Origin of the sequence: Streptomyces sp. NPDC088387, assembly GCF_044753385.1 — a bacterium.
Classification (GTDB): domain Bacteria; phylum Actinomycetota; class Actinomycetes; order Streptomycetales; family Streptomycetaceae; genus Streptomyces.
This window is the reverse complement of record NZ_JBIVNC010000004.1, coordinates 173,015-285,869: the sequence shown is the minus strand read 5'-3', so window position 1 is coordinate 285,869 and position 112,855 is coordinate 173,015. Positions and strand designations below refer to the sequence as shown.

General features: G+C 71.1%; 103 protein-coding genes (2 of these 103 cut by a window edge). 49 read left to right on the top strand and 54 right to left on the bottom strand.

All coding sequences use genetic code 11. From position 1 onward, the window contains the following. Positions 1-683, top strand: the 3' end of a protein-coding gene (locus ACIQAC_RS12765) for an ABC transporter substrate-binding protein (RefSeq protein ID WP_402189819.1). The gene continues 874 nt to the left of window position 1, outside the view; the window shows 683 of its 1,557 coding nt (coding positions 875-1,557); the start codon falls outside the window, past its left edge; it ends in the stop codon at positions 681-683. A gap of 11 nt (positions 684-694) precedes the next feature. Here the strand turns inward: ACIQAC_RS12765 and ACIQAC_RS12760 are convergent, their stop codons facing one another. Next, positions 695-2,206 (bottom strand): sensor histidine kinase, encoded by a 1,512-nt coding sequence (locus ACIQAC_RS12760; protein ID WP_402189817.1) that lies wholly within the window; start codon positions 2,204-2,206, stop codon positions 695-697. Continuing rightward, positions 2,203-2,889 (bottom strand): response regulator transcription factor, encoded by a 687-nt coding sequence (locus tag ACIQAC_RS12755; protein ID WP_402189815.1) that lies wholly within the window; start codon positions 2,887-2,889, stop codon positions 2,203-2,205. Before ACIQAC_RS12755 ends, ACIQAC_RS12760 begins: the two co-directional genes overlap by 4 nt. 160 nt (positions 2,890-3,049) lie before the next feature. Here ACIQAC_RS12755 and ACIQAC_RS12750 point away from each other — a divergent pair, with 160 nt between their 5' ends. After that, positions 3,050-5,455, top strand: coding sequence for an MMPL family transporter (locus ACIQAC_RS12750; RefSeq protein WP_402190695.1), 2,406 nt, complete (start codon positions 3,050-3,052; stop codon positions 5,453-5,455). 109 nt (positions 5,456-5,564) lie between these two features. Here ACIQAC_RS12750 and ACIQAC_RS12745 read toward each other — a convergent pair whose 3' ends face one another. Both ACIQAC_RS12745 and ACIQAC_RS12740 read right to left on the bottom strand, forming a co-directional pair. After that, positions 5,565-6,317, bottom strand: a complete 753-nt coding sequence (locus ACIQAC_RS12745) for a TetR/AcrR family transcriptional regulator (protein ID WP_402189812.1) — start codon at positions 6,315-6,317, stop codon at positions 5,565-5,567. A 57-nt stretch (positions 6,318-6,374) separates the two neighbouring features. Further along, positions 6,375-6,824 carry a VOC family protein gene (locus ACIQAC_RS12740; protein WP_402189811.1) on the bottom strand — a complete coding sequence of 150 codons (450 nt, stop codon included), beginning with the start codon at positions 6,822-6,824 and terminating at the stop codon, positions 6,375-6,377. A gap of 123 nt (positions 6,825-6,947) precedes the next feature. On the opposite strand from ACIQAC_RS12740, the gene ACIQAC_RS12735 reads away from it, so the two are divergent. Further along, entirely contained in the window at positions 6,948-7,739 is a 792-nt protein-coding gene (locus ACIQAC_RS12735) for a hypothetical protein (RefSeq protein ID WP_402189809.1), read from the top strand. Here the strand turns inward: ACIQAC_RS12735 and ACIQAC_RS12730 are convergent. The 7 genes from ACIQAC_RS12730 to ACIQAC_RS12700 form a co-directional block, all read right to left on the bottom strand. Beyond that, complete coding sequence (locus ACIQAC_RS12730) at positions 7,660-8,721, bottom strand: hypothetical protein (RefSeq protein ID WP_402189807.1); 1,062 nt, start codon at positions 8,719-8,721, stop codon at positions 7,660-7,662. The two genes, ACIQAC_RS12735 and ACIQAC_RS12730, sit on opposite strands and share 80 nt — an antisense overlap. Before the next feature lie 9 nt (positions 8,722-8,730). Continuing rightward, positions 8,731-9,147, bottom strand: coding sequence for a hypothetical protein (locus ACIQAC_RS12725; RefSeq protein ID WP_402189805.1), 417 nt, complete (start codon positions 9,145-9,147; stop codon positions 8,731-8,733). A 115-nt stretch (positions 9,148-9,262) separates the two neighbouring features. After that, a complete protein-coding gene (locus ACIQAC_RS12720) occupies positions 9,263-10,024 on the bottom strand; it encodes a succinate dehydrogenase iron-sulfur subunit (RefSeq protein ID WP_402189802.1) in 762 nt (253 codons plus the stop codon). Beyond that, positions 10,024-11,778 carry a succinate dehydrogenase flavoprotein subunit gene (gene sdhA, locus ACIQAC_RS12715; RefSeq protein ID WP_402189801.1) on the bottom strand — a complete coding sequence of 585 codons (1,755 nt, stop codon included), beginning with the start codon at positions 11,776-11,778 and terminating at the stop codon, positions 10,024-10,026. The genes ACIQAC_RS12720 and sdhA overlap by 1 nt, the downstream gene beginning before the upstream one ends. A gap of 31 nt (positions 11,779-11,809) precedes the next feature. Beyond that, positions 11,810-12,292 (bottom strand): succinate dehydrogenase hydrophobic membrane anchor subunit, encoded by a 483-nt coding sequence (locus ACIQAC_RS12710; protein WP_402189799.1) that lies wholly within the window; start codon positions 12,290-12,292, stop codon positions 11,810-11,812. Positions 12,293-12,297: 5 nt separating this feature from the next. Beyond that, the gene (gene sdhC / locus ACIQAC_RS12705) at positions 12,298-12,642 is read right to left on the bottom strand and encodes a succinate dehydrogenase, cytochrome b556 subunit (protein WP_402190692.1); all 345 of its coding nucleotides are present in this window, start codon (positions 12,640-12,642) and stop codon (positions 12,298-12,300) included. 233 nt (positions 12,643-12,875) lie between these two features. Further along, complete coding sequence (locus ACIQAC_RS12700; protein WP_402189798.1) at positions 12,876-13,484, bottom strand: 2-oxo-4-hydroxy-4-carboxy-5-ureidoimidazoline decarboxylase; 609 nt, start codon at positions 13,482-13,484, stop codon at positions 12,876-12,878. A 95-nt stretch (positions 13,485-13,579) separates the two neighbouring features. On the opposite strand from ACIQAC_RS12700, the gene ACIQAC_RS12695 reads away from it, so the two are divergent. The 8 genes from ACIQAC_RS12695 to ACIQAC_RS12660 all read left to right on the top strand — a co-directional run bounded on the left by ACIQAC_RS12695 (position 13,580) and on the right by ACIQAC_RS12660 (position 20,806). Further along, positions 13,580-15,220, top strand: coding sequence for a glycoside hydrolase family 20 protein (locus ACIQAC_RS12695; RefSeq protein ID WP_402189796.1), 1,641 nt, complete (start codon positions 13,580-13,582; stop codon positions 15,218-15,220). A gap of 191 nt (positions 15,221-15,411) precedes the next feature. Continuing rightward, positions 15,412-15,915, top strand: a complete 504-nt coding sequence (locus ACIQAC_RS12690; protein ID WP_402189794.1) for a hypothetical protein — start codon at positions 15,412-15,414, stop codon at positions 15,913-15,915. A gap of 75 nt (positions 15,916-15,990) precedes the next feature. Then, positions 15,991-16,599: a hypothetical protein gene (locus ACIQAC_RS12685; RefSeq protein ID WP_402189792.1), complete on the top strand. Its 609-nt coding sequence runs from the start codon at positions 15,991-15,993 to the stop codon at positions 16,597-16,599. 122 nt (positions 16,600-16,721) lie between these two features. Next, complete coding sequence (locus tag ACIQAC_RS12680; protein WP_402189790.1) at positions 16,722-17,150, top strand: hypothetical protein; 429 nt, start codon at positions 16,722-16,724, stop codon at positions 17,148-17,150. Between the two features lie 162 nt (positions 17,151-17,312). Beyond that, on the top strand, positions 17,313-17,744 hold the full coding sequence (locus ACIQAC_RS12675) for a hypothetical protein (RefSeq protein ID WP_402189789.1): 432 nt from the start codon (positions 17,313-17,315) through the stop codon (positions 17,742-17,744). Between the two features lie 117 nt (positions 17,745-17,861). Beyond that, positions 17,862-18,518 carry an RNA polymerase sigma factor gene (locus ACIQAC_RS12670; protein ID WP_402189786.1) on the top strand — a complete coding sequence of 219 codons (657 nt, stop codon included), beginning with the start codon at positions 17,862-17,864 and terminating at the stop codon, positions 18,516-18,518. A 366-nt stretch (positions 18,519-18,884) separates the two neighbouring features. Further along, complete coding sequence (locus ACIQAC_RS12665) at positions 18,885-19,547, top strand: RNA polymerase sigma factor (protein WP_402189784.1); 663 nt, start codon at positions 18,885-18,887, stop codon at positions 19,545-19,547. Continuing rightward, complete coding sequence (locus tag ACIQAC_RS12660; protein WP_402189783.1) at positions 19,547-20,806, top strand: hypothetical protein; 1,260 nt, start codon at positions 19,547-19,549, stop codon at positions 20,804-20,806. Before ACIQAC_RS12665 ends, ACIQAC_RS12660 begins: the two co-directional genes overlap by 1 nt. Positions 20,807-21,003: 197 nt before the next feature. Here ACIQAC_RS12660 and ACIQAC_RS12655 read toward each other — a convergent pair whose 3' ends face one another. Further along, positions 21,004-21,921, bottom strand: coding sequence for a L,D-transpeptidase family protein (locus tag ACIQAC_RS12655; protein WP_402189781.1), 918 nt, complete (start codon positions 21,919-21,921; stop codon positions 21,004-21,006). Positions 21,922-22,049: 128 nt separating this feature from the next. Between ACIQAC_RS12655 and ACIQAC_RS12650 the strand changes: the two genes are divergently transcribed. Further along, positions 22,050-23,630, top strand: a complete 1,581-nt coding sequence (locus ACIQAC_RS12650) for a methylmalonyl-CoA mutase (protein WP_402189778.1) — start codon at positions 22,050-22,052, stop codon at positions 23,628-23,630. Between the two features lie 91 nt (positions 23,631-23,721). Beyond that, positions 23,722-24,297 (top strand): Uma2 family endonuclease, encoded by a 576-nt coding sequence (locus tag ACIQAC_RS12645; protein ID WP_402189776.1) that lies wholly within the window; start codon positions 23,722-23,724, stop codon positions 24,295-24,297. Positions 24,298-24,312: 15 nt separating this feature from the next. Here the strand turns inward: ACIQAC_RS12645 and ACIQAC_RS12640 are convergent, their stop codons facing one another. Together ACIQAC_RS12640 and ACIQAC_RS12635 are read right to left on the bottom strand one after the other, a co-directional pair. After that, positions 24,313-25,287 (bottom strand): class I SAM-dependent methyltransferase, encoded by a 975-nt coding sequence (locus ACIQAC_RS12640; protein WP_402189774.1) that lies wholly within the window; start codon positions 25,285-25,287, stop codon positions 24,313-24,315. A 176-nt stretch (positions 25,288-25,463) separates the two neighbouring features. Continuing rightward, a complete protein-coding gene (locus ACIQAC_RS12635) occupies positions 25,464-26,888 on the bottom strand; it encodes an FAD-dependent monooxygenase (protein WP_402189772.1) in 1,425 nt (474 codons plus the stop codon). Between the two features lie 94 nt (positions 26,889-26,982). Here ACIQAC_RS12635 and ACIQAC_RS12630 point away from each other — a divergent pair, with 94 nt between their 5' ends. Then, entirely contained in the window at positions 26,983-27,633 is a 651-nt protein-coding gene (locus ACIQAC_RS12630) for a TetR/AcrR family transcriptional regulator C-terminal domain-containing protein (protein ID WP_402189770.1), read from the top strand. A 52-nt stretch (positions 27,634-27,685) separates the two neighbouring features. Here the strand turns inward: ACIQAC_RS12630 and ACIQAC_RS12625 are convergent, their stop codons facing one another. From ACIQAC_RS12625 to ACIQAC_RS12585, 9 genes are all read right to left on the bottom strand, one after another. Beyond that, the gene (locus ACIQAC_RS12625; RefSeq protein WP_402189769.1) at positions 27,686-28,855 is read right to left on the bottom strand and encodes an acyltransferase family protein; all 1,170 of its coding nucleotides are present in this window, start codon (positions 28,853-28,855) and stop codon (positions 27,686-27,688) included. 305 nt (positions 28,856-29,160) lie between these two features. Next, positions 29,161-30,087 (bottom strand): class I SAM-dependent methyltransferase, encoded by a 927-nt coding sequence (locus ACIQAC_RS12620; RefSeq protein WP_402189766.1) that lies wholly within the window; start codon positions 30,085-30,087, stop codon positions 29,161-29,163. Positions 30,088-30,386: 299 nt separating this feature from the next. Then, positions 30,387-31,484, bottom strand: coding sequence for an acyltransferase (locus ACIQAC_RS12615; protein WP_402189763.1), 1,098 nt, complete (start codon positions 31,482-31,484; stop codon positions 30,387-30,389). A gap of 151 nt (positions 31,485-31,635) precedes the next feature. Then, entirely contained in the window at positions 31,636-32,988 is a 1,353-nt protein-coding gene (locus tag ACIQAC_RS12610; RefSeq protein WP_402189760.1) for a polysialyltransferase family glycosyltransferase, read from the bottom strand. A 3-nt stretch (positions 32,989-32,991) separates the two neighbouring features. Then, positions 32,992-33,957, bottom strand: a complete 966-nt coding sequence (locus ACIQAC_RS12605) for a glycosyltransferase family 2 protein (protein WP_402189758.1) — start codon at positions 33,955-33,957, stop codon at positions 32,992-32,994. Between the two features lie 125 nt (positions 33,958-34,082). Next, on the bottom strand, positions 34,083-36,314 hold the full coding sequence (locus ACIQAC_RS12600) for a polysaccharide pyruvyl transferase family protein (RefSeq protein ID WP_402189756.1): 2,232 nt from the start codon (positions 36,312-36,314) through the stop codon (positions 34,083-34,085). Then, positions 36,311-37,576, bottom strand: a complete 1,266-nt coding sequence (locus ACIQAC_RS12595) for a hypothetical protein (protein ID WP_402189754.1) — start codon at positions 37,574-37,576, stop codon at positions 36,311-36,313. The genes ACIQAC_RS12600 and ACIQAC_RS12595 overlap by 4 nt, the downstream gene beginning before the upstream one ends. 629 nt (positions 37,577-38,205) lie before the next feature. Continuing rightward, entirely contained in the window at positions 38,206-39,543 is a 1,338-nt protein-coding gene (locus tag ACIQAC_RS12590) for an alpha-2,8-polysialyltransferase family protein (RefSeq protein WP_402189751.1), read from the bottom strand. Continuing rightward, positions 39,543-40,529, bottom strand: coding sequence for a glycosyltransferase family 2 protein (locus ACIQAC_RS12585; RefSeq protein ID WP_402189748.1), 987 nt, complete (start codon positions 40,527-40,529; stop codon positions 39,543-39,545). The genes ACIQAC_RS12590 and ACIQAC_RS12585 overlap by 1 nt, the downstream gene beginning before the upstream one ends. 198 nt (positions 40,530-40,727) lie before the next feature. On the opposite strand from ACIQAC_RS12585, the gene ACIQAC_RS12580 reads away from it, so the two are divergent. From ACIQAC_RS12580 to ACIQAC_RS12565, 4 genes are all read left to right on the top strand, one after another. After that, complete coding sequence (locus ACIQAC_RS12580; protein WP_402189746.1) at positions 40,728-42,077, top strand: DUF6716 putative glycosyltransferase; 1,350 nt, start codon at positions 40,728-40,730, stop codon at positions 42,075-42,077. Positions 42,078-42,274: 197 nt separating this feature from the next. Beyond that, positions 42,275-43,525 (top strand): cytidylyltransferase domain-containing protein, encoded by a 1,251-nt coding sequence (locus ACIQAC_RS12575; protein ID WP_402189744.1) that lies wholly within the window; start codon positions 42,275-42,277, stop codon positions 43,523-43,525. Between the two features lie 13 nt (positions 43,526-43,538). After that, on the top strand, positions 43,539-44,477 hold the full coding sequence (locus ACIQAC_RS12570; RefSeq protein WP_402189742.1) for an N-acetylneuraminate synthase family protein: 939 nt from the start codon (positions 43,539-43,541) through the stop codon (positions 44,475-44,477). A 48-nt stretch (positions 44,478-44,525) separates the two neighbouring features. Continuing rightward, positions 44,526-45,629 carry a hypothetical protein gene (locus ACIQAC_RS12565; RefSeq protein WP_402189740.1) on the top strand — a complete coding sequence of 368 codons (1,104 nt, stop codon included), beginning with the start codon at positions 44,526-44,528 and terminating at the stop codon, positions 45,627-45,629. A 347-nt stretch (positions 45,630-45,976) separates the two neighbouring features. Here the strand turns inward: ACIQAC_RS12565 and ACIQAC_RS12560 are convergent, their stop codons facing one another. Further along, on the bottom strand, positions 45,977-46,645 hold the full coding sequence (locus ACIQAC_RS12560; RefSeq protein ID WP_402189737.1) for a class I SAM-dependent methyltransferase: 669 nt from the start codon (positions 46,643-46,645) through the stop codon (positions 45,977-45,979). A gap of 289 nt (positions 46,646-46,934) precedes the next feature. Between ACIQAC_RS12560 and ACIQAC_RS12555 the strand changes: the two genes are divergently transcribed. The 8 genes from ACIQAC_RS12555 to ACIQAC_RS12520 all read left to right on the top strand — a co-directional run bounded on the left by ACIQAC_RS12555 (position 46,935) and on the right by ACIQAC_RS12520 (position 57,039). Next, complete coding sequence (locus ACIQAC_RS12555) at positions 46,935-48,164, top strand: amidohydrolase (protein ID WP_402189735.1); 1,230 nt, start codon at positions 46,935-46,937, stop codon at positions 48,162-48,164. Positions 48,165-48,613: 449 nt separating this feature from the next. Continuing rightward, positions 48,614-49,669 carry a BMP family protein gene (locus ACIQAC_RS12550; protein ID WP_402189733.1) on the top strand — a complete coding sequence of 352 codons (1,056 nt, stop codon included), beginning with the start codon at positions 48,614-48,616 and terminating at the stop codon, positions 49,667-49,669. 309 nt (positions 49,670-49,978) lie between these two features. Continuing rightward, positions 49,979-51,031: a BMP family protein gene (locus tag ACIQAC_RS12545; protein ID WP_402189732.1), complete on the top strand. Its 1,053-nt coding sequence runs from the start codon at positions 49,979-49,981 to the stop codon at positions 51,029-51,031. A 153-nt stretch (positions 51,032-51,184) separates the two neighbouring features. Beyond that, positions 51,185-52,873 carry an ABC transporter ATP-binding protein gene (locus ACIQAC_RS12540; protein ID WP_402189729.1) on the top strand — a complete coding sequence of 563 codons (1,689 nt, stop codon included), beginning with the start codon at positions 51,185-51,187 and terminating at the stop codon, positions 52,871-52,873. Then, complete coding sequence (locus ACIQAC_RS12535; protein ID WP_402189727.1) at positions 52,873-53,994, top strand: ABC transporter permease; 1,122 nt, start codon at positions 52,873-52,875, stop codon at positions 53,992-53,994. The genes ACIQAC_RS12540 and ACIQAC_RS12535 overlap by 1 nt, the downstream gene beginning before the upstream one ends. Further along, positions 53,991-55,256 (top strand): ABC transporter permease, encoded by a 1,266-nt coding sequence (locus ACIQAC_RS12530; protein WP_402189725.1) that lies wholly within the window; start codon positions 53,991-53,993, stop codon positions 55,254-55,256. Before ACIQAC_RS12535 ends, ACIQAC_RS12530 begins: the two co-directional genes overlap by 4 nt. Then, positions 55,253-55,663 carry a cytidine deaminase gene (locus tag ACIQAC_RS12525; protein ID WP_402189722.1) on the top strand — a complete coding sequence of 137 codons (411 nt, stop codon included), beginning with the start codon at positions 55,253-55,255 and terminating at the stop codon, positions 55,661-55,663. Before ACIQAC_RS12530 ends, ACIQAC_RS12525 begins: the two co-directional genes overlap by 4 nt. Positions 55,664-55,761: 98 nt before the next feature. Continuing rightward, complete coding sequence (locus ACIQAC_RS12520) at positions 55,762-57,039, top strand: thymidine phosphorylase (protein ID WP_402190690.1); 1,278 nt, start codon at positions 55,762-55,764, stop codon at positions 57,037-57,039. Positions 57,040-57,164: 125 nt separating this feature from the next. Here ACIQAC_RS12520 and ACIQAC_RS12515 read toward each other — a convergent pair whose 3' ends face one another. Continuing rightward, positions 57,165-58,085 (bottom strand): AEC family transporter, encoded by a 921-nt coding sequence (locus ACIQAC_RS12515; RefSeq protein WP_402189719.1) that lies wholly within the window; start codon positions 58,083-58,085, stop codon positions 57,165-57,167. 155 nt (positions 58,086-58,240) lie between these two features. Here ACIQAC_RS12515 and ACIQAC_RS12510 point away from each other — a divergent pair, with 155 nt between their 5' ends. Then, positions 58,241-58,627 (top strand): STAS domain-containing protein, encoded by a 387-nt coding sequence (locus tag ACIQAC_RS12510; RefSeq protein WP_402189717.1) that lies wholly within the window; start codon positions 58,241-58,243, stop codon positions 58,625-58,627. Here the strand turns inward: ACIQAC_RS12510 and ACIQAC_RS12505 are convergent. Together ACIQAC_RS12505 and ACIQAC_RS12500 are read right to left on the bottom strand one after the other, a co-directional pair. Further along, the gene (locus ACIQAC_RS12505) at positions 58,511-59,527 is read right to left on the bottom strand and encodes a sigma-70 family RNA polymerase sigma factor (protein WP_402189716.1); all 1,017 of its coding nucleotides are present in this window, start codon (positions 59,525-59,527) and stop codon (positions 58,511-58,513) included. The two genes, ACIQAC_RS12510 and ACIQAC_RS12505, sit on opposite strands and share 117 nt — an antisense overlap. Positions 59,528-59,740: 213 nt before the next feature. Further along, entirely contained in the window at positions 59,741-60,997 is a 1,257-nt protein-coding gene (locus ACIQAC_RS12500; RefSeq protein ID WP_402189714.1) for an MFS transporter, read from the bottom strand. Between the two features lie 63 nt (positions 60,998-61,060). Here ACIQAC_RS12500 and ACIQAC_RS12495 point away from each other — a divergent pair, with 63 nt between their 5' ends. After that, the gene (locus ACIQAC_RS12495) at positions 61,061-62,014 is read left to right on the top strand and encodes a LysR substrate-binding domain-containing protein (RefSeq protein ID WP_402189711.1); all 954 of its coding nucleotides are present in this window, start codon (positions 61,061-61,063) and stop codon (positions 62,012-62,014) included. A gap of 228 nt (positions 62,015-62,242) precedes the next feature. On the opposite strand, the gene ACIQAC_RS12490 is transcribed toward ACIQAC_RS12495, so the two are convergent. Beyond that, positions 62,243-63,001, bottom strand: coding sequence for an alpha/beta hydrolase (locus ACIQAC_RS12490; protein WP_402189708.1), 759 nt, complete (start codon positions 62,999-63,001; stop codon positions 62,243-62,245). Between the two features lie 113 nt (positions 63,002-63,114). Between ACIQAC_RS12490 and ACIQAC_RS12485 the strand changes: the two genes are divergently transcribed. Together ACIQAC_RS12485 and ACIQAC_RS12480 are read left to right on the top strand one after the other, a co-directional pair. Continuing rightward, positions 63,115-64,278, top strand: a complete 1,164-nt coding sequence (locus ACIQAC_RS12485; protein ID WP_402189705.1) for an adenosine deaminase — start codon at positions 63,115-63,117, stop codon at positions 64,276-64,278. Positions 64,279-64,443: 165 nt separating this feature from the next. Then, positions 64,444-64,800, top strand: coding sequence for an ATP-binding protein (locus tag ACIQAC_RS12480; RefSeq protein WP_402189703.1), 357 nt, complete (start codon positions 64,444-64,446; stop codon positions 64,798-64,800). A gap of 85 nt (positions 64,801-64,885) precedes the next feature. On the opposite strand, the gene ACIQAC_RS12475 is transcribed toward ACIQAC_RS12480, so the two are convergent. From ACIQAC_RS12475 to afsQ1, 5 genes are all read right to left on the bottom strand, one after another. Next, on the bottom strand, positions 64,886-65,089 hold the full coding sequence (locus ACIQAC_RS12475) for a PspC domain-containing protein (RefSeq protein ID WP_402189700.1): 204 nt from the start codon (positions 65,087-65,089) through the stop codon (positions 64,886-64,888). 92 nt (positions 65,090-65,181) lie between these two features. Next, positions 65,182-65,745 (bottom strand): VanZ family protein, encoded by a 564-nt coding sequence (locus ACIQAC_RS12470; RefSeq protein ID WP_402189699.1) that lies wholly within the window; start codon positions 65,743-65,745, stop codon positions 65,182-65,184. Positions 65,746-65,978: 233 nt separating this feature from the next. Then, positions 65,979-66,584 (bottom strand): hypothetical protein, encoded by a 606-nt coding sequence (locus ACIQAC_RS12465; RefSeq protein WP_402189697.1) that lies wholly within the window; start codon positions 66,582-66,584, stop codon positions 65,979-65,981. After that, the gene (locus tag ACIQAC_RS12460; protein WP_402189696.1) at positions 66,581-68,146 is read right to left on the bottom strand and encodes an ATP-binding protein; all 1,566 of its coding nucleotides are present in this window, start codon (positions 68,144-68,146) and stop codon (positions 66,581-66,583) included. The genes ACIQAC_RS12465 and ACIQAC_RS12460 overlap by 4 nt, the downstream gene beginning before the upstream one ends. Then, entirely contained in the window at positions 68,143-68,820 is a 678-nt protein-coding gene (afsQ1, locus tag ACIQAC_RS12455) for a two-component system response regulator AfsQ1 (RefSeq protein ID WP_402189694.1), read from the bottom strand. The genes ACIQAC_RS12460 and afsQ1 overlap by 4 nt, the downstream gene beginning before the upstream one ends. Positions 68,821-69,057: 237 nt before the next feature. Here afsQ1 and ACIQAC_RS12450 point away from each other — a divergent pair, with 237 nt between their 5' ends. Next, positions 69,058-69,801, top strand: coding sequence for a SigE family RNA polymerase sigma factor (locus ACIQAC_RS12450; RefSeq protein ID WP_402189692.1), 744 nt, complete (start codon positions 69,058-69,060; stop codon positions 69,799-69,801). Between the two features lie 261 nt (positions 69,802-70,062). Here ACIQAC_RS12450 and ACIQAC_RS12445 read toward each other — a convergent pair whose 3' ends face one another. After that, positions 70,063-70,770: a uridine kinase gene (locus tag ACIQAC_RS12445; protein WP_402189690.1), complete on the bottom strand. Its 708-nt coding sequence runs from the start codon at positions 70,768-70,770 to the stop codon at positions 70,063-70,065. A 56-nt stretch (positions 70,771-70,826) separates the two neighbouring features. Here ACIQAC_RS12445 and ACIQAC_RS12440 point away from each other — a divergent pair, with 56 nt between their 5' ends. After that, positions 70,827-71,231 (top strand): hypothetical protein, encoded by a 405-nt coding sequence (locus tag ACIQAC_RS12440; protein WP_402189689.1) that lies wholly within the window; start codon positions 70,827-70,829, stop codon positions 71,229-71,231. A gap of 112 nt (positions 71,232-71,343) precedes the next feature. On the opposite strand, the gene ACIQAC_RS12435 is transcribed toward ACIQAC_RS12440, so the two are convergent. Genes ACIQAC_RS12435 through deoC form a run of 3 tightly spaced genes read right to left on the bottom strand, consistent with a single transcriptional unit; the run spans position 71,344 to position 74,649 of the window. Further along, on the bottom strand, positions 71,344-72,252 hold the full coding sequence (locus ACIQAC_RS12435; RefSeq protein ID WP_402189686.1) for an aldehyde dehydrogenase family protein: 909 nt from the start codon (positions 72,250-72,252) through the stop codon (positions 71,344-71,346). Continuing rightward, positions 72,245-73,681, bottom strand: coding sequence for an aldehyde dehydrogenase family protein (locus ACIQAC_RS12430; protein WP_402190687.1), 1,437 nt, complete (start codon positions 73,679-73,681; stop codon positions 72,245-72,247). The genes ACIQAC_RS12435 and ACIQAC_RS12430 overlap by 8 nt, the downstream gene beginning before the upstream one ends. A 20-nt stretch (positions 73,682-73,701) precedes the next feature. Further along, a complete protein-coding gene (gene deoC, locus ACIQAC_RS12425) occupies positions 73,702-74,649 on the bottom strand; it encodes a deoxyribose-phosphate aldolase (RefSeq protein WP_402190684.1) in 948 nt (315 codons plus the stop codon). Between the two features lie 127 nt (positions 74,650-74,776). Between deoC and ACIQAC_RS12420 the strand changes: the two genes are divergently transcribed. Then, positions 74,777-75,442, top strand: coding sequence for a PH domain-containing protein (locus tag ACIQAC_RS12420; protein WP_402189685.1), 666 nt, complete (start codon positions 74,777-74,779; stop codon positions 75,440-75,442). 396 nt (positions 75,443-75,838) lie between these two features. On the opposite strand, the gene ACIQAC_RS12415 is transcribed toward ACIQAC_RS12420, so the two are convergent. The 3 genes from ACIQAC_RS12415 to ACIQAC_RS12405 form a co-directional block, all read right to left on the bottom strand. Beyond that, positions 75,839-77,470: a phospho-sugar mutase gene (locus tag ACIQAC_RS12415; RefSeq protein ID WP_402189684.1), complete on the bottom strand. Its 1,632-nt coding sequence runs from the start codon at positions 77,468-77,470 to the stop codon at positions 75,839-75,841. Positions 77,471-77,507: 37 nt separating this feature from the next. Beyond that, the gene (locus ACIQAC_RS12410) at positions 77,508-78,332 is read right to left on the bottom strand and encodes a purine-nucleoside phosphorylase (RefSeq protein WP_402189681.1); all 825 of its coding nucleotides are present in this window, start codon (positions 78,330-78,332) and stop codon (positions 77,508-77,510) included. 196 nt (positions 78,333-78,528) lie between these two features. Further along, positions 78,529-78,966, bottom strand: a complete 438-nt coding sequence (locus tag ACIQAC_RS12405; RefSeq protein WP_402189680.1) for a gamma-glutamylcyclotransferase — start codon at positions 78,964-78,966, stop codon at positions 78,529-78,531. Between the two features lie 95 nt (positions 78,967-79,061). On the opposite strand from ACIQAC_RS12405, the gene ACIQAC_RS12400 reads away from it, so the two are divergent. Further along, positions 79,062-80,510: an NAD(P)H-quinone dehydrogenase gene (locus tag ACIQAC_RS12400; RefSeq protein WP_402189677.1), complete on the top strand. Its 1,449-nt coding sequence runs from the start codon at positions 79,062-79,064 to the stop codon at positions 80,508-80,510. 203 nt (positions 80,511-80,713) lie between these two features. After that, positions 80,714-81,652 (top strand): DeoR/GlpR family DNA-binding transcription regulator, encoded by a 939-nt coding sequence (locus ACIQAC_RS12395; protein ID WP_402189674.1) that lies wholly within the window; start codon positions 80,714-80,716, stop codon positions 81,650-81,652. A gap of 61 nt (positions 81,653-81,713) precedes the next feature. Here ACIQAC_RS12395 and ACIQAC_RS12390 read toward each other — a convergent pair whose 3' ends face one another. Beyond that, positions 81,714-83,486, bottom strand: a complete 1,773-nt coding sequence (locus ACIQAC_RS12390; RefSeq protein WP_402189672.1) for a biotin carboxylase N-terminal domain-containing protein — start codon at positions 83,484-83,486, stop codon at positions 81,714-81,716. Between the two features lie 374 nt (positions 83,487-83,860). Between ACIQAC_RS12390 and ACIQAC_RS12385 the strand changes: the two genes are divergently transcribed. Next, positions 83,861-84,334 (top strand): hypothetical protein, encoded by a 474-nt coding sequence (locus ACIQAC_RS12385; RefSeq protein WP_402189670.1) that lies wholly within the window; start codon positions 83,861-83,863, stop codon positions 84,332-84,334. On the opposite strand, the gene ACIQAC_RS12380 is transcribed toward ACIQAC_RS12385, so the two are convergent. Both ACIQAC_RS12380 and mmpB read right to left on the bottom strand, forming a co-directional pair. After that, a complete protein-coding gene (locus ACIQAC_RS12380) occupies positions 84,303-84,923 on the bottom strand; it encodes a Maf family protein (protein ID WP_402189669.1) in 621 nt (206 codons plus the stop codon). The two genes, ACIQAC_RS12385 and ACIQAC_RS12380, sit on opposite strands and share 32 nt — an antisense overlap. A gap of 65 nt (positions 84,924-84,988) precedes the next feature. Beyond that, complete coding sequence (mmpB, locus tag ACIQAC_RS12375; protein WP_402190681.1) at positions 84,989-85,117, bottom strand: morphogenic membrane protein MmpB; 129 nt, start codon at positions 85,115-85,117, stop codon at positions 84,989-84,991. Between the two features lie 121 nt (positions 85,118-85,238). On the opposite strand from mmpB, the gene ACIQAC_RS12370 reads away from it, so the two are divergent. Continuing rightward, entirely contained in the window at positions 85,239-86,363 is a 1,125-nt protein-coding gene (locus ACIQAC_RS12370; protein WP_402189667.1) for an SGNH/GDSL hydrolase family protein, read from the top strand. On the opposite strand, the gene ACIQAC_RS12365 is transcribed toward ACIQAC_RS12370, so the two are convergent. Further along, entirely contained in the window at positions 86,360-86,569 is a 210-nt protein-coding gene (locus ACIQAC_RS12365) for an acyl-CoA carboxylase epsilon subunit (RefSeq protein ID WP_402189665.1), read from the bottom strand. The two genes, ACIQAC_RS12370 and ACIQAC_RS12365, sit on opposite strands and share 4 nt — an antisense overlap. A 15-nt stretch (positions 86,570-86,584) precedes the next feature. Beyond that, complete coding sequence (locus ACIQAC_RS12360; RefSeq protein ID WP_402189662.1) at positions 86,585-88,168, bottom strand: acyl-CoA carboxylase subunit beta; 1,584 nt, start codon at positions 88,166-88,168, stop codon at positions 86,585-86,587. Positions 88,169-88,278: 110 nt separating this feature from the next. Between ACIQAC_RS12360 and ACIQAC_RS12355 the strand changes: the two genes are divergently transcribed. Together ACIQAC_RS12355 and ACIQAC_RS12350 are read left to right on the top strand one after the other, a co-directional pair. Then, entirely contained in the window at positions 88,279-89,145 is an 867-nt protein-coding gene (locus ACIQAC_RS12355) for a biotin--[acetyl-CoA-carboxylase] ligase (protein ID WP_402189659.1), read from the top strand. A gap of 321 nt (positions 89,146-89,466) precedes the next feature. Then, positions 89,467-90,597 (top strand): adenylate/guanylate cyclase domain-containing protein, encoded by a 1,131-nt coding sequence (locus ACIQAC_RS12350; RefSeq protein ID WP_402189657.1) that lies wholly within the window; start codon positions 89,467-89,469, stop codon positions 90,595-90,597. 21 nt (positions 90,598-90,618) lie between these two features. Here ACIQAC_RS12350 and ACIQAC_RS12345 read toward each other — a convergent pair whose 3' ends face one another. Then, a complete protein-coding gene (locus ACIQAC_RS12345; RefSeq protein WP_402189656.1) occupies positions 90,619-91,242 on the bottom strand; it encodes a hypothetical protein in 624 nt (207 codons plus the stop codon). 195 nt (positions 91,243-91,437) lie between these two features. Here ACIQAC_RS12345 and ACIQAC_RS12340 point away from each other — a divergent pair, with 195 nt between their 5' ends. From ACIQAC_RS12340 to hutH, 3 genes are all read left to right on the top strand, one after another. Further along, positions 91,438-92,238, top strand: coding sequence for an enoyl-CoA hydratase/isomerase family protein (locus tag ACIQAC_RS12340; RefSeq protein WP_402189654.1), 801 nt, complete (start codon positions 91,438-91,440; stop codon positions 92,236-92,238). Positions 92,239-92,631: 393 nt separating this feature from the next. Beyond that, the gene (locus ACIQAC_RS12335; RefSeq protein ID WP_402189652.1) at positions 92,632-93,807 is read left to right on the top strand and encodes a diguanylate cyclase domain-containing protein; all 1,176 of its coding nucleotides are present in this window, start codon (positions 92,632-92,634) and stop codon (positions 93,805-93,807) included. 64 nt (positions 93,808-93,871) lie between these two features. Beyond that, the gene (hutH, locus tag ACIQAC_RS12330; protein WP_402190678.1) at positions 93,872-95,410 is read left to right on the top strand and encodes a histidine ammonia-lyase; all 1,539 of its coding nucleotides are present in this window, start codon (positions 93,872-93,874) and stop codon (positions 95,408-95,410) included. 82 nt (positions 95,411-95,492) lie between these two features. On the opposite strand, the gene ACIQAC_RS12325 is transcribed toward hutH, so the two are convergent. Together ACIQAC_RS12325 and ACIQAC_RS12320 are read right to left on the bottom strand one after the other, a co-directional pair. Next, positions 95,493-96,281 carry a hypothetical protein gene (locus tag ACIQAC_RS12325; RefSeq protein ID WP_402189650.1) on the bottom strand — a complete coding sequence of 263 codons (789 nt, stop codon included), beginning with the start codon at positions 96,279-96,281 and terminating at the stop codon, positions 95,493-95,495. Positions 96,282-96,337: 56 nt separating this feature from the next. Next, entirely contained in the window at positions 96,338-96,658 is a 321-nt protein-coding gene (locus ACIQAC_RS12320) for an LPXTG cell wall anchor domain-containing protein (protein ID WP_402189649.1), read from the bottom strand. 109 nt (positions 96,659-96,767) lie between these two features. On the opposite strand from ACIQAC_RS12320, the gene ACIQAC_RS12315 reads away from it, so the two are divergent. From ACIQAC_RS12315 to ACIQAC_RS12295, 5 genes are all read left to right on the top strand, one after another. After that, positions 96,768-97,166, top strand: coding sequence for a hypothetical protein (locus ACIQAC_RS12315; protein ID WP_402189647.1), 399 nt, complete (start codon positions 96,768-96,770; stop codon positions 97,164-97,166). Between the two features lie 218 nt (positions 97,167-97,384). Continuing rightward, positions 97,385-98,635, top strand: a complete 1,251-nt coding sequence (locus ACIQAC_RS12310) for an Ig-like domain-containing protein (RefSeq protein ID WP_402189644.1) — start codon at positions 97,385-97,387, stop codon at positions 98,633-98,635. Positions 98,636-98,790: 155 nt separating this feature from the next. Next, positions 98,791-100,239 (top strand): ABC transporter permease, encoded by a 1,449-nt coding sequence (locus ACIQAC_RS12305; RefSeq protein WP_402189642.1) that lies wholly within the window; start codon positions 98,791-98,793, stop codon positions 100,237-100,239. 244 nt (positions 100,240-100,483) lie between these two features. After that, on the top strand, positions 100,484-101,167 hold the full coding sequence (locus ACIQAC_RS12300) for an ABC transporter ATP-binding protein (RefSeq protein ID WP_402189640.1): 684 nt from the start codon (positions 100,484-100,486) through the stop codon (positions 101,165-101,167). A gap of 199 nt (positions 101,168-101,366) precedes the next feature. After that, on the top strand, positions 101,367-104,681 hold the full coding sequence (locus ACIQAC_RS12295) for a S8 family peptidase (protein ID WP_402189638.1): 3,315 nt from the start codon (positions 101,367-101,369) through the stop codon (positions 104,679-104,681). A gap of 169 nt (positions 104,682-104,850) precedes the next feature. Here ACIQAC_RS12295 and ACIQAC_RS12290 read toward each other — a convergent pair whose 3' ends face one another. After that, a complete protein-coding gene (locus ACIQAC_RS12290; protein ID WP_402190676.1) occupies positions 104,851-105,765 on the bottom strand; it encodes a helix-turn-helix domain-containing protein in 915 nt (304 codons plus the stop codon). A gap of 193 nt (positions 105,766-105,958) precedes the next feature. On the opposite strand from ACIQAC_RS12290, the gene ACIQAC_RS12285 reads away from it, so the two are divergent. Next, positions 105,959-106,999: an NAD(P)-dependent alcohol dehydrogenase gene (locus tag ACIQAC_RS12285; RefSeq protein ID WP_402189635.1), complete on the top strand. Its 1,041-nt coding sequence runs from the start codon at positions 105,959-105,961 to the stop codon at positions 106,997-106,999. A 16-nt stretch (positions 107,000-107,015) separates the two neighbouring features. On the opposite strand, the gene ACIQAC_RS12280 is transcribed toward ACIQAC_RS12285, so the two are convergent. From ACIQAC_RS12280 to ACIQAC_RS12270, 3 genes are all read right to left on the bottom strand, one after another. Further along, the gene (locus tag ACIQAC_RS12280) at positions 107,016-108,047 is read right to left on the bottom strand and encodes a FecCD family ABC transporter permease (RefSeq protein WP_402190675.1); all 1,032 of its coding nucleotides are present in this window, start codon (positions 108,045-108,047) and stop codon (positions 107,016-107,018) included. 110 nt (positions 108,048-108,157) lie between these two features. Further along, entirely contained in the window at positions 108,158-109,177 is a 1,020-nt protein-coding gene (locus ACIQAC_RS12275) for a FecCD family ABC transporter permease (RefSeq protein WP_402189633.1), read from the bottom strand. Then, positions 109,174-110,223, bottom strand: a complete 1,050-nt coding sequence (locus ACIQAC_RS12270; protein WP_402189630.1) for an ABC transporter substrate-binding protein — start codon at positions 110,221-110,223, stop codon at positions 109,174-109,176. Before ACIQAC_RS12270 ends, ACIQAC_RS12275 begins: the two co-directional genes overlap by 4 nt. 181 nt (positions 110,224-110,404) lie before the next feature. Here ACIQAC_RS12270 and ACIQAC_RS12265 point away from each other — a divergent pair, with 181 nt between their 5' ends. Then, complete coding sequence (locus ACIQAC_RS12265; protein ID WP_402189627.1) at positions 110,405-110,788, top strand: VOC family protein; 384 nt, start codon at positions 110,405-110,407, stop codon at positions 110,786-110,788. 14 nt (positions 110,789-110,802) lie between these two features. On the opposite strand, the gene ACIQAC_RS12260 is transcribed toward ACIQAC_RS12265, so the two are convergent. Beyond that, on the bottom strand, positions 110,803-112,404 hold the full coding sequence (locus ACIQAC_RS12260; protein ID WP_402189624.1) for a sigma-70 family RNA polymerase sigma factor: 1,602 nt from the start codon (positions 112,402-112,404) through the stop codon (positions 110,803-110,805). A gap of 214 nt (positions 112,405-112,618) precedes the next feature. Then, positions 112,619-112,855, bottom strand: the end of a protein-coding gene (locus ACIQAC_RS12255; RefSeq protein ID WP_402189621.1) for a DUF4291 domain-containing protein. Its footprint extends 357 nt past the window's final position; the window shows 237 of its 594 coding nt (coding positions 358-594); the start codon falls outside the window, past its right edge — the gene reads right to left on this strand; its stop codon occupies positions 112,619-112,621.

Genomic DNA, 112,855 nt, shown 5'->3' with positions numbered 1-112,855 from the left:
ACCCGCGCGTACGCCAGGCCATGGCCTGGCTGATCGACCGGGACCGGCTGGCCGCCGACGTCTACGACTCCACCGTCGACCCGCTGTACTCGCTGATCCCGGCAGGTATCACCGGCCACACCACCTCCTTCTTCGACCGCTACCCCAAGCCGGACGTGAGCAGGGCGAAGCAGCTCCTCACCGACGCCGGGATCTCCCTCCCGGTCCGCTTCACCTACGGCTACGGCGAGGGCCGGGGCGCCGCGGCCGAGGAAGCGGCCGAACTCAAACGGCAGTTGGAGGCCGGCGGACTGTTCCGGGTGACCGTCAAGGGCTACGAGTGGACCGACTTCCAGAAGCGCTGGGCGGCCGGAGAACTCGACGCGTACGCCGTCGGCTGGGTCGCCGACTACCCCGACCCGGACACCTTCGGCGCCGCGCTCGTCGGCACCGGCTCCACCATGAACACCGGCTACAGCAGCCGGACCGTCGACGCGCTCATCCGGTCGGGACAGCGCTACGCCGACCGGGGCCGCGCCGCCGACGACTTCCGCGACATCCAGGACACCGTCGCCCAGGACGTACCGGTGATCCCGCTGTGGCAGCGCAAGGAGTACGTGGTGGCCGCCGAGGACGTCGGCGGCAGCCAGTACCTCACGGACGGCACGGGTGTGTTCCGGCTCTGGCAGCTGGACCGGATCTGAACCAACCGGTGTCAGGCGTTCAGCGGCACCCGGGCCGGCAGGGTCACCGTCACCGCCAGCCCCTCGCCCGGCGCGGTCCGTACCACCACCTCGCCGCCGTGCGCCCGCACCACACCCTGCACGATCGCCATGCCCAGACCGCTGCCCGCGCCGCCGCCCGCCCGGAAGAACCGGTCGAATATCCGGTCGGCGTCCTGCTGATCAAGACCCGGCCCGTCGTCCTGCACGCAGAGCCGCACCACACCGTCCACCCGCTCCACACCGAGCCACACCGGCACGTCGCAGGCCGTGTGGATCCGTACGTTGGTCAGCAGATTGCCCAGCACCTGGCGCAGCCCCGACTCGTCGGCCCGGACCAGCAGCGCGCCCTCCGCGCCCACGTCGATGGGCCGCTGCGGCTGCTGCACCCGCAGATCCTCGGCGGCGTCCCGGACCAGACGGCTCAGGTCGACGTTGCGGAACCGCAGTTCGGGCTGCTGGTCGAGGCGGGCCAGGGTGAGCAGCTCGTCGACCAGCCGGCCCATCCGGTCGGCCTCGGCCATCATCCGGTCCCAGGCCCGTCTGCGCTCCTCCGGGTCGCGCAGCATGCCCTTGTCGTACAGCTGGAGGTAGCCGCGTATCGCGGACAGCGGGGTGCGCAGCTCGTGCGAGGCGTCGCCGACGAAGCGGCGCAGCTGGGCCGCGCTGTTCTCCCGTGTGCGGTAGGCCGACTCCACCTGGTGGAGCATCGAGTTGAGGGCGAGCCGCAGCTGCTCCACCTCAGTGGTGGAGTCCCGGCTGGAGGGGACCCGCCGGGTGAGGTCGCCCTCGGCGATCGCCGTCGACGTCTCGACCATGTCCTCCAGCGGCCGGGTCCGCCGCCGCACCGACCACATCGTCGCGCAGGCCAGCAGCAACAGCAGTACGGCACCGATCCCGAGGTCCACGCGCAGGGCCTTGGCGACACCCTCGTCCAGCGCCTCGGTGGTCGTCCCGATGATCAGGAGCGTGCCGTCCGACAGTTCGACGCCGACGGCGCGCATCCGCTCGCCCTCGACCGTGAAGTCCCGGGGCGAGGAGGCGGCGGCCAGTCCTGCGGGGTCCGGGACCGCGGCGGCCAGGATGCGCTGCCGTGGGGTGGGCTTGAGCGGGCCCAGGGCGAGTGGCCGGCCCGCCGTGTCCACGGCCACGAACACCGTGGGTGACGTGGGCAGATGCTGCATCTCCGAGGGGCTGCCGAACTTGTCGAGGAGTATGCCGAGCTCGCCGAGCGCCGCGACCTGCTCCATGCTGAAGCCGGCGCTCTTCAGGGCGCTGCGCGAACCGAGGAGTTCGGAGTCGACCTTGTCCAGCAGGTAGTGCCGCGCCGTCATCAGGCTCACGGCCGTCGCCACGGCGATGCCGAGGGCGAGCAGCACCACATTGGCCAGCGTCAGCCGGGCACGCAGCGAACGCGGGCCGCGCGGCCGGGACCCGGACCTGGACCCGGACCCGGACCCGGGACGGGGGCGCACGCGCGCGAGGAGGCTCTTCGGGGGCGTCATGCCAGCCCGTATCCCACACCGCGCCGGGTGGTGATCAACGGCGGCCCCAGCGCATCCAGTTTGCGGCGCAGATAGCTGATGTAGGTCTCCACCACGGTCGAGTCCGGCGCGTGCTCGTACTGCCAGACGTGGCGCAGGAGCTGCTCCTTGGGCACGATCCGGCCGGCGTTGCGGACCAGGAAGCGCAGCAACGCGTACTCGGTCGGGGTGAGTTCGACGCTGGTGCCCGCGCGGCGCACCGAGTACGTCGTCTCGTCCAGCTCCAGATCGCCGTACCGCAGGGGCGGGCGCTGGGGGAGGACGTCGGCCGGGAGGGTGCGGCGGAGCACGGCGGTGACGCGGGCGATGACCTCGTCGATGTTGAACGGCTTGGTGATGTAGTCGTCGCCGAAGCCGAGGGCGCCGACGATCTCGGCGGGCGAGTCGCGCGCGGTGACGAAGACCAGCGCGAGCTCCGGGCGCCGGGCGCGCAACTCGCGGCCCAGCGCGCGTCCGTCGCCGTCCGGGAGCATCACGTCGAGCAGGGCGGCGTCGACCGCGGTGTGCCTGCCGAGTTCCAGCGCCTCACGGACCGTGCCCGCCGTCATCACCTCGAAGCCGTGGAAGCGCAGCGCTATGGCGAGGACGTCCGCGATGGATTCCTCGTCCTCCACGATCAGCACGGTGCCAGGAGCCGTCGACATGCCCCCAGTATCGGCCGGGGCACTGACAACGGGCCGCCCTCTTCCCCTTGGAATTCCTTGAGAGTCATGGGCAGTCCGTGTCCCTGTGCCGGTGCCGCCACCAATCCTGTCCCCAGGACCTGGGGGGACCTTCCGGATAAGGAGCTTGAGCGTGACGGCATTGGCACGTTGGTGCTATCGGCGTGGACTGGTGGTCCTGTTGCTGTGGGTGGGGGGTCTCGTCGGACTGGGCTTCACGGCCACGGCGGCGGGCACGGACTACGCGAACGTCTTCTCCCTGCCCGACACGGACTCCAAGACGGCCTACGACCTGATGGAGCGGGCGTTCCCGGAGAGCGCCGGGGACACCGACACCGTGGTGTGGAAGACCGACGAGGGCTCGGTACGGGACGCGGACGTCAGATCCCGGATCGAGCCGGCCCTGGCGGAGATCGGGCGGATGGCGGGCGTCGGCGAGGTCGCCGGACCCTACGACGGGACCCCGGGCGCGGAGTCCCGGATCAGCGAGGACGGGCGGATCGCGTACGCCCAGATCACCTTCACCGAGCAGGCCAGCGAGATTCCCAAGGAGCTGGTCGAGGACGTCGTGGACACCGCGCAGGACGCGGAACGCGACGGGTTGCGGGTGGAGTTGGGCGGCCAGGCGATCGCGATGATCCAGGAGCCGCCGACCGGCACGGCCGAACTGGTCGGGATCGCCGCCGCCGCGGTGGTGCTCTTCCTCGCGTTCGGCTCGCTGTTCGCGATGCTGCTGCCGATCGTCGTCGCGATCGCCGGCGTGGGCTCCGGGATGCTGCTGACGATGCTGGCCAGCCACGCCACGAACGTGCCCGACGTGGCCCCGCTGCTGGGCTCGCTGATCGGCCTGGGCGTCGGCATCGACTACGCGCTGTTCATCGTCACCCGGCACCGCCGCGGCATCCTGCGCGGCGCGAAGCCGGAGGAGGCGGCCGTGACGGCGCTGAACACCTCCGGCCGCGCGGTGCTGTTCGCGGGCGGCACGGTGTGCATCGCGCTCGCCGGCATGCTCGTGATGAACATGCGGTTCCTGGACGGTGTGGTCGTCGCGACCTCCCTGACGGTGGTGCTCAGCGTCCTCGCCGCCGTGACCCTGCTGCCCGGCCTGCTGGGGCTGCTCGGCATGCGGGTGCTCAGCCGCCGGCAGCGCGCCCGGCTGGCCGCGGCGGGACCGGAGCCGACGGAGACGAGCGGGCTCGCGGCGCGCTGGTCGGCGTACGTCCAGACCCGCCCGCGGTCGATCGCGGCGGTGGCGCTGGTGGTCATGGCCGTACTGGCGCTGCCGGTCCTCTCGCTGCGGTTGGGCGCGACGGACCAGGGCAACCACCAGGACACGACCACCACCCGGCAGGCCTACGACCTGCTCGCCGAGGGATTCGGACCCGGCTTCAACGGCCCGCTCCAGGTGGTCGTGGACGGCACCGCGCCCGAGTCCCTGGTGACCACCATCCGGTCGACACCGGACGTGGCCCAGGTCGCCGCGGCACCACCCGCCAACGGGGTCACCGTGATCCAGGTCGTGCCCACCACCTCACCGCAGTCCGTGGAGACCGACCGGCTCATCGACCGGCTGCGCGACGAGGTGATCCCGCGGTCCGGCGCGGAGGCCCATGTCGGTGGGGTGACGGCCGTGACCAAGGACTTCGCGTCGGTCACCGGCGACCGGCTGCCGTACTTCGTCGCGACGATCATCGCGCTCGGCTTCCTGCTGCTCCTGGTCGCCTTCCGTTCCCTGGTGGTGCCGCTGACGGCGGCGGTGATGAACCTGGTCGCGGCGGCCGCGTCCTTCGGTGTGCTGGTGGCGGTCTTCCAGTGGGGCTGGGGCGCGGAACTCCTCGGCATCGGCAAGGAGGGCCCCATCACGGCGTTCCTGCCGGTCATCATGCTGTCGCTGCTCTTCGGCCTGTCGATGGACTACCAGGTGTTCCTGGTCAGCCGGATGCACGAGGAGTGGGTGCACACGAAGGACAACGCCCGCGCGGTACGCGTCGGCCTCGCGGAGACCAGCCGGGTCATCAACTGCGCGGCCCTGATCATGATCTGTGTGTTCAGCGCGTTCGTGCTGAGCGGTGACATGGAGGGCGCGATGGCGGGCATCGGCCTGGCGGCCGCGGTCGCCCTGGACGCGTTCATCCTGCGTACGGCCCTGGTACCGGCGGCGATGCATCTGCTGGGCAACTCCAACTGGTGGCTGCCGGCCGGCCTGGAGAAGCGGCTGCCGCACCTGGCGGTGGAGCCGCGCGAGCAGGACCCCGCCGGCGGCCCCGCCTCGGTGATCCACGGCTTCATCCGTACGTCGGACGGGGAGCCGGTCGCCGAGGCGTCGGTGACCCTGCTCTCGCGCGGAGGCCGCCAACTGGACCGCGTCGAGTCCCTGGCGGACGGCTCCTACATCCTCGCGGTACCGGGCCCCGGCTCGTACCTGCTGGCGGCGACCGCCCACCCGCACGCGTCCCACGCCCGCCACCTGATGGTCGGGGACGGCCCGCTGGTCTTCGACGTGGAGCTGGGCGAGGTGGCCGAGGGGGAGGTGGACGCGGTCAACTAGGGCGTGTTTCGAAAGTCCCGTCGTCCGCCCGGAGGGCGGGCCGGCCGGGCGTCGCTCGGCAGGCGGGACTTTCGAAACACGCCCTAGCGGGGAGCGGGACTCCGCACGCTCACTCGGTCCCGGCCGCGCCCGGCCTGGTCATCCCCGGCAGGAAGTCCGTGAACAGTTCATGGACTTCCCGGACCAGTGGCCGCAGCACCCGGAAACGGGCCAGGGACACGCCCCGCGCGGTGAGACGCGCGCCGCGCTCGGCCAGCCGGTAGCTGCGGGTGCGGCCGGGGGTGCGGTCGAAGATCCAGTACAGGCACAGGCCCATCTGGGCGAGCCACATCAGCTCGGGCAGGGCCTCCCGCAGTTCCTCCGGCACCTTCGTCCGGGACCCGGCGAGCACCTCGCGGTGGACGCTGACGGCCTCCACGCGCGCGTGCTCGCTCTCCGGGGAGAAGGGGCTGAGCGGACTGTCGGGATCGGCGGCGTTCTTGAAGAACTGCACCGCGAACTCGTGGTACGGCGTGGCCACGTCCAGCCACGCCGTCAGCACGCCCGCGAGTCGCGCCTCCAGGGCGGTCTCGCGGTCCAGGATCTCGCGGACCGCCCGCTGGTGCTCGGTGGCGATCCGGTCGTAGAACCCCTGGATCAGGTGTTCCTTGCCGTCGAAGTAGTAGTAGGCGCTGCCGACGGAGACCCCGGCCTCCTGGGCGATGGCCCGCATCGTCGTCCTGTCGTATCCCCGCTCCTGGAACAGCCGCATGGCCGTCTCCAGGATCAACGCCCGGGTCTGCTCGGACTTGCTGGGGACGGCCTCCGCGCCGGGGCCCTCTTCGGGTCCTTCGCCTGCGGGGCCTTCGTTGTCGACGGGCACGGGACGAGAGCCTAACGAGTGGGGCGGGGCGCGCCGCGGGCGGCCGCCGGCGGTGTCTCAGACACCCACCGACGCGGACGCCGAGTCCGGCACCTGCGTCGCCGCCCGGCCGAGCTCCGGCCGCTTGACGTAGTCCGTGAACCCGACGACGTTGCCCCACGGGTCGCAGACCTCGACGGTCCACCCCGTGGCCGTCTTGAACGGCTCGTCCACCGGCGGCACACCCACCGCGGCGAGCCCGCGCGCCACCGCGCGCGCGTCCGCCACCTCCACCCACACCCGCGGCGACGGCCACGGCGGCGGCCGGTGCCCCAGCGCCTCCTCGTACCGCAGCAGGATCCCCGGCGTCTCGGCCCCCACCTTCAGCAGGGCGATCCCGCCCTCGTCGAACCGGAACCCCACGGTGAACCCGACCCGTTCGTAGAACTCCACCGCCTCACCGAGGTCCCCGACGGGCAGCAGCAGGTTGTCGAATCCGAGCAGCTCGTACGACTGGTTGTCTGACATACCGTCAGAGTAGGCCGATGATCGGCCGGATCCCGGGATTGTCCGCGGCGCCTCGTGCGACCGCAGCCCAATGGGCCAGTTGGCCTTCAGTACGCTTCAGGCTCATCGCGGGAGGGGAAGTCGGTGGGCCGTACGCGCACAGCCCTAGGGCTGCTGGTCGTGATCGTGGGCACGGCATGGCTGCTCGGCGGGCCCGACGCGCTGCGTTCCGGGGCGCGCGTGGCGCTGGTGGCGGGACCGTATCTGCTGATGGCATTCGCGCTGGCGCTCGTTGTGCGCACCGCGCTTCCGAAGGGCACCGCGCTCGGCCCCCTTCTGCTGCTCCTCGCCGGTGGCGTGTGGGCTCTGCTCGGTCAGGACCGGCTCGGCAACGCCTGGGAGAGCCGGCTGCTGCCGCTGGCGTTGATCGGCCTGGGCGCGCTGGTGGCGCTGGGCCGGTCGACCGCCTCCGAGGGCACGGACGTGGTGATTCCCGTCCGGCGCTACCGGAGTTTCCTCGTACCGAGGACCGCCAAGCTGGCGGCGTCCGAGGTGGGAGTGCGGCGGATCGTGGTCCGATCGTTCTTCGGGCCCCTGCGCGTGGATCTCTCCGAAGCGCTCTTCCCCGGCGAGTCCGCGGCCACCGAACTCCCGGTGCTGCACGTCGACGTGACCGTGTTCTTCGGGCGGGTCGAACTGGTGCTGAGAGGGGACTGCGCGGTGGCGCTGGCGGGCGGCATCCACACGTACGGCACGTCTCTCGTCGAGCACGTTCCCGTGTTCGCCAACGCGGACGCGTACACGCAGTCCCATCTGGAGGGACGTCTGGAGGCCGACATCGGCCGGCTCCTGGAGATCAGTCTTGTCGGGGTGGGGGGAGCTGTGGAGCTGGGGCCGGCGTGGCGGCCGGGGGCGGCGCCTCCTCAGGGTGCTTGAACGGCTCGTCCCTGAGAGCCGAATGATCCTTGAGCGGCACGTGGGAGAGGAGGAACAGCGTGATCCGCTGGTTGAGTGCCCACTCCTCGGCCGGGGTTGTCGGAAGGTCGTAGTGCAGGGCCGTCGCGAGGTCGAAGCGGTGCACGTCGAACACCGCCTTCATCAGCTCCTCGTTGTCCTGCGCGGCCCGCTGCGCACCCCGGTAGGCGAGCGCACAGGCCGCCATGGCGGCCGGCAGCACCAGCGTCCACCAGTTCATCCGCAGGACCAGCGGCGAGGCGGCCACGGACACCACCCCGAACGCCACGCACAACGAGGAGGTGACGGAGATGAGGTCCATCTGCTCCTGGAGCGCCTGCCGGAACTCGGGTTTCACGGAGGGGTAGATACGCCGGTAGGCGCTCAGTACGTCGATGCCGTGCCGGTCCCCGGTGCGCTCCTCCACGTTCTTGAGGATGTTGCCCAGAGTGGTGGGCATCAGATTCTGGTCGTTCGTCGAGTACATGGCGCACGTACGCGCGCTCCGCCCCTTGAGGCGTTCCGCTCGTGCCACGGCCCGGTGGAACTGCCGGATCCGCTCGAGCGACATGTTGTCGTCCGGGAGTTCGACGGTGTACGTGCCCTCCATCGCCTCGGCCTGGTCACGACGCCGGCGATGGCGCTCGACGGCGATCCGGCGGAGCCGTCCGGTCAGGGTGCCGGACGGCCAGTAGCCCTCCAGGTACTGGATCAGCGCGAGCTGGAAGGGCCGGAGCAGAACGCCGCCGAGGAAAACACCGGCGGATATCAGTGCGAGGGTGGTGAGTTGGCGGTCGTCCGGCAGTGCGTCGCCGAGGTCCATGCTTCTGCCGGGCTCGTAGGCGTGCGCTCCTACGAGGACGGTGACCGCGGTGACCACGATGGCGCCGGGCAACACGCTCAGCAGACTGAAGCGGTCACCGCCGAGTACCTTCGTCCCCGCCTCGACAATCCCACCCAGCATGGGGTCTCCTCACCTTCTCGGCCCGACGACCAGCACCGCGGCGCCGGGAACACGGGGATGGCGGGCACCGGCGCAGGAAGGCGTACGGGAGACCCGCTGCCGCACGCGCAGTGGGGGGCGGCGGCAGTCCGGGTCCCGGCAGACATAGATGTACAGCCCGTCGGAGACCTGCGCCGCGGCGGGATCCAGCGGCGGCGCCGGCATCAGGACGCCGTGCAGCGGCCCGTGCTGGGGACACGGCTGCGGCACGGGTGTGGAGCCGCGCTGCCGGACCACGTTCCAGGTGCACCGGTCGACCAGGCAGAGAAAGACCCAGTACCCGGGATCCGGCTGGCCCTTGGGGCTGATCGTCATCTGGTACGCCCCGCCCGACTGTGTGGCGAGAACGCGGCTCAATGCGACCAGCCGCCCCCTCAGCCCGCCCATGACGCCCCCAGCCCCTCAGTCGGTGCCACGAGTATGCCGCCAACTCCCGGCCCCGCACAGCCGAAAGGGCCCGCCCCCGTTTCCGGGACGGGCCCTCGGCCGGCAGTGTCCTGGGTCAGAAGCGGCGGGTGATCAGGGCCTTCTTGACCTCGGCGATCGCCTTCGTCACCTCGATGCCGCGCGGGCAGGCGTCCGTGCAGTTGAACGTGGTGCGGCAGCGCCACACCCCGTCGCGGTCGTTGAGGATCTCGAGGCGCTGCTCGCCACCCTCGTCACGGCTGTCGAAGATGAAGCGGTGGGCGTTGACGATGGCCGCCGGGCCGAAGTACTGGCCGTCGTTCCAGAAGACCGGGCACGACGAGGTGCAGGCCGCGCAGAGGATGCACTTCGTGGTGTCGTCGAAGCGCTCGCGGTCCTCCGCGGTCTGGAAACGCTCGCGGGTCGGCTCGTTCGTCTCCTTGGTGATGAGGAACGGCATCACGTCGCGGTACGCCTGGAAGAACGGCTCCATGTCCACGACCAGGTCCTTCAGGACCGTGAGGCCCTTGATGGGCTCGACCGTGATCGGCTTGTCCGGGTTGACGTCCTTGATCAGCGTCTTGCAGGCCAGCCGGTTCTTGCCGTTGATCCGCATCGCGTCCGAGCCGCAGATGCCGTGGGCGCAGGAGCGGCGGAAGGTCAGCGTGCCGTCGACATCCCACTTGATCTTGTGGAGGCCGTCGAGGACGCGCTCCTTGGGGTCGATCTCCAGCTGGAAGTCCTCCCAGGTCGCCTCGGCCGAGATCTCCGGGTTGAAGCGGCGCACGCGGAACGTGACCGTGATGTAGGGAGAGGCCGCGGCCTCCGCCTCCACCTTGTCCAGAACGGGGGTTGCCATCAGTACTTACGCTCCATCGGCTGGTAGCGGGTCTGCACGACCGGCTTGTAGTCGAGACGAATGGACTCCGTGCCGTCGGCGCCGACCTCGCGGTACGCCATGGTGTGGCGCATGAAGTTGACGTCGTCCCGGTTCGGGTAGTCCTCGCGGTAGTGACCGCCGCGGGACTCCTTGCGGGCCAGCGCGGACACCGCCATGACCTCGGCGAGGTCGAGCAGGTTGCCCAGCTCGACGGCCTCCAGCAGGTCCGTGTTGAACCGCCTGCCCTTGTCCTGGATCGAGACGTTCCTGTAGCGGGCGCGCAGTTCGGCGATCTTCTCGACGGCCGTCTTGATCGTCTGCTCGGTGCGGAACACCATGACGTTGGCGTCCATGGTCTCCTGGAGCTCGCGGCGCAGCGTCGCCACCCGCTCGTTGCCGGTAGACGTCCGCAGCCGCTCGATCTGCTCGACGACCAGCGACTCCGGCGCCTCGGGCAGCTCGACGTAGTCCGCCTTCTGCGAGTACTCCGCGGCGGCGATACCGGCCCGCTTGCCGAACACGTTGATGTCCAGCAGGGAGTTGGTGCCGAGGCGGTTGGCGCCGTGGACGGAGACGCAGGCGACCTCGCCGGCCGCGTACAGGCCCGGGACCACGGTGGTGTTGTCCGAGAGGACCTCGCCCGCGACGTTCGTCGGGATGCCGCCCATCGCGTAGTGGGCCGTCGGCTGGATCGGGATCGGGTCCGTGTACGGCTCGATACCCAGGTAGGTGCGCGCGAACTCGGTGATGTCCGGGAGCTTCGCGTCCAGCTGCTCCGGCGGGAGGTGGGTGAGGTCCAGGTAGACGTGGTCGCCCTCGGGACCGCAGCCGCGGCCCTCGCGGATCTCCGTGTAGATGGAGCGGGACACGACGTCACGGGACGCGAGGTCCTTCATGACCGGCGCGTACTTCTCCATAAAGCGCTCGCCGTCCTTGTTGCGGAGGATGCCGCCCTCACCGCGGGCGCCCTCCGTCAGCAGGATCCCCATGCGCCAGATGCCGGTCGGGTGGAACTGGAAGAACTCCATGTCCTCCAGCGGCAGTCCGCGACGGTAGACCGCGGCCTGGCCGTCACCGGTCAGCGTGTGCGCGTTCGACGTCACCTTGAAGAACTTGCCGGTGCCGCCGGACGCGTAGATCACGGCCTTCGCCTGGAAGATGTGGATCTCGCCGGTCGCCAGCTCGTAGGCCACGACACCGGCCGACCGCTTGACGCCGTCGACCTCGGTGATCAGCTGGTCCAGGACGTAGAACTCGTTGAAGAACTCCACGCCCTCCTTGACGCAGTTCTGGTACAGCGTCTGGAGGATCATGTGGCCGGTGCGGTCCGCCGCGTAGCAGGACCGGCGCACCGGCGCCTCACCGTGGTTGCGCGAGTGACCGCCGAAGCGGCGCTGGTCGATGGTGCCGTTCGGGGTGCGGTTGAACGGCAGGCCCATCTTCTCCAGGTCGAGGACCGAGTCGATGGCCTCCTTCGCCAGGATCTCCGCGGCGTCCTGGTCGACCAGGTAGTCGCCGCCCTTGACCGTGTCGAAGGTGTGCCACTCCCAGTTGTCCTCCTCCACGTTGGCGAGCGCGGCGGCCATACCGCCCTGCGCGGCGCCCGTGTGGGAGCGGGTGGGGTAGAGCTTGGTCAGTACGGCGGTGCGGCTGCGCTTCGTCGACTCGATGGCGGCGCGCATGCCCGCGCCACCGGCGCCGACGATGACGGTGTCGTATTTGTGGATCTTCATCAGGAATTCCTCAGTCCCTCAGCCCGGTGGCCTAGCGGATGTTCGGGTCGAAGGTGAAGATCACCAGCGTGCCCAGCAGGATGGTGAACACCGTGGCGGTGTACAGCAGGCCCTTCAGCCACAGACGCGTGTTGGCGCGCTCCGCGTAGTCGTTGATGACCGTGCGCAGACCGTTGGCGCCGTGCAGCATCGCGAGCCACAGCATCAGCAGGTCCCAGACCTGCCAGAACGGCGACGCCCAGCGGCCGGCCACGAACGCGAAGCCGATCTTGGAGACACCGCCGTCGAGGACCAGCTGGATCAGCAGATGGCCGATGACCAGGACGACCAGCACCACGCCGGACAGGCGCATGAACAGCCACGCGGCCATCTCGAAGTTGCCGCGGGTGCTGCGCCCGGTCTTCTTGGTGCGCTTGCGCGGCGGCTCGATGAGCGGCGCGGGGTTGTCGACCGTGTAGACGGAGGCGCCCTCGACGGGGCCGATGCCGGAGGCGGTCTTCTCAGTGGTGGACATTGGCGTCAGCTCCCGAAGACTTCACGAGCGGCGTGGCCGAGGACGGGGTAGATCGCCCCGACCATCAGCACCAGCCAGATACCGACGACCGACCAGAGCAGCTGCTTCTGGAAGCGCGGGCCCTTCGACCAGAAGTCGACGGCGATGACACGCAGGCCGTTCAGCGCGTGGAAGAGGATGGCGGCGACGAGGCCGTACTCCAGCACGGCCACGATCGGCGTCTTGTACGTGGCCACGACGTCGTCGTAGGCCTCGGGGGAGACACGTACGAGAGCGGTGTCCAGCACGTGTACGAACAGGAAGAAGAAAATGAGGACGCCGGTGACTCGATGAGCCACCCAGGACCACATTCCTTCCCGGCCGCGGTACAGCGTTCCAGCCGGCACGGAAGTCCTCCGGGAGCGGGGATTGGGGCCTGCCGGCTTGTGCTGTCGGTCGGCCCGGCCGGGTACGGTCCACCGGCCCCCAGCATCGTATCCACGGTTGGGGGCGGCGCTGAGCGGGGGTCTGGCTCTGTGATCAAAGTGGCACGCGGATGGGTGATTGGCGGCCAATGCGACGAGATACCCCGATGTGCACCCGGCTAATGAGGTGGGATCGCCCGATGTGTACCGGGTGGGACGGTGTCCTGGTGCTCCGCGCGACCCAGGGACTTCACCAGCCGGCCCTTCGCCAGGCGCCGCAGTTCCTCCGCCGAGACGACCCGTTCGTCCTCCGGATCGTTCGCCAGTCGTGACCGGATCGCGGCGAGGAGCTGGTTGAGGGTCTCTCCCGGGGACGCCTCGTCGAGGCATACGACGAACACGTGCCCGAAGCGTGACTCGTACGCGGCGAGGGCCGCGCTCAGCGCGGTGTGGGCCGCCGGGTACGTGCCGTCCGGCAGGGCCGGCAGCGGCTCGCCCGACAGCGCCTCCGCGAGATCGGCCGGGGTCAGGTCGTAGGCCGCCTCGTCGGACGCGGCGTGCAGCGCGTCGAGATCCGGGTACGGGCGATGGGCCGTGATGCGCTCCGCCCAGCGAAGGCTGCGGAGACAGGTCAGCAGCGTGCGCCGCGCCTCGGCGGCCGGGGCCGTGTTGAAGCGCTGGAGGGGAGTCGGGACGGCTCGGGTCTGCTCGGGAAGGAGGCGTGTCACGTTGTGTGTCGGCAGAGGATTCTGTGAGAGATGTGCCGCCACGTTATCGAGAGTGGTCATCGTGTGTCCGACGGTTATCCGAATTTCACCCGGACGGGAGAGTTTCGGAACCTCTGGTGGACAGGTGCCGCGTCGTGCGGGATTAGGTTGACAGAGTGAGTCAGCACAGGCGTCGGGCGCCGGACAGCCAGGAGCGGAGTGTGCGGCGCGGGGCGCTGCTGATCGCGGCCGCGGTGGTCGTGTTCGGTGTCGGGCTCGGGCTGTGGGCCTCCGGCGGGGACGACGGACCGGACCGTACGGACAGCTCCGCCCAGGTCACCCCCAGCGCGCCGGCCAGTCCGGAGCCGAGCCCCAGCCCCACCCGCAGCTATCCGCTCTCCCAGGCCCCGCGCACGATTCCGTCCGTCGGAGCGCACACCCCGGCGCGCGGGCCCGGCTGGCGGCCGGCGCGCGGGTACCGGGTCGTGGTCGGCGACGCCGAGCTCGCCGACGAGGGGAAGCTGCTCGCCGGGGAGCTGGGGCTGACGTACGCCGGGGAGAAGGGCGATGTGCGCGCCGGGGACGTACGGCTCGCGCTCAACGGTGACGAGGGTGCCGATCCGGAGTCGTACGCGATGACCGTGCGTGGCGGGCGGGTCGCCATCAGCGGGCCGGGCGAGGCGGGCGTGTTCTACGGCACCCGCACGCTGAAGCAGGAGGTGCACGGCGGCGGTACGGCCCCGGAGGGCGTCGTGCGCGACGAGCCGGCCAAGCCGCGGCGCGGGTTCATGCTGGACATCGCGCGCAAGCCGTTCACCGCGGCCTGGATCGAGGACCGGGTGCGTGAGCTCGGCGATCTGAAGTTCAACGAGCTGGGGCTGCACTTCTCCGACGACCAGGGTTTCCGGATCGAGTCGGACACCCACCCCGAGATCGTCTCCAGGACGCGGCTGACCAAGGCCGAGGTCCGGCGGATCGTGGCGCTGGCGGAGAGCCGGCACATCACGGTTGTGCCGGAGATCGACTCGCCGGGTCACCTCGGCGCCGTCATCGCCGCCCACCCCGACCTCCAGCTGCGCAACGCGAACGGGGTGGCGGCCGAGGGCGCCGTGGACATCTCCGATCCCGACGCCGCGTCGATTGTCGACGATCTGCTCGGCGAGTACGCGGAGCTGTTCCCGGGCGGTCAGTGGCATCTCGGCGGCGACGAGTACCGCGCGCTGACCGTGTCCGACCCGGAGGCCTCCTACCCGCAGCTCGCCGGCGCCGCCCGCGAGGCCTACGGGGCCGGCGCCGGTGTCGCCGACCTCGCCACCGGCTGGCTGAACGACCGCGCCGACACGGTCCGCGCGCACGATCGCGCTCCGCGCGCGTGGAACGACGGCTTCTACACGGGTACGTCGGTGAAGGCGGCCGACGATCTTGTGGTGGCGTACTGGACGGGCAAGGAGATCGGGGCTCGGCAGCCCGTGGAGTATCTGCGGGCGGGGCGGCAACTGGTGAACTACAACGACGAGTTCCTTTATTACGTGCTCGGGCAGCCGCAGACGTTCGTCTATCCGACGGGGCAGCGGATTTATGAGGAGTGGACGCCGCGGGTTGTTCGTGGGACGACTGCGGTCGCCGCGCGGTATGAGGATCAGATCCTCGGGGGGTCCTTCGCCGTCTGGTGCGATCTTGCTGGCGCGCAGACGGAGGCGCAGGTTGCTGCGGGGATCCGGCTGCCGTTGCGGGCGACCGTGCAGAAGTTGTGGGACGCGGATCGGCCGGAGGGGTCCTGGGGGGAGTTCCGGGAGCTTGCGGATCGGCTGGGATGACGGGTGCGGGCACGTCGTGGCTTGTCGCGCAGTTCCCCGCGCCCCTGGGGTGGCTGAGCGGTCGGTACGGGGGCGGGTGTGGTTTTTAGGGGCGCGGGGAACTGCGCGAACGGCCACAATGGACGCGCACCCGTCAATGCCGCCGCACCCGTCCGTACGGCTGTGCGCAACCGAGACCGGGGGGACCGGAGATGGGCTACTGGGGTTACTTCGTCGTGGGGCGTGGTGAGCGGCCGCTCTCGGCGTACGAGGCGCTGGCCGGGGTCCCCGCCATGGAACTGCGGGAGTCGGCACCCGACGGCTGGCAGGTGTGGGAGTACCCGAGCGGCGACGGCGACGTCGGCAGTATGAACGCGCTCGCCCGGGAGAGCGGAGCACCCGCCCTCTTCGGGTACGTCATGGACAGCGCCTGCGCGGTCGTCGAGGCGGCGGCCCCGGAGAGCGGGGTGTGGACCACGTGTCTCGGACGGTCCACCATGGCCGGCTACCTCGGCACCGACGCGGAGGGCCTCACACTGGAGGACTACTTCCTGGAGCCCCGCGACGCCGCCGACCGGGCCGTCGCCTGGGCCGCCGAGGCCGGGCACACCGTCGAGGCCGACCGGATCGCCGACGTGTTCACCGCCGACCCCGACCCGTTGGCCGAAAACCTGTTCTTCCGCCTCCTCGACCGGCTCGGCGTCATCCCGCTGTGACACAACCCGCCGGACACACGCAGAAGGGGACGTACGGGCTCCACAAGGGGTGGCGCCCCGGACCCGGAGGCGTGGATGAGCCTGGTGGAACTGATCGCTCAGGCCGACGAACGTGGACTCGCCGCCAGCGCGTTGGCTTGTTTGGACCGGTGCGTCTCGCTGCTCGGCGGTGACGACGAGGTACTACGGCCACTGTGGGCGAACCTCGCCGACGACGGTGACGCGGACGCGTGGGGCGGCCTGTTGGACAAGGCTCGCGGCCAACTCGGGTGTGGGGCAGGGCTGGTGGACGCCGGGGACGTGCAGGGTGCCGTGGCCCGTGAGACCGCCGAAGAGGCCGCGCTGCTCGCCCGGCGGATGCTGGCCGCCGCCCCGTCCGTCCGGTCCACCCCCGACGCCCGTGTCTGGGCCGACGGCTGCTCGGTCGCGGCCCTGCGGATCCACCGCCTCCTCGACCCCGCCGCCGGCCCGACCGCCGACGCTGCCGCCTCGGTCGACGCGCGCAGACACGGCCGTACGGACGCCATGTCGCCGCTCGTCGCCGCCGAACTGCGGCGCCAGACCACCGTCCTGGAGCTGCTCACCGAGCACGGCACCGGCGGGCTGCGCCGTGCGCTCGACGTCTCCACCGAGGGGCGCCGGGTGCTGCGCGCGGTGGTGTCCCGGCGCGCCCGCAACACGTAAACCCCCTTGTCGGGGCGGATCCTGTGACCGTCCTGGGGGTGCGAGGGGGCGGTCCTGCGCCGGTTGCCGCGGACCCGCCGATCCGAGTGACGAAACACCGGACGCCCGGCGCTTTCCTCAGTGTGACGACGAGTGCGACGACCCCGGCCACCAGCCCGACCACAACGACCCCGCAGGCACCCCGGCCCTCCGCCGCCGCGAAACCGGTGCGATGGGCGGCCGACACCGTCTCCGCCCTGCGTGAAGGGGCCCGCCTGCGCCTCGACTACTCGGCCCCGTCCCTGTGGCGCGCCGACCGCCTGATCGACGAACTCCGCCGCGAGGACACCCCGTACGCCGCCGTGGACCACACACTGCGCGGACTGGGCGCCTACGCCGGTGAGGTGATCGCACGTCAGACCGGCGCGGAGTGGTGGGCGAGCGGGGGCGACCACTGGATCCGTACCCCCGACGGACGGCTCTGGGACCCCATCGACGAGGCCCGCCGCTGCTTCACCGGCGACGGCTCCCTGCGTCTGCTGTGCCTCGACGCCATGGCGGCCGGACGCTGACGGCCACCGGCCCCCGGAAGGCCCGCCCGTCCCGGCGGCAAAAGGTTGTACGGCACCGGCAATTCACCCCTGTGGTGATCCCCACGTCCCGAATCTGTGATGATCCTGTGCACGCCGACGCAGCATCGGGTGAGGGGTTTTCGCGGAACGGGTGGGGGGCTCATGGGCGCAGGGGGTACAGGGGGCGCGCCGCGCGCGGCCGACATGCGGATGCGGGCCGCGAGGTTCGTCGCCCATGCCACCGCCCGCACCCGGCTGCCGCTGGACTACTCCGTGCGGAGCCTGCGGGTGATCGACGTCCTCGCCGACGGCCTGCGCAAGGGCGGCGCCGACCCGGAGCGCGCGAGGGAGACACTGGGCGCGCTCGGGGCATACGTCGGTGAGGTGCTGGTGCGCCGCGCGGGCGCCCGCTGGGTGGACTTCGACGAGGGGCAGCGCGCCTACTTCGGCCACCCGGTCGGGGTGCGGATGCCCGACGGCCGGCACTGGAACCCGCTCGGCCGGGTCGCCAACCGTTTCGCGTCCGGCCGCCCCGAGGACTCCGTGCACACCTTCTACCTCACCCTGCACGGACGGTCCCGCCGCGCGGCCTGACGGCTGTGACACTTCCGTGAGGCCCGGCGCTGATGACCACGGGGAGGGCCGGCGTGGCACCAGCGCGCCGCACGGTCCGGTCACCCCGCGGTGAACCCGGTGCGAATAAGGACTGACTTGGGCCACGGAGGGCGACCCCGGCACGTACAGGAGTACGACGGGGAACTGGGCGCCGCGGTCGCGCGGGCCCAGCAGGGGGACGAGGCCGCGTTCGCCGTGGCCTACCGGATCGTGCAGCCGGGACTGCTCGGCTACCTGCGCGGTCTGGTCGGCGACGAGGCCGAGGACGTCGCCTCCGACACCTGGCTGGAAATCGCCCGTGACCTCGGCCGGTTCTGGGGCGACGGGGCGGGCTTCCGCGGCTGGACCGCGACCATCGCCCGCAACCGGGCCGTGGACCACCTGCGCCGGATGCGGGCCCGGCCCCGGCCGGCCGCCCTGGAGGCGGACGTACTGGAGCTGCCGGGACCGCACAGCACCCACGAGCAGGCGCTGGAGGCGATCTCCACGGCGGAGGCGCTGGCGCTGGTGCGGTCGCTGCCGCCGGACCAGGCCGAGGCGGTGCTGCTGCGGGTCGTGGTGGGGCTCGACGGCCCGGCCGCGGCGCGTGTCCTGGGCAAACGGCCCGGCGCGGTGCGTACCGCCGCCCACCGGGGGCTGAAACGTCTCGCCGAGCGGCTGGGGAGCGGGCACGGGGAGAGCGGGCACGGGGGGAGCGGGGGCGGAAGTGGCCGCGGTGGCCGGGACGACTGGCGTCCACGGGGGCCGGAGTGATCCGCCGGAAGGGGGCCGGATCCCGTTGCCGCGTCGCCAAAGCAACGGCCGGGGCCGCCACCCCCCACAGGAGAGGCCCCGGCCGTCGCGCGGCACGGGCCGCGCGGCGGCCCGTACTTTCTTCAGCGCCATGACTGCGTTTTCTGTCACACCCCAGCGCGTCACGGGTTGGTTGCATCGTGTACCAACATGGACGAGGAGCGGTTTCAGGCCGTAACGTGCCATTCGCGCCGGACTGCCCAGGCGGCCGGATCAGTGCAACCACGTGCGGGCGTTGACACCGCAACATTCGACCGAGGAACCACGACGGCGAGAACCCGGTCCGCGTGAGCGGCGCCGGTTCAGGCGTACAAAGGGGTCGCACGCGTGCTGGGGGACGACGCCGAGTTGACGGCCGCCGTGCTTGCGGCACAGAACGGGGACGAGACCGCGTTCCGGACTGTGTACCGCACGGTGCACCCGCGGCTGCTCGGATACGTGCGCACACTCGTCGGTGATCCCGACTCCGAGGACGTCGCCTCCGAGGCCTGGTTGCAGATAGCCCGTGACCTGGAGCGGTTCAGCGGCGACGCGGACCGCTTCCGCGGCTGGGCGGCCCGGATAGCCCGCAACCGCGCGCTGGACCACATACGGATGCGCGGGCGCCGCCCGGCCATCGGCGGCGACGAGACCGAGCTGACCGGCAAGCCCGCCGACTCCGACACCGCGGGCGAGGCGATCGAGGCGCTGGCCACAGGCCGCACCCTCTCCCTCATCGCCCGGCTGCCCCAGGACCAGGCCGAGGCCGTGGTGCTGCGGGTCGTCGTGGGTCTCGACGCGAAGACCGCCGCCGACACCCTCGGCAAACGTGCGGGGGCGGTCCGGACCGCCGCGCACCGCGGTCTGAAGCGGCTCGCCGAACTCATCGACGAGGATCCGGAATCGGCCGGCGGGCTCGACGCCCTGCCCGCCCCGCGAGAACCGCGCGACCGCGCGGTCACGTCCGCGAGTGTGACGCATACGCGTCCGCGGACGCAGAAGGACATGTGATGGCCGACGAGCACTACAGATGGCTGGACCGCGAAACGGCCGAGCGCCTGCTGCGCGGAGAGCCACTGGAAGCTGTCGACGCCGACGCCCGTGAGCAGGCCGACCGGCTCGCCAAGGCGCTGGGCGCCATGTCCGAACGGACCCCTCTGACCAGCGACGAACTCCCCGGCGAGGCCGCCGCGCTGGCCGCCTTCCGCAAGGTGCGGGCCGAGCGCGACGACGTCGGCCGCGCCTTCGCCGACGGCCTCTCCGGACCCCGCGCGTCCGACGCCGGGCTGGTCCGGATCGGCGGCCGGTCCGGTCGCGGCCCCGGTCCGGAACCCGGCCGCCGCCCCATCCGGAACGGTCAGACACGCCTCGCCCTGGCCGCCGCGCTGGCCGTCGTCATGATCGGCGGAGTGGCCGCCGCGACCGGAACCGGAGTCCTGCCGACGCCGTTCGACGAGGACGCCGACCCGGGCCCCGCGGCCACCGTGCCGGCCGTCGACCCGCCCGACGCGCCGAAGACCCCGCCCTCGCCGGAGCGCTCCCGGGGCGCCGACACGGCGCCGCCCCCGTCCGGCGGACCCACCGGTCTCCCGACCGGACCCGACGCGGCGCAGGGCCCCGGAACCCAGCCCTCCACCGAGTCGAAGCCGCCCGCCGGCCCGGCCGGTGGGAGCGGTCACGCATGGCTCGACGCGGCCAGGGCGTGCCGCGATCTGCGCAAGGGCAAACCCCTGGACGCCGAGCGCAAGCGCGCGCTGGAGGCGGTCGCGGGGGGCTCGGCACGGGTGGTGAAGTTCTGCCGCGGTGTGCCCGCCGACGCCGGGAGCGGCTCGGGCGGCGGCGACGAGAAGGGCGACGGAGACGGCCTGGACGGCCCGGGCGGCTTCGGCAAGCAGGACAAGGACGACAAGCCCAAGAAGGGCGACGAGGACGAGGACGACGACGGTGGCCGTGACGGCCGGCGGGGCGGGTACGACAGGGGCGTGAGCCTGTTCGGCCTCCTCCCGTCGCAGCCGACATCGACGCCTACACCGACTCCGACTCCGACGCCTACACCGACTCCGACTGCGACGCCTACACCGACTCCGACTCCGGGCTCGTCGGAGACCCCGCGGCCCACCCCGACGTCCGTACCGACCGTCACCCCGACCGCCGTACCCACGGCCCCGCCTACGACCGCGCCTACGACCGCGCCTACGACCGCGCCGTCGACCGCACCCCCGTCGCCCGGCCCCTCGTATCAGCCGCTGTTCCCTGACAGTCGCCGCTGACCTGCGGTTTCTCACCGCACGACGTCGGCTCGACCGGTGGGTGTGACACTTTTGGGCTTAGTGACGCAGTAGTAAGTGAGCCGACTGGTCATCGGCCGTTTGCACAGTGCCGGGGTTCCCCCCGTACCTGCGGCACGTGCACCCGGCGCGGGCGGGACACGTTCCCCCGGTCCCGCCCGCGCCGCGAACGTCCGTCCTCACCAGTGGACGACGACCTTGTCGCCGTTGCGGACCTGGGCGTAGAGATCGGCGATCGCCGCCTCGTCCCGGACGTTGACGCAGCCGTGCGAGCCGCCCGCGTAACCGGTCGCGGCGAAGTCCGACGAGTAGTGCACGGCCTGGCCCCCGCTGAAGAACATCGCGTACGGCATCGGCGAGTCATAGAGCGTCGACACATGGTGCCGGGACTTCCAGTAGACCTCGAAGACACCTTCGCGGGTCGGGGTGTACTCCGAGCCGAACCGCACCGGCATCGTCGAGACCGTCCGCCCGTCGATCATCCAGCGCAGTGTCCGGCTCGACTTGCTGATGCAGAGCACCCGCCCGGTCAGACAGCGGGTGTCGGGCGCGTCGGCCTCCTGCCCGCCCATCAGATACAGGTCCCACTTCCCGGGCTCCCGGGTCATCTTCTCCAGCCGCTGCCAGGTGACGGTGTCCGTCTCGCCGGTCTGCGGCAGCCCCCGCTTGCCCTGGAAGCCACGGACCGCCCGCTCGGTGAGATCGTCGTACGTCCCGGTCGGACCGTCGAACAGCCACTCGACCTGCCGCAGCCGCGCCTGGAGCTCCCGCACGTCCCGGCCGCTGTCGCCGGGGGACCAGAGCACGGGGGCCGGCACGGACGGGGCCCTGCTCGGCGCGGTCGGCGCCGCGGGGCTGCGCGGCGGGCTCTTCTTCCCGGCGGCGGAGTTCCCGCCCGAGGGGTCCCCGGCGGCGGAGTCCCCGGCGGGCGGGTCTCCGGCAGGCGTCGCCGGCCGGGTGCTCGTCACCTCGATACGCACCGGCGGTATCGGCTTCCCGTCCGCGTCCACCGGTCCCGCCTTGCATCCGCAGACGGTCACCAGTGCCGTCAGCCCGGCGATCGCGGCGACCGCTGTGCGCCTGCCGTTCGTCCGCATGTACGGCCCCCTCGTCCCACCGGAGTGCTCTGGTGTCACTGGAGGTGTTCCCCGGATGACTGGTCGCGAACGGGGCGGCATCGTGGTGACCAAGCTCCCAGCCGCAGCGAGGACAGCGGAGGCGCACCATGGCACGCGAGTCGGAGTCGGGACTGCCCATCGAGCCGGTCTACGGCCCGGACGCGCTGACGGGCTGGGACCCCGCGGTACAGCTGGGTGAGCCGGGACAGTACCCCTACACGCGCGGTGTGTATCCCTCCATGTACACGGGCCGCCCGTGGACCATGCGCCAGTACGCCGGTTTCGGCACGGCCGCCGAGTCCAACGCCCGCTACAAGCAGCTCATCGCCCATGGCACCAGCGGACTGTCGGTCGCCTTCGACCTGCCCACCCAGATGGGCCACGACTCCGACGCGCCGATCGCCCACGGCGAGGTCGGCAAGGTGGGCGTGGCGATCGACTCGATCGACGACATGCGGGTGCTGTTCGACGGGATCCCGCTGGGCGAGGTGTCGACGTCGATGACGATCAACGCGCCCGCCGCCCTGCTCCTGCTGCTGTACCAGCTGGTCGCCGAGGAACAGGGTGTGCCGGCGTACGAGCTGACCGGCACGGTCCAGAACGACGTACTGAAGGAGTACATCGCGCGCGGCACGTACATCTTCCCGCCGAAGCCGTCGCTGCGGCTGGTCGCCGACATCCTCCGGTACTGCCGGGCCGAGATCCCGAAGTGGAACTCGATCTCCATCTCCGGCTACCACATGGCGGAGGCGGGGGCGAGCCCCGCACAGGAGATCGCGTTCACGCTGGCCGACGGCATCGCGTACGTGCGGACCGCGGTCGCGGCCGGGATGGACGTCGACGACTTCGCGCCCCGCCTTTCGTTCTTCTTCGTGGCGCGTACGACGCTCCTGGAGGAGGTCGCCAAGTTCCGTGCCGCGCGGCGGATGTGGGCGCGGGTGATGCGCGAGGAGTTCGGGGCGCGGGACCCGAGGTCGCTGATGCTGCGGTTCCACACCCAGACGGCCGGGGTGCAGCTGACGGCCCAGCAGCCGGAGGTGAACCTCGTACGGGTGGCCGTGCAGGGCCTCGGCGCGGTGCTGGGCGGCACGCAGTCGCTGCACACCAACTCCTTCGACGAGGCCATCGCCCTGCCGACCGACAAGGCGGCCCGCCTCGCCCTGCGCACCCAGCAGGTCCTGGCGTACGAGACGGACGTGACGGCGACCGTGGACCCCTTCGCCGGGTCCTACGTCGTCGAGAGCATGACGGACGCCGTGGAGGCCGCGGCCCTGGATCTGATGACACGCGTCGAGGACCTCGGCGGGGCGGTCGCCGCCATCGAGGCCGGCTTCCAGAAGGGCGGGATCGAGCGCAACGCCTATCGCATCGCCCGGGAGACCGACACCGGCGAGCGGGTCGTGGTCGGCGTCAACCGCTTCCGGCTCGACGAGGAGGAGCGCTACGAACCACTGCGGGTGGACCCGGCGATCGAGGCCCGCCAGGTCGACCGGCTGACCCGGCTGCGCACCGAGCGCGACGGGCAGGCGGTCACGTCGGCCCTCGACGCGCTGAAGACGGCCGCCGCCGGGACCGACAACGTCCTGTACCCCATGAAGGAGGCCCTGCGCGTCCGCGTGACGGTGGGGGAGGTGTGCGGGGCGCTGCGGGAGGTGTGGGGGACGTATGTGCCGAGCGACACCTTCTGACCAGCGGTAACACCTCGTACGGGTGATCGAGGGCCGAACCCGCCCGTCGCCGGTTACGCTCCTGGAGAGTCAGCCCCGAAAGGAGGACGCCATGGCCGTACTGCACCAGGAACTGACCCTGGGCGAGGCTGCCGACCAGCTTGCCCGCGCACTGCCTGGCCACCGCGTGGAGATTCTCCAGGGGAGGCTTACTGCGACACCACCGCCGGATGGCTCGCATGCACTGTCGCTCACGAAGCTGGGCAGGGCATTGGACCGGGCCGGCATCGTCGAAGCGGGCTACGAACACGTTCAGGGCATCGGCCTCTGGCTGCCCGCGCTGCCAGAGGATTTCGCGGTACCCGATCTCTCCGTCGTCGACGAGGACTTCCGCGACGCCCATGTGAAGAAGAACTACTACGCCCCGAACGTCTTCCGCCTGGTGGTGGAGGTGACCTCGTCCAACTGGTCCGACGACCTCCACACCAAGGTCGAGTGCTACGCGCAGGCGGGCATCCCGGCATACCTGGTCGTGGACCGCAAGCACGACGAGGTGCTGCTCTACACGGAGCCGGCCGACGGAAAGTACCCCCCGCCGCAGCGTTTCGAGCGGGGTGGGAGGGTGCCGGTGCCGGAGTCCGTCGGGGTCACCGCGGAACTCGTGGTCGACACCCTTCTCGACGGCTGAGCGCCGTCCGCCGGGTCAGTTCGCCGCGGTGCGGCGGGCGTTGCGGATGGCGCGGGTGAGCAGGGGTGGCAGCAGGTCGTGGGCGAGGCGGCGGGCGCGGCTGCGGGGGCGGCGGGCCGGGGTCGGACGGGTCGCCTGTTTCGGGACGGCCGGCTCCGGGGCGGGCACGGCGGGGGCCGCGTCTTCGGCCGGGGCGTGCCGGGACGGGGGGAAATCCGGCGCGGGCATGCCCTTCTTGGACTTGAGGCGGACCAGCCGCTGCCCGGCCGCCTGCTGCACGCTGAGGTTGCAGTCCTCGCGCCCGCGCACCATGGCGAGCAGCTCCTCCTGCACGGCCTCGGGGTCGCCCCACGTCCCGTACAGCTTCTGTGTGCTCAGACAGATCGGCCGCAGTCCCCGGTTGAGGACCGCCTCCCAGGTGGCGACGGAGACGCCGGGGGTGTGCTCGGAGCGGAAGTCGTCGAGGACGACGATGCCGTCCGGCTGGAGGAGGTCCCGGGCCGCGCCGATGTCGCTGTGGACGTGCTCGTAGAGGTGCGAGCCGTCGATGTGCACGAACCGGCAGCTGCCCGGCTCGATCTCGCCGGGCACGATCGAGCTGGGGCCCTGGAGGACACGCGGCAGCGCGGGGTGGAAGGAGAGGTAGTTCGACTCGAAGGCCCTGCGGGTCAGCGAGCCGTACGACTTCGCGGACTCGGCGCGGTTGGCGCCGTCGGGAGCCTCGCCCTCGAACAGGTCGCAGACCGTGTAGCGCTCCTCGTCCTGCCGGTGCCGGCCGAGGAAGATCGCGCTCTTCCCCATGAAGACGCCGATCTCCAGCAGGTCGCCCCGCTGTCCCCCGGTCTCCTGCCGGTTGAGGAACCAGTCGAAGAGCAGCTGGTCGAGTACCGGGAACCAGCCGGGGACGTCGTCGAGCCGGTGGGGCGGCGGGGACGAGGGCGTTGCCTGCGCGGTGGGGTACTGCTGGGTCACGCCGTGTGCAGGGGTCATCAAGGAGAGCACTTCCTTGTGCGTGGTTTGCGTTCGGTTCGGACTGCACAGCGTCTGCCCAGCGAATGCGGCGGAACCTGACAGTCAGGTGAACACAAGGCCAATGTCCCCGCACGACTGCGGTAACCGAGATTCGCAAAAATGTGCGAGCCATACCCCGCAAGAGTTGCCGAGGCTCAGCAGAGCCGCAGGCGCCCGGCATAACCGTCCAGGCCTGCCGCGGTGTCACCGGCCCATCCGATGTACCCGTCGGGTCGGACCAGGAAGACACCCGTGCCGTACGCCGGGTGCTCGGCCACCCGCACCACCGGGAACGGGGACTCCGGCAGCGGGGTGTCCGTGCCTACGGTGAGCAGGGTCCAGTGCGGGCCCCGGAACACGTCGAAGAGCCGCCGCGCACCCCCGGAGGCCCGGCGGATCTCGCCGTCGGGGGCGCGGTCGCCCGCCCGCAGCGTGCCGTCCGGGGCCGCGCGGGTCTCCAGGGTCAGGGACGAGTCCCGGTAGCCGAGGCCCAGCTGGCGGGTGACCGCACCGCGCCGGATCTCCCCGCGGTGCACGCCGGTGGACAGCCCCAGCATCTCCGCGGCCACCGGCAGCCGCTCCTCCTCGTACGTGTGGACCAGCGACTCGGGTGCGCCCCCGCGCAGCACCGCGCCCAGCTTCCAGCCCAGGTTGTAGGCGTCCTGCACGCTGGTGTTGAGCCCTTGCCCGCCGGCCGGTGAGTGGATGTGCGCCGCGTCCCCGGCGAGCAGCACCCGGCCCGCGCGGAACCGGTCGGCGAGGGCGGCGCGCGGCCGGAAGTCGGAGGCCCAGCGGACCTCGGTCACGTCCTCGGCGGCGAGGTGCGACCGCGCGGCGACGACCTTGCACACGGCGTCCGGCGAGACGTCCACCACGGTGTCCCCGGCGAACCGGGCGGTGACCTGGAAGGTGTCCGTACCGGCCAGGGGGCAGACGGCGAGGAAGTCGCCGCTGCCGTCGGCCGGCGGGAAGATGTGCCAGTTGCCGCGGTCCAGCCCGTCGATCGTCACGTCCGCCACCAGCATCGGGGCCGGGTCGACCGGCTCACCGGTCATGCCGACGCCGAGCGCCCGGCGCACCGCGGACCGGCCGCCGTCCGCGGCGACGGCGTACCGCGCGCGGATCGCCCCGCCGTCCGCGAAGGACACGGTCACCCCGTCCGCGTCCTGGTCGAGGCCGACCGCCTCCCGGCCGAAGGCAACCCGCCCGCCCAGCTCCGTGAGCCGCGCGAAGAGGATCTCCTGGGTGCGCCACTGCGGCACCATCCAGGGCTCGGCGTACGACGAGTCCTCGCCCTCCTCCGGCGGGTCGAACATCCGGTGCTCGCCCGCCCGGACGCCGTCCTGCCAGATCATCCCGACCGGGTAGGGGCCGCCCGCCCCGAGGACCGCCTCCACCACGCCGAGGTCGTCGAAGACCTCCATCGTGCGGGGCTGGACGCCCTTGCCGCGCGAGCCGGGGAACAGGGCGTCGGCCCGCTCCACGACCAGCGCGTCCACACCCTGCCGGGTCAGGCAGATGCCGAGCGCGAGGCCGGTGGGGCCCGCGCCCACCACGAGTACGTCGGTGCGGTCGGTCATGGTCACACTCTCCTTAACGTTGTTAAGTGGCCGGGTCCACAGAATGCCCTTAACGGTGTTAAGGAGTCAAGGGGATTCCGATAGGTTGGCGCCCGTGAGCACGGAACGCCGAGAGCCCCTGGACCGCCGCCGCGTCGCCGGCACCGCGCTGCGACTGCTGAACGAGGTCGGCCTGGAGGGCCTGACCCTGCGGGCCATCGCGAGGGAACTGGACGTCAAGGCGCCCGCCCTCTACTGGCACTTCAAGGACAAGCAGGCGCTGCTGGACGAGATGGCGACCGAGATGTTCCGCGGTATGGACGACGGCTCGCGGCTCGACCCGGCGGACACCTGGCAGCAGCGGCTGCGCCAGGCCAACCACGGTCTGCGCCGGGCCCTGCTCGCGCACCGCGACGGCGCGAAGGTGTTCAGCGGCTCACGCTTCACCGGCATCGAACACGCCGGACGGATGGAGGAGACGCTGGAACTGTTCACGGCCGCCGGATTCGAACTCGCGCAGGCCGTACGGGCCACCTCGACGGCGTTTCTCTACACGCTCGGCTTCGTCACCGAGGAGCAGGGCGTCCAGCCGCTGCCGGGCGAGCGGCGGGCGGGCTACGACGTCGAGGAGCGCGCGGCCCGTATGGCCGACTTCCCGCTGACGGCACGCGCGGGCTCGGAGATCTTCGCCGACTACGACCGGCACTTCGAGGAGGGCCTGGACATCGTGATCGCGGGCATCGGGGCGCAATACGGGGTGCGGTGAGCCACGGCGGGGGAGCCGGCGCCCGGTGTGGCCACTGGGCCCTCGGTGTGCGTCAGCGCACCCGCGCCAGCACACCCCGCAGCCACGGTGTCATCCGCTTCTCCACGTACCGGTTCATCAGCCAGGCCAGCGTCAGCATCGCCGCCACCGTCAGGCCCATCGTCATCCAGGACGCCAGCCCGAAGTCCTGGTGGAGAACCTTGATGACAACCCAGCCGAGATGCTCGTGGACCAGGTAGAAGGGGTACGTGAGCGCGCCCGCGACCGTCAGCCAGCGCCAGTCGGCCCAGTTCAGCCAGCCGAGCGCGATGGCGAGGACAGCGGCCAAACCGAGCGTGACGATCAGCACGATCACCGACGCCGAGCGGTAGGAGAACTCGTTCGGCGAGTGCGCGTGCCACAGGCCCGCGACCGCGTAGTGCTGCCCGGTCAGCCAGCTCACACCGACGATGCCCCACGCGAGGGCGTCCCGCCGGTCGCGGTGCAGCAGGTAGATGCCCATGCCGCCGATGAAGAACGGCGCGTACTCCGGCATCAGGACCAGCGCGAGCGTCGGATCCCCGGAGGCCTGGGCGATCGCCGCGGCCAGCGTCCACACCGCGCAGAACAGCACCACACGCCGCCGGTCGGCGCCCGGCAACACGATGAACAGGGCGAACAGCGCGTAGAACCGGATCTCCACCCACAGCGTCCAGTCGACGCCGAGCACCCGCTGGGCGCCGATCGGCTCCTGAAGCAGGGTCAGGTTCGTCAGCGCGTCGCTGGGCGACACGGCCGCGTAGGCCACACCGGGCAGCGCGAACACCCCCGCCACCAGGACGACGGCCACCCAGTACGCCGGGAGCAGCCGGGAGGCGCGGGAGGCGAAGAAGGAGCGCAGCGGCCGGCCCCAGCCGCTCATGCAGATCACGAACCCGCTGATCACGAAGAAGATGTGCACACCGAGCGGGCCGTACGCGAACCACGAGTGCAGGGTCGGGAACTGGTCCTGCGGGGAGGTCCCCCAGGCCCGGTTCACATCGCCGCCGCGCCCGCCGTAGTGGTACGCGGCGACCATCAGCGCGGCGATCAGCCGCAGCCCGTCCAGCGCCCGCAGTCGGCCGCCCGAGGAGTTCCTGCGCCGGTGCGGCGGCGGTACGGCCTTCGCGGGCCGGACCTCGACCCCGACGGACGGGGTGGTGCCGGACTCCGGTTTCGCCGTGCTCACGACCGTCTCGGTCACGCTGTCACCCCTCGTAGTGCTTCCGTGCGCCCCGACCGGCCGGAGCGCCCTGAATCGAAAACACCGGGGCCGGGAAGAACTGACGTACGCGTCAAACACTAAGGGCCGGGACCGTGCGCCTTCCCTCACCGGCGTCCCGATTCGCCCTTCGGACCCCTGTGATTCACCTGAGAGTCATACGAGTGGCCGATATGAGCGGACTCGCGCGACGGCGCTGTGGCCGGAGTCACGGCCTCCGGTCCCGGACGCGGGACGGCCCCGGGAACCTTGCGGATCCAGGGGCCGGGTGAGGGTCGGGCGGGTGCTCAGGAGGCCCTGAGGAACGCCGAGAGCGACGCCTTGCCCAGGTAGGTGAAGCGGGTGTCGCCGGTGAGGTGCTTGTCCATGGCGTCCTTGACGCCGGGCCACTTGGGGTCGCCGAAGTCGTCGAGGACCACGATGGCGCCGGGGGCGGCGATCTCCTCGGCCCATTCGAGGTCGGCCTTGACGCCGGCCTCCGAGTGGTCGCCGTCGACGACGATCACGCCGTAGCGGCGGTCGGAGACGGCCGCGCGGGTCTCGGGGTCCTCGGAGAAGCCGCGCTGGATGCGGGCCGCGACACCCGCCGGGCCGGCCAGGGTGAGATTGGTGCGGACGGCGTTCTCGTCGACGGGGGCGCCGGTGGGGTCGGGGCGCTCCTCGGTCCCGGGCTGGAGCTGCACACCGGCGAACGGGTCGACGATCGTCACGCTGGGGCTGCGACCGTCGCGCTCCATCATCCGGACGAGACCGGCGGAGAACATGCCGTAGAGCGTGCCGATCTCCAGTATCTCGTCGTTCGGCGGGTCGAGCAGGGGTATGGTCCCGAGCTTGCCGCAGATGTTCATGGTGCCGCCGGCGATCCGGCCGACGCCGAGCGACTCCATCGCGATCAGCAGCCGGTAGGCCGTGGCGACGTTGCGCTCGGCGGCCTTGCGGTTGCCGCCCAGCTCCTCGACCTCGGCGTACAGACGGTTCAGCGGGCCGGGGTGGAGCATCCGCGAGAGGCCGCGGCCGCGCGAGCCGAGCAGCAGATCGATGGTCAGCTGGTGCTGCCTCATCAGCTCGAGCGCTTCGTCCAGCCGGTCCTTCTCGGCGGCCTGGGCGGCTGTCGCCGCCCGGATCTTCCGGTCGATGCGCTGGTCGATGAGGGTGGCGAAGGGGCGCAGCAGACGCCGGGAAGCCGAACTGGTGAGCAGGGAGCGGCTTGTCATGGGAACCGAAGACCTCAATCCGTCGTACGTCGAGTCGGAATGTTGCGGCTCGCGGGTTCAGGACAGGCTAGGTCCCGGTTTGCCGTACGGAAGGGGTGCGCGGTTGAGCGAGACGTAAACAAGTTGCGAACTCCGCATGGCGGAAGCACAGGGTCCAGGTGTGCGGCAGCAGCGTCGGCCCAGGTGGGGGCGGTCTCGTCGAACGGCGACCGAACAGGTCCGTGCCCCGCCCCGCGCGGGTGGCCACAATTCGCGGGGGCGGGGTGGTTTGGACGCGTGATTCCCGGGAGCCGGCCGGGTCAGCCGAGCAGGCGGCGCAGGTTCAGCTTCCCCCAGAGCAGGCTGGTGGCGAAGGACGCCGCCATCACCGTGGCCACCAGGGCGGTGAGCAGCAGCCCCGCCTCCAGCGCGCCGAGGTCCGGCGAGACCAGCGGGCCGACGAGCTCCTCGACGAACAGCACGTGCACCATGTACGCGCCGAGCGCGGCACCGGCCAGCTTCTGGAGCAGCGGCCGGCGCTTCTCCGGGATCCGGATCCGGGAGACCAGCAGCAGGACACAGACCGCCATCACGGCGACGAAGAGGTGCGCGTTGGGGATCACGTAGTGGACCTGCGTGTTGTACCAGAGGCACGCGGCCATCGTGACCGGCAGCAGCGCGACCAGCGGCCAGCGCCACCGCAGGGTGCCCGCGGGCAGGGCGAACAGCAGCGCGCCGCCGACCGCGTACACCAGCGAGTAGGTTCCGAAGCCCCAGGCCACGGTGGGCAGTTCGCGCCCGGTGACCTCGGTGATCGTTGACATCACGCTCGGCAGCACCGCGATGGCGAGCAGGGCGATGCCCAGCCGCCAGGGGCGCTTTCCGGCCTTGATCAGCATCGCGAACGCGAGCAGCGCGATGATCGGTATGTAGTTGTACATGAACCACAGGTGGTACGCGGGCTGTACGGACCCGAACAGGGCGTCCGTCGCCAGCTCGGTCATCGGCCGCTCGTTGCGGTCCCGCACGAACGCCCAGACCAGGTAGATCGCCGTCCACGCGAACAGCGGGACCGTGTTGCGCACGATCCGCTTCCACATCTTCGCGCCGTCCCGCGGGGGCGCGCCGACCAGGACGGCCCAGCCGGCGATCGCGAAGTACATGGGCACCGCGAACGGGTTGATCGCCTCGGCCACATGACCCGCCCAGTACACACCGCCGCCGTTGGCCGCGTCGTTCCCGGTCGAGGCGATGAACTGGGCGCCCACGTGCCCCAGCATGATCGTGGCGGAGCAGAGCAGCCGCATCAGGTCGACGTCGAAGCGGTGCTCGCGCGCCGGTGCGGTCTCCGCGGGTGCCGACTCCACGGCGGGGGCACTGCTCTGCTGCGGCAGGCGTACAGCTGTCTCGTTCTGCACCGCGCGCCTTTCGGATAGGGGATGGACGGGGATCGAGCGAAGGGGCCCGCGGGGTCGGTGAGGCGGTCGAACAGGACAGCGGGACTCACCACTCGTGCCACGAGGTCAGGGGTGGGTCAGTGCTCCGGCGGCCCGGCTCTCCGGGGGCGGGTCACTTGCTGCCGCCGCGGCGGACCGCGCGGCGTACGACGCGCTTGGCGCGCCGCACCTGGAGCTTCGCCCGCACCTGCGGGGTGCTGCCGGGCAGACCCAGCTCGCCCAGGCGCAGCTCGGGGAAGTAGTAGCCCGGAGTGCCGGCGAGGTGGTCGCGCAGCCACTCGGTGGTCGGCTCGCGCAGCTCCGCGTAGGCGGAGGGCTGCATGCAGAAGCCCATCGCGCGGACCAGCGGTGACAGTGACGCCGGTGCCTCGCCGACCCGTGCGGGCGGCTGCCTGCGCTCCAGGTCGGGCACCAGGTGGTCGACGATCGCCAGCGGTACGCGGTTGCTGTTGGGGTACGGCTTGAGCCGCTCCATCACCAGCGCGGTGCCCACCCGGCCGATCGGCACGTCGTAGTAGGCGGACGCGGTCACCATCGCCGTGGAGAAGCAGCCGACGACCAACTCGGGACGTGCGTGGTGGTACAGCGTCTCGGCGAGCAGCGGGGCGTTGAGGACGGTGAGTCCGACGCCCGCCTCCGCGGCGGCCTTGCTCAGCGCCTGCGAGTAGCTCGCGGGGGCCGTCGGATGGGGCTTGAAGACCACCGAGCGGTGCCCGGCCTGCGCGGCGCCGGTGAGCATCCGCACATGGAGGTACTCCTCCTCGCGCGCGGTCAGGATGTTGATCGCCGCCAGGTACTGCCCGAGCAGTACGGCCGTCGGCGCCTCCTCCAGCACGGGCGCCAGCCGGGCGTCGTCCGCGGTGGCCCGGGAGATCTCGTCGAGTACGGCGCGGAAGGCGTCGTCGGGGACGACCTCCGGCGGGACGCCGTACTCGGAGAGCAGCATCGGCTTCAGGCCGGGGATCAGATCGAGGTGGAGCAGGCGCCGGATACGGCTGGAGATGGTGAGCGGCAGCCGCTCACGGGTGGGGCCGTAGCTCATCAGGCCGTCGGCGTAGACGTGGACTGCGCTCTCGGAGAAGATCGCGGCGAGCGCACGACCGGGGTTGACCTGGATCGACTCGACGGCCAGCTCGATCAGATCGCGTTCGCCGATGCCCCAGGAGAGCCGGAACGCCTTCTGCCACAGCTCCGTGTCGTTGGCGCGCGGGCCCCAGACACTCGGGTGGTACGGCCGTATCTCCCGGTTCCAGCTGATCACCGAGTCGAAGCGGTCGGCTATCCGCTCGTAGCCCTGCATCTCGTCGAGGCGCAGCGCGGTCTCGGGCTGGGCCGCGTTGTTGCAGACGAGCAGGATGCGCCTGGCCCCGCCGCGCGGTCCGAACTGGCCGGCGTCGAGCGACGCGGCCAGGGTCGCCGCCCCGTACAGGGTGGAGACCTGGAAGATCTGGGTCGTGTGACGCATGGATCAGGCAGCCTTCCGCCCGTCGCGCAGACGGCTGAGCAGCCTGCCGCGAGTGGGGTCGATGTTTCTGAGTGTTTCCTCCAGCGCCCCCTGGGGCATGCGCTGGAGAGCCGCCCGCGCGTCACGCTTCAGCCGCTGGGCCGCCAGCGGTTCGTACTCGTCGACCTTGCCGATGTGGAAGGCGATCATCGCGCAGTAGGTGCGCAGGGCCTTGAGGAGGAAGCGGTCGGCGTCCGGGTCCTGCTGCACGTCCTGGAGCAGGGCGTCGTAGGCCGGGATGAAGTCCAGCTGCCGGTCGTCCTTGACCTGGGTGAGCGAGGTGGTGACACCACGCCGGTAGAAGATGCCGTGCAGGCCGACGGAGGCGTAGGTCCTCGCCTTCAGGTGCAGGCGCCAGATCCACAGCCGGTCCTCGGCCGTGCGCAGTTCGGTGGCGAAGCGCATACCGCCGTCGTCGAAGAGGTGGCGCCGGTAGATGCCCGCCCACACGAACGGGTAGTCGACCATCGTCTCCGTGTGGACCGGCATGATGCCGTCGCGCGGGTCCATCACGCCGTTGCGCACCTTGGCGGGGGGTCTTCGGATGACGCGCTCGGTGCCGGTGGCCTGGACGTGGTCGGTGCGGGCGAAGTCGCAGCCCAGCTCGTCCATCGCATCGACCAGGTCGGAGAGGTGGCGCGGTCCGTACCAGTCGTCGCCGTCGAGGAACGTGACGTAGTCGCCGTCCGCCGCGTCGATGCCGCTGTTGCGCGCCTGCGCTATGCCCATGTTCGTCTCGTGCCGGATCACTCTGATCTGGGGCAGCCGGTCCGCCCAGAGATCGATCACCGCGGGTGTGGAGTCCTTGGAGCAGTCGTCCACCACGATGAACTCGAAGTCGGGGTCCGCGTTGTTGGCGAGACTCCTCAAAGTGCTGTCGGCGAAGGGCCCCACGTTGTGCATGGGGACGACGACGGACAATTTGGGCACGCGGGCCTCTCACGTTCGATGTATGTAGACAGAACGAACAGGCTAACGAGCCGCCCGAGTCGAACGGTATCGACTCGGGCACGGAACGGTTAAGTCCATTCGTCGTCGAAGTGAATTTTTGGCGTTCAGGCCCTGTTGAAGGTTTCCCTCAGCTCATCGATGTTCGACTGCGTGGTCTTCCACAGGAGGTCCTGCGCCGCGTACACGTCGGCGACCGCGGCCCGGTGGTCGTCCAGGACCGCCACCGCCCGCTCCGCGAGCCGCGCCCCGAGCTCCCGGTCGTGCACCGAAAGACCCCACTCCGGCCGGCCGATGTCGGCGAGGAAGTAGGCGAGCTTCGGGTGCGAGACCAGACTCAGGATCGGGGTGCCGCCACCGAACGGGATCATCCCCGCGTGCCCGCGCATCCCGACCACCAGCTTCGACCGGCGGTACAGGTCCCGGATCCCGTCGTTCGACATGTCGTACAGCTGCTCCACGGGCAGCGTGATGCCGTGCTCCCGCCGCAGGTCGTGCACGAACTTCTCGTCCGCCGGCATGTGGGCCGCGTACCGCACGTCGGTCCGGTCCCGCAGGGTGCGGACCGCCGTCGCCATCTGCGCGAGGAAGTGGCCGTAGTCGTGGCCGAAGCGCAGCCCCGAGCGGTCGTACGCGGCGTTGACCAGGACGGTGTCGGAGCGCTCCGCCGGGTCGGTCCAGCCGGGGATCAGATGCCGGGCGACCGTGGTCGGACAGGGCTGGTAGCGCACCCGGTCGCGCAGTTCGGCCGGCAGCAGCTCACGGACCCGGTCGATCGAGCCGTGGTTGCGCAGCCCGAAGAACGCCGACCGCTCGACCAGCACCCGCAGGCTCTCCGCGAACCGGCCGCGCCGGTAGAGCTGGCCGTCGAAGACGTTGTAGCCGACGGCGAACACCGCGAGCGGAGCCGTGATCCGGGACAGCAGGTCGTCCGGGACGTTCCACTGCCAGTGGCTGTTGCCGTTGGGCGAGGTGTCCGGGAGGAACAGCCCGCCACCGCCGACGATCACCCCGCGCCGCGCGTTCAGCTGCTCCAGCGTCGCCTCGTCCACCAGCCGGTGCACGGGCTGCTCGTACCAGCGGTGCGGGCCCGTGTCCGCGTCGAAGCACATCCGCACCGCCTCGGGCAGCACCTTGTCGCCGGCGTTCTCCTGCCCCTCGGCGAACAGCGCCACATGCGCCAACTGCTCGGCCGCGGGCGCCGGTTCCACCTCCGCGGGACGATCAGGACGAGTCCGTACGAACCAGGCGTGGCATCCGGCGTCGGTCGGGTCCGCGTCCAGCCCGTCCCGGGCGTAGGCGTGCGCGTCCGCCTCCCGACCGGTGAGCCACGCGAGCCGGGCCAGCTGCGCGAACGCGCGGGGCGCCGAGTCCGGCGACGCCGCCGACAGCAGCAGATGCGTCTCCGCCTCGTCGTAGCGCGACAGGGCCATCAGGCACAGACCGAGCGTCTCGTGACAACGCGGCGCGTCCAGCCGGTCGCCCAGCACCGGGGCCAGCACCTCGACGGCCTCGTCGTAACGGCCCTGCTGGCGGTACACGTCGGCGACCGTACGGGCCAGGTCGAGCGAGGGACGCGCGTCAAGGAGCGGGGGCGCGAAGTGCGCCAGCAAATCGGGGTGCTTGCCGCCGGGCAGCGCCCGGTAGGCGGCCCGGTAGTCCTCGTCGCTCAGCTCGAACCGGCGCCGCGCCTCCGCCGCCGGGCCGTACCCGGGCTCGTCGAACGGGCGGGTGAAGTGCAGTACGGCGACCTGCTCGGGCACCGGCGTGTCGTCGTGCAGCCGGCGGGTCAGGAAGTCGAAACGCGGGTCGACCGGGGTCAGTACGTCCCCGAGGGCCGCCTCCGCGTCGCCGTCACCGCCGGAGAGCCGGGCCACCAGCGCGTCGTCCACATCGGTCGGCTGTACGACCAGCAGGCCGTCCGGCAGCACGGCCCGCCGCTCCTCGCCCGCCCCGTCCTGGCCGGGCTCCCACGCCAACTGCCGTACGGCGCCCACCCCGTGACGCATCCTCAGCAGTACGCCGAGGTCGCCGAGGACGACCATGTCCGGGCTGAGGGCGATGACGGTGTCGTAGCCCTCCAGTCGGAACACGTCCGCGCGGCCGGCCGCCTCGCGGGTGACGAGCCGCGGATACAGCGGGCGCAGCGCGTCGAACGCGGAGTCGGCGAGCCCGGGGTGCAGGACGACGAAGTCCTCGCACACACCGGGGTTCGTCAGCACCAGGCTGCGCAGCAGCGCGGGCAGGGCGGACAGCCGCTCGGCGTCGGTGTGGACGGCGAAGGCTATTCGGCGTTTGCCGGTGATGGTTCTGCGGTCGTCCGCAGAGGACTGGCTCATCGCAGGGCGATCCTCATCTTGCTGTCGTCGACGTCGGTCGCCCGGTCCATGACCCACTCCGTCTCCCTCGGCCGCAGCCGGCCGGGCAGACCGAAGCCGATCAGGTCCAGACGCGGAGTGACGTCCAGGTAGTCCAGCAGCCGCAGCACGGTGAAGGCGGTGGTGGTCGCCTTCTCCCAGCCGCCCTCGCCCAGCAGCGCCGGGTCGGCCAGCGGCCGGCGCAGGGTGGCGTCACCGATCCGCTCCTGCGCGCCGGGCACGAGACGGGTGCGCACGGCACGGCGCCAGGGGCCCGCGGGGTCGCCGAACACCAGGCGGACACCGGCCTGCTGGGTCCAGGCTGGGCCCTCCCACGGGGTGTCGCCGCGGACGGTCAGGGCGTGGATGTCGGTACGTCCGCCGGTGCCCTCGGCGCGGATCCGGAACCCGTCGCAGCGCACGATCACGTCGTAGCCGTCGATCCAGGCGCCCAGCGTGCTCTGTGCGATCTCGTCGGCGCCGGAGACCAGGCACACGCTCTTCCCGGCGATCAGGCCCCGCAGACCGGTGACACCGAGCGGCGTGGTCGCGCCGACCGCGGACTCGGGCGTCGCGTCCCGCTCCGCGAGCCTGCGGTAGGTGCCGTACAGCTCCGTGAGCCGGCGCACCTTGGCGTCGCCTTTGCCGAGCCGGGCCGTCTGCGCCCTTACGTGGGCGGCGAGTTCGGGGGCGATCGCGGCGGTCGTCGCGGTGGGCTGCCCGAGGAGGTCGCGCAGCGGCGAGCCGGTCTCGGGGAACAGGGCGACGGCCGCGTCGAGGCAGGCCCGGCGGCGGCGCAGGGTGTTGATCCTGCGGGCCACCTCGGGTGCGGGGTTGCCGTTCTGAAGCAGGGCCACGTAGCGCTCGTAGCTCTCCAGGGCCTCGGTGTCGCGGCCCAGTCCGTCCAGGGCCAGGCCGTGCAGGCGCCAGGCGCCCTTGGAGCGCTGCCGGATCCGCGTCGATGTCTCCGCGATGTCCAGGGCGAGGGTCAGCGCGGGGTCGCCGCCGGAGTCGAGGGCGCGTTCGCCGACCTGGAGCAGGGCGTCGAACGGGTCGGTCGACGGGCCGTCGAGGGCGGACGCGAGGGCGCCGATCGCCTGGGTGAGGCGGGCCTGGGCGGGGGTGGACGTGTCGGGGTGGGCCGCGAGGTAGGCGCCGGTGCGGCGTTGGCTCCGGGCGAACAGGTCCTGCCTGGCGGCCTCCTTCTGCCGTGACTTGAACAATCCCGCCAGGGGGTTCGTCATGCGCGTTCCACCGTTCTCAGATCGGAGGCCGAATGTGCCCGAACGCGAGGGGGCGCGGGTAACTTCCCCATGACCACCAGATGAACACTCCCCCTCACTTGGCGGTCCGGGGAGTGATGCTCCCACGTAGCCGCAGCCCGCTGTACTCGCGTAGCCGCGGGCAGCTGTGCCGCGGAGGCGGTTCCCGCTCACCCACCGCCGCCGCGGGCAGCTGTGCCGCTGGGGCGGCGCCCACCCACGGCCGGCCGCGGCCGGCTGAACCCGCGTAGCCGCGGCCCGCTGTACTCGCGTAGCCGCGGGCAGCTGCGCCGCGGAGGCCGTTCCCGCTCACCCACCGCCGCCGCGGGCAGCTGTGCCGCTGGGGCGGCACGGGTGGGCGCGGCGGCACCCCGTCGCGCCGGGTTGCGCAACGCCCCCCACCCCCCACGCCGGGACGTGTTGTCGGGTGCGGGTAGGTGGGGGCCGGTCGCGCAGTTCCCCGCGCCCCTCGGGGGGAACGGTTGTCGTGTTGGTGCCGCGACGTCGTGGCTTGTCGCGCAGTTCCCCGCGCCCCTTGGGGGGTGACGGTTGTTGTGTCGGTGCGGCGACGTTGTGGCTTGTTGCGCGGTTTCCCGCGCCCCTTCGCGGTGTTAGCGGCGGACCGCCTTCCAGGTGACCTTGGCTCGGCGGGCCACTCGGCGGGCCGTGGAGTTGCGGGGGAGGAAGGAGAGACGTTGCGGGATCCCGCCGGGAAGGCCGAGCACGGTCAGCCGGCGCCGCTTGAAGTACCGCTGAAGCCGAGGCCCGTAGTTCTTCGCGAGGAATCGTTCAGTCGTCGCCCGCATCTCGGGATAGATCTGCGGCTGCATGGTGAAGCTGAGGGCGATCACCAGGCCCCCGACAAGATCCGCCGGCAGCTCCTGGGAGTCCTTGCCGGACCGCTTCTCCAGGCTCGGCAGCAGCGCGTGCGCGAGCGCGACCGGAACCCGGTTGCTGTTCTGGAACGGAGTCAGCCGCTCCAGCAGCATGTCCGTACCGATCCGCGCGACCGGCAGGTCGTAGAGCGCCGACGCGGTGAACAGGGCCGTCGAGAAACAGCCCACCACCAGCGCGGGCCGCGTCTTCTCGTAGAGGACCTCCGCGAGGACCGGTGTGTTGATCACCGTGAGTTGGACGCCCAGCTTCTCCGCCTCCGCCTCCAGGGCCAGGCCGTAACCGGCCGGTGCCGTGGGGTGCGGCTTGAAGACGATGGAGCGGTGCCCGCGCTCGACGGCCCCGCGCATCATCCGCACATGGAGGTTCTCCTCCTCGGCGGAGGTGAGGATGCCGAGCGCGGAGAGGTACTGGCCGAGCAGCAGCGCCGAGTTGTCCGGCACGGCCGGCAGCTCACCGGCCGTACCCGTGAGACTGCTGAGCACCTTCAGGAACGCCGCCGTCGGCACGGTCTCCGCCGGCACACCGAACTCGGTCAGCAGCATCGGCTTCAGGCCCGGCACCAGATCGAGGTGCAGCAGCCGCAGCACCCGCGTGCCGACCAGCGGGTCGATCTTGTTGCGGGTCGGGCCGTAGCTCATCAGCCCGTCGGCGTACGCGTGCACCGGGGCGCCGGTGAAGATCTGCGCCAGCGACAGCGACGGGTTGACCTGGAGGGACTCCATGACCAGCTCGACGCTGTCGGACTCCATGTCCCACAGCATCCGGAAGTACCGCTCCAGGAGCGGCATGTCGTCCAGCCGAGGCGCCCACGCGCCCGGGTGGAACGGCCGGATCGCGTCGTTGAAGGAGATCACCTCGTCGAAGTGCTCCCGCAGCGTCTCGAACCCGGGCATCTCGTCGACGCTGGGGGTCGTCTCCGGGGTCGCCGAGTTGTTGAAGACCATCAGCACCCGGCGGTCGCACTCGGTGAAGCAGTCCGACTCGATCGCGGCGACCAGGGTGGCCGCGCCGTAGAGCGTGGAGACGCAGAAGATCTGGGTGGTACGGGACATCAGGCGGCCGCCTTCGCTGTGGTCACCCGGCGCCGCAGCCGGCGCAGCCTGGTGGAGCGGTTCAGGTCCATGGTGTCGAGGACGTCACCCAGCATGTCCTGCGGCATCCGCTTTATCGCCGCCGCGCTCATCACCCGCAGCTGCTTCGCCACCGGCGCCTCGAACTTCTCGATCTCCGAGAGGTGGTGGGCGATGATCGCGCAGTACGTGCGCACCGCCTTCGGCAGCAGCTTGGCCGCGTCCCGGTCGGCCGCGGTCTCCTCGATCACCTCGTCGAAGGCCCGGATGAAGTCGAGCTGACGGACATCACCAATTTGAGTGAGGGAGCTGGCGACCCCTCGCCGGTAGAAAACACCCATCAGGCTGACAACGGCGAACGACTCCGCCTCCCGGTGCAGCTGCCAGATCCACGGCCGGTCCTCCGCGGTGCGCAGTCCGTCCGTGAAGTGCAGCACGCCCCGGTCGAGCAGCCGGCGGTGGTAGGCGCCGGCCCAGGCGTAGGCGTAGTCGACGGAGGTGCTGCGGTCGGCGGGCAGGATCGCCGCACGCGGGTCGAGCACCTTGTTCCGCAGGCCCACCGGCACCCGGTGCACCGTACGGGCGCGGGCCTTGGCCTGGACATGATCGGTGCGGACGAAGTCGCAGCCGAGCCCCTCGATGGCCCCGACCAGCTCGCTCAGGTAGCCCTCGGCCAGCCAGTCGTCACCGTCCAGGAAGGTCAGGTATTCGCCGGTCGCGGCGTCCAGTCCGGTGTTGCGGGCGGTGGCGAGGCCCCCGTTCTCCTTGTGGCGGACGTATCTGACCTGGGCGACGGCCGAGAGTTCGTCGGCCGCCCGCTCGAGAATCGCTGGGGTCTCGTCCTTCGAGCAGTCGTCCACGAGAACGAATTCGAAGTCGTCCCTGGCGTTCATCCGCAGGCTTCTGAGGGTGTCCGGGGCGTATTGCTGCACGTTGTAGAACGGCACGATCACGGAGAGCTTTGGCACCCGCGAGAGACTACGAGGGGGCCCGGCAGTCGAACTGGCCGGGGAGGGTACTGACGGTGAACTCAATGTGTCGGAACGGTGCATCCCGTGTACTTTCTAGGCTACGACGAGCCAGTTCGGCTTCCGGTGGACTGCTGTTAACTTTTTGTTGATTCGCGGTTCGGCTACAACTAGGGAATGGTTCCTAGCGTCTTGGGCGTGCCACCAAGTTCAACGAAGCTCCCGCGCATTGCCGTCCTCGCGGACTCGGACACCCGATGGAAATGGGGTGCCCTGACCGCGCGCCGTATTGCCCCGGGCCAGTCCATGGAAGCCGTATCGGGCGACGGCTCGCAAGTCCCGTCCGGCCTGGACGGTTTTCTGCTGCGCGGACGGGCCACTCCCACGGCCCGCCAGCTCGCCGAGGTCGGTGTCCCCGCGGACTCCCTGCGTGAGGTCACCGCCGTCGAGTTCCTGCGGATCATGGACAAGGAGTCGTACGACATCCTGGTCCTGTCCCTGGTCGGCGGCGGCGTACAGGCGATGCTGCACGGGCTGAAGCGGATCTGGGAGGACCGGCCGCAGCGGCCGGTCGTCGTCACCGGATACGTGGGCGTCGTGTACGAGAAGCTCGCCGACGGTCTGCTGCTGCGGCACGGCGCGGACCTCGTGCTCGCCAACTCCCGCCAGGACGCCGAGCGTTTCCGCGGTGTCTACGAGGGGGTCGGCGCCGACGCCTCCGCGGTGACCGAGGTGGCACTTCCGTTCCTCGGCGGCGCGCCCTACACCGGCGAGCACGACCCGTACACCGTCGTCTTCGCCGCCCAGCCCTCGGTACCCGACAGCCGCAAGGACCGTACGTACCTGCTGGACCGGATGATCAAGCACGCGCGGCTGCACCCCGAGCGCGAGGTGCTGCTCAAGCTGCGCTCCCGGCCCGGCGAGCACACCACCCACATCGAAGAGCTGCCCTACCAGAAGCTGGCCCAGCGCCACGACGAGCTGCCGCCCAACTTCAAGCTCGTCTACGGCAACATGGGCGAGGTCCTCGACCGCACCGACCTGCTGGTCACCGTCAGCTCGACGGCCGCGCTGGAGTCCCTGCACCGCCGTATCCCGACCGTCGTCCTGTCCGACCTCGGGGTCCGCGAGGTGCTCGGCAACCACCACTTCGTCGGTTCCGGCTGCCTCGCCTCCTGGGACCAGCTCGACGAGGGCCACCGGCCCGAGCCGGACGAGGAGTGGGTGGCCCGGCAGGGGGTCGTCGCCGACGGGTCGTACGAGACGGCGTTCGACGCGGCGCGCAAGAAGATCAGCCGGCTGCTCGGGGCGCCCGGGGGGCTTGCGCCGCTCACGCCGTACTACACGCCGGCCACCGCGCCCGGGTATCTGCCGGGGATCCTTGCCCGGCATCACCTCGGTCCCGACGGGACGCCGCTGCCGGGGGCTCCCGCGCACGACAAGGACCCCGGTGCCGTTCGGCAGATAGTGCGGCGGGCCGCGCGCGGGGCGTATCGGCACGGGGTGCAGCGGGTGGCGCCGGTCATCCGGCGGATGGGGGAGCTGTGAGTGCCGCCCACGGGGCTGCCGGGTCCGGTCCCACCGCGGGTGCGGCGCCGTCGGGGCTGGTCGCGCAGTTCCCCGCGCCCCCAGGCGGCGGCTCCGCCGCCGTCGGAAGTGGCGGGTCCGCCGCCGTCGACGGGGGCTCGCCCCTTCAGAGCGGCAGCGTTGCCGTTTCCTCGCAATCTGTTCAAGGAGTAGTTCCCATGGCCAATCCGGAAGCGGGACACGGCGCGACGGTGCGCCGGGTGCTCGCGGTGATCCCCGCGCGTGGCGGTTCCAAGGGCGTGCCCGCGAAGAACCTCGCGTCCGTCGGCGGGGTGCCGCTGGTGGCCCGCGCGGTCCGCGAGTGCGTCGCCAGCCGGCTGGTGACCGACGTCGTCGTCTCCACCGACGACCAGGGCATCGCCGCCGCCGCCCGCCAGGCCGGCGCCGAGGTCGTGCTGCGGCCCGCCGCCATCGCCGGGGACACCGCCACCTCCGAGGCGGCCGTACTGCACGCCATGGACGCCCACGAGGCGCTGCACGGCTCCGCCGTCGACGTGGTGCTGCTCGTCCAGTGCACCAGCCCCTTCCTGGTCCGCGAGGACATCGACGGCGTGGTCGGCGCGATCCTGCACAACGGCGCCGACACCGCCGTCACGGTCGCCCCCTTCCACGGCTTCGTCTGGCGCAACGCCGACGACGAGGCCGCCGACCTCGGCGCCGAACCCACCGGCGGCTACGGCGTCAACCACGACAAGTCGTTCCGCCCCCGCCGCCAGGACCGCCCCCAGGACTTCCTGGAGACCGGCGCCGCCTACGCCATGGCCGCGCCCGGCTTCCGCGAGCACCAGCACCGCTTCTTCGGCCGCACCGAGCTGGTGCGCACCGACCCCGCGCGCGTGCTGGAGATCGACGACCCGCACGAGCTCGCGCGGGCCCGCGCGCTGGCCCCGCTCTTCGACGCGGACCGGCCCGGCGCACTGCCGACCGCCGACGACATCGACGCGGTCGTACTCGACTTCGACGGCACCCAGACCGATGACCGGGTGCTGATCGACTCCGACGGACGGGAGTTCGTCGCCGTGCACCGCGGCGACGGACTGGGCATCGCCGCGCTGCGCAACAGCGGCCTGAAGATGCTCGTCCTGTCCACGGAACAGAATCCGGTCGTGGCCGCGAGGGCCCGGAAGCTCAAGCTCCCGGTGCTGCACGGCATCGACCGGAAGGACCTCGCACTCAAGCAGTGGTGCGAGGAGCAGGGCATCGCGCCGGAGCGCGTGCTCTACGTCGGTAACGACGTCAACGACCTCCCGTGCTTCGCCCTCGTGGGCTGGCCCGTGGCGGTCGCGAGCGCCCACGACGTCGTGCGCGGCGCCGCACGAGCGGTCACCACCGTCTCCGGCGGCGACGGCGCGATCCGAGAGATCGCCGGCTGGATCCTCGGTCCCTCTCTCGACTCCCTCGACAAGTAAGGAACACCCTGTCATGACCTCCAACTCCCGCATCCGTTCGTTCGGTTCGCGCGAAGTCGGCCCCGGCAAGCCCGTCTACGTCTGTGGCGAGATCGGCATCAACCACAACGGTGAGCTGGAGAACGCCTTCAAGCTGATCGACGTGGCCGCCGAGGCCGGCTGCGACGCGGTCAAGTTCCAGAAGCGCACCCCGGAGATCTGCACCCCGCGCGACCAGTGGGACATCGAGCGCGACACCCCCTGGGGCCGGATGACCTACATCGACTACCGCCACCGCGTGGAGTTCGGTGAGGACGACTACCGCAAGATCGACGAGTACTGCAAGAGCAAGAACATCGACTGGTTCGCCTCCCCGTGGGACACCGAGGCCGTCGCGTTCCTGGAGAAGTTCGACGTCCCGGCCCACAAGGTCGCCTCCGCCTCCCTCACCGACGACGAGCTGCTGAAGGCGCTGCGCGCCACCGGCCGCGCGGTGATCCTCTCCACCGGTATGTCGACCCCGCGCCAGATCCGCCACGCGGTCGAGGTCCTCGGCTCGGACAACATCCTTATGTGCCACGCCACTTCGACGTACCCGGCGAAGGCAGAGGAGCTCAACCTCCGTGTGATCAACACGCTGGAGAAGGAGTTCCCGAACGTGCCGATCGGCTACTCCGGCCACGAGACGGGCCTCCAGACCACCCTCGCCGCGGTCGCCCTCGGCGCCACGTTCGTCGAGCGCCACATCACCCTGGACCGCGCGATGTGGGGCTCCGACCAGGCCGCCTCCGTCGAGCCGCAGGGCCTCGTGCGTCTCGTCCGCGACATCCGTACCATCGAGGCCTCCCTCGGTGACGGCGTCAAGAAGGTCTACGACTCCGAGCTCGGCCCGATGAAGAAGCTGCGCCGCGTCAGCGGTGTCGTCGCCGAAGCGGAGATCGCGGCCGCCGCCGGCGAGCCCGTACAGGTCTGAGCTCCACCCCAACCGAACACGCATTGACGACGGGACGGTCGTACGAGGATGAGCCCTCGCGCCGGGAACACCGGCACCCGCATCGACGGGACCCACACTCTCGCGTTCGTGGAGAGTCCGGTACAGCTGCTGAACGTGCTGGAGTGGGCCCACGCTCACGCGCCCGGTGCGGGACTCACCCTCGTGGTCCTGTCGCCCCTCGACCCCATGACCCGTGGCCAGCTGCGCCGGATGGCGGAGCTGGCCCGGGAAGAGGGGTACGAGGTGCGCTGGGAGGAGGCGCGGGGCGGCAGTGCCGCGCCGTTCCACACCATCGGCGGTCTGGTGGGAGCGCTCCGCAAGGCCGACCGGATCGTCATGGGCGACCCGTTCTCCCGTTACGTACAGCTGTTGCTCACCATCACCCGCGCCCGTGACCTGGTCGTCGTCGACGACGGCACGGCCACGATGGAGTTCGTCACCCAGCTCGCCCGCGGTGAGCGTCTGGTGCGCTGGCACCGCAAGGGCAGCCGGCAGGGCCCGCGCGACCTGCTGTTCGCGCCGGTGTCGTCCGCGGCGAGACGGCGCCTGACTCCGGTGGAGAACCGCCGGGTCGAGGTGTTCTCCTCGATGCCGATCGAGGAGGTGCCGGGCGGTGTCACCATCACCACCAACGACTTCTCCTGGACCCGGACCCGGTTCGGCCCCCCGCGCATCACCAAGGGCGCCGACATGGTCGGTACGTCCCTGGTGGAGACCGGGGTCGTCGACGGCGACCGCTATCTGGCGGCCGTCCAGGGCCTGGCCAAGACGCACGGCGCCGCCCGCTACTTCGCGCACCGCCGCGAGAGCACCGAGAAGCTGCACCGGCTGGCCGTGGAGACGGGCCTTGAGATCGTCCGCCCGGATCTGCCGCTGGAGCTGATCGCCCGGCGCGGCCCGATCGGGCGCACCATCCTCAGCTTCCCCTCGACGGTCGTCCACACCCTGCCGCTGGCCCTGGTCGGCACCGACGTGAAGGTCGCCGTCTGCGACATCGACCCCGCCTGGCTCACCCAGAACGCCTCCCCAAGAGCCCAGGGCTTCCTCTCCGGCGTCACGGGCACGGCGAAAGACGTCCACCGCCTGTCATCAACCCCCCACCCCCGCTCCCCCCGCCCAGAACCAGTCTGACAAGCACCACCGCCGCGTGCCCTCCCGCCGCCGGGGTCGGCTGACGCCGAGAAGGGGCGCGGGGAACTGCGCGAAAAGCCACAACGCACCCGCACCGCCCCACCGGCGCTGGCTCAGGCCCCTTGCGGCGCGTGCCCTCCTGGTGCCGGCCCGGCTGACGCCGAAAAGGGGGCGCGGGGAACTGCGCGAAAAGCCACAACGCACCCGCACCGCCCCACCGGCGCCGGCTGAGACCCCTTGAGGCGCGTGCCCTCCCGCCCCCGGGGGCCGACTGACGCCGAGAAGGGGCGCGGGGAACTGCGCGACAAGCCACAACGCACCCGCACCGCCCCACCGGCGCCGGCCCCCTACGGCTTGGACGCCAGCACAAACGCCCGGGGCCGAGTTTCCTCCCCCTCCGCCTCCCGGAGGGCCCGCGCTCCTACCGTCAACCCCGCCTTGGCCAGACACTCCACCACCGTGTCCACACCCCGCACGTGGAAGTCGAGCGAGATGCCCCGCCCGAACCGCTCACTGATCCGCATCACCTCGTCCACGTCCCCCGACTGAAACCCCAGCAACACCGGCGCCCCAACCACCAGCACCCGCCGGAACTCCTCGAACAACGCCACCAGATGATCGTCCGGCACATGGATGATCGAGTACAGCGCGAGCACCCCACCCAGCGTCCCGTCCGGCAGGTCCAACGCGGTCATCGACCCGACATGAAACCGCAGCCCCGGATGCGCCCGCCGTGCCACCTCCACCATTCGGGGGGACACGTCGACCCCGAAGACGGGCACGTCCAGCGCGTGCAGCCGGGCCGTCACATCACCGGGCCCCGAGCCCAGGTCGGCGACGGGCCGAGGCGCGTGCTTCCGGGACAGCTCGGCGAACGCGGCGAGCAGGGCCCGGTCCAGCGGCCGCCCCGCCGTCCCGTCCGGGTGGCGCGCGGCGTACTCGGGAGCGATCGTGTCGTACGAGGCACGGGTGGCGGGCACGAAGTCCGGGGTCGGTAAGCCCCTGCGGTCGGTCACACGCCCGCACGCTACCGAGTTTCCGCGGCGCCGACCTCCCACAGTCCGGTCCCGACAGGTGAACAGTCCGGCAAGCTTCGAGGCAGGCGTGGTATCCGTGGAGGGTGGGACGCTTCGCGATCCGACCCTTCAAGATCCATCCGAAGGGAAAAATCGGGGAGTTTACCCATCCAAGTCCACAGCTATGCCACAGACGGCCAGATTTTCTTCCCCTAACGGGTTGAACTTTTGTTGATCGTGGGTCAGTTGGCCGTCCCGGCGTCCTACCCTTCAGAGGGTGAAGCAACTGATGTCCCCAGAGTCCGAGGTCGACCTCCCCGGGGAGCCCGTGCCCGGCACGCTGCCGGAGGCGCTGCGTGCCGAACTCGTCGCCTTCCGTCGCGACTTGCACATGCACCCGGAGCTCGGCAACCAGGAGTTCCGCACCACCGCCGCGATCAAGGCCCGCCTGGAGAAGGCCGGCCTCCGGCCGAGGGTGCTCGCCGTGGGCACGGGACTCGTCTGTGACATCGGGGTACCGGACGACGCCGCCGAGGCGCCCGCCGGCATGCTCGCGCTGCGCGCCGACATCGACGCCCTGCCCATCCCGGACGCCAAGACGGAGTGCGCGTACCGCTCCACCGTGCCGGACCGGGCGCACGCCTGCGGCCACGACGTACACACCACGGCCGTGCTGGGCGCCGGGCTGGTCCTGGCCGGGCTGCACCGCGAGGGGCGGCTGCCGCGGCCGGTGCGGCTGATCTTCCAGCCCGCCGAGGAGGTGCTGCCGGGCGGCGCCGCCGACGCGATCGAGTGCGGGGCGCTGGACGGGGTCGGGCGGATCATCGCCGTGCACTGCGACCCGCGCGTGGACGCGGGCCGGATCGGGCTGCGGGCCGGTGCGATCACCTCCGCGTGCGACCGGCTGGAGATCGCGCTGGACGGGCCCGGTGGCCACACGGCGCGTCCGCACCTGACCACGGACCTCGTCACGGCCGTCGCCCGGGTCGTCACGGACGTGCCCGCGATCGTCGCCCGGCGGGTCGACACGCGCAGCGGGATGGCCGTGACCTGGGGTCGGATCGAGTCGGGCCACGCCCCGAACGTCATCCCGCAGCACGCCGAGCTGTCCGGCACGGTGCGGTGCCTGGACCTCGCGGCGTGGCGGCTGGCGCCGGACGTCGTGCACGCGGCGATCGACGAGGTGGCGAACCTGCACCGGGCCAAGTCGGAGATCACGTATGTCCGTGGGGTGCCGCCGGTGGTGAACGACGCGTCGGTCACGGAGCTGCTGCGGGACGCGATGGCCGTGCGGCGCGGGATCGACTCCGTCGAGGACACCGAGCAGAGTCTGGGGGGCGAGGACTTCTCCTGGTACCTGGAGCGGGTGCCGGGGGCGATGGCGCGGCTCGGGGTGCGGACGCCGGGTGAGCGTACGGTCCGGGACCTGCACCAGGGTGACTTCGACGTGGACGAGTCCGCGATCACGGTGGGCGTGGAGCTGTTCACCGCGGCGGCCCTGATCGACGGGGGCCGCTAGTCGGTCGCCCGCGGGCCCGGTGGGGGCTGGTCGCGCAGTTCCCCGCGCCCCTGACAGCCCGCGTAGCCGCGGGCATGCGTGCCGCCTGGGGCGATGGGGGAGGGTGGGCGCGGCGGCACCCCGTCGCGCCGGGCCGCGCAACGCCCCCGCCTGTCCCGGCGGCACGCCCGCTCGCGCCGGGCCCCGCAGCGTCCCGCCCGCCCCCACCCCCATTCGTTGTCAAAACGACGCATTCCCTCCGGTTGCGGTCGGCGGCCGGGCGGGACAGCCTGGCCGCAGAGGCCTGCCCCGCGCACACCATCCGATCCGGTGGTTCACAGGGACGTAACCGGCCATCGGCACGAATGGATAACGGCCACGCGATACCCCGTTCCCAGGAGTGTCTACGCGCGTTAATGTGCGCCGAACTCAGCACCCACTGCGGGGCTTTGGAGAATGGGGAACTTCAGATGCGTCGGATATCCAAACTGACCCGCGTCGCGGTGGGGGTCGCGTCGCTCGCACTCGCCGCCACCGCCTGCGGAGGCACCAGCAGCGACAGCGGCTCGGACGGCGGCGAGTCCAAGGAGGACCTCGGCCTCGCGATCGCCTACGACATCGGCGGCAAGGGCGACCAGTCCTTCAACGACGCCGCGTTCGCCGGTCTGGAGAAGGCCCAGAAGGAGTTCGGTTACAAGACCGACGACGTCGAGCCCACCGAGGGCGAGACCGACGCCGACAAGGAACAGCGGCTGTCGTCGCTGGCCAAGCAGGGCTACAACCCCGTGATCGGCATCGGCTTCGCCTACGGCCCCGCGATGGAGGCCGTCGCCTCGAAGTACCCCGACACCACCTTCGGCATCGTCGACTCCGTGGTCGAGGGCGACAACGTCGCCTCCCTCGTCTTCGCGGAGGAGCAGGCCTCCTACCTCGCCGGCGTCGCCGCCGCGAAGGCCACCAAGACCAACACCGTCGGTTTCGTCGGCGGTGTCGACATCCCCCTGATCCACAAGTTCGAGGCCGGCTACAAGCAGGGCGTCGAGGAGACCAGTGGCGGCAAGGTCAAGGTCGTCTCGCAGTACCTGACGCAGACCGCCGAGGAGGGTGGCTTCTCCAGCCCCGACAAGGGCAAGGCCGCCGCCGAGGGCCAGATCGAGAAGAACGCCGACGTCGTATACCAGGCGGCCGGTCTCTCCGGTCAGGGTGTGATCGAGGCCGCCGCGAAGGCGAAGGTCTGGGCGATCGGCGTCGACTCCGACCAGTACCAGCAGGAAGCGCTGGCGGCGTACAAGGACTACATCCTCACCTCCGCGCTCAAGGACGTCGGCGGCGCGGTGTACTCGCTCGCAAAGTCCGTCGAGGACGGCAAGCCGCTGACCGGCACCCAGACCTTCGACCTGAAGGTGGACGGCGTCGGCCTCGCGGACAGCAACCCGAAGTTCGCCGAGGTCGCGGGCCTCACGGACGCCGTGGCCAAGGCCAAGGCGGGCATCATCGACGGCACCATCAAGGTCCGGACCGAGTAGCCGGCGGCTGACCCCCACCCGGCCGTCCGGTCCTGCCCGAACGGGCGAAAACGGCCAAGCCGTACGAAGCGGGCGGGCACCCCCGGTGCCCGCCCGCTTCGGCGTTCCCGCCGCAGGTCGTCCGCGGTCCCCTCCCTTTGCGGGAGGCAAGGCTCCGGGAGCGGCCCGTACGGCGTTGGGCACGGGCGGATAACAAGGTGGACAGAAGGGGTTTTCAGGCAGGTCTACGCGCGTTAATCTGCGGCGAAACCAGCGCCGAAGCTGATCCTGGCTGAACCGTCCGGCGCTTGTACGACAGGAGCACCTCACATGCGCCGGATTTCCCGGATCACGGTCGCAGGCGCAGCGACCGCCTCGCTGGCCCTCGCGCTCGCCGCCTGCGGTGGCACCTCGACCTCCAGCTCCTCCTCCTCGGAGTCGGACGCCGACAAGGGCCTCGCCATCGCCTACGACGTCGGCGGCAAGGGCGACCAGTCCTTCAACGACGCCGCGTACGCCGGTCTGGAGCAGGCGCAGAAGGAGTTCGGCTACCAGACCGAGGACGTCGAGCCGACCGAGGGCGAGACCGACGCGGACAAGCAGCAGCGCCTGGAGTCGCTCGCCAAGCAGGGCTACAACCCGGTGGTCGGCGTCGGCTACGCCTACGCGGCGGCCCTCAAGGGCGCGGCGGAGAAGTTCCCCGACACCACCTTCGGCATCGTGGACGACTCCACGATCGAGGCGAAGAACGTCGCGGACATGGTCTTCTCCGAGGAGCAGGCCTCGTACCTGGCCGGCGTCGCGGCCGCCAAGACCACCAAGAGCGATGTCGTCGGCTTTGTGGGCGGTGTGGACATTCCGCTGATCCACAAGTTCCAGGCGGGCTTCGAGCAGGGCGTCAAGGACACCAACCCCAAGGCGCAGGTGCTCTCGCAGTACCTCACGCAGACCGCCGAGGAGGGTGGCTTCTCCAGCCCCGACAAGGGCAAGACGGCCGCCGAGGGCCAGATCGAGAAGAAGGCCGACGTGGTCTACGCGGCCGCCGGTCTGTCCGGTCAGGGTGTCATCGAGGCCGCCTCCGCCAACAAGGTGTGGGCGATCGGTGTCGACTCCGACCAGTACAAGCAGGAAGCCCTCGCCAAGTACAAGGACGCCATCCTCACCTCGGCGATGAAGGACGTCGCCAAGGCGGTGTACAACCTGGCGAAGTCGGTCGAGGACGGCACGCCCCAGACCGGTATCGTCAGGGGCGATCTGAAGACCGGCGAGGTCGGACTCTCGGACTCCAACCCGAAGTTCGCGGACAACACCGAGCTCCAGAACGCCATTGACACGGCCAAGGAGAAGATCATCAGCGGCGAGATCAAGGTCAAGAGCAGCTGACCGACGAGCGGTCGGAGCAGCGGGTAACCGCGGGGTTACGTCGGCTCAACGGGGTACGGGGAGGATGCCTCCCTGTACCCCGTTGTGCAGGATCGTCACCCCTTCGTATGCCGTAGGGGCGCTACGCGTGTAGACGACCCCCGTCCTCATGGAGTGTGCGCCATCAAAGCGTCCAGCAGCCCTCCGGCCCCAGCGGCTGCGGGCGGTCGGGTCACCGCCGTCGAGCTCGCCGGGATCACCAAGCGTTTCCCCGGTGTCGTGGCCAACCACGACATCCACCTCACCGTCCGCAAAGGCACCGTGCACGCCCTCGTCGGCGAGAACGGCGCCGGCAAGTCGACCCTGATGAAGATCCTCTACGGCATGCAGAAGCCGGACGAGGGCACCATCGCGATCGACGGCGAGCAGGTGACGTTCTCGTCGCCCGCCGACGCCATCGCGCGCGGCATCGGCATGGTCCACCAGCACTTCATGCTGGCCGACAACCTCACCGTGCTGGAGAACGTGGTCCTCGGCAGCGAGAAGCTGCACGGCATCGGCGCCCGCGCCCGCCGCCGGATCAAGGAGCTCTCCGAGCGCTACGGCCTCGGCGTCAGGCCCGACCTGCTGGTCGAGGAGCTCGGCGTCGCCGCCCGCCAGCGGGTGGAGATCCTCAAGGTCCTCTACCGCGGCGCCACCACCCTGATCCTGGACGAGCCGACGGCCGTACTCGTGCCGCAGGAGGTCGACGCCCTCTTCGCCAACCTGCGCGAGCTCAAGTCCGAGGGCCTGGCCGTCATCTTCATCTCCCACAAGCTGGGCGAGGTGCTCTCCGTCGCCGACGAGATCACCGTCATCCGCCGCGGCACCACGGTCGGTACGGCCGTCCCCGCCGAGACCACCTCCCGCCAGCTCGCCGAGATGATGGTCGGCAGCGAGCTGCCCACGCCGGAGACCGCCGAGTCCACGGTCACCGACCGCCCGGTCCTCACCGTCGACGGGCTGCGGCTCGCCGCACCCGGCGGCAAGGCCCTCCTGGACGACATCACCTTCACCATCCACGCGGGCGAGATCCTCGGCATCGCCGGCGTCGAGGGCAACGGCCAGACCGAGCTGGTCGACGCGCTCATCGGCCTCAGGTCCGCCGACTCCGGCACGATCAGCCTGGTCGACGACGAGATCACCGGCTGGGCCACCCGCAAGCGCCGCGAACACGGCATCGGGTACATCCCCGAGGACCGGCACCGCCACGGACTGCTCCTGGAGGCCCCCCTCTGGGAGAACCGCATCCTCGGCCATGTCACCGAGAAGCCCAACGCCAAGGGCGTCTGGCTGGACCCCAAGGCCGCGCAGGCGGACACCCGCAGGATCGTCGAGGCCTACGACGTCCGCACACCCGGCATCGACGTCACCGCCTCCTCGCTGTCCGGCGGCAACCAGCAGAAGCTGATCGTCGGCCGCGAGATGAGCCACAAGCCGCGCTTCCTGATCGCCTCGCACCCCACCCGCGGTGTGGACGTCGGCGCGCAGGCCGCGATCTGGGACCACATCCGCGAGGCCCGCCGCGAGGGGCTCGCCGTGCTGCTGATCTCCGCCGACCTGGACGAGCTGATCGGCCTGTCCGACACCCTCCGGGTGATCTACGACGGCAAGCTGGTCGCCGACGCCGACCCGGCCACCGTCACGCCCGAGGAACTGGGCTCGGCGATGACCGGCGCGGTCACCGGCCACCTGGAGAGCGCCGAAAGCGACGCCGCCGGCAGCGACTCCGAGACCGCCGGCCACGCAGAGCACCCGGCAGACACCCCCGAGACTCCCGACCTCCGCAAGTCTCCCGAGTCCGGCGAAGACGAGGCCCGCTGATGAAGAAGTTCGACAAGGAGCGGCTGCTCCTCGCCGTGGCCGGACCGGTCATCGCGCTCGCCGTGGCCTTTGTGCTCAGCGCGATCGTGCTGATCGCGTCCGGCAAGAACCCGGTCGAGCCGTTCACGATCATGTTCGAGCAGGCCGGCTTCTCGGACATCCAGGTCCTGATCATCAACCAGGCCTCGCTGTACTACATCGCGGCGCTCGCGGTGGCCATCGGCTTCCGGATGAACCTGTTCAACATCGGCGTCGACGGCCAGTACCAGCTCGCCGCCATGATGGCCGCCGTCGTCGGCGCGCACGCCAACCTGCCGGCCGCGCTCCAGGTCCCGCTGCTGATCCTGACCGCCGTGTGCACCGGCGCCTTCTGGTCCGGCATCGCCGGTGTCCTCAAGATCACCCGTGGGGTCAGCGAGGTCGTCGCGACCATCATGCTCAACGCGATCGCCACCTCGGTCATCGCCTACCTGTGGCTGCCCGACGTCTTCGGTGTGAAGGTCGGCAACAACAACACCACCGGCGAGATGCACGAGTCGGGCTGGGTGCCCGGCATCGACATGGGCGACGCGGGCGAGATCTACGGCCTGGTGATCCTCGCCGTGCTGCTCGGCATCGGCTACTGGATCGTCCTCAACCGCACCCGCTTCGGCTTCGACCTGCGCGCCTCCGGCGCCTCCGAGACCGCCGCCGCGGCCAGCGGTGTCGACCCCAAGCGGATGGTGCTCACCGCCATGCTGATCTCCGGCGGCCTCGCCGGACTCGCGGGCCTGCCGATCCTGCTCGGCGACACCCACACCTACAGCCTCAACTTCCCGACCGGCATCGGCTTCCTGGGCATCGGCATCGCCCTGCTCGGCCGCAACAACCCGGTCGGCATCGCCTTCGCCGCCCTGCTGTGGGCCTGGCTCGACAAGGCCTCGCCCGAACTGGACTTCCACGACTACGACAAGGAGATCGCGGTCATCATGCAGGGCCTGATCGTCCTCTCGGTCGTCGTCTCCTACGAGGCCGTCCGCGAATGGGGCCTGCGCCGCCAGCAGCGCCGCGTCGGCGCCGAACTCGCCGCCGGTCATGTCCTCGGTGCCGACAACTCCACGAAGGAGGTGGCCGGCCGATGACCACCGTGACCGACCTCAACCAGCCCTCGCTCCAGCCCGCGGCACCGACCGGCCGTCGCCTGTCGCTGTCCGTCCTGATGCTGGTCATCGCGGGCGCCCTGGCCCTGACCTCGCTGGTCCGGATCATCACCGGCGCCGACGGCATCACCAACGTCAGCCAGATGTCCACCGCGCTCCAGCTCGCCGTGCCGATCGGCCTCGCCGGTCTGGGCGGTCTGTGGGCCGAGCGCGCGGGGGTCGTCAACATCGGCCTCGAGGGCATGATGATCCTGGGCACCTGGTTCGGCGCCTGGGCCGGCTTCCAGTGGGGCCCGTGGACCGGCGTCCTCGTCGGGATCATCGGCGGCTGCATCGGCGGTCTGCTGCACGCCGTCGTCACCATCACCTTCAACGTCAACCACATCGTCTCCGGTGTGGCGATCAACATCCTCGCCCTCGGCGCCACCCGCTACCTCGCACCCCTCGCCTTCGAGGGCCACTCGGGTGGCTCCGCCAAGCAGTCCCCGGCGGTCGACTCCCTCGGCCACTTCACCGTGCCGGGGCTCTCCGACTGGCTCCGGGACCTCAACGCCCACGGCTGGTTCCTGATCTCCGACATCGCGGGCCTGCTCGGCGGCCTGGTCACCAACGTGTCCTGGCTGACCCTGATCGCCGTCGCGCTGATCCCCGCCACCTGGTGGATCCTGTGGCGCACCGCCTTCGGACTGCGGCTGCGGTCCTGCGGCGAGAACCCGGTCGCCGCCGAGTCCCTCGGCGTCAACGTCTACAAGTACAAGTACCTGGCCGTCATCATCTCCGGCGGACTGGCCGGCCTCGGCGGGGTCTTCCTCTCCATCGTCGCCAACCCCTTCTATCTGGAGGGCCAGGTCAGCGGCCGCGGTTACATCGGCCTCGCCGCGATGATCTTCGGCAACTGGATGCCGGGCGGACTCGCCATCGGCGCGGGCCTGTTCGGCTACACCGACAGCCTCAACCTGCGCGGCGGCTCCGAGAACGTGCACGCCCTGCTGCTGCTCGGCGCGCTGCTGCTGCTCATCGGCGCGATCTGGATGGCCGTACGCAAGAAGTACGTCCAGGCCGTCATCACCCTCGTCGTCGGCGCCCTGGTCTTCGCCTGGTACGCCGGCACCAACGAGGTGCCCAACCAGGTCGTCTCCGCGACGCCGTACGTCATCACGCTCGTGGTGCTCGCCCTGTCGGCGCAGCGCCTGCGGATGCCCAAGGCGGACGGCATGCCGTACCGCAAGGGGCAGGGCAAGTGAGCCCGGCCGCCGACCCCGACTGGGCGGCGCTGCGCCGGCTGGCCCGCGAGGCCATGACCCGCGCGTACGCCCCCTACTCCGGCTACCCGGTCGGGGTCGCGGCCCTCGTCGACGACGGCCGTACGGTCTCCGGCTGCAACGTCGAGAACGCCTCCTACGGGCTCAGCCTGTGCGCCGAGTGCGGCCTCGTCTCGGAGCTCCAGCGCACCGGCGGCGGCCGGCTGACGCACTTCACCTGCGTCGACGGCGAGGGCGACATCCTCGTCCCGTGCGGCCGCTGCCGCCAGCTGCTGTACGAGTTCGGCGGCCCCGACCTGCTGTTGGAGACCCCCGCGGGGATCCTGCCGCTGTCGGAGATGCTCCCGCAGGCCTTCGGTCCCGGGCATCTCGCCGGACAGGACACGTAGGACACGCAGGACACGCAGTCGTCCGCGGCCCCTCCGGACCATCCCCTCGGAGGGGCCGCGCTCTTCGCACCACTTCGGAAGGAACCCCAGCCATGGCCATGGACGTCATCTCCGTCATCCGCACCAAGCGCGACCGCGGTGAACTCAGTGACGGACAGATCGACTGGGTCATCGACGCGTACACGCGCGGCGAGGTCGCCGACGAGCAGATGTCCGCGCTCGCCATGGCGATCCTGATCAACGGTATGAACCGGCGTGAGATCGCCCGCTGGACCGCCGCGATGATCGCGTCCGGCGAGCGGATGGACTTCTCCGCGCTGTCCCGTCCGACCGCCGACAAGCACTCCACGGGCGGCGTCGGCGACAAGATCACACTGCCGCTGGCGCCCCTGGTGGCGGCCTGCGGCGCGGCCGTTCCGCAGCTTTCGGGCCGCGGCCTCGGCCACACCGGCGGCACCCTCGACAAGCTGGAGTCGATTCCGGGCTGGCGCGCGCTGCTGTCCAACGAGGAGATGCTCTCCGTACTCGACACCACCGGCGCCGTGATCTGCGCGGCGGGCGACGGCCTGGCCCCCGCCGACAAGAAGCTCTACGCCCTGCGGGACGTCACCGGCACGGTCGAGGCGATCCCGCTCATCGCCTCCTCGATCATGTCCAAGAAGATCGCCGAGGGTACGGGTTCGCTGGTCCTGGACGTGAAGGTCGGCACCGGCGCCTTTATGAAGACCATCGAGGACGCGCGCGAACTGGCCTCCACCATGGTCGGCCTCGGCACCGACCACGGCGTGAACACGGTCGCGCTCCTGACGGACATGGCGACCCCGCTCGGCCTGACGGCCGGGAACGCCCTGGAGGTCAGGGAGTCGGTCGAGGTCCTCGCGGGAGGCGGCCCCTCCGACGTCGTCGAACTGACCCTGGCCCTGGCCCGCGAGATGCTCGACGCGGCCGGCGTCAAGGACGCCGACCCGGCGAAGGCCCTCGCCGACGGCTCCGCCATGGACGTCTGGCGCCGCATGATCGCCGCGCAGGGCGGCGACCCGGACGCGGAGCTGCCGGTGGCCCGCGAGCAGCACGTGGTCAGGGCTCCGGCATCGGGTGTGCTGACCCGCCTGGACGCCTACGACATCGGGGTCGCCGCCTGGCGCCTGGGCGCGGGACGCGCGCGCAAGGAGGACCCGGTGCAGGCGGGCGCCGGTGTGGAGCTGCACGCCAAGCCGGGCGACGAGGTACGGGAGGGCCAGCCGTTGCTGACCCTGCACACGGACACTCCCGAGCGCTTCGAGTACGCGCTGGAGGCCGTCGGGGGCTCGTACGACATCGCGGCTCCGGGGACGGCCTTCACGACATCGCCGGTGGTGCTGGAACGTATCGCCTGACCTGAGGTTTTCCCTTTCGGGTGAACGGGATCGGCGGACGGGCGCCGGTCCCGTTCGGCGTGTTGGATGTCCGGTGTGAGTGTCGGCTCCCTTTGAAGTGGAGCTCGGGACCAGTGAGTTCCCCCTCACCCCAGCAGCGCCGCCACCACCACGAGTACCGGCACCGACAGGATCGTCGACAGCAGGATCGACTCCCGTGCCAGGACCTCTCCCACGCGATAGCTGCTCGCGTAGGTGAAGAGGTTCTGGGCGGCCGGGAGGGCCGACGTCACCACCACGTCGAGCAGGGCCTCGCCGCGCAGACCGAAGACGCCGGCCGCCAGGACCCAGGCGATCAGCGGCATGGCGAACGACTTGAGGGCCACCGACAGCAGCACCGGGGCCCGTTCGGCGCCGCGCAGCGGCAGGGTGCTGCCGCGCAACGAGATGCCGAACGCCAGCAGCACCGCCGGCACCGACATGTTCCCGATCAGGGTCAGGGGGTCCCAGATCGGGCCGGGCACATGCAGCCCGGTCGCCGAGACCGCGACACCCGCCAGCGAGCCGACGGCTATCGGATTGCGCAGCGGGGTGAGCGCCACCTGCCACGCCGGACGCCGGTCGCCCTCGCCGGACAGGTCCAGGATCGTCAGCGCGACCGGTGTCACGCCGATCAGCTGGAACAGCATCACCGGCGCCACCAGCGACGCGTCGCCCAGCACGTACACCGCGATCGGAATACCGAGATTGCCGGCGTTGACATAGCTGGAGCACAGCGCCCCGACCGTGGTGCGGCCCACACCCCAGCGCCGTACGGCACCCACGGCGACGAAGAGGCCCGCCGCGGCCAGCGTGCTCAGCGCCGTCACCAGCAGCCGGCTGGAGAAGACCACCGAGAGGTCGGCGCCCGCGAGGGTGGTGAAGAGCAGCGCCGGGGACGCCACGTGGAAGGCCAGTTTGGTGAGCACCTCACGGCCCTGCTCACCCAGATGACCGCGTACGCCGATCAGATAGCCGACCGCGATGACCACCGCGATCACCGCGAAGCCGCTCAGCACCCCCTGCACTGCGCCCCCCTCGTGACGGCACGGGCGAACGGGCGTGGGTGTCTCGCGGGCACGGGTGATCCATGGGGCATACAGCCAACCCTCCGGGGCAGGCGTTGCCCAGGTCAATGTGATCCTCGCGGCGCGAGCGGTGGGACCGTCCGCCGCCGCCCGCGATGAGTTACGGCCGCCGGACCGGTCTACCGCACGTGGACGCCATGACCCCTGCCGAAATCGTGCTCGCAGGCCCCGTCACCCGGGACGAGGTGACAGGGCTCTGCGACGATGTGCGGGCGCTCCTGGAGGCGACAGGGGCGCCGGTGGTGGTCTGCGACGTCGCGGGCCTCGGGCCACCGGGGCTGGGGGCGGTGGATCTGCTGGCCCGCCTGGAACTCGCCGCACGCCGGTCCGGCGGACGGATCCGGCTCCGCGATCCCGACCCCGCGCTACACGCCCTTCTCGACCTGGTCGGCCTCCGCTTCGAGATGGAGGGGCAGGTCGAACAGCGGGAACCAGCGCTTGGTGTCGAGGAAGCAGTGGAACCCCGTGATCCGCCCCTCTGAGATCTCCAGCACCTGCACCGCCCAGGGCGAGAAACCGCCGGTGTCCGGGTCCGGCTTGTACTGAGCGAAGCCCGGCAGGCCGTTGACCTGGACCGGCACGAGCCGCGAGCCCGCGCACGGGGCGCCGAGCGTCGTCATGAAGCCGGTGATGTCCGACGGGCCGGTCAGCCACAGGTCGAACGGCGGCATCGTCATGATGGCGTCCTCGTGGAGCAGCGCCGTGAGCGCCGTCATGTCATAGCCCTCGAAGGCGGCGACATAGCGCTCCAGGAGCTTCTGCTGCTCCTCGTCCAGCGGGTCGGACACCGCGGCGGTCGCGCCCTTCTCGTCCCGCTCGGCGAGGGTGGCGCGGGCTCGCTGAAGCGCGCTGTTGACCGACGCGACCGAGGTGCCGAGTAGCTCGGCGACCTCGCTCGCCTTCCACGCCAGCACCTCACGCAGGATCAGCACCGCGCGCTGCTTGGGCGGCAACTGCTGGAGCGCCGCCATGAACGCCAGCCGCACGGACTCCTTGGCGACGGCCGCCTCCGCCGGGTCGGTGGGCGTCGGCAGCACACGGGCGTCCGGCATCGGCTCCAGCCAGGTGTCGTCGGAGCGCGGGGACAGGGTCGCCCGGGCGAGGGGGCTGGACTCGGAGAGGTCCATGGGCCTGGCCCGCTTGTTGCCCGCGTTGAGCATGTCCAGGCAGACGTTGGTCGCGATGCGGTAGAGCCAGGAGCGGACGCTGGAGCGGCCCTCGAACTTGTCGAAGCTGCGCCAGGCGCGGACGAGGGTGTCCTGGACCGCGTCCTCCGCCTCGAAGGAGGAGCCGAGCATGCGGTAGCAGTAGCCGGTCAGCTCGACCCGGTGTTTCTCAAGTGTTGTGTCGAGATCTGTCGTCGTCGCTGTGCCGTTGGTCATCGTCCACCCACCCCTGTGGCCGTTCCTGTGTTGCACGCCTCATTGCGTCCAGCACTTTGGAAGCTACCGCAGCCCACTGACAATGGCCCCCGGAGTTGCCGAACGTGCAGGTCAGGGGCGTCGGGGTGCGTTGCGGCTACGCGGGGAGGGCTTGTGCTTTCAAGGGCGCGGGGAACTGCGCGACCAGCCCCCACCGGGCCGCACCCGAAGTGGCTAAACCGTCGCCAGACGGGCGGCCCGCGTGCCGGCCAGGGTGATCGCGACCACGCCCAGGACCGCCAGGAGCCCGACGGACACCGTCCCCGCCCAGCCCCCCGCGTGGAACGCCACCGCACCCACCGTGCTCCCCGCACTGGAGCCGACGTAGTACGCGGACTGATAGAGCGCCGAAGCCTGGGCGCGCCCACGCGTCGCCGTCTTGCTGACCGCCGACGAGGCCACCGCGTGCCCCGCGAAGAACCCCGCCGTGATCAGCACCAGCCCCAGCAGCACCAGCGGCAGCGAGTCCGCCAGCGACAGCAGCAGACCCGCCGTCGTCGTGCCACCGGCCAGGTACAACGCGCCCCGGCGCCCGAGCCGCCCGACCAGCCGTCCCGCCGTCGACGCCGACACCGTACCGACGAGATAGACCAGGAAGATCGAGCCCACCACCCCCTGCGGGAGCGAGAAGGGCGCCTCGACCAGGCGGTACCCGATCACCGTGTACACACCGCCGAAGACGGTCATGAACAGCGCGCCGATCGCGTACAGCCGGCACAGCAGCGGATTGGAGAGATGCGCACGGACCGTACGGCCCAGCACCCGCGGCCGCAGCGACCCCGGCGAGAAGTGCGCCGGCGCCGGCAGCAGCATCCGGAAGGCGACCGCGCAGCCGACCGCGACCAGACCGAGCACCCCGAGGGCGACCCGCCAGCCCCACTCCTGGGCGACCCAGCCGGTGAGGACCCGGCCGCTCATACCGCCGACACTGTTGCCCGCGACGAACAGACCGATCGCCGTGACCAGCGCCTTCGGCCGCACCTCCTCCGCCAGATACGCCGTCGCCGACGCAGGCACCCCGGCCAGGGCCGCGCCCTGTACCGCCCGCAGGGCGATCAGCGCGGTCAGCGAGGGCGCGAACGGCACCACCACCGCCACGGCCACCGCGACCGCGAGCGACGCGGTCATGACCGTACGCCTGCCGAACCGTTCGGACAGCGCGCTCATCGGGATGACGAACAGCGCCAGGCCGGCCGTGGAGGCCGCCACCGTCCAGCTCGCGTCGCTCGCGCTCACCCCGAAGTCGGCCGAGATCAGCGGCAGCAGGGCCTGCGTGGAGTAGAGCAGTGCGAAGGTCGCGACTCCGGCCAGGAAGAGGGCGAAGCTCATCCGGCGGTAGCCGGGTCCGCCGGGGAAGATACGGGAGTCGGGAGCGGAACCGGAGGGTGCGGCGCCCACGGACGTGGACGCCACGGTACTGGCGGGAGTCATGCGAACGAGCTTGGTACGCCCGCGCTCATCCGTCCAATGCATGGAATAGCCATAATCGTTCCCATGCAGCATCAGCAGAGGTCACAGAAGCGCCTGTCACCGAGCAGTGACACAGAAGACATCGTCGCGCTGCTCGCTCCGCGCCTCGCCCACTTCGCCGGCGTCGCCCGCACCGAGCACGTCACACGGGCCGCGCAGGAGATGAACGTCCCGCAGTCCACCCTGTCCCGCGCGCTGGTCCGCCTCGAACAGGACCTGGGCGTCGACCTGTTCGCCCGTCGCGGCCGTACCGTCGCCCTCACCCCCGCGGGCCGCACCTTCCTCGCCTCCGTCGAACGCGCCCTCGCGGAGATCGAGCGGGCCGCCGACGAGGTCCGCGCCGACGCCGACCCGGCCACCGGCAAGGTCGCGTTCGGCTTCCTGCACACCATGGGCGCCGAGACCGTGCCCGGCCTGCTGCACGCCTTCCGCGCCGACCACCCCCGGGTGCGCTTCAGTCTCGTCCAGAACCACGGCGAGGCCATGCTCGAAGGCCTGCGCGCCGGCGAACTGGACCTCTGCCTCACGTCCCCCGTCCCGGACGCCCCCGACCTGGTGGCCCGCCGCGTCGACGAACAGAAACTGCGGCTGGTCGTACCCGCCGACCACCGGCTCGCCGGCCGCCGCCGGGTCCGTCTGGCCGAGGCCGCCGACGACACCTTCGTCACCCTCGAACCCGGCTACGGCCTGCGCCGCATCACCGACGCCCTCTGCCAGCAGGCCGGCTTCAAACCCCGGGTCGCCTTCGAGGGCGAGGAGGCGGAAACCCTGAGGGGTTTGGTGGCGGCGGGCCTGGGAGTAGCCCTCCTCCCACCCCCGACGGTCCCCCGCCCGGGAGTCGTCGAACTGACGGTCACCGCGCCGAGAGCGGCCAGGGAAATCGGAGTGGCCTGGCTGGCGGACCGCCCGGACACACCCCCCGTGGCGGCCTTCAAGCACTTCCTGCTCTCCAGGCGGGGCAACCTACTCCCGACGTGACCGGCAACACCCCCCGGGGACCGCTGTCCAATGGCGCGGTCCCGCGTCGACGAGCCCTCCGCCACGCCCCCCAGTGGCAGGGGTCCGTGTCGACGAGAGCCTCCGCCACGCGCCCAGTGGCGCGGGTCCGTGTCGACGAGCGGCTCCGTCACGCCGCAGGGGCGCGGGGAACTGCGCGAGAAACCACAACGGACCCGCACTCCGAATCAGACAGTCACCCCAGCGGCGCTACCGAAAAGAACTCCCGAACCCCGCAGCCAACGGCATCCGCAACCCCAACGGCGGCGGAGCAGCCAACGCATCGCGAACCGGCCGCGAAAACGCCCGCCCATACACCACCCCCATCACAAAGTCCGCAGCAAGCGCATGCACTTCATCCCGGTACTGATGCAACCCGTGCCGATCCGCATGCACTTCGAACCGGCACACATCCCGGTTCGCCTTCTTCGCCCGCGCCGCCAGCCGGAACGACAGTTCCGGATCGGTCCGCTGGTCGTTCGTGCCGTGCACGATCAGCACCCGCCGCCCCACAAGCTGCTTCACCGGTTCGGGCGACGCGGCGACATCGGACTCCGGCAGCCAAGGGGCGATCGCGAGCACGGAGTTGACGGCCTCGTGCCCCGCCGCGTGCAGGGCGGCCCGGCCGCCCATGTCGACGCCGACGAGACAGACCGGCACGTCGCCGTAGCGCCGTACGACCTCGTCGGTGGCCCAGGAGGCGTCCCGGGCGAGATGGGCCTCGCTGCCGTTCCAGCCGCGGTAGCGGTAGTGCACGACGTGCGCGGTCAGGCCCTCCTCCCGCCCCGCGCGCACAAGTCGGCGCCCCAGGGCGCGGACCGACGCCGTCGCCAACATGGGGGAGGGCCTGCGGCTTGAGACCTCGTCACCGCCGGGGAGCAGCAGCACCACCCCGCTGACGGCCGTCGGCTCCGGGCCGAGTGCCCGCCCCAGACGGGCGCTGCGAACCGGTGTCGCTTGCTGTGCCATGACAGAACAGTGTCAGAAGCGGCGGTGTACGCCACCGGTCGGTGGGGTCACCTTTACGTATCGACGGAACCGCTCACCAGGCGATCTACGCGCGTAGGAGATAGTGTGCGAAAATGACGAGCCAGACTGACCGAATGGGGACCGTCCCGAGCCCTGAGCAGATCCGCCGGGCGCCGAAGGTCCTGCTGCACGACCATCTCGACGGCGGGCTGCGCCCCGGCACCATCGTCGAACTCGCCCGCGCCACCGGGTACTCGCGCCTCCCGGAGACCGACCCCGACAAACTGGGCATGTGGTTCCGCGAGGCCGCCGACTCCGGCTCGCTGGAGCGGTATCTGGAGACCTTCTCCCACACCGTCGGCGTGATGCAGACCCGCGAGGCACTGGTCCGGGTCGCCGCCGAGTGCGCCGAGGACCTCGCCGAGGACGGTGTCGTCTACGCCGAGGTGCGCTACGCCCCCGAGCAGCACCTGGACGGCGGGCTCACCCTGGAGGAGGTCGTCGAGGCGGTCAACGAGGGCTTCCGGGAAGGCGAGCGGATCGCCCGCGCCAACGGCCACCGCATCCGCGTCGGCGCCCTGCTCACCGCGATGCGGCACGCGGCCCGCGCCCTGGAGATCGCCGAACTCGCCAACCGCTACCGCGATCTGGGCGTCGTCGGCTTCGACATCGCCGGCGCCGAGGCCGGCTACCCGCCCACCCGCCACCTCGACGCCTTCGAGTACCTCAAGCGGGAGAACAACCACTTCACCATCCACGCCGGCGAGGCCTTCGGACTGCCGTCCATCTGGCAGGCCCTGCAATGGTGCGGCGCCGACCGGCTCGGACACGGCGTCCGGATCATCGACGACATCGAGGTCAAGGACGACGGCACCGTCACCCTCGGCCGGCTCGCCGCCTACGTCCGCGACAAGCGGATCCCGCTGGAGCTGTGCCCCAGCTCCAACCTCCAGACCGGCGCCGCCGACTCCTACGCCGAGCACCCCATCGGACTGCTGCGGCGACTGCACTTCCGGGCCACCGTGAACACCGACAACCGGCTGATGTCCGGCACCGGTATGAGCCGGGAATTCGAGCATCTCGTCGAGGCATTCGGTTACACGCTCGACGACATGCAGTGGTTCTCCGTCAATGCTATGAAGTCAGCATTCATTCCTTTCGATGAACGACTCGCGATGATCAATGACGTGATCAAGCCCGGCTATGCCGAGCTGAAATCCGAATGGCTGTTCCGCCAGACCGCTTCCACCAGCGGTTCAGCGGGCGAAGAGGGCTGATTGCGGGACTCGGGACGCGGACGGGTGTTCACCACTCGTCCGCATTTCGATGTTTGCGGCAGGCGGCTTGGCATGTTTACGTTCGTGGACCGCTCCCCGATCCCCATGCCACCCCCCACCTGTCCCCGTCATCCCATTTCGAGTTCAGTCAAGGACGCATTCACGATGAAGCAGTCTGCTGCCAAGACCCTCGGTGTCGCCGCTCTCGGCGCCGCCTTCGCCGCCGCCGGCGCGGGTGCCGCGAACGCCGCCCCCGAGGCCGCTCCCGACGCCGGCCAGGCCCTGGACACCGTCACCAGGACCCTGCCCGCCGAGAACCTCTCGCAGGCGATGCCGGGTGCCGGTGAGGCGCTCGCCCAGGGGCAGAACGCGCTCGGCGCGGGCCTCGCCTCCGCGCAGCCGGTCGCCCAGAAGGTGCTCTCGCAGGGCCCGACCGAGCCGGTCGCCGGTCTGCTCGGCGGACTGCCGGTGCAGGGACTGCCCACGCACGGCGCCCCGGTGAACGGGCTGCCGCTGGGCTGACGGGCCCCCAAGTCCGTACACGTGCCTTCGGGGCGCACCCCGCATCACGCGGGGTGCGCCCCGAAGGCGTTGTCGAGCACGGCACTTACCAGGCTGTCCGCGCCGCCTTGCCCTCGGAGGGGAAGAGGATCCACAGCGCTATGTAGAGCAGGAACTGCGGTCCCGGCAGCAGACAGGACAGCACGAAGATCACGCGCATCGTGGTCGCGGAGGTACCGAAGCGCCGCGCCAGCGCGGCACACACGCCGCCGATCATGCGGCCGTTGGCGGGGCGGGCGAGGCGGGACATGGTGTCTCCTTCGTGAGCGTCGGATCGGCCTCCCGTCCGGGTGGCCTCATCTGTACTCAACGTTACGAAGACGAACCGGTCCAAGCGTCGCTCTATGGGGCGATACCGACCCTGGGAATCGTCGGGGTACGACCCTGAGTCGCCTCGTCCTGGAGGAGGGGGTGACCCTCAGGGTCCGGCCGGCGCAGCGGGTGGTCCGTGCGACGGCGCAGGTGGGCGCGGATCGCGGGGACGAACGCCAGATGGGCGAGGGCGACACCGACGGTGTTCAGCAGCAGCGAGTCGACGTCCGTGACCTGGCCGGGTACGCCGGTCTGGAGCAGCTCTATGCCGAGGGAGATCAGGGTGCCGGCGGCGACGGTGCGTAGCAGTGACACCAGGGGTGACACGTGGATGCGGCCCGACACCGTGGGGAGCAGTACGCCCAGCGGGGCCAGCAGGGCGAGGCCCTCGCCGATCCGCTTCGCCGCGTCGGGCCAGCCGAGGGCCAGGTCGGCGCGGATGCCGGCCATGGGGCGGAGGTTGGCGGGGCTCACCCACGGGACGTCGAGCGGGCGGAGGGTCAGCCAGGCGACGAACACGAGGTGTGCGACGAGGAGTACACCTCCTGTCGCCCGGATGCGGGCGGCGCTGCCGCTGGAGCCTTGACGCTGCACGTCTGGCTAGACGCGGGGGTTGGGCGGATCGGTTCCGAGGGGGTGGGGGGTGGGGGTGAGGTCTGTGCCACACCCCTGGCCGGGGGGTGCGGGGGGCTACGGCGGCAACCCATGGGGGTTCGGGGGAGCGTTGCCGGGTGCGGGTGGTTCGTGGCTTGTCGCGCAGTTCCCCGCGCCCCTAAAAGCCTTGCAGCGGGCCAGAGTCCTGCGGAGCCCCCAAGCCTTGCAGGGGGTCAGTTGTTCGTGACCTCTGTCGACGGGGGTGCCGTTGTTCCCGGGCGGGTGCGGACCTCGTCCGTGCATTCGTAGCGGTGCAGGGGGGTGGTGTCCGGGCCGCCGAGGATGACCGAGCCGTCGCCCTCCGCCGCCTCCGAGTCGGAGAACGTGCAGACGACCTGGGCCAGGGCGTACGTGGTGAGTTCCCCGGGCCGGACACTGAGGCGCAGGGTGTCCTCGGGGTCGTCGGTGCGCGGGCCGGTCACCCGGAGGCCGTAGCGGACGTCCGTGGTGTAGCCGGCCTCCTGCTCGGGGGTCGACGGGGACTGGGCGAGTTCGTCCAGCAGGCCCTGTGCCACCTGGACGCGCCGAGCGGACTCGGCGGCGTTCTCCGGGACCTCGACCAGGCGGTCGACGGCCACCAGGGAGGAGCGGCAGAGCAGGAACACCTGGGCCGGGAAGCCCAGCGCCGTGCGCGGGACGACCTCCGGTTCGGCGAGGGAGCAGTGCGCGCGGGAGGGGGCGGCGCCGAATTCGGTCGGCACCTCCGTCGCCCGGATCCCGCAGCCGGTGAGCAGTACGGCGAGTACCGGCAGGGCGAGCAGGGAACGTCGTACGGTCATGAGGCGTTCCCCTTGTCCGAGGGCTCGGCCTCGTCCGTCTCCTCCGGCGGCCTGCTGTCCCGGGGGAGCCGCAGGGTGAACACCGCGCCGCCTTCCGGGGAGTTGGCGGCGGTGATCTCGCCGCCGTGGATGTGCGCGTTCTCCAGGGCGATGGACAGGCCGAGGCCGCTGCCCTCGGAGCGCGGCCGGGAGGCGCTCGCCTTGTAGAAACGGTCGAAGACGTGCGGCAGGACGTCCTCGGGGATACCGGGGCCGTGGTCGCGGACCTCGATCACCACGTGCTCGTCGGCCTCGCGCACCGACACCCGCACCGGCGAGCCGCCGTGCTTGAGGGCGTTGCCGATCAGGTTGGCGAGGATCACGTCGAGCCGGCGCGGGTCGAGCTGGGCGAGGATGCCGCGCTCGGTGTCCAGCTCCACGGCGTCCAGCCAGGCCCGTGCGTCGATACAGGCGGTGATCAGGTCGGCCACGTCGAGCTCGTCGAGGACGAGCCGGGCGGTGCCCGCGTCGAAGCGGGTGACCTCCATCAGGTTCTCGACGAGGTCGTTGAGCCGCCGGGTCTCGCTCACCACCAGCCGGACCGCGGGCTCGATCATCGGGTCGATGCCGCCGCTCTCGGAGTCCAGCTCCTCCTCCAGCACCTCGGTCACCGCGGTGATCGCGGTCAGCGGCGTCCGCAGCTCGTGGCTCATGTCGGCGACGAACCGCCGGGACGCCTCGTCCCGCGCCGCCATGTCGTCGACCCGTTTCTCCAGCGCCTCGGCCGCGTTGTTGAACGTCCGGGACAGATCGGCCAGTTCGTCGGTGCCGGACACCCTGAGCCGGGTGTCGAGCTTCCCCTCGCCGAGCCGCCGCGCGGCGACCCCGAGCCGCTGCACGGGCTTGAGTACGGTCGTGGCGGCGGCCTGCGCGAGCAGCGCGGAGCCGATCAGCGCCAGACCGGTGGCGATCCCCAGCGACCAGGCCAGCGAGTTGAGGTCCTTCGCCTCCGGCTCCAGCGACTTGAGCATGTACCCGGTCGCCCCGCCGCCGATCACCCGGGTGCCGGCGACCAGATAGGGCGTGCCGTCGTCGACGACCCGCTGCCAGTACAGGTGGTACGGCGACTTGTTGCCGTCGGACGTCGACTGCTCCTTGTTCACCGCCGTACGCAGCGACTTCGGGACGTCGGCCAGTGTGAAGCCGTTCAGGCCGCCGGAACTGCCGGACACCGTCTCGCCGTCGGCGTTCTCCGCGACCAGCAGCACGGTGAAGCGCTGGCTGCTGGTGGCCATCAGGCTCGCGGTGTGCTGGAGCTCGTTCTGGTCGGGCTGCTCGGGCAGCGAACCCGCGCGGTTCTGCATCTCCTGCTGGAAGTCGCGCAGCACCGCGTCCTGGGTACGGGTGAGCACCGCCTCGCGGTTGAGCCAGTACGCGATCGCGGACGCCGACACCGCGGCGGTCAGCGCGACCAGACCGAACACCACCACCAGGCGCAGCCGCAGACTGGTGAAGCGCAGCCCGGACAGCACCGCCCTGCGTGCCGCGGCCCAGCCGCGGCCTGACTCGTGCCGATCGGTCACTGAGGCGGATCCAGCCGGTAACCGACACCCCGCACGGTACGGATCAGTGACGGGGACGAGGGCACGTCCTCGACCTTGGCGCGCAGCCGCTGGACACAGGCGTCCACCAGACGGGAGTCACCGAGGTAGTCGTGCTCCCACACCAGGCGCAGCAGCTGCTGGCGCGACAGCGCCTGGCCGGGCCGCCGGCTCAGTTCCAGGAGCAGCCGCAGCTCGGTCGGCGTGAGCTGGAGATCCTCGCCGTTCTTGGTGACGGTCATGGCGGCCCGGTCGATGACCAGGCTGCCGAAGCTCGCCGCGTCGTTCGCCTCCCGCTCGCCGCGGCGCAGCACCGCGCGGATCCGGGCGTCGAGCACCCGGCCCTGCACGGGCTTGACCACATAGTCGTCGGCGCCGGACTCCAGCCCGACCACCACGTCGATGTCGTCGCTGCGCGCGGTGAGCAGGATGATCGGCAGCTGGTCGGTGCGCCGGATCCTCCGGCACACCTCGAAACCGTCGATGCCGGGCAGCATCACATCCAGCACGATCAGGTCCGGCCGCTGCTCACGCAGCAGTTTCAGACCGTCCTCACCGCTGGCAGCGGTCGCCACGCGGTGTCCCTGGCGCGTCAGTGAGAGCTCCAGGGCCGTACGGATGGCGTCGTCGTCCTCGATCAGCAACAGGGAAGGCACGGGGGTCATTCTGACTCATGGAGGGCTCGGTGTTCGACCTGTGGGTGCGGATCAGCTCCACAGCGGCCTCCGAACGCTGTGAGTGATCTTGCCAGTTGCCCCGACAGGCCCCTGTGACAGGTCTGTGACAGTCGGCGGACACGGCCATGAAAGACCCCGGGCAAGCTTTTCGACACAAGCACGGAAGCAACACACCGCAAGACAGAACACCGGGAAGTCCACGACGGGGGGCGCGAGATGAACACGCTGCACGGCACCAGCTCCAGCGCAGTGATCACGCGGCTGCACGACGTGAACGGGGGCCGGGGTTCCGAGAAGTCCGGTGCCGTGAGCGGGCGGGGGTGCGCTCGCGGCACCGGGCGTCAGCACACCGCGTACATGACGGTGGTTGACGGTCTCACGGGGGAGACGCACGGGGGAGCCGCGTACGGGGAGGAACCGGGGGAGCGACGTTCCCTGTCGGAGGTGGAGTTCACCGCCTACGTCCAGGAGCGCCGCGCCTCCCTGTACGCAACCGCCTACCACCTGACCGGTGACCGCTTCGAGGCCGAGGACCTGCTCCAGAGCGCGCTGTTCTCGACGTACAGGGCCTGGGACCGGATCAGCGACAAGGCGGCGGTCGGCGGATATCTCCGCCGGACCATGACCAACCTGCACATCAGCGCCTGGCGGCGCCGCAAGCTCAATGAGTACCCGACCGAGGAACTGCCGGAGACGCCCGGCGACACGGACGCGATGCGCGGCACCGAACTGCGCGCGGTCCTGTGGCAGGCGCTGGCCCGGCTGCCCGAACTCCAGCGCACCATGCTGGTCCTCCGTTACTACGAGGGCCGCACGGATCCGGAGATCGCGGAGATCCTCGACATCAGCGTGGGCACGGTGAAGTCCAGCATCTGGCGGTCGCTCCGCCGGCTGCGCGAGGACGAGGTCCTCAGCTTCGGCCGTGACCAGGAGGACGCCTTCGGCGAACTGGTCGCCTGAAGGTTGGGGGGAGCACCAAAAGGTGCACCAAAAAAAGACCCCGGGGGGTGTATCACGGGGGTGGTACGGGGGTCTTACCAACAGGGTCCGGGGGAGCACCGGTAACACGCAGGGCCCTGGGGGAAGCACGGGGGAAAGTACGGGGGAGCAAGGGGAAACGGGGGAAGCACCACCACGGGGGAGCACCAAGGGAAGCGGGACTGGAGGGCCGGGGGGTCCGTCCAGTCCCGCTTTTCCGTGCGCAGGGCAGCAGCTCGGTGACTACGCCGTCGTTGTACGGGACCCGGCGCGCCGCCCCGCCACCGCGTCCTTCAGGCGGGACATCGCCTCGTCTCGGTCGCAGGCGTGTGCGCCCAGCGCCCGCTGTCTCGCCACGATCGAGCGCTCGGCGCGCATCAGGCGCCAGCCGCGGCGCAGCAGGAACGCCGTCGACTTGCGGCCCTCCTTGAGATCGCGCACGAACCGCCGGCGGAACGTCTTCACCGGACCGCGGCTCAGACACAGCGCGTCCGCCAGCAGACCCAGTTCGCGGCAGCGGCCGACGATCTCCGCGGCGAAGATGCCCTCCGCCACGAACAGCGGGGTGCGGCCGATGTCCACACCCTCCCTGCCGGTACGGGCGCTGAGCCCGATGTCGTAGACCGGGACGTGCGTACGGCCGGTGGCGCACAGTTCGGTGATCGCGGTGACCGCCGCGTCCGCGTCCCAGGACTCGGGGTGGTCCCAGTCGATGTCGGTGCTTCCCAGGACCAGCGGCAGCGTCGGGTCGTCGCCCTCCTTGTAGAAGTCGTCGAGGCGCAGGACCGGGAGCCCGGAGCTGTGGGCGACGAGGGACTTGCCGGAGCCGGAAGGGCCGCAGAGCAGCACGACTCGCGCGGGTACGGGCGGATGGGAGGTCACGGGAGACCAGTCTGGGGCATCAAGGAGCCCCCGAACGAGCCCGCGGGTCGCCTTTGATGCGCGCGTCACACCTCAACTACCCTTCGTGTCGAAACGATTACCCAGTGGAGTAGAAGGTGGCAGTGATGGTTCGACCCCAGACCTCCCAGCAGCCGCACGCCCAGCGCGCGCTCGCGGTGCTCGCCACCGCGGGCGTGGCCCTCGGCGCCGGGGCCGTGACGGCCGCCGCCGCCGACGCCGAGCCGGTCGTCGACGTGATGCGCAGCCGGCCGACCTCGCTCGGCACGATTGATCCGCAGTCGGGGGTGCAGGCGCTTACCGGGTCCGTGCGGTATGTCACCGGGCCGGTGTCCGGGCTCAAGCCCAATCCCCTCGCGGGGACCGGTGTTGATCCGCTCGACAACGGGGTTGGTACTCAGCTGGCTGACTTCCAGCCGGTTGCTTCTCAGATGGTTACCGGGCCGGTGGCGCAGGCCTCCTCGCTGGGGAGCGTGCCGGTTGTGGGGCAGGCGTTGGGGGCGGTGGGGTGACGGAGGTGGGGAGCTGCGGGCCGACTGTGGCTGGTCGCGCAGTTCCCCGCGCCCCTTTCGCGGCCTTCGGCCTGCTCTGTCGTGGGTCCGCCGGTCGCGGCCTTCGGCCTGCTCAGTAGGAGGAGGCCGACGCGCCCAGTGCGCCTGTGGGGTGCCAGACTGTTTTGGTTTCCAGGAAGGCCGTCAGGCGGTCGGTGCCCGGGGTCGCCGTGTAATCCACAGGCTGTGGACGCAGGACTCGCTTGAGGTTGTCGGCCGCCGCGATTTCGAGTTCCTTCGCGAGGGACTCGTCCGCGCCGGCGAGGTCGATCGCGTTGACGTCCTGGTGGGCGGCCAGCGGGGGTGCGATCTCCGCCGTACGGCCGGACAGGACGTTGACGACTCCGCCGGGGACGTCGGAGGTGGCGAGGACCTCGGCCAGGGAGAGCGCCGGGAGCGGGGACTTCTCCGAGGCGATCACGATCGCCGTGTTGCCCGTGGCGATCACCGGGGCCAGGACGGAGACCAGGCCGAGGAACGAGGAGTCCTGCGGGGCCACGACCACGACCACACCCGTCGGTTCGGGTGAGGAGAGGTTGAAGTACGGGCCCGCCACCGGGTTGCCGCCGCCGACCACCTGGGCGATCTTGTCGGTCCAGCCCGCGTACCAGACCCAGCGGTCGACCGCCGCGTCCACCACGGCCGCCGCCTTGGACTTCGACAGTCCCTCGGCGTCGGCGACCTCGCGGACGAACTGGTCGCGCCGGCCCTCCAGCATCTCGGCGACGCGGTAGAGGACCTGGCCCCGGTTGTACGCGGTGGCGCCCGACCAGCCGCCGAACGCCTTGCGCGCGGCGACGACCGCGTCCCGGGCGTCCTTGCGGGAGGACTGCGGCGCGTTGGCGAGCCACCTGCCCTTCGAGTCGGTCACTTCGTACACCCGGCCGCTCTCGGAACGCGGGAACTTTCCGCCCACGTACAGCTTGTAGGTCTTGAAGACGCTCAGACGCTGCTGCTCGCTCTTGTCGGACTTGTCAGACATCGAGGTACGCCTCCAGGCCGTGGCGACCGCCCTCGCGGCCGAAGCCCGACTCCTTGTAACCGCCGAACGGCGACGTCGGGTCGAACTTGTTGAACGTGTTGGACCAGATCACACCCGCGCGCAGCTTGTTCGCGACGGCGAGGATCCGGGAGCCCTTCTCCGTCCAGATGCCCGCGGACAGTCCGTACGGAGTGTTGTTGGCCTTGGTGACGGCCTCGTCCGGGGTGCGGAAGGTGAGGACCGACAGGACCGGGCCGAAGATCTCGTCGCGGGCGACCGTGTGCGCCTGGGTGACCTTGGTGAACAGCGTCGGCGCGAACCAGTAGCCGCTCTCCGGCAGTTCGCAGGGCGCGGACCAGCGCTCGGCGCCCTCCGCCTCACCGGCCTCGACGAGGGTGGTGATACGGGAGAGCTGCTCGGCGGAGTTGATCGCGCCGATGTCGGTGTTCTTGTCCAGCGGGTCGCCCAGCCGCAGGGTCGACAGGCGCCGCTTGAGCGAGTCGAGCAGCTCCTCCTCGATCGACTCCTGCACCAGCAGCCGGCTGCCCGCGCAGCAGACCTGGCCCTGGTTGAAGAAGATGCCGTTGACGATGCCCTCGACGGCCTGGTCGATCGGGGCGTCGTCGAAGACGATGTTGGCGCCCTTGCCGCCCAGTTCGAGCGTCAGCTTCTTCGTCGAGCCCGCGACCGTACGCGCGATCTGCTTGCCGACGGCCGTGGAGCCGGTGAAGGCGACCTTGTTGACGTCCGGGTGCGCGACCAGCGCGGCGCCCGCGTCGCCGTAGCCGGGGAGAATGTTGACGACGCCCTTGGGCAGGCCCGCCTGGCGGCAGACGTCCGCGAAGAACAGGGCGGACAGCGGGGTCGTCTCGGCGGGCTTGAGCACCACCGTGTTGCCGGTCGCGAGCGCCGGGGCGATCTTCCAGGCCAGCATCAGAAGGGGGAAGTTCCAGGGGATGACCTGGCCCGCGACGCCGAGGGGACGCGGGTTCGCTCCGAAGCCGGCGTGGTCGAGCTTGTCGGCCCAGCCCGCGTAGTAGAAGAAGTGCGCCGCCACGAGGGGCAGGTCGGCGTCCCTCGTCTCCCTGATCGGCTTGCCGTTGTCCAGCGTCTCCAGGACGGCCAGTTCACGGCTGCGCTCCTGGATGATCCGGGCGATCCGGAACAGGAACTTGGCGCGCTCCGCGCCGGGCAGCGCCGACCACGGCTCGAACGCCTTGCGGGCCGCGCGCACGGCACGGTCGACGTCGGCCTCGCCGGCCTGCGCGACCTCGGAGAGCACCTCCTCGGTCGACGGCGAGACCGTCTTGAAGACCTTGCCGTCGGCGGCCTCGACGAACTCACCGTCGATGAACAGGCCGTAGGACGGGGCGATGTCGACGACCGCGCGGGACTCGGGCGCGGGTGCGTACTCGAATACGGATGACAGCTTTTCCGGGGTCATGGGGATCAGTCCACCGTCACGTAGTCGGGGCCGGAGTAGCGGCCGGTGGCCAGCTTCTGGCGCTGCATCAGCAGGTCGTTCAGGAGGGAGGAGGCGCCGAAGCGGAACCAGTGGTTGTCCAGCCAGTCCTCGCCCGCCGTCTCGTTGACCAGCACCAGGAACTTGATCGCGTCCTTGCTGGTCCGGATGCCGCCGGCCGGCTTCACGCCCACCTGGATCCCGGTCTGGGCACGGAAGTCGCGTACGGCCTCCAGCATGAGGAGGGTGTTCGCCGGAGTGGCGTTGACCGCGACCTTGCCGGTCGAGGTCTTGATGAAGTCGGCCCCGGCCAGCATGCCGAGCCAGCTCGCGCGGCGGATGTTGTCGTACGTCGACAGCTCGCCCGTCTCGAAGATGACCTTCAGCCGGGACGCGCCACTGGCCTCCTTCACGGCGACGATCTCCTCGTACACCTTCATGAAGCGGCCCGCCAGGAAGGCGCCGCGGTCGATGACCATGTCGATCTCGTCGGCGCCGGCGGCCACCGCGTCGCGCACGTCCGCGAGCTTCACGGGGAGCGCGGCGCGGCCCGCCGGGAAGGCGGTGGCGACGGAGGCGACCTTGACGCCGGAGCCGGCGACGGCCTCCTTGGCGACGGCCACCATGTCGGGGTAGACGCAGACCGCGGCCGTGGCCGGCGTCGAACGGTCGGTCGGATCCGGGCGGACGGCCTTCGTGCCGAGCGCCCGGACCTTGCCCGGGGTGTCCGCGCCTTCCAGCGTTGTCAGGTCGACCATCGAGATGGCGAGGTCGATGGCGTACGCCTTGGCGGTCGTCTTGATCGAACGGGTCCCGAGAGAGGCGGCACGCGCCTCCAGACCGACCGCGTCGACGCCGGGCAGCCCGTGAAGGAACCGCCGCAGCGTGCTGTCGGAGGCCGCCACGTCCGTGAGGGTGTGTGCAGAGGTGGGCATGGTCACCAGACGAGCATATCTACGCGCGTAGCGGCTGTACAGCCCTCGGAACGGGACGCGGGGGGCCGCGCACAGGAGGCCCCACGGCGACCGGCACCCGCACACCGCCGTGAGGCAGAATCGCCCTATGACCGCAACGAACGACCGCATCTACCGCTCCCCCATGGCCCTCGCCGGCGGCGTCCTGCTGCTCGCTCTGGCCGGCTGGCTCGGCATCGACGCGATCGTCGCCGGAGAGGGCCGTACCCCCTTTACGGCCGTCGCCGTGCTGCTGCTCTTTGTGCCACTGGTCGTGGCGTACACGCTGCGTCCGGCGGTGTTCGCGGGCGACGACCGGCTGCGGATCCGCAACCCGTTCCGGGTGGTGGTGCTGCCGTGGGGTGAGGTCGCCTCGCTGCGGTCCGGTTACACGAACGAGGTCGTCGCGAACTCCGGCGACAAGTTCCAGCTGTGGGCGGTGCCCGTGTCGCTGCGGGGGCGGAAGAAGGCCGCGCGCCGGGAGGACAAGCGCAGCGCGCAGCGGGAGGCGGCGGCGAGCGGGCGGAGGGTGCGGGGCGGGCTCTTCGGGAACGGGATGGGCGGGCTGGGGAACGTGGGGCCCGCGAGTGCGGTGGACGACGGGCCGTCGCGGGCCGAGGGGGATCGGATCATGGACGAGATGCGGCAGATTCTGGAGGCGCGGGGGAAGGCGTCGACGGCGCAGGGTGAGGTCACCGCGCGGTGGGCCTACGAGATCGCCGGCCCGGCGCTGGCAGGCGCCCTACTCCTGATCATCCTCCTGGCCACAGCCTGACCCACCGGCCCGCCCCGGCCCGACGACGCACGCCCCCTCCAGGCGGGGGCCGCACCGTCACGACAGCCGTCACCCCCTCAGGGGCGCGGGGAACTGCGCGAACGGCCACGACGGCGCCGCACAAGCACGACACGCTCACCCCCTCAAGGGGCGCGGGGAACTGCGCGACAAGCCACGACGGTGCCGCACCGGCATGACAGCCCTCACCCCCACCTCGTGCCGGTTTTCCGTACGGCATCCCGCCATGCCGGTGAGGGGGGCGCGGGACACCTGCGAGCGAGTGTCTCCTAGGGGGGAGGAGCGCACTCGCACTCCTCCCCAGAGTGGGTCCAGGAGCCCCGGCAAAGGCAGCCGAGGAGCATGCGGCACCCCGCGCCGAGCGCCCCTCGGCGCGGGTCAGATACCGGCCGCCGCCGACAGGTCCCGCTTGATCCCGGCGAGCCGCGCCGCGGCCCGCGCCCGCGCGTCCGCCAGCCCGGCGTGCGAGCCGACCGGCTCCACGACCTCCAGGTAGCACTTCAGCTTCGGCTCGGTGCCGCTCGGCCGGACGATCACCCGGGCCCCGTCGAGCGTGTACCGCAGCCCGTCTGTCGGCGGCAGCGACTCCGTGCCCTTGGTGAGGTCCTCGGCCTCGGTGACGGCCAGCCCGCCCAGCTCCGTCGGCGGGTGCTCCCGCAGCCGCCGCATCGCGTCGGCGATCACGGAGAGGTCCTCCACCCGCACCGACAGCTGGTCCGTGGCGTGCAGCCCGTGCTCCACCGCGAGGTCGTCGAGCAGGTCGAGCAGGGTGCGCCCCCGCTCCTTCAGCTCCGACGCCAGCTCGGTCACCAGCAGCGCGGCCGTGATGCCGTCCTTGTCGCGCACGCCGTCGGGGTCGACGCAGTAGCCGAGCGCCTCCTCGTAGCCGTAGCGCAGGTCCTCGACGCGGGCGATCCACTTGAAACCGGTGAGGGTCTCCTCGTAGGCCAGACCGGCCTTCTCGGCGATCCGGCCGAGGAGGGAGGAGGAGACGATCGACTCGGCGAACGTGCCCCGGGCGCCGCGCTGTACGAGGTGCGCGGCGAGCAGGGCGCCGACCTCGTCGCCGCGCAGCATCCGCCAGTCGCCGCCGTCCCTGACGGCCACCGCGCAGCGGTCGGCGTCCGGGTCGTTGGCGACGATCAGGTCCGGGTCGCTCTCGCGGGCCTTCGCGAAGGCGAGGTCCATCGCGCCGGGCTCCTCCGGGTTGGGGAAGGCGACGGTCGGGAACGCCGGGTCGGGCTCGGCCTGTTCGGCGACCAGGACCGGCTCGGGGAAGCCGGCCCGCGCGAACGCGGCGAGGAGGGTGTCCTTGCCGACGCCGTGCATGGCCGTGTAGACGGTCCGCGCGGTGCGCGGGGAACCGGGCGCCAGAACGGCGTCCGTACGCGCCAGATAGGCGTCCAGGACGGCCCCGTCGAGCGTCTCCCAGCCGTCCGCCGGGCGCGGTACGTCGGCGAGGGCACCGACCGCGGCGATCTCGGCGGCGATCTCCGCGTCCGCCGGCGGCACGATCTGCGAGCCGTCGCCGAGATAGACCTTGTAGCCGTTGTCCCGGGGCGGGTTGTGGCTCGCGGTGACCTCGACACCCGCGACCGCGCCCAGGTGCCGTATGGCGAAGGCGAGTACGGGGGTGGGCAGCGGGTGCGGGAGTACGGCTGCCCGCAGGCCCGCGCCCGTCATCACGGCGGCGGTGTCCCGCGCGAAGTCCGCGGACTTGTACCGGGCGTCGTAGCCGACCACGACCAGGCCGCCGGCCCGCCCCTGGCGCTTGAGGTACGCGGCGAGTCCGGCGGCGGCCCGGACGACCACCGCGCGGTTCATCCGCATCGGGCCCGCGCCCAGTTCGCCGCGCAGGCCCGCCGTGCCGAACTGAAGCATGCCGGCGAAACGGTCGCCGAGTTCGGCGAGGTCCTCCGCGTCGATGAGCGCGGCGAGTTCCGCGCGGGTCTCGGGGTCGGGGTCCTCGGCCAGCCACGTCCGGGCCCGTGCGAGGAGATCGTCGCTCACGTTCGGTCAGCCTCTCTTGTCGGAGCCGTCTGTCTGGTCAGAGCCTGCCGAGCACCTGGGTCAGCAGGGCGCCCATCCGGGCGGCCGAGTCGCGGCCGGCCTGGAGGACCTCCTCGTGGTTCAGCGGCTCGCCCGTCATGCCGGCGGCGAGGTTCGTCACCAGGGAGATGCCGAGCACCTCGGCGCCCGCCTCGCGCGCGGCGATGGCTTCGAGCACGGTCGACATGCCCACCAGGTCCGCGCCGATCACCCGGGCCATCCGGATCTCGGCAGGCGTCTCGTAGTGCGGGCCGGGGAACTGCGCGTACACACCCTCTTCGAGGGACGGGTCGATCTCCTTGCACAGGGCGCGCAGCCGCGGCGAGTACAGATCGGTTAGGTCTACGAAGTTGGCGCCGACGATGGGGGAGGCGGCGGTGAGGTTGATGTGGTCGCTGATGAGGACCGGCTGGCCGGGGCGCATGCCCTCGCGCAGACCGCCGCAGCCGTTGGTCAGCACGACGGTCTTGCAGCCGGCGGCGACCGCGGTACGCACGCCGTGCGCGACGGAGGCCACACCGCGGCCCTCGTAGTAGTGGGTGCGGCCGAGGAAGACCAGCGCCCGCTTGTCGCCCGAGCGGTACGAGCGGATCTTGCCGCCGTGGCCCGCGACCGCCGGCGGCGGGAACCCGGGCAACTCGGTGACCTGGAACTCGGCGTCGGGAGCGCCGAGCGCGTCCACGGCCGGGGCCCAGCCGGAGCCCATCACGAGGGCGACGTCGTGGGACTCGGCGCCGGTGAGTTCGCGCAGGCGCGAGGCGGCGGCGTCGGCGGCGGCGTAGGGGTCGCCCTGGAGGTCGTCCGGAAGAAGAGATGCGTTCACGCGCACGAGGGTAGCCGGTCATTGCCTACGCGCGTAGATGACGGAGCGTACGGGATGGCGATCGTTGTCTTGTCGTTTCCCATGAACCGGCTGTGCGGACGTGAACCGGCTGTGCGGACGCCGGTCACTCGTCCGGGACGAGGACGTCCTTCTCCCGGTGGTGCGTCGGTTCGGCAAGTCCAGGACCCGGCCCGGTTCAGCAGGGGCGCTTCCTGAGCTCCATCACGTAGTCGTGCGGGGCCCCCGCCGACTCGGCCGCGTCGGCGAGTTCGCCGAGGTAGCGGGCCGACGGCAGACCGCCCTCGTAGGCGTTGAGGACGTACGCCCAGGCGTTCTCCTCGCCCTCCAGGGTGTGCACCCGTACGCGCGTGCGGCGGTAGATGTCGAGGCCCACGCCCTCCCAGCGGTCCAGCGCGTCCTCGTCCATCGGCGCGATGTCGTACAGCGCCACGAAGACCGTGGCCAGCGGGTCCTCGACCAGGGTCGCGAGCGCGCCCTCCCAGCCCAGGTGCTCGCCCCCGAAGGTCAGCCGCCACCCGTTAAGCCAGCCGGTGGCGCGCAGCGGGGAGTGGGGGGCACGGCGGGACATCAGCCGCGCTTCGAGGTTTCCGGCGTACGCGGCGTAGAGCGACATGGGTCGAGCGTACGGCAGCCGGAACGGCCGTCTCTCCCGTAACAGTGGTGTCTCGGATGCCCCCGGGGCGGTACCACCCTGAAGTGTGCGGGACAATGGAGTACGTGACTCGGATCGTGATCATCGGTGGTGGACCCGGCGGGTATGAAGCTGCGCTGGTGGCGGCGCAGCTCGGCGCGGAGGTGACCGTCGTGGACTGCGACGGTCTGGGCGGAGCGTCGGTGCTGACCGACTGCGTGCCGTCGAAGACGCTCATCGCGACGGCCGAGGTGATGACCACCTTCGACTCGTCGTACGAGGAACTCGGCATCATCGTCGCCGACGACACCCCACCCCTGGAGCAGGCCGCCCGGGTCGTCGGTGTCGACCTCGGCAAGGTCAACCGGCGGGTGAAGCGCCTCGCGCTCGCCCAGTCCCACGACATCACCGCCTCCGTCACCCGCGCCGGCGCCCGTGTCATGCGCGGCCGCGGCCGGCTGGAGGGCATGCAGGCCCTCGACGGCTCCCGCAAGGTCGTGGTGCGCGCCGCCGACGGCACCGAGGAGACCCTGCACGCCGACGCCGTCCTGATCGCGACCGGCGGCCACCCGCGCGAGCTGCCCGACGCCCAGCCGGACGGCGAGCGGATCCTGAACTGGACGCAGGTCTACGACCTCGACGAGCTGCCCGAGGAGCTCATCGTGGTCGGCTCCGGCGTCACCGGCGCCGAGTTCGCCGGTGCCTACCAGGCCCTCGGCTCCGACGTCACCCTCGTCTCCTCCCGCGACCGCGTGCTGCCGGGCGAGGACCCGGACGCCGCCGCCGTCCTGGAGGACGTCTTCCGCCGCCGCGGGATGAACGTCATGGCCCGCTCGCGCGCCGCCTCCGCCAAGCGGGTCGACGACCGGGTCGAGGTCACCCTCGCCGACGGCCGGGTGATCACCGGCAGCCACTGCCTGATGGCGGTCGGCGCCATTCCGAACTCCGCGGGCATGGGCCTGGAGGAGGCGGGCGTCAAGCTCACCGAGTCCGGTCACATCTGGACCGACAAGGTCTCCCGCACCACCGCGCCGGGTGTCTACGCGGCCGGTGACGTCACCGGCATCTTCGCCCTCGCCTCGGTCGCCGCGATGCAGGGCCGGATCGCCATGTACCACTTCCTGGGCGACGCGGTGACCCCGCTCAACCTCAAGACCGTCTCGTCGAACGTCTTCACCGACCCGGAGATCGCCACCGTCGGCTACAGCCAGGCGGACGTGGACGGCGGTGTCATCGAGGCCCGTGTGGTGAAGCTGCCGCTGCTGCGCAACCCGCGCGCCAAGATGCAGGGCATCCGCGACGGCTTCGTCAAGATCTTCTGCCGCCCCGGCACCGGCATCGTGATCGGCGGTGTGGTGGTCGCCCCGCGCGCCTCGGAACTGATCCATCCGATCTCGATCGCCGTCGACAACAACCTGACGGTCGAACAGATCGCGAACGCGTTCACCGTCTACCCCTCTCTTTCGGGGTCGATCGCCGAGGTGGCCCGGCAGCTGCACACGCGCAAGTCGACCGGCGAGGTCTGACGTCCCCGGGCGACTCCCCGCTGGTCACGGGGAGTTGCGGCCCGTGCTACCGGCATAGGCGCCGGGCGTACGCTCCTATACCACTTCCGTGCGTCGCATGCGAACAACTTCTGTTATTCGGCGCAAACTGCTGAAAGCAGACGGTCGTTGGGGTTACTGTCAGTTTCGTGTTCGCTGCAGAACGTCGCCAATTGATCCTCGAAATGGTGCGAGCCAACGGAGCCGTTTCGCTCCGTGAGCTCGCCCGCGTCGTCCAGACCTCAGAAGTGACCGTACGGCGGGACGTGCGCGCACTGGAGGCAGAAGGACTCCTCGACCGCCGGCACGGCGGTGCGGTATTGCCGGGCGGATTCACGCGGGAATCCGGCTTTCCGCAGAAATCCCATCTCGCGACCGCCGAGAAGACGGCCATCGCCGATCTCGCCGCGGGCCTCGTCGAAGAGGGCGAGGCGATCGTGGTCGGCGCCGGGACCACCACCCAGGAGCTGGCCCGCCGGCTCGCCCGGGTCCCCGGCCTCACCGTCGTCACCAACTCCCTGCTCGTCGCCCAGGCGTTGGCCCACGCAAACCGGGTCGAGGTCGTCATGACCGGCGGAACCCTCCGCGGCTCCAACTACGCCCTCGTCGGCTCCGGCGCCGAACAGTCCCTCCAGGGGCTGCGCGTCTCCCGGGCCTTCCTCTCCGGAAGCGGACTGACCGCCGAGCGCGGACTGTCCACGTCCAACATGCTGTCGGCGTCCGTCGACCGCGCGCTGGTCCAGGCCGCCGCCGAGGTCGTGGTCCTCGCCGACCACACCAAGCTCGGCACGGACACGATGTTCCAGACCGTGCCGACGGACGTCATCACCCGCCTCGTCACCGACGAGCCACCGGGCCACGACGACCGCGCGGCCACCGAGCTCCAGGCCCTCGCCGACCAGGGCGTCCAGATCGCCGTCGCCGGAAGCACGGGCAACCCGTCGGGAAACGCCGGGGGTGACACCGCGCCGACGCGACAGCCGCGCCGGGACGTCCGGGACGTACCCCTCCCGGGACCGCGCCGCGGCGTCCCCGCCGGCTCGGCACTGCGCACGGCCGCCGTCCTGGGGGAACAGCCCCCGGGCACCGAACGGGCACGCGTGGCGGACCTGCGCCGACGCTGAAGGGCCGGCTGCGCCGAGCGGACGCGGCCGACCCTCCTCGTGGTGCACCCCCGCGGGGGTGTCAGTCCTTGATCTCGCAGATGGTCGCGCCCGAGGTGAGGGACGCGCCGACCTCGGCGGACAGGCCCATGACGGTGCCCGCCTTGTGGGCGTTGAGGGGCTGTTCCATCTTCATGGCCTCCAGGACGACGATCAGGTCGCCCTCCTTGACCTCCTGGCCCTCCTCGACGGCCACCTTCACGATGGTGCCCTGCATCGGGGAGGCGAGGGTGTCGCCGGAGGCGGCGGAGCCGGACTTCTTGGCCGCGCGGCGCTTCGGCTTGGCGCCGGCCGCGAGCCCGGTGCGGGCCAGCGACATGCCCAGCGAGATCGGCAGGGAGACCTCAAGACGCTTGCCGCCGACCTCGACGACCACCGTCTCCCGGCCGGGCTCGTCGTCCGTGTCCGCGTCGGCGGGCGCGGCGAAGGGCTTGATCTCGTTGACGAACTCGGTCTCGATCCAGCGGGTGTGGACCGTGAACGGGTCGGCGGAGCCGGTCAGTTCGGGTCCGAAGGCCGGGTCGGTGACGACCGCGCGGTGGAACGGGATGGCGGTCGCCATGCCCTCGACCGTGAACTCCTCCAGCGCCCGCGCGGCCCGCTGAAGGGCCTCCTTGCGGGTACGGCCCGTCACGATCAGCTTCGCCAGCAGGGAGTCCCAGGCGGGGCCGATGACACTGCCGGACTCGACACCGGCGTCCAGCCGCACACCCGGCCCGGTGGGCGCGGCGAAGGTGGTGACGGTGCCGGGCGCGGGCAGGAAGTTACGGCCCGGGTCCTCGCCGTTGATCCGGAACTCGAAGGAGTGGCCGCGCAGTTCGGGGTCGCCGTAGCCGAGTTCCTCGCCGTCGGCGATGCGGAACATCTCGCGTACGAGGTCGATGCCGGCGACCTCCTCGGTGACCGGGTGCTCGACCTGGAGGCGGGTGTTGACCTCCAGGAAGGAGATCGTGCCGTCCATGCCGACGAGGAACTCCACGGTCCCGGCGCCGACGTAGCCGGCCTCCTTGAGGATCGCCTTCGAGGAGGAGTACAGCTCGGCGACCTGGGCCTCGGAGAGGAACGGCGCAGGCGCCTCCTCGACGAGCTTCTGGTGGCGGCGCTGGAGCGAGCAGTCACGGGTGGAGACGACGACCACGTTGCCGTGCGAGTCGGCCAGGCACTGGGTCTCCACGTGCCGGGGCTTGTCCAGGTAGCGCTCGACGAAGCACTCCCCGCGGCCGAACGCGGCGACGGCCTCGCGGACCGCCGAGTCGTACAGCTCCGGGACCTCTTCGAGGGTGCGGGCGACCTTCAGACCGCGTCCGCCACCGCCGAAGGCGGCCTTGATGGCGATCGGCAGCCCGTGCTCCTGGGCGAACGCGACGACCTCGTCGGCGCCGGAGACCGGGTCGGGGGTGCCCGCGACGAGCGGGGCGCCCGCGCGCTGGGCGATGTGCCGGGCGGCGACCTTGTCGCCGAGGTCGCGGATCGCCTGCGGCGGCGGGCCGATCCAGATCAGCCCGGCGTCGAGCACCGCCTGCGCGAACTCCGCGTTCTCGGAGAGGAATCCGTAGCCGGGGTGGATCGCGTCGGCGCCGGACTCGCGCGCCGCGTTCAGCACCTTCTCGATGTCGAGGTAGCTGGTCGCCGGGGTGTCACCGCCCAGGGCGAACGCCTCATCCGCGGCGCGGACATGCAGAGCGTCCCGGTCCGGGTCCGCGTAGACGGCCACGCTCGCGATACCTGCGTCCCGGCAGGCTCGGGCCACACGGACAGCGATTTCGCCACGGTTGGCGATGAGCACCTTGCGCACGATTGAGGCTCCCTCCTTGAAACAAGCCGAGTTTAGGGACTGCCGACACGGCACTTCGACCCGTCCCCACTGGTGAGCTTGCCCACACGGAGCGTGATACGAGGCCCGCTCGACCCGCGAAAGGCCTTGTCGCACCGTGATGCGCAGGGCCCCTTCCCAAAACCCTAGCCCCCCGTTGTGGTCGAGGTCTCTGTCATCAGGTGCTGCGGGCCACTCGGTTTCTTTGTGGAGTCCCTACGAATGGCCCAATGATTCTTTGCCTTCCACTGAACCCTTGTCTCGCGGTTTACCCGTTAGTAGCCTTCGCGCCGTATCGAACGTACTTGGAGTAACAGAAGTTCTGGTCGAGTGACGCTCGGAAGTGGGTGGGCCCGGTGGTACGCAGACCGGTGGCGTGGGTGGTCGCGGTGGTGCTCTTCGTGGAGGCGCTCGGCCTCGCCGCGCTCAACTGGTTCCTGGGGGTCGTCGTCGACCGGCAGGACATGTCCCTCGCGGGCCTCGACCCGCACGCGATGTCGCTCTCCTCGAAGGCCGGCGGGATCGTCTTCGGCCTGTACTTCGCGCTGTGCGGCCTGGTCGCCCTGCTCGTGGCGGTGCGCGACCGCGCGCCCGCGGGGCTCGGCCGGGTCCTGCTGATCAGCGCGGCCGTGGTGCACGCCCTGCTCGGGGCGCTCACCTGGGGGCTGGTCGGCTGGACCGCGTTCCTCTTCATGATGCTGGTGTTCGCGCTGATAGTGCTGGTGCTGATGACGTACGACGGTCAGGCGGGCCCGGCCGAGCGGCCCGAGGACCGCAGGCCCCAGGGGGACGCGCCGGTCAGTTCGCCGCCGGCGCCCACAACTCCGTGATGCCGACGCCCAGTTCGCCGAGGAGCCGGCGGACCAGGGGCAGGCTGATCCCGATCACGTTGCCGTGGTCGCCGTCGATGCCGTTGATGAAGGGCGCCGAGCGGCCGTCGAGGGTGAACGCCCCGGCGACGTAGAGCGGTTCACCGGAGGCGACGTACGCCGCCACCTCCTCGTCGGTGGGCTCGCCGAACCGGACGACGGTGGAGGCGGTCGCCGAGACGTGCCGGCCGCTGACGGTGTCGTAGACGCAGTGGCCGGTCTGGAGTGTGCCGGCGCGGCCGCGCATCGCCTTCCAGCGCGCGGTGGCCTCCTCGGCGTCGGCGGGCTTGCCGAGCGCCTGGCCGTCCAGGTCGAGCACCGAGTCGCAGCCGATCACCAGCGCGCCCCTGACCTCGGGCTTCGCGGCCACCACGGAGGCCTTGGCCTCGGCGAGCGCGAGCGCCAGGTCGGCGGGGGTGGGTGCGGTGACGGCGTCCTCGTCGACGCCGCTGACGATCACCTCGGGGGTCAGGCCGGCCTGTCGCAGCAGGTTGAGCCGGGCGGGCGACTGGGAGGCGAGGACAAGACGGCGGCGCGGCTGATCGGTCATGCGGTCAGCGTAGCGGCGCCGCGGACGGGTCTCCTGCCGGGCCGGGGCCAGGGCACGGGCGTGGCTCACAGCAGACCTATGACAAGCATCGCGAGCACCACGGCGAGCGCCATCAGGATGCTCAGCCGGCGCAACATCGCCTGCGTCTCGCGCAGTTCCTCCGGGGCTTTGTTCTCGGGATCGGACCACAGCATGCGTTCCATGGTCCGGCGCCCGCCCCGGCCGCCGCCTGAGTACGCGTACTCAACTTGCCAAACGGGTCTGAGGTGCCATTAATATAAATGGGAACTCAGTCCCGTTTGGAAGGGTCGTGCCATGTTCACCACTGCCTGGACCGCGTCACCTCAGCTCCCGAGCGAGGGCTTCACCCCCAACTGGTCCCGCGAGGGCTTCTGGCGCCAGTCCCTGCGGCAGACCGTCACACCGACCGCGTCCGGCGGCCGGATCCGCGTCCGCCTCTCGCACACCTACGGCACCTCACCGCTGCGGATCGCGGGCGCCACGATCGCCCGCACCACGACCGGCGCGGGCATCGCACCGGGCTCGCTGCGACGGCTGCGGTTCGGGGGCGCGGACGAGGCCGTTGTACCGGCGCGCGGACAGACGGTCAGCGACCCGGCCGAACTCCCGGTCACGGCCGGGGAACCGCTGACCGTCACCCTTTACTTCGCCACCGCGACCGGCCCCACGACCTTCCACGCGCAGGCCTTCACCCACAGCCACCGGGGCGACGGCGACCTGCTCGACCACACCGACGGCACCCGCTTCGACGCCGTCACCGAGTCCTGGTACGTGCTGTCCGCCGTCGAGGTCGACGCCCACCGCACGGACGGCATCGCCCTGCTCGGCGACTCGATCACCGACGGCTTCGGTTCCACCCCCGGCGCCGGCCGCCGCTGGTCGGACGCGCTGGCCCGGCGCACCGCGCGGCCCGTGCTCAACGCCGGCATCGGCGGGAACCTGCTGCTCAACGACTCCGCCTGGTACGGCGAGAGGGCCGTCCACCGCCTGCGCCGGGACGTCCTCGACCACCACGGGGTGAACACCCTGGTGGTGCTGCTCGGCCTCAACGACATCGGCTTCAGCGAGATCAACGAACAGCCCACCTACAAGCCGGCCCCCATCGTCGAGGCCGCCGAACTGATCGCCGGCCACCGCGAGTTGCTGCGGCAGGCGCGTGGCCTGCGGGTGATCGGCGCGACCCTGCTGCCCTTCGCCGGCTCGGACCACTGGGGCGAGCACGCGGCGCGGGTCAGCCGCGAGGTCAACACCTGGACGAGGGAGAGCGGGGAGTACGACACCGTCGTCGACCTCGGCCGGCTGCTGGCCGACCCCGCCGACCCCGAACGGCTGCATCCGGCGTACGACTTCGGCGACCACCTCCACCCCCAGGACAAGGGGTACGAGGTGATGGCCGAAGCCGTCGCGGCCGTCCTCTAACCCGGCCAGTAGGTCCGGGCCCAGGACGTCGGCCCCGGGTGCGGCACCTGCTGGGCCGCGATACGGGACGGGTCGGCCCAGGAGTCGCGCGGGCCCGGCGCGCCGGGCGGCACGGCCGAGGCCACCGCGGCGCGCGCCCTGACCACCGCCAGGGCGGCGGCGAGCTCCTCCGGGGTCGGATTGCCCCGTACGACCTTGATGTTCATGGCGGGCTCCAGCGCCTAGAGGGGGATGTTGCCGTGCTTCTTCGGAGGCAGGGATTCCCGCTTCGTACGCAGCTGACGCAGCCCGCGCACCACATGGCCGCGGGTGTCCGACGGCCGGATCACCGCGTCGACGTAACCGCGCTCGGCCGCGATGTACGGGTTGAGGAGCGCGTCCTCGTACTCCTGCATCAGCCGCGCCCGCTCCGCCTCCGGGTTCCCCGCCTCGGCGATCGTGCGCCGGTGCAGGATGTTGACCGCGCCCTGCGCGCCCATCACCGCGATCTGCGCCGTCGGCCAGGCGAGGTTCAGGTCCGCGCCCAGGTGCTTGGAGCCCATGACGTCGTAGGCGCCGCCGAAGGCCTTGCGGGTGATCACCGTGATCAGCGGGACCGTCGCCTCCGCGTACGCGAAGATCAGCTTGGCGCCGCGCCGGATGATGCCCTCGTGCTCCTGGTCGACACCCGGCAGGAAGCCCGGCACGTCCACGAAGGTCAGCACCGGCACGTTGAACGCGTCGCAGGTGCGCACGAACCGGGCCGCCTTCTCGCTCGCGGCGATGTCGAGACAACCGGCGAACTGCATCGGCTGGTTGGCGACCACACCCACCGGACGCCCCTCCACCCGCCCGAACCCGGTCACGATGTTCGGCGCGAACAGCGACTGCGTCTCGAAGAACTCCGAGTCGTCCAGGACGTGTTCGATCACCGTGTGCATGTCGTACGGCTGGTTCGCGCTGTCCGGCACGATCCGGTCCAGCTCACGGTCCTCGTCCGTGACGGCGAGGTCCGCCTCCTCCGGGAACACCGGCGGTTCACTCAGGTTGTTCGACGGCAGGTACGACAGCAGCTGCTTGACGTACTCGATCGCGTCCTTCTCGTCGCCCGCCATGTGATGGGCCACGCCCGACGCCGAGTTGTGCGTCCGCGCCCCGCCCAGCTCCTCGAAGCCGACGTCCTCGCCGGTGACCGTCTTGATGACGTCGGGACCGGTGATGAACATGTGCGAGGTCTGGTCGACCATCACCGTGAAGTCGGTGATGGCGGGCGAGTACACCGCACCACCCGCGCACGGCCCGACCACCAGCGAGATCTGCGGGATCACCCCGCTGGCATGGGTGTTGCGCCGGAAGATCTCGCCGTACGCGCCGAGCGAGGCCACACCCTCCTGGATCCGGGCGCCGCCCGAGTCGTTGATGCCGATCACCGGGCAGCCGGTCTTCAGCGCGAAGTCCATGACCTTCACGATCTTCTGGCCGTAGACCTCGCCGAGGGCGCCGCCGAAGACCGTGAAGTCCTGCGAGAACACGGCGACCGGCCGCCCGTCGACCGTCCCGTACCCGGTCACGACACCGTCCCCGTACGGGCGGTTCTGGTCCAGGCCGAAGTTGGTGGAGTGGTGCCGCGCGAACTCGTCCAGCTCGACGAAGGACTCCTCGTCGAGCAGCAGCGCGATCCGCTCACGCGCCGTCAGCTTGCCCTTGGCGTGCTGCTTTTCCACGGCGCGTTCCGAACCGGCGTGCGTCGCCTCCTGGACGCGGCGCTGGAGATCCGCGAGCTTCCCCGCGGTGGTGTGGATGTTGATCTCTTCCGGCTCGGACATCGGGATGCGGCTCCCTGCCTGCTCAAAAGGGGGTTCGGTTACTCATCCGTAGAGTAGTGCTGGCCCTACCGATCGGCAGTGCGGCGTTTCCCACACCTAGGGTGGCTTGCATGACGCCGCGAGATGCCGCAGAGCCGAACGACAACCGCTGGTCCGACCTCGGCCGGCCGCCGCTGGCCCCCACGGCCCTGCGCCGCGCGCTGCTGCGCGAGGGCGGACTGTGGACGGAGCTGGAGGTCGTGCAGCGCACCGGCTCCACCAACTCCGACCTCGTCGCCCGTGCCGTCGGCGGCTCCGCCCGCGAGGGGACCGTCCTCGTCGCCGAGGAGCAGACCGCGGCGCGTGGGCGGCTGGACCGGCAGTGGTCGGCGCCGGCCCGCTCGGGCCTGTTCTTCTCCGTCCTCCTCGAACCGTCCGGTGTCCCCGTAGAACGCTGGGGCTGGCTCCCCCTCCTCACCGGCGTCGCGGTCGCCACCGGCCTGTCCCGCACGGCGGGCGTCGACACGGCACTCAAGTGGCCCAACGACCTGCTGGTGACCGTGGACGGGGAGGAGCGCAAGGCGGGCGGCATCCTCGCGGAGCGGGCCGGGGACGTGGGGGTCGTCATCGGCGTCGGCGTCAACGTGACGTTGCGGGCGGAGGAGCTGCCGGTGCCCACCGCCGGGTCGCTGGCGCTGGCCGGGGCCGCGAACACCGACCGGGATCCGCTGCTGCGGGCCGTGCTGCGGGCGCTGGAGGAGTGGTACGGGCGGTGGCGGGACGCGGACGGGGATCCCGGGGTGAGCGGGCTTCAGGAGACGTATGCGGCGGGGTGCGCGACGCTGGGGCGGACGGTGCGGGCGGAGCTGCCGGGGGATCGGGCCGTCGTCGGTGAGGCGGTCGCGCTGGACGCGGACGGCCGCCTGATCCTCGCGACGGACGCGGGAGTCCAGGAACCGGTATCCGCCGGCGACATCGTCCACCTGCGCCCCGCCTGACCGGAGCCCGGCGTGGGGCTGAGGCGGGGGGCGTTGCGCAACCCGGCGCTGACGGGGTGCCGCCGCGCCCACCCGTGCCGCAGGGCGGCCCGGCGGGTGCGGCTGCGCGGGGAGGGTTTTTGCTTTTGGGGGCGCGGGGAACTGCGCGACAAGCCCCCACCGGGCCGCGGCCGGACGGCAACCGACTGCGCGTACCTTCCTCCGCCGGCGCGAGCGTATTGGTCGTAGTGGTCACGGCCGGTTGGGAGTGAGCTGGCCCACAGCTGCCGTAAAGTTGGGGCCGGTCGATCCTGACCGCGGCAGATCGGAAGGGCAGCAGGCGTGACCGTCGACGACACGGGCTCCGGCATGGGTCGTAACCCAGCGCCCGACGGCACCGACGCGGGGGAGGACCCCCTCGCGCTCCGGCTGGAGCAGCTCATCCTGGGCGCGGAGCGCCGCTACACCCCGTTCCAGGCGGCCCGCACCGCCGGCGTCTCCATGGAACTCGCCACCCGCTTCTGGCGGGCGATGGGCTTCGCGGACGTCGGCCAGGCCAAGGCCTTCACCGAGGCCGACGTCCTCGCCCTGCGAAGGCTGGCCGGTCTCGTCGAGGCGGGCCTGCTCAGCGAGGCGATGTCCGTACAGGTCGCCCGCTCCACCGGCCAGACCACCGCCCGGCTCGCCGACTGGCAGATCGACTCCTTCCTGGAGGGCCTGACCGAGCCGCCCGAGCCCGGCATGACCCGTACCGAGGTCACGTATCCGCTGATCGAACTGCTCCTGCCCGAACTGGAGGAGTTCCTCGTCTACGTCTGGCGCCGCCAGCTCGCCGCCGGCGTCAGCCGGGTCGTACAGGCCGCGGACGACGAGGAGATGGTCGACCGCAGGCTCGCCGTGGGCTTCGCCGACCTGGTCGGCTTCACCCGCCTGACCCGCCGCCTGGAGGAGGAGGAACTCGGCGAACTCGTCGAGGCCTTCGAGACCACCGCCGCCGACCTGGTCGCCGCGCGCGGCGGCCGGCTCATCAAGACGCTGGGCGACGAGGTGCTCTACGCCGCCGACGACGCGGGCGTGGCCGCCGAGATCGCGCTGCGTCTGATCGAGACGATGTCGGGCGACGAGACCATGCCCGAACTGCGGGTCGGGATCGCCTTCGGCACGGTGACGACCCGGATGGGCGACGTGTTCGGTACGACGGTGAACCTCGCCTCCCGGCTCACGTCGATAGCTCCCCGGGACGCCGTCCTCGTCGACACCGCGTTCGCCGAGGAGCTGATCCGTACCGGTGAGGCCCCGGCCTCCGAGGCGGAGGCGGCCGAGCGGGCCGCGGCCGCCGAGAAGGAGGGCGAGGAGCCGCCGACGTACCGCTTCGCGCTCCAGCCGATGTGGCAGCGCCCGGTCCGTGGCCTCGGCGTCGTCGAACCCTGGCTGCTGACCCGCCGCGACGCCGAGCCGGAACGCCCGGCCTGACGCACCGCGCCGAACCCGCGGTCATCCGCCCAGCAGACCGCCCACACAGAGCCCGATGATCGGGACGCAGAGCCGGGGCGGGTCCTCAGGTGCCGGCGGGGGAGTCGTCCGGCTCGGGGTGGGCGTCGGGACCGGGGCGGAAGTGGTCGGCCGTGGCTGTGACGGCGGTGGCGCGGTCTCGCGCGGCGGGGTGGGGGCGGGAGTGGTGCCGCGGCGGGGCGGGGTCGCGGCCGACGGGCCGTCCGGGTCGCCGTGCGGTGGTACGGCGGTGCTCGGGCCTGGGACCGGAGTGCCCGGCGGGGTGGTCGCGGAGTGGCCGGCGTTCGGAGTGATGTCGGCGGCGTCGGGCGGGACCGGGATCGCGGCGTTCGTGGACGCGTCGGTCGCGGCGTCGGTCCGGGTGTGCGTGACGGGACGGTCCGGATAACCGGGATACGGACCCGCGTCCGTCGTACGGAACCCACTGCCGCCCCCGCCGGGGATCAGCGCCGCGAGGCTCAGCGTGCCGGCCGCCAGCGTGAGGACGACCGCGGCGAGCAGGAGTCCGCGAGGGCGGGGGCGTCGGTGCCGGCCGCGGGCCCAGAGGCGCAGGGTGCCTATGCGGGTGTCGCTCTGTGAGCCCTGGCCGGTTTTCGTCCGAGACATGGCGGTCCCCTCCCCTGTGCGCGGCGGTGGCACGTTATGCGGTGCCGTGGGAGCGGGGCCGGGAGTCGGGCAGGATGTTCACTCGAACGGGGTGTCGGGCCCTCGACCGGGAACCGAACGGCTCTTTTCCCGGTAGGGGCGCGGCTGCGATGATCGGGACCCATGCTGTTAACCGTCGTTAACCGGGAGGGTGTCATGAGCGAGGAACGGTTCGGGGAGTTCGTGCTGGTACGGCGGCACGAGGACGGCCATGTCGCGGAGTTGACCCTCGACCGGCCCAAGGCGATGAACGCCATGTCGACGGAGATGGCCCGGTCCGTCGTCGGCGCGTGCGCCGCGCTGAGCGCGGACGACGACGTACGGGTGGTGGTGCTGACGTCGACGCACGAGCGGGCGTTCTGTGTCGGGGCGGACCTCAAGGAGCGGAACTCCTTCAGCGACGCCGATCTGCTGCGGCAGCGGCCGCTGTCGCGCGGGGCGTACACGGGGGTGCTGGAGCTGCCGATGCCCACGGTGGCGGCGGTGCACGGGTTCGCGCTGGGGGGTGGGTTCGAGCTGGCGCTGTCGTGCGACGTGATCGTGGCGGACGGTACGGCGGTGGTGGGGCTGCCGGAGGTGTCGGTCGGGGTGATTCCCGGGGGCGGCGGTACGCAGTTGCTGCCGCGGCGGGTGGGGGCGGCCCGGGCGGCCGAGCTGATCTTCACCGCGCGGCGGGTGGAGGCGGGGGAGGCGCGGGAGCTGGGGCTGGTGGATGTGCTGGTGGAGACCGGTCGGGACCGGGAGGAGGCGCTCGCCATGGCGTCGCGGATCGCCGCGAACTCGCCGGTCGGGTTGCGGGCGGCGAAGCGGGCGCTTCGGCTCGGGCACGGTTTGGACCTGCGGACCGGCCTTGAGGTGGAGGACGCGGCATGGCGCACGGTCGCCTTCTCCGCCGACCGCGCGGAGGGAGTCGCGGCCTTCGCGGAAAAGCGCAAGCCGGTCTGGCCGGGCCAGTAACCCCCTGTGCCACGGCCGCCCGGAAACGGACCGCGCACCCGGCGCTGAAGCTGAGGCGGGGGCCGTTGCGCAGCCCGGCGTCGACGGGGCACCGCCCGCGCCCACCCGTGCCGCCCCAGGCGGCACGCATGCCCGCGGCTTGGGCGGGAGGGGCGGGGCGGGCAGCGCCCGCCTTCAGGGGCGCGGGGAACTGCGCGAGCAACCCCCACCGGCCCGCACCCGATCTCCTGCCCGCGGTGGCGGGTTTGTCAGGGGCGCGGGGAACTGCGCGACGAGCCCCCACCGGGCCCGCACCCGAAAAAGCACCCCCCCGGCCCCCCCCGGCGGAGCCGCTGTCACTCTTCGTGGTTGCTCAACATCCCGTATCTCCCCAAACCTCCCTAGCCTGGAGTAATGGCAGAGGACATCCGGCTGGCCGGAGTCGTCGCGCTCGCGCAGGGAATGGCCGCGGCGCACACCCCCCGCGACTCATGGCACGCGGCCGCACTCGGCGCATGCCGCGCACTGGACGGCAGCTTCGCCGCGCTGTCGGCGTGGGAGCGCGAGCTCGGCCGGCTCAAGGTGCTGGTGAATGTCGGGGACCGCGCGGCCGACGAGGAGGAGTTCCCGGAGGACGAGGCGTACCCCGTGCACCAGTTCCCGGAGATCACCGAGTTCCTGCACGAGCGCTGGGCCGGCGGCGGCGGCCCCAACGCCTGGGTGGAGACCGCCGAGGGCCCCGCGGCGGGCCGCCCGGGCTACATCCACCAGCGCGTCGCCGCACTCCGCCGCCGCGGCCGGGGCTGCTGCGTCGTCGCGCCGGTGGTCCTGCACGGCCGCGCCTGGGGCGAGCTGTACGTGGCGAGGCGCACGGGAGACCCGGTCTACGGCCCCGCGGACGCCGAGTTCGCGACCGTACTCGCCGCCGTCGTGGCCGCGGGCATCGCGCAGACCGAACGGCTGGAGGAGGCCCGCCGGCTGGCCTTCACGGACTCCCTCACCGGCCTCGCCAACCGCCGCTTCGTGGACATGCGCCTGGACGAGGCCGTCGAGCGCCACCGCAGGGAGGGCGTCGTCGTCAGTCTGGTCGTCTGTGATCTCAACGGGCTCAAGCGGGTCAACGACACCCGCGGACACGCCGTCGGCGACCGCCTGCTGGAACGATTCGGCTCCGTGCTGTCCCTGTGCGGCGCGATGCTGCCCGGCGCCCTCGTCGCCCGGCTCGGCGGTGACGAGTTCTGTCTGCTCGCGGTCGGACCGCCGGCCGACGACGTGGTGAAGGTCGCCGACGAACTCTGCCGCCGGGCCGCCGAACTGGAGCTGGGCGAGGGCGTGGCCTGCGGGGTCGCGTCGACGCAGGACGCGATCGGGCCGGTGCGTTCGGCCCGCCGGCTCTTCCGGCTGGCGGACGCCGCCCAGTACCGGGCCAAGGCCGTACGCGCCGCCCGGCCCGTCGTGGCCGGCCGGGAGGGCCCCGACGACCCCGTCGTACGCCTGGCCGACGAGACCTCGGAGCGGCCCACCGGGGAGCGCCGCCGCTTCCGCGGGAGGCGCGAACCGTCACCCCCGGCCGTCCCGCCGGATCGGTAAGGGGTGAACCCGCCACCCACTGGTGACATCTTCGAATTCAGTGCGTACGCTCCTGAATATGGATATGCACACTGTGGTGGTGGGGACGTCGGGCACAACCGCGTCCGACGTGCTCGCCGTGGCGCGGGGCGGCGCCCGGGTCGAGCTCTCCGGGGAGGCGGTCACGGCCCTCGCCGCGGCCCGGCAGATCGTGGAGGCGCTCGCGGCCAAGCCCGACCCCGTCTACGGCGTCTCCACCGGCTTCGGCGCCCTGGCGACCCGGCACATCGGCCCCGACCTGCGCGCCCGGCTCCAGCGCAACATCGTCCGCTCGCACGCCGCCGGCATGGGACCGCGGGTCGAGCGCGAGGTCGTACGCGCGCTGGTGTTCCTGCGGCTGAAGACCGTCTGCTCCGGACACACCGGCGTCCGGCCCGAGGTCGCGCAGACCATGGCGGACCTGCTCAACGCCGGCATCACCCCGGTCGTCCACGAGTACGGCTCCCTCGGCTGCTCCGGCGACCTCGCCCCGCTGTCCCACTGCGCCCTGACGCTGATGGGCGAGGGGGACGCCGAGGGCCCGGACGGGACCGTACGCCCGGCCGGCGAACTGCTCGCCGCGCACGGCATCGCCCCCGTCGAACTGCGCGAGAAGGAGGGCCTCGCCCTCCTCAACGGCACCGACGGCATGCTCGGCATGCTGCTGATGGCCCTCGCCGACCTCGACACCCTCTACAAGTCCGCCGACGTCACCGCCGCCCTCTCCCTGGAGGCGCTGCTCGGCACCGACCGGGTCCTCGCCCCCGAACTGCACGCCATCCGCCCGCACCCCGGCCAGGGTGCCAGCGCCGCCAACATGCTGGCCGTACTGAAGGGTTCGGGCCTGACGGGACACCACCAGGACGACGCGCCCCGCGTCCAGGACGCCTACTCGGTGCGCTGCGCCCCGCAGGTCGCCGGCGCCGGACGCGACACCATGACCCACGCCCGGCTGGTCGCCGACCGCGAACTCGCCTCCGCCGTCGACAATCCCGTCGTACTCGCCGAAGGCCGCGTGGAGTCCAACGGCAACTTCCACGGCGCCCCCGTCGCCTACGTACTCGACTTCCTCGCCATCGCCGCCGCGGACCTCGCGTCGATCGCCGAGCGCCGCACCGACCGGCTCCTCGACAAGAACCGCAGCCACGGGCTGCCGCCGTTCCTCGCGGACGACCCCGGCGTCGACTCCGGCCTGATGATCGCCCAGTACACCCAGGCCGCGCTGGTCAGCGAGATGAAGCGGCTGGCCGTACCGGCGTCCGCGGACTCCATCCCGTCCTCCGCGATGCAGGAGGACCACGTCTCCATGGGCTGGTCGGCCGCCCGCAAGCTGCGCACCGCCGTCGACAACCTCACCCGGGTCGTCGCGATCGAGCTGTACGCCGCCACCCGCGCCGTCGAGCTCCGCGAGGGCCTCACGCCCGCCCCGGCCACCCGGGCCGTCATCGAGGCCGTACGCGCCGCCGGTGTCGAGGGCCCGGGACCCGACCGCTTCCTGGCCCCCGACCTCGCCGCGGCCGACACCTTCGTGCGCGAGGGCGCGCTCGTCGCGGCCGTGGAGGCCGTCACCGGGCCCCTCCAGTAGACGGTGGACGGTTGAGATGAATGGGCGAGGGCCCCGCCGTACCGCGTCGGCGGGGCCCTCGCCCATGTGCGGGTGCGCGGTGTTACTTGATCTTGGCGACCTGCGCCTCGACCACGGCGGCGGGGATCTCGGCGGCCTTGCCGGAGCCCAGCGACGAGAAGTCCACCGTGTAGAACGTGGCGACGGTGTTGCCCTTGCGCACGACCTCGGTGAGGAACGTGGCCGTGCCCTCGCCGTCCATGTCGACACCCTCGGAGAACGCGACCGACTCGTCACCCTGGCCCGAGCCCTCGACGGAGGCGACCTTGGTGACCTTCGAGCTCTCGGCCGCGGTCGTCAGCGCGTAGCCGCCGGCGCAGGCGCCCACACCGTCGGACACGGCCTTCATGGCCTTCTCGGCGCCGTCGCCCTCGTACGAGGACAGGCCCACGAAGGTCATCGCCGCGCCGAGCGCGTTCTCGATGTCCTCGTCGGACAGGTCCGAGGGGTCCGTGGGAGTCGCCGCGCCCGCCGTCGGGTCCTCGGCGACGGTGTTGCTCACGTTCGCGTCCGTCTCGCCCGGCGCGAGACCGGCCGTGGCCCACGCGAGCGGGTCGCACGCGGCCTTGTCGGTCTTCACCTCGGTCTTGGACTTGGGGAGCGTGTCGTCCCCCGAGTCGACCCGGTAGCCCTTGACGTCGCTCACGACGAGCAGCAGCTTCTCCAGGTCGGTCTTGCTCAGTGCCTTCGCGTCGGCGGCACCGGAACCGGAGTCCGCGGACCCCTCGGAGTCGGTCGACCCCCCGTCCGACGAACAGCCCGTGATGAGGGCCAGCGACAGTGCGCCCACGGCGGCCGTGGCGCTCAGCCGCGCCCTCGATGATCTCTTCATGGGCCGGACTATGAACACCTGGTCAAACTCGCGTCAAGCGAGGTTATTTAAGGGACTTAGAACTCAAGTCGCTCTCTGCGCACCGAATACACCACGAATCCGGCGCCCAGCGTCAGCGAGAGAGTGCCGCCGACGACATACGGCGTGCTGTTGAAGCTGCCGGTGTCGGCCAGTCTTGTGCCCTCTCCCGACAGGTCCGCCGTGCTGTCGGCGGTCACCGTCGAGACGGCCCTGGCCTGCGTGGTCGGGGTGCTGGAGGGCAGGTCCCCTCTGCTGGGCGCCTCGTCCGTCGCGTTGGCGGAGGGGACGAACCACAGGGCCCCCAGCAGGGCTCCCGCGGCGGTGGCGGTCAGCAACGGACGGCGAGCAGATGACACGGAATATCGATCCCCTTGCAGCGCTGGCGAATTGGCCGTGTGGGGCGATGTTAGTGAAAGGCGCGGGTCACGGGAAAGTCACGGGCGCATCGGGTCGTACGCTCCGGGCATGAGCACACCTCAGACATCACGTTTTGTACGGCTTCGGGTAGAACTCGTGCTGGAGATCGACGACACCGAGGCCGTGACCGGCGCCGCCCTGGCCAGGATTGCGGAGGACGAAGAGCTGCCGCCGGCCGAGCAGGCACACGCGGAGAGCGCTGTGAGGGAGGACACAGCCGAGGCCCTCGCCTATCTCGTGGACCCGTTCGACCTGGTGGGCGAGGTGCCCGGGGTCGAGCTCCAGCAGGCCTCCTGGAGCAGTGAGCAGATCGACTACGACCCGGATTCGCCCGAGTGGGATCTCGACGGGGATGATGGGGACTACGACGGGGAAGACGACCCGGAAGGGTTCGACCCGGAGGAAGACGGAGACGCGGCCGGCGACACGGCCCGGGTGCGCGGATAGCGGCTTGGGGAAATCGTGACCCCGGGCGGCAACCGCCGTCCGGGGTTTCGTCGTCTCACAGGGCGCACTGACCGACTTCCACCACGCGCCTCACGGCCGACGTGGTGTGCCCCACACATCGGCGATGGGTGGAACGGGACGAACCGGTCGTAGCGTTGAAGGTTCTTGACGGGGATTCTCGGGGTTCTGGGGAAGCGGCAACGATGGAGAAGCGTGTGATGACGAACAGTAAGCGGCGCAGGGGCCTGACGGTCGCGTCCGCTCTGCTCGGCGGAGTGCTGGTGCTCTCGGCGTGCTCCGGCGGCGGTGACGACGCCTCCGGCGGCGAGGGGAAGGACACCTCGCAGGCGAAGGCCGACGAGGCGGCCGCCAAGAAGGCTTCCGAGGCCGAGATCAAGATCACACCCAAGGACGGCTCGAACAACGCCTCCATCAACAACTCCGCGGCCGTCACGGTGAGCAAGGGCGCGCTCACGGACGTGAAGATGACGACGGCGGACGGCACGGCGGTCGACGGCGAGATATCCGCGGACAAGGCCAGCTGGAAGCCCAGCACGCAGCTGGAGCGCTCCACCAGCTACAAGATCGCGGTCACCGCCGAGGACTCCGAGGGCCGCGCGGCCCACGAGAACGCCTCCTTCACGACGGTCTCCCCGGACAACAGCTTCATCGGCTCGTTCACCCCCGAGGACGGCTCCACGGTCGGCGTCGGAATGCCGGTCTCGATCAACTTCGACAAGGCGATCACCAACAAGGCCGACGTCCAGAAGGGCATCACGGTCACCTCCAGCAGCGGCCAGGAGGTTGTCTGCCACTGGTTCAACGCCAACCGCATGGACTGCCGGCCCGACGAGTACTGGGCCGAGGGCTCCACGGTCACGCTGAAGCTCGCGCTCGACGGCGTCCAGGGCGCCGAGGGTGTCTACGGCGTCCAGCAGAAGACGGTCACCTTCACCATCGGCCGCAACCAGGTGACGTACGTCGACGCCAAGACCAAGCAGATGAAGGTCACGCAGGACGGCAAGACGGTGAAGACCATCCCGATCTCCGCCGGCTCCCCCGACAACAAGACCTACGAAGGCCAGATGGTGATCTCCGAGAAGTTCAAGGAGACCCGGATGAACGGCGCGACGGTCGGCTTCACCGACGACGACGGCAAGGGCGAGTACGACATCAAGGACGTACCGCACGCCATGCGTCTGTCGACCTCCGGCACCTTCGTGCACGGCAACTACTGGGGCGCGAAGTCCATCTTCGGCAGCGTCAACACCAGCCACGGCTGCATCGGCCTCTCCGACACCAAGGGCGCCGACGACCCGGACACCTCGGGTGCCTGGTTCTACAACAGCTCGATCATCGGTGACGTCGTGGTCGTCCAGAACACCGGCGACAAGACCATCGCCCCGGACAACGGCCTGAACGGCTGGAACATGGACTGGGCGCAGTGGAAGGCGGGTTCGGCCGTCTGACGCCGAACCAGCTGAACAGACGGTGAATGCCGCCTCCCGACGGGGGCGGCATTCGCGTTTCCCGGCTCATCACGGATCGGCGGATCCCGGCCTTCTCATCCTTCTCTTATCCCGGCCTTATGGCGTCATCACGGTGTCTCCATACGTTGCCGCACATGTTCTTCACCTACCTGAGGCGCGAGTTGCGCCGCCGTAGAAAAGCGGCCCTCGTCGTCGCCTCCGGACTCGCGCTGGGTATCGCGCTGGTCATCGTGGTCAACTCCGTGTCGTCCGGCATGGGCAAGGCCCAGGACAAGGTGCTGGAGTCCCTCTACGGTCTCGGCACCGACATCACCGTCACCAAGGCGGTCGATCCCGACGCGGCCCCCGAGCGGCCGAACTTCCGGTTCGACGCGGACTCGGAGGAGGAGCAGAGCAGCGACCGCGTGGTCGTCCAGGGCTTCCAGACGCTGGCCTCCTCCACGGTGACCAAGGTCGGTGACCAGAACGGCGTCGCCGAGGCCATCGGCGGACTGAACCTCCAGGTCATGAAGGTCAACGGCGAGTTCACCCCCGGCCAGTTCCAGCAGGAGGGCGGCGGCGGAGGCGGCGCCGGCGGCGACACCGGCGGCGGTGGCGGTGGCGGCGGCCGGGTCGAGGGCGGCGGCGCCAACTTCGACATCAACAGCTACACCCTCTACGGCACCGACGTCACCCATCAGGACCTCGGTCCGCTGACCACCTCCAAGATCACCAGCGGCCGTACCTTCGAGGCGTCGGAGACCAACGCCAAGGTGGTCGTCGCCGACGCGGCGTACGCCAAGGAGAACGACCTCAAGACGGGGTCCGACGTCACCATCAAGGACGTCAAGTACGAGGTGATCGGCATCGCCACGGCCGACAGCGGCGACTCCGCGGCCAACCTCTACATCCCGCTGGAGCAGGCCCAGACGCTCAGCGACTCCAAGGACAAGATCACCACGATCTACGTCCAGGCGACGGACTCCCAGCAGATCGACGCCGTCAAGTCGGACATCCAGCAGAACATCTCCGACACCACCGTGACGACCTCCGCGGATCTCGCGGACACCGTCAGCGGTTCGCTGTCCACCGCGTCCGACCTCGCGACCAAGGTCGGTACGTGGCTGTCGATCGCGGTGCTCATCGCCGCGTTCCTGGTGGCCGGGCTGCTCACCTCGTCCGCGGTGTCGCGGCGAGTGCGGGAGTTCGGCACGCTCAAGGCGCTGGGGTGGAAGTCGGGCCGGGTGACCGGTCAGGTCGTCGGTGAGGCCATGGTCAACGGGCTCGTCGGCGGTGCGCTGGGGATCGCGATCGGGCTGGCGGGGGCGTACGCCGTCACCGCGGTGAGCCCGACGCTGTCGGCCGAACTCGGCTCCGCCGGGGCGGAGGCGGCCGGCGGCGGTGGCGGTGGCGGTATGGGCCGGATGATGGCCGAGCAGGCCGCGCCCCGGACGCTGGATGTCGCGCTCACCGCGCCGGTTTCGGTGACCACCATCGCGCTTGCGGTGGGGCTGGCTGTGACGGGTGGGTTGATCGCGGGCGCGTTCGGTGGGTGGCGGGCGTCGCGCCTGCGCCCTGCGGACGCCTTGCGCCGGGTCGAGTAGCCGGCGGCGCTGGTGGCGGGCGGTGGGCGTCGCGCAGCCCGGCACGACGGGTGCGACGGGGTGCCTCCCCACTCTCGGCTTCGATCGAGCGGGGGACCCCCACCGCCCACCTGTCCCGCCCCAGCGGCACGACTGCCCGCAGCTGAGCCGACCCAGGGGCGCGGGGAACTGCGCGACCAGCCCACCACCATTCGCAGCCGAACAAGCAGAGTCACCACCCCGATCCCCTCCCAGGAGCAACCCCATGTACGAACTCACCGCAGTGACCAAGCGATACATGCGCGGCAAGCAGAAGGTCGACGCCCTCGCCGGCATCGACCTCACCATCGCCGACGGCGACCGCCTGGTCATCCAGGGCCCCACCGGCGGTGGCAAGTCCACCCTGTTGCAGATGCTCGGCGGTCTCGACCGCCCCACCTCCGGCGAGGTGATCCTCGACGGCGTCGACCTCGCCAAGCTCCCCGAGGCCCGCCTCACCCGCGTCCGCAGCGAGAACATCGGCTTCGTCTTCCAGAGCTTCAACCTCATCCCGACGCTCACCGCCCAGGAGAACGTCGAGACCGCCCTCGTACCCCTCGGCATCAAGGCGAAGGAGCGCGCCGAACGGTCCGCGGAGGCGCTGGAGTCGGTCGGCCTCGGCGAGCGCCGCGGTCACGTCCCCGGCGAGATGTCCGGCGGCCAGCAGCAGCGCGTCGCGATCGCCCGCGCCCTGGTGAAGCGGCCGAAGGTGCTGCTCGCCGACGAACCCACCGGAAACCTCGACGAGTCGATGCGCGACGAGATCATGGACGTACTGGAGACCATGTGGAAGGAGCACGGGCTGACCTTCATCATGGTCACCCACGACTCCGCGATAGCGAAGAAGGCCCCGCGTCTCGCGACGATCCGCAAGGGCAAGATCTCGGTGAAGGAGAACGCCGGCGCGTGAGGCACCCGGGCAGCGCTCGGCGTGAACTCACGCGCCCCACAGGCTCCTTATAGCGAAGTCGTGACAGAGCACCCTATTGAGGCTCACGATCACCCCCCGGCATACTGCGAGGTCCGGGGGGTGCACGCGCACATGTACGAGACCACCCCCGGCCGGGTGAACGCCAAGGGCGCCCGGAAACTCGTCTCCTGGGGGAGTCTTGCGCAGACAATTCAACAGAGCGGGCGCGGCGACCGTTGCCGCTGCCGCCGCAGTGGCCCTCGCCGCGGGTCTGACCAGCCCGGCGTCCGCGGAGGCCGAACAGAGCGCCGCCGGTTCCGTGCAGGCGCCGGCCAAGCATCACATCACCCTGATCACCGGTGACCGGGTGGCGCTGGACGCGAAGGGCCGGGTCACCGGTCTGGAGCCCGCGAAGGGCCGTGAGGGGATACCCGTCCAGGTCCGCCGCGCCGACGGCCACACGCTGGTGATCCCCGCGGACGCGGCCCATCTGGTGGCCAACGGCACGCTGGACCAGCGGCTGTTCGACGTCACCGAGCTGAACAAGGCGGCGAACCGCAAGGCCCAGAAGAACGGCCTGAAGGTCATCGTCGGCTACAAGGGCGCCGCGAGCGCGGCCAAGTCCGACGTGCGCGACGCGGGCACGCTGCGGCAGTCGCTGAAGTCGCTGAACGCGGACGCGGTGCAGACGCCGAAGGACGACGCCCCGGACCTGTGGGCGGCCGTCACCAACGGCGACCGCAGCGCCTCGGGCATCGCGCACGTGTGGCTCGACGGGGTCCGCAAGGTGGCCCTGGACAAGTCCGTCCCGCAGATCGGCGCCCCGAAGGCGTGGTCCGCCGGGTTCGACGGCAAGGGCGTCAAGATCGCCGTCCTGGACACCGGTGTGGACACCACCCACCCGGACCTGAAGACGCAGGTCGTCGAGTCGAAGAACTTCACCGGCGCCGCCGACGCGAGCGACAAGTACGGCCACGGCACGCATGTCGCGTCGATCGCGGCGGGCACCGGCGCGAAGTCGGGCGGCAAGTTCAAGGGTGTCGCGCCCGGCGCGACCATCCTCAACGGCAAGGTCCTCGACGACTCGGGCTTCGGCGACGACTCGGGCATCCTCGCGGGCATGGAGTGGGCGGCCGCACAGGGCGCCGACGTCATCAACATGAGCCTGGGCGGCGGCGACTCCCCGGAGATCGACCCGCTGGAGGCCGCGGTCAACAAGCTCTCCGCGGAGAAGGGTGTGCTGTTCGCGATCGCCGCGGGCAACGCCGGTCCGCAGAGCATCGGTTCGCCGGGCAGCGCGGACGCCGCGCTGACGGTGGGCGCGGTCGACGACAAGGACGTGCTGGCCGACTTCTCCAGCACGGGTCCGCGTCTCGACGGTGCGATCAAGCCGGACGTCACCGCGCCCGGCGTCGCCATCACCGCCGCGTCCGCCAAGGGCAGCCTCATCGAGCAGGAGGTCGGGGAGAACCCGCCCGGTTACCTGACGATCGACGGTACGTCGATGGCGACCCCGCATGTGGCCGGTGCCGCCGCGATCCTGAAGCAGCAGCACCCGGACTGGACGTACACCGAGCTGAAGGCCGCGCTGACCGCCTCCACCAAGGGCGGCAAGTACTCGGTGTTCGAGCAGGGTTCGGGCCGGATCCAGGTGGACAAGGCGATCAAGCAGACCGTGTTCGCCGAGCCGGTCTCGGTGAGCTTCGGCACCCAGTCCTGGCCGCACACCGACGACACCCCGGTCACCAAGAAGCTCACCTACCGCAACACCGGTACGGCGGCGGTGACGCTGAACCTGGCGTCCACGGCCACCAACCCCAAGGGCCAGGCCGCTCCGGCCGGCTTCTTCAAGCTCGGCGCGACCAAGGTCACCGTCCCCGCCGGCGGCACCGCCTCCGTCGACGTCACCGTCAACACCAAGCTCGGCGGCACGGTCGACGGCGCGTACTCCGCCTACGTCGTCGCGACCGGCGGCGGGCAGAGCGTGCGTACGGCGGCCGGCGTGCAGCGTGAGGTGGAGTCGTACGACCTCACCGTCAAGCACATCGGCCGTGACGGCAAGGAGGCCCGGAACTACAGCAGCACCCTCCTCGGCCTCAGCGGCGCCGGGGCGTCCTCGTACATCCCGGTCTGGAACGAGAACTCCGGCACGGTCAAGGTGCGCGTCCCCAAGGGCACGTACCTCTTCGACGGCAATGTCTTCGTCGACCCCGAGGACGCCGCCAAGGGCATCGACTGGCTCGCCCAGCCGAAGCTCAACGTCACCAAGAACACGACGCTCACGGTGGACGCCCGCAAGGCCAAGCCGGTCGACATCACCGTGCCCGACGCGGCCGCCAAGTCCAGTTTCGCCGCGCCGAGCTACGACGTCACGGAGGGCAACAACGGGGCCAGCTTCGGCTGGTGGCTGGACTCGTACTCCAACTTCCACACCGCGCACATCGGTCCGCAGATCACCGACGGTTCGCTCGCCCAGCAGTGGGACGCTCACTGGGCCAAGGGTGCCGACAAGCAGTACTCGACGACCGTCGGTGGCAAGGTCAAGCAGCTGGCCAACGGCTACACCAAGCACTACAAGGCCTCCGAGCTGGCCACCGTCAAGGTGAACGCGGGCGCGCCCGCGCGCGGCAAGACCGGCGCCGTCACCGCGTTCGGCTGGCTGCCCGAGTCCTCCGGCGCCAGCGCCATCTCCCCGGAGCAGAAGCTGCCCGGCACCCGCACGCTCTACCTCTCCACGGTGAGCGGCGCGAAGTGGGACCTCAGCTTCGACCAGTACGGCGGTGTCGACCCCGACGGCTGGCCGATCGTCGACGCGGGCTACTCGGTCTCCACCCTTGAGGCCTTCAAGGGCGGCAAGACCTACTCGAAGACCGTCAACCGTGCCGTGTTCGGGCCGACCCTGGACAAGACCTTCGGTGTGTTCCGCGACGGCAACGACATCTACGGTTTTGTGCCGCTGTTCTCCGACTCGAAGAAGAACGCCGGCTCGTCGCTCCTCACCTCGGCGACGACCACCCTGTACCGCAACGGCACCAAGGTCGGCTCCAACTCCGACCCGCTGTTCGGCGGCGACCCCTTCCGGGTGCCCGCCGGTGACGCCGAGTACCGTCTGACCACCTCGGTCAAGCGCAGCGTCAAGGTCGCCGAGGCGTCCACCCGGATCGACGCCAGCTGGACGTTCCGTTCGAAGAAGCCGTCGGGCTCCGTCCAGCTGCCGGCCTCCACGGTCCGCTTCCAGGCGCCGGTCGGCGCCGACAGCAAGGTCACCGCGAACTCCACGGCCACCTTCCCGGTCGTCGTCGAGGGCGCGGCCAAGGGCAGCAACCTGAAGTCCCTGGCGGTCTACGTCTCCTACGACTACGGCCAGACCTGGAAGAAGACCGACGTCCGCAACGGCAAGATCACCGTCAAGAACCCGGCGAAGGGGAAGGCCATCTCCTTCCACGCCAAGATCACCGACAAGAAGAACAACAAGTCGACGCTGTCGATCTACAACGCCTACTACGCCAAGTAGGGCGATGACGGCGTAGGGCGGCTCCGGCCGCCCCGACCCGGCCAACGGCGAACGGCCCCGCGGAGTACGTCATCCGCGGGGCCGTTTGTCCGTTCGCGTGTCGGTGTCGGTGTCGGTGTCGGTGTCGGTGTCGGTGTCCGCTTCGGCTTCGGTGGGCGCAGGCCGTCGGTCACACGGGCCGGGACACCGTGTCGGCGCCCCAACTGGCCAGCAGCCGCAGCGACTCCGCCGACGGGGACCCCGGCTCCGCGTGATACGTGATCAGCGCCTGATCACCGTCCCCGGCCGACCGGAACGACTCGAACTGAAGGTCCAGCCGCCCCACCACGGGATGCTGGAGCTTCTTCAGCCCGAACGTCTTCTCCTTGACGTCGTGCTTCGCCCACAGCCGCCGGAACTCCTCGCTCTTCACCGACAACTCCCCGACCAGCGCGGACAACCGGGGATCGTCGGGGCACCGCCCGGCGTCCATCCGCAGCAGACAGACGATGTCGATCGCCTTCTGCTCCCAGTCCAGGAACAGCTCCCGGTAGTCGGGCCGCAGGAACACCAGCCGTGCCCAGTTCCGCTCGGCCTCCGGCAGCTGCCCCCAGTCCCCGAACAGCGCCGTGGCCATCCGGTTCCAGACGAGGATGTCCGTGCGCCGCCCGGAGATGTACGCCGGGACGTTGTCGAAGGCGTCGAGCAGCTGCCGCAGCGCGGGCCGCACATGCTGCGCCCGCCCCGCACCCACCGTCTTCTTCTTGTGCCGCTGCGGTCGCGCCAGATGGGTCAGATGCGCCTGCTCGTCATCGGTGAGCCGCAGCGCACGGGCGATCGAGGTCAGCACCTCCGGGGACACGTTGCGTCCGTTGCCCTGTTCCAGACGGGTGTAGTACGCCACCGAGACACCCGCCAGCTGGGCCAGCTCCTCGCGCCGCAGCCCCGGGACCCGGCGGTGCCGGCCGAAGTCGGGCAGCCCCACGTCCTCCGGCTTCAGCCGGGCCCGCCGGGTACGCAGGAACTCGCTCAGCTCGGCCCGCCGGTCCAGGGCACTGTTCCCGGCCTCCGGTACCGGCCGGGCCTGTGCCTCCACCGCGTCCATCCGTCCAGTGGCGTCCATACGTCCAGTATGGACGGTCGTACGCAGTTGAACCTGTCCCCGCCAGTAGTAGGCACAGCGAACGTACGCAGAGCTGTGACCTGGGTAAATGTTGGAGTGAGCGGCACGCTGGACGACATGTCCGGCGGAAGACAGCCGGGCGTGGACCACTCTCTCTTCCGAGGAGAACCCCGGCATGACCACCGTTGCCGCATACGCCGCCCCCGCGGCGAAGGCCCCCCTGGAGCGCACCACCATCGAGCGCCGGGCGGTCCGTGAGAACGACGTCCTGATCGACATCAAGTTCTCCGGAATCTGCCACTCCGACATCCACCAGGCCCGCGAGGGCTGGGGCGAGGCCATCTTCCCGATGGTCCCCGGCCACGAGATCGCGGGCATCGTCACCGAGGTCGGCCCCGGCGTGACGAGGTTCGCCGTCGGAGACCGCGTCGGCGTCGGCTGCATGGTCGACTCCTGCCGCGAGTGCGCGAACTGCAAGGCCGGCCTGGAGCAGTACTGCACCGGCGGCAACGTGATGACGTACAACGGCGTCGGCAAGGACGGCGAGCCGACCTACGGCGGCTACGCGCGGACGATCGTCGTCGACGAGAACTACGTCGTCGGCATCCCCGAGGGCATCGGCCTCGACGAGGCCGCGCCGCTGCTGTGCGCCGGCATCACCACGTACTCCCCGCTCAAGCACTGGAACGCGGGCCCCGGCAAGAAGGTCGCCGTGCTCGGCCTGGGCGGTCTCGGCCACATGGCCGTCAAGCTCGCGCACGCCCTCGGCGCCGAGGTCACGGTCCTCTCCCAGTCGCTGCGCAAGAAGGACGACGGCCTGAAGCTGGGCGCCGACCACTACTACGCCACCAGCGACCCGAAGACCTTCCAGGAACTGGCCGGCACCTTCGACCTGATCGTCTCCACGGTCTCGGCCCCGCTCGACTTCGGCGCGTACCTCTCGCTGCTGAAGACCGACGGCGCGCTGGTGAACGTGGGCGCCCCCGAGGAGCCGATCGCGCTCAACCTCTTCTCGGTGATCGCCGGCCGCAAGACCCTCGCCGGGTCCAGCATCGGCGGCATCCGCGAGACCCAGGAGATGCTCGACTTCTGCGCCGAGCACGGCCTGGGCTCCGAGATCGAGGTCATCCGCGCGGACCAGATCAACGAGGCCTACGAGCGGGTCCTCGCCAGCGACGTCCGCTACCGCTTCGTCATCGACACGTCGACGATCTGAGCCGCGTCCGGCGCTCTCACCTCGTGGTACGACGGCCCAGCAGCCACAGCAGATACGGGCCGCCGACCAGCGAGGTGAGGGCGCCGACGGGTATCTCCAGCGGCGGCAGCAACGTACGGGCCGCGAGATCCGCCGCGACCAGGATGACGGCCCCTGTCAACGCCGAGGAGAGCAGGGGTAGTTGAGGGGTGCGGGTGAGTCTGCGCGCGAGTTGCGGTGCGGTCAGCGCGACGAACCCGATGGGTCCGGCGGCGCCGGTCGCGACCGCCGCGAGCACCACACCGAGGACGGTCAGCCCCAGCCGGGTGCGGTTCACCCGCACACCGATCGCGGCGGCCGTCTCAGGATCCAGGCCCAGCGGCCGTACGGCACGGCTCGCCCACACCAGCGCGGGCAGCGCGAGCAGCAGGACGAGCGCGAGGGGGCGGGCCTGTTCCCAGCCCCGGCCGTTGAGACTGCCGGTCAGCCACAGCTTGACCTGCTCGGCGGCCTCCAGCTCGCTGTCCGTCAGATAGAGCTGCACCACGGCCGACAGGGCGACCCCGATCCCGACGCCGGTCAGCACGAACCGGCTGGGCTGCATGCCGTGCCGCCAGGCCAGCACGTAGACGAGCGCGGCGGCAGCGAGTCCGCCCGCGACGGATACGGCGGGCAGCGCGCCCGGCGAGGCGACGGCCCCGGTCGACAGCGCCAGCACGGTCGCGGCGGCGGCCCCGTGCCCCACGCCGATCACATCGGGACTGGCCAACGGATTGCGCGTCACGGTCTGCACCAGTGCGCCGGACACCCCGAGGGCACCCCCGACCAGCGCCCCGACAACGATCCGAGGCACCCGGAGCTCCCCGACCACCAACGCGTAGGGGGTGTCCTCCCCCCGAAGAGTCCGCCACACCTGGAGGGGGGACACAAAGGTCTGCCCCAAACAGGCGGCAGCGACCATCACACCGACCAACACCCCAAGAAGCCCGACACCGACGATGACGGACCGCCGGTGAAGCACGAGCGAGACCTGGGGATGGGGCCGAACAACCAGGCCGCCTGGGGCGATGGGGGTCCCCCCGCTCGAGCGAAGCCGAGAGTGGGGGAGGGTAGACGCGGGCGGCGTCCCGTCAACGCCGGGCCGCGTACCCACCCCCCGACCCCCACGCCGGTCGCCGCTCAACTCACGGCCCCCCGACGCCGTACGAGAACGACCAGCACCGGTACTCCCACCAACGCCGTCATCACCCCCGCCGGCACCTCCGCAGGAGCCCGCACCACCCGCCCCACCACATCCGCCCCCACCAACAACCCGGCCCCCAGCACCCCCGACAGCGGCAGCACCACCCGGTACCCGCCCCGCACCACCCGCCGGGCAAGATGCGGCACCGCCAGCCCCACAAACGCCACCGGCCCCGCCGCGGCCACCGCCGCCGCCGTCAGCAACGTCGCCCCCAACGCGGCAGCGCCCCGCACCACCGCCACCCGATGCCCCAGCGCCCGAGCCGTCTCGTCCCCCAGCGCCAGCGCGTCCAGCCCCCGAGCACACGCCAGCACCAGCACCACGCCCACCGCCAGGAACGGCAGCATCGACACCACGGTCCCGGCGTCCCGCCCGCTCAGCGACCCCACCTGCCAGAACCGGAACTGGTCCAGCGTCGCCGAACTGGACGTCAGTACGACCGTCGTCCCTCCGGCCGTCATCGCGGCCAGCGCGGTCCCCGCCAACGCCAGCTTCACCGGCGTAGCGCCACCGCGCCCCCGCGCGGCGATCCCGTACACCAGACAGGCCGCGACGACGGCCCCGGCGAAGGCGTACCAGACGTACCCCCCGAAGCCGCTCGCGAGCCCGAAGCCGATGGCCAGGACGACCCCCGCCGCCGCCCCCTGGCTCAGCCCGAGGATCCCGGGGTCCGCGAGCGGATTGCGGGTCACCGCCTGCAACGCGGCCCCCGCCATCCCGAGCGCGGCCCCGGCGGTCAGCCCGATCTCGGTGCGCGGCACCCGCAACGACCGCACGACCAGGGCGTCCGGTGAACTCCCGCCGTGGAGGAGCGCGTCGAGCACGGCGGCCGGTGGCACCTGCCGGGTGCCGACCGCGAGGCTGAGTACGGCGACGGCGGCCACCGCGAGGGTGGCCGCCGGCCAGACGAGGTGCCGGACCGGCGACGTACGCCGGCCCGAGGCCGTTCCGGTCACGAACCCAGGTGCTCGGCGAGCTGCCGTACGACGAGCTTCGCGGCCGTGGGACCGGCGTTGAGGTACCAGGGGTCGTCGTCGACCTTGACCGCGTGCCCCGCCGTCACGCCCTTCATCGACTTCCACAGCGGCCCGCCCAGCACGCTCCCGGCATCCGTCTTGTCGGCGTCGCCCTGCACGGAGTAGAAGATCCAGTCACCGTCGGCGGTGTCGATGCTCTCCGCGCCGATGTCCTCCGAGATGGCGTTGAACCGCTGCGACTCGGGCCGCTGAAGCCCCATGTCGACGGCGATCGAGCCGGTGAAGGAGGACACCCCGAACATCCGCGTCCGGTCCGGGGTGAACCGGATCATCGACACGGTCGGCCCGCCTGGTACCGCCTTGCCCTTCGCGGTGGCGTCGGCGACGATCCCGTCCAGCGTCCGCCGCGCCTCCTGCCCCTTGCCGACGGCGTCGCCGACGAGCAGCAGGTCGCGCTTCCAGTTGATGCCCTGGCCGGCGGTGACCACGGTCGGGGCGATCTTCGACAGCTTGGGGTAGAGCTCGCCGAGCGAGTCGTTGGCGAGGATCAGATCGGGCTTGGCGGCGGCGAGCGATTCGAGGTTGGGCGCGGCGCGCGTGCCCACGTCCGTCATCCCGGCCAGCTTCGCCTTCTGCCGCGGGAAGGCGTCGGCCAGATAGTCCGGTACGAGTCCGGCGTTCTCGGCGCGGGTCGTGGCCGTCGGGACCAGGTTCAGTGTGAGCAGGTCGTCGAGCTGGCCGGTGCTGAGCACGGCGATCTTCCGCGGCTCGGTCTTGATCGTCGTACTGCCCTTGAAGTGCTTGACCGTCCGCGGGAACGTCCCGTCCTGGTCGGTGTCCGCGCCCATGCCGTCGGCGAGGGCGCTCGGCGCGGCGGACGGGCCCTCGGAGGCGCCGGCGACGAGATTGCGCTCGCTCTTGTCGCCTACCGCGCTCGCGTCACCGCCGTCGGAGCCGGAGCAGCCGGCCAGCAGACCGCCGACGAGGGACACCGCCAGGACTGCCTTGAATCTCAACGTACGCACGACTGCTCCGATGCTCCGGATCGCTTACTCAGGTGAGGCTTACCTTAGCGCGGCGGGCGGCTGGTTCCGGCCGGGGGACCGGGTGCGCACTGGGCAGGCGGAGGGGTGCGAGGGATCCTGGGAGGAGGCGGGAGGGACCCCGTCAGCTGCCCTCGGACCCGCCCCCAAGGAGGCCCACGGCATGACCGTCCAGCTGAACCACACGATCGTCGCCGCCCACGACAAGCACACCTCGGCCCGGTTCCTCGCGGACCTGCTGGGGCTCCAAGTGAGCCCGGAGTACGGCCCGTTCGTTCCGGTGGAGATCCCCAACGGCGTCAGCCTCGACTACATGGACACCCGCCGGGCCATCACACCGCAGCACTACGCCTTCCTGGTCTCCGAGGACGACTTCGACACCATCTTCGACCGCATCCGGCGGGCCGGACTGACGTACTGGGCCGACCCGTACCACTCCCGCGAGGGCGAGATCAATCACAACGACGGGGGTCGTGGGGCGTACTTCGACGATCCGAACGGCCACAACATGGAGATCTTCACGAGGCCGTACGGAAGCGGGGGCTGACCGGCCGCCGTGCGCTACAGGGCGGTGGCGAACACCTGCGTCCACCAGGGCCCGCCGGACCCCTCGTGCACACCGAGGCCCATCTCCTCGACGTCGCAGTTGAGGATGTTGGCACGGTGGCCGGGGCTGTCCATCCAGCCCTGCATGACCTGGGCCGGGGTCTGCTGGCCCTTGGCGATGTTCTCGCCGTAGGTGCTCCAGGTGTAGCCCGCGGCGGTGATGCGGTCGCCGGGGTCGTCGCCGTCGGGGTTGGTGTGGTCGAAGAAGTCCCGGGCGGCCATGTCGTCGGAGTGGCGCTGCGCGGCGACGTCCAGGGTGCTGTTCTGCCGGACGGCGGAGCAGCCGGCGTCGGCCCGTTCGGCGTTCACGAGCGCCAGCACCTCACCGGCGACCGACTCCGGCGGCGCCTCGTCCTTGACGGGGGTCGGGTCGGGCCGCGCGGTGGACAGGGTCGGCGTGGGCCTGGGGGCGGGCGGCTTGGTGCTGGGGGCGGCCGAGCGGGTCCGCGAGGGGCGGGGGGAGGGGGAGCCGGAGCGCGACGGACTCGGCGAGCCCTTGGACGGGGACTCCTCGACGGACGAGGGGGAGGCGTCCGGGGCGGTGAGCGCGGCGGTCGTGTCGACGGACTCGCGCCCGGCCTGCGACCGTACGTCGTCACTGTCCTCCGGCGTGAGCAGCGCGATGCCGCCGCCACCGGCCACGAGTGCGGCGACGGCGGCCACCGCGATCCGGCGCCGCCGCTGACGCCGCCGGCCCTGGCGCTGCTGAAGCCGCCCGCCGGCGGGTATCTCGTACGTGGGCTCACCCTCGGCGGACGCCAGTGCGAACTCCTCGGTCGCCGTGCCCGCGAGCGCGCCGGCGGCCGGCACGAGCGCCAGCCCGACGAGCAGCCCCTCGGCGGGCGCGAGGCCGTTGCCGAGGCCGCCGCAGACCGTGCAGTCACGGGTGTGCCGGACGAGGCGCTTGCGCCAGAGCGCGGAGGGCACGCCGTCCCAGTGGGCGACGACGTCGTCGAGCAGAATGCACCGCGGGTCGGCGGCGAGCGCCCGTACGATCACCCGCGAGGCCTCCAGCTGCCCCTTCATCCGCTGCACCCGCACGGCGGTGTGCTGCGGGGTCAGCTCCATCGCGGCGGCGACCTCGGCCCGGCTCAGCCGCCCGGCGGCCTCCAGCCACCACAGCGACAACAGGGCGCGGTCGTCGGCGTCGAGCCATCTGCTCGCCTCGGCGACCTCACGCCGCTGCCCGGAGAGCCCGAGCCGCAGAATCGCCAGCTCGACGAAGTCGGAGGCGGGATCGGGCACGTCGTGCGCCTCGTTCAACGACCCGTCGACGAGCGCCTCGGTCCGGTGGGCGTGCACGTGCCCCCGTATTCGGTTCATGGTGATCGCGACGAGCCAGGACCGGAAACTGTCCGGATCCCGCAGCGAACCGAGCGAGTTCAGCGCCCGGATCATCGTCTCCTGCACCACGTCGTCGACGTCGGCGTGCCCGTTCAGCGCCCGGCCGACGATGTTGTACACCAACGGCAGGTAGGCGGCGGCGAGTTCCTGCCGCGCCCGCTGCTCCCCCCGCTGCGCCGCCTTCACCAGCGCCGCTTCGCCTTCCCTGCCCACACTCACTCCCTCGGTTGTGCCCGACCGCGCCGACCCTTCAGCCGCACGCCCTCCGACACACGGGAGACCCCGTGCCGGCATCGGCGATAACAGAAATCTGAGTTCGGGAGCGTATGGGCTCCGCGCCGGGTCCGGTGGACGAAACGGACGTGACGGAGGACACGCCGTACCGCGCGGGCGGACCGCTACCGGGTGGACGACAAGGGAGCGCAGGTCAGCCCTTCAGATGGGCCAGGAGATCCCCGGTGACGGGATACGGCCGTTCCCGGGGCAGGAGGTCGGCGGCCTCGTCCAGCTTGCCGCGGGTGACCAGGGCGTGGACGCGGTGGGCGAGTGGGGTCACGTCACGGATGCCGACGGTCCACTCGTCCGCGTAGCGCCGTACCGTCTCGCCGGAGAGACCGAGCTGAAGTGCGCGGTACCGCAGGGGCTGGAGCCGCAGATCCCGTTC

What these genes read in the sequence shown, in the direction of transcription:
- ACIQAC_RS12760 (WP_402189817.1), bottom strand. Translation starts at nt 2,206, where the DNA reads ATGACGCCCCCGAAGAGCCTCCTCGCGCGCGTGCGCCCCCGTCCCGGG.
- ACIQAC_RS12755 (WP_402189815.1), bottom strand. Translation starts at nt 2,889, where the DNA reads ATGTCGACGGCTCCTGGCACCGTGCTGATCGTGGAGGACGAGGAATCC.
- ACIQAC_RS12740 (WP_402189811.1), bottom strand. Translation starts at nt 6,824, where the DNA reads ATGTCAGACAACCAGTCGTACGAGCTGCTCGGATTCGACAACCTGCTG.
- ACIQAC_RS12730 (WP_402189807.1), bottom strand. Translation starts at nt 8,721, where the DNA reads ATGCTGGGTGGGATTGTCGAGGCGGGGACGAAGGTACTCGGCGGTGAC.
- ACIQAC_RS12725 (WP_402189805.1), bottom strand. Translation starts at nt 9,147, where the DNA reads ATGGGCGGGCTGAGGGGGCGGCTGGTCGCATTGAGCCGCGTTCTCGCC.
- ACIQAC_RS12720 (WP_402189802.1), bottom strand. Translation starts at nt 10,024, where the DNA reads ATGGCAACCCCCGTTCTGGACAAGGTGGAGGCGGAGGCCGCGGCCTCT.
- sdhA (WP_402189801.1), bottom strand. Translation starts at nt 11,778, where the DNA reads ATGAAGATCCACAAATACGACACCGTCATCGTCGGCGCCGGTGGCGCG.
- ACIQAC_RS12710 (WP_402189799.1), bottom strand. Translation starts at nt 12,292, where the DNA reads ATGTCCACCACTGAGAAGACCGCCTCCGGCATCGGCCCCGTCGAGGGC.
- sdhC (WP_402190692.1), bottom strand. Translation starts at nt 12,642, where the DNA reads ATGTGGTCCTGGGTGGCTCATCGAGTCACCGGCGTCCTCATTTTCTTC.
- ACIQAC_RS12700 (WP_402189798.1), bottom strand. Translation starts at nt 13,484, where the DNA reads ATGACCACTCTCGATAACGTGGCGGCACATCTCTCACAGAATCCTCTG.
- ACIQAC_RS12690 (WP_402189794.1), top strand. Translation starts at nt 15,412, where the DNA reads ATGGGCTACTGGGGTTACTTCGTCGTGGGGCGTGGTGAGCGGCCGCTC.
- ACIQAC_RS12685 (WP_402189792.1), top strand. Translation starts at nt 15,991, where the DNA reads ATGAGCCTGGTGGAACTGATCGCTCAGGCCGACGAACGTGGACTCGCC.
- ACIQAC_RS12675 (WP_402189789.1), top strand. Translation starts at nt 17,313, where the DNA reads ATGGGCGCAGGGGGTACAGGGGGCGCGCCGCGCGCGGCCGACATGCGG.
- ACIQAC_RS12660 (WP_402189783.1), top strand. Translation starts at nt 19,547, where the DNA reads ATGGCCGACGAGCACTACAGATGGCTGGACCGCGAAACGGCCGAGCGC.
- ACIQAC_RS12655 (WP_402189781.1), bottom strand. Translation starts at nt 21,921, where the DNA reads ATGCGGACGAACGGCAGGCGCACAGCGGTCGCCGCGATCGCCGGGCTG.
- ACIQAC_RS12650 (WP_402189778.1), top strand. Translation starts at nt 22,050, where the DNA reads ATGGCACGCGAGTCGGAGTCGGGACTGCCCATCGAGCCGGTCTACGGC.
- ACIQAC_RS12645 (WP_402189776.1), top strand. Translation starts at nt 23,722, where the DNA reads ATGGCCGTACTGCACCAGGAACTGACCCTGGGCGAGGCTGCCGACCAG.
- ACIQAC_RS12640 (WP_402189774.1), bottom strand. Translation starts at nt 25,287, where the DNA reads ATGACCCCTGCACACGGCGTGACCCAGCAGTACCCCACCGCGCAGGCA.
- ACIQAC_RS12635 (WP_402189772.1), bottom strand. Translation starts at nt 26,888, where the DNA reads ATGACCGACCGCACCGACGTACTCGTGGTGGGCGCGGGCCCCACCGGC.
- ACIQAC_RS12620 (WP_402189766.1), bottom strand. Translation starts at nt 30,087, where the DNA reads ATGACAAGCCGCTCCCTGCTCACCAGTTCGGCTTCCCGGCGTCTGCTG.
- ACIQAC_RS12610 (WP_402189760.1), bottom strand. Translation starts at nt 32,988, where the DNA reads ATGCGTCACACGACCCAGATCTTCCAGGTCTCCACCCTGTACGGGGCG.
- ACIQAC_RS12600 (WP_402189756.1), bottom strand. Translation starts at nt 36,314, where the DNA reads ATGAGCCAGTCCTCTGCGGACGACCGCAGAACCATCACCGGCAAACGC.
- ACIQAC_RS12595 (WP_402189754.1), bottom strand. Translation starts at nt 37,576, where the DNA reads ATGACGAACCCCCTGGCGGGATTGTTCAAGTCACGGCAGAAGGAGGCC.
- ACIQAC_RS12590 (WP_402189751.1), bottom strand. Translation starts at nt 39,543, where the DNA reads ATGTCCCGTACCACCCAGATCTTCTGCGTCTCCACGCTCTACGGCGCG.
- ACIQAC_RS12575 (WP_402189744.1), top strand. Translation starts at nt 42,275, where the DNA reads ATGGCCAATCCGGAAGCGGGACACGGCGCGACGGTGCGCCGGGTGCTC.
- ACIQAC_RS12570 (WP_402189742.1), top strand. Translation starts at nt 43,539, where the DNA reads ATGACCTCCAACTCCCGCATCCGTTCGTTCGGTTCGCGCGAAGTCGGC.
- ACIQAC_RS12565 (WP_402189740.1), top strand. Translation starts at nt 44,526, where the DNA reads ATGAGCCCTCGCGCCGGGAACACCGGCACCCGCATCGACGGGACCCAC.
- ACIQAC_RS12555 (WP_402189735.1), top strand. Translation starts at nt 46,935, where the DNA reads ATGTCCCCAGAGTCCGAGGTCGACCTCCCCGGGGAGCCCGTGCCCGGC.
- ACIQAC_RS12550 (WP_402189733.1), top strand. Translation starts at nt 48,614, where the DNA reads ATGCGTCGGATATCCAAACTGACCCGCGTCGCGGTGGGGGTCGCGTCG.
- ACIQAC_RS12545 (WP_402189732.1), top strand. Translation starts at nt 49,979, where the DNA reads ATGCGCCGGATTTCCCGGATCACGGTCGCAGGCGCAGCGACCGCCTCG.
- ACIQAC_RS12535 (WP_402189727.1), top strand. Translation starts at nt 52,873, where the DNA reads ATGAAGAAGTTCGACAAGGAGCGGCTGCTCCTCGCCGTGGCCGGACCG.
- ACIQAC_RS12530 (WP_402189725.1), top strand. Translation starts at nt 53,991, where the DNA reads ATGACCACCGTGACCGACCTCAACCAGCCCTCGCTCCAGCCCGCGGCA.
- ACIQAC_RS12520 (WP_402190690.1), top strand. Translation starts at nt 55,762, where the DNA reads ATGGACGTCATCTCCGTCATCCGCACCAAGCGCGACCGCGGTGAACTC.
- ACIQAC_RS12510 (WP_402189717.1), top strand. Translation starts at nt 58,241, where the DNA reads ATGAGTTACGGCCGCCGGACCGGTCTACCGCACGTGGACGCCATGACC.
- ACIQAC_RS12505 (WP_402189716.1), bottom strand. Translation starts at nt 59,527, where the DNA reads ATGACCAACGGCACAGCGACGACGACAGATCTCGACACAACACTTGAG.
- ACIQAC_RS12500 (WP_402189714.1), bottom strand. Translation starts at nt 60,997, where the DNA reads ATGACTCCCGCCAGTACCGTGGCGTCCACGTCCGTGGGCGCCGCACCC.
- ACIQAC_RS12495 (WP_402189711.1), top strand. Translation starts at nt 61,061, where the DNA reads ATGCAGCATCAGCAGAGGTCACAGAAGCGCCTGTCACCGAGCAGTGAC.
- ACIQAC_RS12490 (WP_402189708.1), bottom strand. Translation starts at nt 63,001, where the DNA reads ATGGCACAGCAAGCGACACCGGTTCGCAGCGCCCGTCTGGGGCGGGCA.
- ACIQAC_RS12485 (WP_402189705.1), top strand. Translation starts at nt 63,115, where the DNA reads ATGACGAGCCAGACTGACCGAATGGGGACCGTCCCGAGCCCTGAGCAG.
- ACIQAC_RS12480 (WP_402189703.1), top strand. Translation starts at nt 64,444, where the DNA reads ATGAAGCAGTCTGCTGCCAAGACCCTCGGTGTCGCCGCTCTCGGCGCC.
- ACIQAC_RS12475 (WP_402189700.1), bottom strand. Translation starts at nt 65,089, where the DNA reads ATGTCCCGCCTCGCCCGCCCCGCCAACGGCCGCATGATCGGCGGCGTG.
- ACIQAC_RS12465 (WP_402189697.1), bottom strand. Translation starts at nt 66,584, where the DNA reads ATGACCGTACGACGTTCCCTGCTCGCCCTGCCGGTACTCGCCGTACTG.
- ACIQAC_RS12450 (WP_402189692.1), top strand. Translation starts at nt 69,058, where the DNA reads ATGAACACGCTGCACGGCACCAGCTCCAGCGCAGTGATCACGCGGCTG.
- ACIQAC_RS12440 (WP_402189689.1), top strand. Translation starts at nt 70,827, where the DNA reads ATGGTTCGACCCCAGACCTCCCAGCAGCCGCACGCCCAGCGCGCGCTC.
- ACIQAC_RS12435 (WP_402189686.1), bottom strand. Translation starts at nt 72,252, where the DNA reads ATGTCTGACAAGTCCGACAAGAGCGAGCAGCAGCGTCTGAGCGTCTTC.
- deoC (WP_402190684.1), bottom strand. Translation starts at nt 74,649, where the DNA reads ATGCCCACCTCTGCACACACCCTCACGGACGTGGCGGCCTCCGACAGC.
- ACIQAC_RS12420 (WP_402189685.1), top strand. Translation starts at nt 74,777, where the DNA reads ATGACCGCAACGAACGACCGCATCTACCGCTCCCCCATGGCCCTCGCC.
- ACIQAC_RS12405 (WP_402189680.1), bottom strand. Translation starts at nt 78,966, where the DNA reads ATGTCGCTCTACGCCGCGTACGCCGGAAACCTCGAAGCGCGGCTGATG.
- ACIQAC_RS12400 (WP_402189677.1), top strand. Translation starts at nt 79,062, where the DNA reads ATGGAGTACGTGACTCGGATCGTGATCATCGGTGGTGGACCCGGCGGG.
- ACIQAC_RS12395 (WP_402189674.1), top strand. Translation starts at nt 80,714, where the DNA reads ATGGTGCGAGCCAACGGAGCCGTTTCGCTCCGTGAGCTCGCCCGCGTC.
- ACIQAC_RS12380 (WP_402189669.1), bottom strand. Translation starts at nt 84,923, where the DNA reads ATGACCGATCAGCCGCGCCGCCGTCTTGTCCTCGCCTCCCAGTCGCCC.
- mmpB (WP_402190681.1), bottom strand. Translation starts at nt 85,117, where the DNA reads ATGCTGTGGTCCGATCCCGAGAACAAAGCCCCGGAGGAACTGCGCGAG.
- ACIQAC_RS12370 (WP_402189667.1), top strand. Translation starts at nt 85,239, where the DNA reads ATGTTCACCACTGCCTGGACCGCGTCACCTCAGCTCCCGAGCGAGGGC.
- ACIQAC_RS12365 (WP_402189665.1), bottom strand. Translation starts at nt 86,569, where the DNA reads ATGAACATCAAGGTCGTACGGGGCAATCCGACCCCGGAGGAGCTCGCC.
- ACIQAC_RS12360 (WP_402189662.1), bottom strand. Translation starts at nt 88,168, where the DNA reads ATGTCCGAGCCGGAAGAGATCAACATCCACACCACCGCGGGGAAGCTC.
- ACIQAC_RS12355 (WP_402189659.1), top strand. Translation starts at nt 88,279, where the DNA reads ATGACGCCGCGAGATGCCGCAGAGCCGAACGACAACCGCTGGTCCGAC.
- ACIQAC_RS12345 (WP_402189656.1), bottom strand. Translation starts at nt 91,242, where the DNA reads ATGTCTCGGACGAAAACCGGCCAGGGCTCACAGAGCGACACCCGCATA.
- ACIQAC_RS12340 (WP_402189654.1), top strand. Translation starts at nt 91,438, where the DNA reads ATGAGCGAGGAACGGTTCGGGGAGTTCGTGCTGGTACGGCGGCACGAG.
- ACIQAC_RS12335 (WP_402189652.1), top strand. Translation starts at nt 92,632, where the DNA reads ATGGCAGAGGACATCCGGCTGGCCGGAGTCGTCGCGCTCGCGCAGGGA.
- hutH (WP_402190678.1), top strand. Translation starts at nt 93,872, where the DNA reads ATGCACACTGTGGTGGTGGGGACGTCGGGCACAACCGCGTCCGACGTG.
- ACIQAC_RS12325 (WP_402189650.1), bottom strand. Translation starts at nt 96,281, where the DNA reads ATGAAGAGATCATCGAGGGCGCGGCTGAGCGCCACGGCCGCCGTGGGC.
- ACIQAC_RS12315 (WP_402189647.1), top strand. Translation starts at nt 96,768, where the DNA reads ATGAGCACACCTCAGACATCACGTTTTGTACGGCTTCGGGTAGAACTC.
- ACIQAC_RS12310 (WP_402189644.1), top strand. Translation starts at nt 97,385, where the DNA reads ATGACGAACAGTAAGCGGCGCAGGGGCCTGACGGTCGCGTCCGCTCTG.
- ACIQAC_RS12305 (WP_402189642.1), top strand. Translation starts at nt 98,791, where the DNA reads ATGTTCTTCACCTACCTGAGGCGCGAGTTGCGCCGCCGTAGAAAAGCG.
- ACIQAC_RS12300 (WP_402189640.1), top strand. Translation starts at nt 100,484, where the DNA reads ATGTACGAACTCACCGCAGTGACCAAGCGATACATGCGCGGCAAGCAG.
- ACIQAC_RS12290 (WP_402190676.1), bottom strand. Translation starts at nt 105,765, where the DNA reads ATGGACGCGGTGGAGGCACAGGCCCGGCCGGTACCGGAGGCCGGGAAC.
- ACIQAC_RS12285 (WP_402189635.1), top strand. Translation starts at nt 105,959, where the DNA reads ATGACCACCGTTGCCGCATACGCCGCCCCCGCGGCGAAGGCCCCCCTG.
- ACIQAC_RS12265 (WP_402189627.1), top strand. Translation starts at nt 110,405, where the DNA reads ATGACCGTCCAGCTGAACCACACGATCGTCGCCGCCCACGACAAGCAC.